Annotated in this window: 116 protein-coding genes, 1 tRNA gene and 3 pseudogenes (1 of these 120 running past the window's edge); 41 read left to right on the plus strand and 79 right to left on the minus strand. The window is 32.0% G+C overall.

Features of this window, described 5'->3' with window-relative positions:
* Positions 1–25: 25 nt before the first annotated feature.
* The 32 genes from rplQ to rpsL form a co-directional block, all read right to left on the minus strand.
* Positions 26–502: a 50S ribosomal protein L17 gene (rplQ, locus tag A8C32_RS18895; protein ID WP_069831938.1), complete on the minus strand. Its 477-nt coding sequence runs from the start codon at positions 500–502 to the stop codon at positions 26–28.
* Between the two features lie 151 nt (positions 503–653).
* Positions 654–1,646 (minus strand): DNA-directed RNA polymerase subunit alpha, encoded by a 993-nt coding sequence (locus A8C32_RS18900; RefSeq protein WP_069831939.1) that lies wholly within the window; start codon positions 1,644–1,646, stop codon positions 654–656.
* Between the two features lie 94 nt (positions 1,647–1,740).
* Positions 1,741–2,346, minus strand: coding sequence for a 30S ribosomal protein S4 (gene rpsD / locus A8C32_RS18905; RefSeq protein ID WP_069831940.1), 606 nt, complete (start codon positions 2,344–2,346; stop codon positions 1,741–1,743).
* A 194-nt stretch (positions 2,347–2,540) separates the two neighbouring features.
* On the minus strand, positions 2,541–2,924 hold the full coding sequence (gene rpsK, locus A8C32_RS18910; protein WP_069831941.1) for a 30S ribosomal protein S11: 384 nt from the start codon (positions 2,922–2,924) through the stop codon (positions 2,541–2,543).
* 106 nt (positions 2,925–3,030) lie between these two features.
* A complete protein-coding gene (gene rpsM / locus A8C32_RS18915; protein ID WP_069831942.1) occupies positions 3,031–3,405 on the minus strand; it encodes a 30S ribosomal protein S13 in 375 nt (124 codons plus the stop codon).
* 2 nt (positions 3,406–3,407) lie between these two features.
* Positions 3,408–3,524, minus strand: a complete 117-nt coding sequence (ykgO, locus tag A8C32_RS20125) for a type B 50S ribosomal protein L36 (protein ID WP_010519235.1) — start codon at positions 3,522–3,524, stop codon at positions 3,408–3,410.
* Positions 3,525–3,534: 10 nt separating this feature from the next.
* A complete protein-coding gene (gene infA / locus A8C32_RS18920) occupies positions 3,535–3,750 on the minus strand; it encodes a translation initiation factor IF-1 (RefSeq protein ID WP_007094967.1) in 216 nt (71 codons plus the stop codon).
* Between the two features lie 11 nt (positions 3,751–3,761).
* Complete coding sequence (secY, locus tag A8C32_RS18925; RefSeq protein ID WP_069831943.1) at positions 3,762–5,108, minus strand: preprotein translocase subunit SecY; 1,347 nt, start codon at positions 5,106–5,108, stop codon at positions 3,762–3,764.
* Between the two features lie 14 nt (positions 5,109–5,122).
* Entirely contained in the window at positions 5,123–5,575 is a 453-nt protein-coding gene (gene rplO / locus A8C32_RS18930; RefSeq protein WP_069831944.1) for a 50S ribosomal protein L15, read from the minus strand.
* 14 nt (positions 5,576–5,589) lie between these two features.
* Positions 5,590–5,769 (minus strand): 50S ribosomal protein L30, encoded by a 180-nt coding sequence (rpmD, locus tag A8C32_RS18935; protein ID WP_069831945.1) that lies wholly within the window; start codon positions 5,767–5,769, stop codon positions 5,590–5,592.
* A gap of 11 nt (positions 5,770–5,780) precedes the next feature.
* Positions 5,781–6,305 carry a 30S ribosomal protein S5 gene (rpsE, locus tag A8C32_RS18940; RefSeq protein WP_069831946.1) on the minus strand — a complete coding sequence of 175 codons (525 nt, stop codon included), beginning with the start codon at positions 6,303–6,305 and terminating at the stop codon, positions 5,781–5,783.
* Between the two features lie 6 nt (positions 6,306–6,311).
* A complete protein-coding gene (rplR, locus tag A8C32_RS18945) occupies positions 6,312–6,668 on the minus strand; it encodes a 50S ribosomal protein L18 (RefSeq protein ID WP_069831947.1) in 357 nt (118 codons plus the stop codon).
* A gap of 10 nt (positions 6,669–6,678) precedes the next feature.
* A complete protein-coding gene (gene rplF, locus A8C32_RS18950) occupies positions 6,679–7,221 on the minus strand; it encodes a 50S ribosomal protein L6 (protein WP_069831948.1) in 543 nt (180 codons plus the stop codon).
* Between the two features lie 17 nt (positions 7,222–7,238).
* The gene (rpsH, locus tag A8C32_RS18955; protein WP_069831949.1) at positions 7,239–7,637 is read right to left on the minus strand and encodes a 30S ribosomal protein S8; all 399 of its coding nucleotides are present in this window, start codon (positions 7,635–7,637) and stop codon (positions 7,239–7,241) included.
* Between the two features lie 68 nt (positions 7,638–7,705).
* A complete protein-coding gene (gene rpsN / locus A8C32_RS18960; RefSeq protein WP_069831950.1) occupies positions 7,706–7,975 on the minus strand; it encodes a 30S ribosomal protein S14 in 270 nt (89 codons plus the stop codon).
* A 3-nt stretch (positions 7,976–7,978) separates the two neighbouring features.
* Positions 7,979–8,530, minus strand: a complete 552-nt coding sequence (gene rplE / locus A8C32_RS18965; protein ID WP_069831951.1) for a 50S ribosomal protein L5 — start codon at positions 8,528–8,530, stop codon at positions 7,979–7,981.
* A gap of 2 nt (positions 8,531–8,532) precedes the next feature.
* Positions 8,533–8,844, minus strand: a complete 312-nt coding sequence (gene rplX / locus A8C32_RS18970; RefSeq protein ID WP_069831952.1) for a 50S ribosomal protein L24 — start codon at positions 8,842–8,844, stop codon at positions 8,533–8,535.
* Between the two features lie 15 nt (positions 8,845–8,859).
* Complete coding sequence (gene rplN / locus A8C32_RS18975) at positions 8,860–9,228, minus strand: 50S ribosomal protein L14 (protein ID WP_069831953.1); 369 nt, start codon at positions 9,226–9,228, stop codon at positions 8,860–8,862.
* Between the two features lie 2 nt (positions 9,229–9,230).
* Complete coding sequence (gene rpsQ, locus A8C32_RS18980; protein WP_019386276.1) at positions 9,231–9,488, minus strand: 30S ribosomal protein S17; 258 nt, start codon at positions 9,486–9,488, stop codon at positions 9,231–9,233.
* 12 nt (positions 9,489–9,500) lie between these two features.
* Positions 9,501–9,692 carry a 50S ribosomal protein L29 gene (gene rpmC, locus A8C32_RS18985; RefSeq protein WP_069831954.1) on the minus strand — a complete coding sequence of 64 codons (192 nt, stop codon included), beginning with the start codon at positions 9,690–9,692 and terminating at the stop codon, positions 9,501–9,503.
* A 13-nt stretch (positions 9,693–9,705) separates the two neighbouring features.
* Positions 9,706–10,125 carry a 50S ribosomal protein L16 gene (rplP, locus tag A8C32_RS18990; protein ID WP_069831955.1) on the minus strand — a complete coding sequence of 140 codons (420 nt, stop codon included), beginning with the start codon at positions 10,123–10,125 and terminating at the stop codon, positions 9,706–9,708.
* 21 nt (positions 10,126–10,146) lie between these two features.
* The gene (gene rpsC, locus A8C32_RS18995) at positions 10,147–10,872 is read right to left on the minus strand and encodes a 30S ribosomal protein S3 (RefSeq protein WP_068602672.1); all 726 of its coding nucleotides are present in this window, start codon (positions 10,870–10,872) and stop codon (positions 10,147–10,149) included.
* Between the two features lie 7 nt (positions 10,873–10,879).
* Positions 10,880–11,287 (minus strand): 50S ribosomal protein L22, encoded by a 408-nt coding sequence (rplV, locus tag A8C32_RS19000; RefSeq protein ID WP_069831956.1) that lies wholly within the window; start codon positions 11,285–11,287, stop codon positions 10,880–10,882.
* A 6-nt stretch (positions 11,288–11,293) separates the two neighbouring features.
* Positions 11,294–11,572, minus strand: a complete 279-nt coding sequence (rpsS, locus tag A8C32_RS19005) for a 30S ribosomal protein S19 (RefSeq protein WP_034043300.1) — start codon at positions 11,570–11,572, stop codon at positions 11,294–11,296.
* A 3-nt stretch (positions 11,573–11,575) separates the two neighbouring features.
* Positions 11,576–12,403 carry a 50S ribosomal protein L2 gene (gene rplB / locus A8C32_RS19010; protein ID WP_069831957.1) on the minus strand — a complete coding sequence of 276 codons (828 nt, stop codon included), beginning with the start codon at positions 12,401–12,403 and terminating at the stop codon, positions 11,576–11,578.
* Between the two features lie 11 nt (positions 12,404–12,414).
* Positions 12,415–12,705 carry a 50S ribosomal protein L23 gene (rplW, locus tag A8C32_RS19015; protein ID WP_069831958.1) on the minus strand — a complete coding sequence of 97 codons (291 nt, stop codon included), beginning with the start codon at positions 12,703–12,705 and terminating at the stop codon, positions 12,415–12,417.
* Positions 12,706–12,710: 5 nt separating this feature from the next.
* On the minus strand, positions 12,711–13,340 hold the full coding sequence (rplD, locus tag A8C32_RS19020; protein ID WP_069831959.1) for a 50S ribosomal protein L4: 630 nt from the start codon (positions 13,338–13,340) through the stop codon (positions 12,711–12,713).
* Positions 13,340–13,957, minus strand: coding sequence for a 50S ribosomal protein L3 (gene rplC, locus A8C32_RS19025; protein WP_069831960.1), 618 nt, complete (start codon positions 13,955–13,957; stop codon positions 13,340–13,342). The genes rplD and rplC overlap by 1 nt, the downstream gene beginning before the upstream one ends.
* A gap of 123 nt (positions 13,958–14,080) precedes the next feature.
* Complete coding sequence (rpsJ, locus tag A8C32_RS19030) at positions 14,081–14,386, minus strand: 30S ribosomal protein S10 (RefSeq protein WP_007650482.1); 306 nt, start codon at positions 14,384–14,386, stop codon at positions 14,081–14,083.
* A gap of 11 nt (positions 14,387–14,397) precedes the next feature.
* Positions 14,398–16,524 carry an elongation factor G gene (fusA, locus tag A8C32_RS19035; RefSeq protein WP_069831961.1) on the minus strand — a complete coding sequence of 709 codons (2,127 nt, stop codon included), beginning with the start codon at positions 16,522–16,524 and terminating at the stop codon, positions 14,398–14,400.
* 6 nt (positions 16,525–16,530) lie between these two features.
* On the minus strand, positions 16,531–17,007 hold the full coding sequence (gene rpsG / locus A8C32_RS19040; RefSeq protein WP_069831962.1) for a 30S ribosomal protein S7: 477 nt from the start codon (positions 17,005–17,007) through the stop codon (positions 16,531–16,533).
* A 22-nt stretch (positions 17,008–17,029) separates the two neighbouring features.
* Complete coding sequence (gene rpsL, locus A8C32_RS19045; protein ID WP_034043278.1) at positions 17,030–17,404, minus strand: 30S ribosomal protein S12; 375 nt, start codon at positions 17,402–17,404, stop codon at positions 17,030–17,032.
* Between the two features lie 378 nt (positions 17,405–17,782).
* Between rpsL and A8C32_RS19050 the strand changes: the two genes are divergently transcribed.
* The 10 genes and pseudogenes from A8C32_RS19050 to rlmB all read left to right on the plus strand — a co-directional run bounded on the left by A8C32_RS19050 (position 17,783) and on the right by rlmB (position 38,118).
* A complete protein-coding gene (locus A8C32_RS19050; RefSeq protein WP_240491781.1) occupies positions 17,783–19,276 on the plus strand; it encodes a POTRA domain-containing protein in 1,494 nt (497 codons plus the stop codon).
* Positions 19,277–19,569: 293 nt separating this feature from the next.
* Positions 19,570–22,863: a SusC/RagA family TonB-linked outer membrane protein gene (locus A8C32_RS19055; protein ID WP_069831963.1), complete on the plus strand. Its 3,294-nt coding sequence runs from the start codon at positions 19,570–19,572 to the stop codon at positions 22,861–22,863.
* A gap of 11 nt (positions 22,864–22,874) precedes the next feature.
* Complete coding sequence (locus tag A8C32_RS19060; protein WP_069831964.1) at positions 22,875–24,320, plus strand: SusD/RagB family nutrient-binding outer membrane lipoprotein; 1,446 nt, start codon at positions 22,875–22,877, stop codon at positions 24,318–24,320.
* Positions 24,321–24,612: 292 nt separating this feature from the next.
* Positions 24,613–27,867 (plus strand): SusC/RagA family TonB-linked outer membrane protein, encoded by a 3,255-nt coding sequence (locus tag A8C32_RS19065; protein ID WP_069831965.1) that lies wholly within the window; start codon positions 24,613–24,615, stop codon positions 27,865–27,867.
* A gap of 16 nt (positions 27,868–27,883) precedes the next feature.
* Positions 27,884–29,587 carry a SusD/RagB family nutrient-binding outer membrane lipoprotein gene (locus A8C32_RS19070; protein WP_069831966.1) on the plus strand — a complete coding sequence of 568 codons (1,704 nt, stop codon included), beginning with the start codon at positions 27,884–27,886 and terminating at the stop codon, positions 29,585–29,587.
* Positions 29,588–29,611: 24 nt separating this feature from the next.
* Entirely contained in the window at positions 29,612–30,400 is a 789-nt protein-coding gene (locus A8C32_RS19075) for a hypothetical protein (RefSeq protein ID WP_123803487.1), read from the plus strand.
* Between the two features lie 734 nt (positions 30,401–31,134).
* Positions 31,135–34,431 (plus strand): SusC/RagA family TonB-linked outer membrane protein, encoded by a 3,297-nt coding sequence (locus A8C32_RS19080; RefSeq protein ID WP_069831968.1) that lies wholly within the window; start codon positions 31,135–31,137, stop codon positions 34,429–34,431.
* Between the two features lie 10 nt (positions 34,432–34,441).
* Entirely contained in the window at positions 34,442–35,971 is a 1,530-nt protein-coding gene (locus A8C32_RS19085; RefSeq protein ID WP_069832107.1) for a RagB/SusD family nutrient uptake outer membrane protein, read from the plus strand.
* A 168-nt stretch (positions 35,972–36,139) separates the two neighbouring features.
* A pseudogene (locus A8C32_RS21225) lies at positions 36,140–37,287 on the plus strand (transposase); the annotation flags it as partial.
* A 96-nt stretch (positions 37,288–37,383) separates the two neighbouring features.
* Positions 37,384–38,118 (plus strand): 23S rRNA (guanosine(2251)-2'-O)-methyltransferase RlmB, encoded by a 735-nt coding sequence (gene rlmB, locus A8C32_RS19100; protein WP_069831971.1) that lies wholly within the window; start codon positions 37,384–37,386, stop codon positions 38,116–38,118.
* Here the strand turns inward: rlmB and A8C32_RS19105 are convergent.
* Positions 38,115–38,858, minus strand: a complete 744-nt coding sequence (locus A8C32_RS19105) for a rhomboid family intramembrane serine protease (protein WP_069831972.1) — start codon at positions 38,856–38,858, stop codon at positions 38,115–38,117. The two genes, rlmB and A8C32_RS19105, sit on opposite strands and share 4 nt — an antisense overlap.
* Positions 38,859–39,167: 309 nt before the next feature.
* Between A8C32_RS19105 and A8C32_RS19110 the strand changes: the two genes are divergently transcribed.
* The gene (locus A8C32_RS19110; protein WP_069831973.1) at positions 39,168–40,445 is read left to right on the plus strand and encodes a replication-associated recombination protein A; all 1,278 of its coding nucleotides are present in this window, start codon (positions 39,168–39,170) and stop codon (positions 40,443–40,445) included.
* A gap of 35 nt (positions 40,446–40,480) precedes the next feature.
* Here the strand turns inward: A8C32_RS19110 and A8C32_RS19115 are convergent, their stop codons facing one another.
* Genes A8C32_RS19115 through radC form a run of 6 tightly spaced genes read right to left on the minus strand, consistent with a single transcriptional unit; the run spans position 40,481 to position 46,042 of the window.
* Entirely contained in the window at positions 40,481–41,326 is an 846-nt protein-coding gene (locus tag A8C32_RS19115) for a hypothetical protein (RefSeq protein ID WP_069832108.1), read from the minus strand.
* Positions 41,316–42,743, minus strand: coding sequence for a DUF5723 family protein (locus A8C32_RS19120; protein ID WP_069831974.1), 1,428 nt, complete (start codon positions 42,741–42,743; stop codon positions 41,316–41,318). The genes A8C32_RS19115 and A8C32_RS19120 overlap by 11 nt, the downstream gene beginning before the upstream one ends.
* Positions 42,744–42,745: 2 nt before the next feature.
* Positions 42,746–43,300: a hypothetical protein gene (locus A8C32_RS19125; protein ID WP_069831975.1), complete on the minus strand. Its 555-nt coding sequence runs from the start codon at positions 43,298–43,300 to the stop codon at positions 42,746–42,748.
* A gap of 30 nt (positions 43,301–43,330) precedes the next feature.
* The gene (locus A8C32_RS19130; protein ID WP_069831976.1) at positions 43,331–44,020 is read right to left on the minus strand and encodes a YjjG family noncanonical pyrimidine nucleotidase; all 690 of its coding nucleotides are present in this window, start codon (positions 44,018–44,020) and stop codon (positions 43,331–43,333) included.
* Positions 44,010–45,311, minus strand: coding sequence for a polysaccharide deacetylase family protein (locus A8C32_RS19135; RefSeq protein WP_069831977.1), 1,302 nt, complete (start codon positions 45,309–45,311; stop codon positions 44,010–44,012). Before A8C32_RS19135 ends, A8C32_RS19130 begins: the two co-directional genes overlap by 11 nt.
* A gap of 32 nt (positions 45,312–45,343) precedes the next feature.
* Positions 45,344–46,042 carry a RadC family protein gene (gene radC / locus A8C32_RS19140; protein ID WP_069831978.1) on the minus strand — a complete coding sequence of 233 codons (699 nt, stop codon included), beginning with the start codon at positions 46,040–46,042 and terminating at the stop codon, positions 45,344–45,346.
* A 316-nt stretch (positions 46,043–46,358) separates the two neighbouring features.
* Between radC and A8C32_RS19145 the strand changes: the two genes are divergently transcribed.
* Positions 46,359–46,637, plus strand: coding sequence for a hypothetical protein (locus A8C32_RS19145; protein ID WP_069831979.1), 279 nt, complete (start codon positions 46,359–46,361; stop codon positions 46,635–46,637).
* 148 nt (positions 46,638–46,785) lie between these two features.
* Entirely contained in the window at positions 46,786–47,742 is a 957-nt protein-coding gene (locus tag A8C32_RS19150; protein WP_069831980.1) for a WD40/YVTN/BNR-like repeat-containing protein, read from the plus strand.
* A gap of 19 nt (positions 47,743–47,761) precedes the next feature.
* On the opposite strand, the gene A8C32_RS20825 is transcribed toward A8C32_RS19150, so the two are convergent.
* Positions 47,762–47,944: a hypothetical protein gene (locus A8C32_RS20825; RefSeq protein WP_069831981.1), complete on the minus strand. Its 183-nt coding sequence runs from the start codon at positions 47,942–47,944 to the stop codon at positions 47,762–47,764.
* Here A8C32_RS20825 and A8C32_RS21565 point away from each other — a divergent pair.
* Positions 47,886–48,164, plus strand: a complete 279-nt coding sequence (locus tag A8C32_RS21565; RefSeq protein WP_165605869.1) for a T9SS type A sorting domain-containing protein — start codon at positions 47,886–47,888, stop codon at positions 48,162–48,164. The two genes, A8C32_RS20825 and A8C32_RS21565, sit on opposite strands and share 59 nt — an antisense overlap.
* Before the next feature lie 32 nt (positions 48,165–48,196).
* On the opposite strand, the gene A8C32_RS19160 is transcribed toward A8C32_RS21565, so the two are convergent.
* Complete coding sequence (locus A8C32_RS19160; RefSeq protein ID WP_069831982.1) at positions 48,197–49,549, minus strand: UDP-N-acetylmuramate--L-alanine ligase; 1,353 nt, start codon at positions 49,547–49,549, stop codon at positions 48,197–48,199.
* A 214-nt stretch (positions 49,550–49,763) separates the two neighbouring features.
* Positions 49,764–50,720, minus strand: a complete 957-nt coding sequence (locus A8C32_RS19165) for a tetratricopeptide repeat protein (protein ID WP_069831983.1) — start codon at positions 50,718–50,720, stop codon at positions 49,764–49,766.
* A gap of 253 nt (positions 50,721–50,973) precedes the next feature.
* On the opposite strand from A8C32_RS19165, the gene A8C32_RS19170 reads away from it, so the two are divergent.
* The 4 genes from A8C32_RS19170 to A8C32_RS19185 all read left to right on the plus strand — a co-directional run bounded on the left by A8C32_RS19170 (position 50,974) and on the right by A8C32_RS19185 (position 59,625).
* Positions 50,974–57,024: an alpha-2-macroglobulin family protein gene (locus tag A8C32_RS19170; protein WP_069831984.1), complete on the plus strand. Its 6,051-nt coding sequence runs from the start codon at positions 50,974–50,976 to the stop codon at positions 57,022–57,024.
* Positions 57,025–57,193: 169 nt separating this feature from the next.
* Positions 57,194–57,565 (plus strand): DoxX family membrane protein, encoded by a 372-nt coding sequence (locus A8C32_RS19175; protein WP_069831985.1) that lies wholly within the window; start codon positions 57,194–57,196, stop codon positions 57,563–57,565.
* A 135-nt stretch (positions 57,566–57,700) separates the two neighbouring features.
* Positions 57,701–58,204, plus strand: coding sequence for a hypothetical protein (locus A8C32_RS19180; RefSeq protein WP_069831986.1), 504 nt, complete (start codon positions 57,701–57,703; stop codon positions 58,202–58,204).
* Positions 58,204–59,625, plus strand: coding sequence for a M64 family metallopeptidase (locus A8C32_RS19185; RefSeq protein ID WP_069831987.1), 1,422 nt, complete (start codon positions 58,204–58,206; stop codon positions 59,623–59,625). The genes A8C32_RS19180 and A8C32_RS19185 overlap by 1 nt, the downstream gene beginning before the upstream one ends.
* A 689-nt stretch (positions 59,626–60,314) precedes the next feature.
* On the opposite strand, the gene ilvA is transcribed toward A8C32_RS19185, so the two are convergent.
* From ilvA to ilvD, 5 genes are all read right to left on the minus strand, one after another.
* On the minus strand, positions 60,315–61,580 hold the full coding sequence (gene ilvA / locus A8C32_RS19190) for a threonine ammonia-lyase IlvA (protein WP_069831988.1): 1,266 nt from the start codon (positions 61,578–61,580) through the stop codon (positions 60,315–60,317).
* Between the two features lie 61 nt (positions 61,581–61,641).
* Positions 61,642–63,117, minus strand: a complete 1,476-nt coding sequence (gene ilvC, locus A8C32_RS19195) for a ketol-acid reductoisomerase (RefSeq protein WP_069831989.1) — start codon at positions 63,115–63,117, stop codon at positions 61,642–61,644.
* A gap of 17 nt (positions 63,118–63,134) precedes the next feature.
* Entirely contained in the window at positions 63,135–63,665 is a 531-nt protein-coding gene (ilvN, locus tag A8C32_RS19200; protein WP_069831990.1) for an acetolactate synthase small subunit, read from the minus strand.
* Positions 63,666–63,678: 13 nt separating this feature from the next.
* Positions 63,679–65,412: a biosynthetic-type acetolactate synthase large subunit gene (ilvB, locus tag A8C32_RS19205; protein WP_069831991.1), complete on the minus strand. Its 1,734-nt coding sequence runs from the start codon at positions 65,410–65,412 to the stop codon at positions 63,679–63,681.
* 45 nt (positions 65,413–65,457) lie between these two features.
* Complete coding sequence (gene ilvD, locus A8C32_RS19210) at positions 65,458–67,137, minus strand: dihydroxy-acid dehydratase (RefSeq protein ID WP_069831992.1); 1,680 nt, start codon at positions 67,135–67,137, stop codon at positions 65,458–65,460.
* A gap of 618 nt (positions 67,138–67,755) precedes the next feature.
* Here ilvD and metK point away from each other — a divergent pair.
* The 4 genes from metK (at position 67,756) to A8C32_RS19230 (ending at position 72,006) form a co-directional block, all read left to right on the plus strand.
* Positions 67,756–69,009 (plus strand): methionine adenosyltransferase, encoded by a 1,254-nt coding sequence (gene metK / locus A8C32_RS19215; protein ID WP_069831993.1) that lies wholly within the window; start codon positions 67,756–67,758, stop codon positions 69,007–69,009.
* 615 nt (positions 69,010–69,624) lie between these two features.
* Positions 69,625–70,221, plus strand: coding sequence for an IS630 family transposase (locus A8C32_RS19220; protein WP_093455682.1), 597 nt, complete (start codon positions 69,625–69,627; stop codon positions 70,219–70,221).
* A gap of 209 nt (positions 70,222–70,430) precedes the next feature.
* A complete protein-coding gene (locus A8C32_RS19225) occupies positions 70,431–71,219 on the plus strand; it encodes a DUF6503 family protein (RefSeq protein WP_069831995.1) in 789 nt (262 codons plus the stop codon).
* Positions 71,220–71,229: 10 nt separating this feature from the next.
* Entirely contained in the window at positions 71,230–72,006 is a 777-nt protein-coding gene (locus A8C32_RS19230; RefSeq protein ID WP_069831996.1) for a DUF6503 family protein, read from the plus strand.
* A 183-nt stretch (positions 72,007–72,189) separates the two neighbouring features.
* On the opposite strand, the gene A8C32_RS19235 is transcribed toward A8C32_RS19230, so the two are convergent.
* The 7 genes from A8C32_RS19235 to A8C32_RS20830 all read right to left on the minus strand — a co-directional run bounded on the left by A8C32_RS19235 (position 72,190) and on the right by A8C32_RS20830 (position 78,500).
* Positions 72,190–73,014, minus strand: a complete 825-nt coding sequence (locus A8C32_RS19235) for a thymidylate synthase (RefSeq protein WP_069831997.1) — start codon at positions 73,012–73,014, stop codon at positions 72,190–72,192.
* Positions 73,015–73,196: 182 nt separating this feature from the next.
* Complete coding sequence (locus tag A8C32_RS19240; protein WP_083253435.1) at positions 73,197–74,720, minus strand: NupC/NupG family nucleoside CNT transporter; 1,524 nt, start codon at positions 74,718–74,720, stop codon at positions 73,197–73,199.
* 15 nt (positions 74,721–74,735) lie between these two features.
* Positions 74,736–75,359, minus strand: a complete 624-nt coding sequence (locus A8C32_RS19245; RefSeq protein WP_069831998.1) for a bifunctional nuclease family protein — start codon at positions 75,357–75,359, stop codon at positions 74,736–74,738.
* Positions 75,360–75,521: 162 nt separating this feature from the next.
* Positions 75,522–76,481, minus strand: coding sequence for an electron transfer flavoprotein subunit alpha/FixB family protein (locus tag A8C32_RS19250; protein WP_069831999.1), 960 nt, complete (start codon positions 76,479–76,481; stop codon positions 75,522–75,524).
* 81 nt (positions 76,482–76,562) lie between these two features.
* On the minus strand, positions 76,563–77,309 hold the full coding sequence (locus A8C32_RS19255) for an electron transfer flavoprotein subunit beta/FixA family protein (protein ID WP_069832000.1): 747 nt from the start codon (positions 77,307–77,309) through the stop codon (positions 76,563–76,565).
* Between the two features lie 211 nt (positions 77,310–77,520).
* The gene (locus A8C32_RS19260; RefSeq protein WP_069832001.1) at positions 77,521–78,069 is read right to left on the minus strand and encodes a T9SS type A sorting domain-containing protein; all 549 of its coding nucleotides are present in this window, start codon (positions 78,067–78,069) and stop codon (positions 77,521–77,523) included.
* A gap of 269 nt (positions 78,070–78,338) precedes the next feature.
* Positions 78,339–78,500, minus strand: a complete 162-nt coding sequence (locus tag A8C32_RS20830; RefSeq protein WP_165605870.1) for a hypothetical protein — start codon at positions 78,498–78,500, stop codon at positions 78,339–78,341.
* Positions 78,501–78,694: 194 nt separating this feature from the next.
* Here A8C32_RS20830 and A8C32_RS19265 point away from each other — a divergent pair, with 194 nt between their 5' ends.
* Positions 78,695–79,672 carry a pyruvate dehydrogenase complex E1 component subunit beta gene (locus A8C32_RS19265; RefSeq protein ID WP_069832002.1) on the plus strand — a complete coding sequence of 326 codons (978 nt, stop codon included), beginning with the start codon at positions 78,695–78,697 and terminating at the stop codon, positions 79,670–79,672.
* A gap of 78 nt (positions 79,673–79,750) precedes the next feature.
* On the plus strand, positions 79,751–82,264 hold the full coding sequence (locus A8C32_RS19270; protein ID WP_069832003.1) for a DUF5686 and carboxypeptidase-like regulatory domain-containing protein: 2,514 nt from the start codon (positions 79,751–79,753) through the stop codon (positions 82,262–82,264).
* A 98-nt stretch (positions 82,265–82,362) separates the two neighbouring features.
* On the opposite strand, the gene A8C32_RS19275 is transcribed toward A8C32_RS19270, so the two are convergent.
* A complete protein-coding gene (locus A8C32_RS19275) occupies positions 82,363–83,238 on the minus strand; it encodes an alpha/beta hydrolase family protein (protein WP_069832004.1) in 876 nt (291 codons plus the stop codon).
* A gap of 704 nt (positions 83,239–83,942) precedes the next feature.
* Between A8C32_RS19275 and A8C32_RS19280 the strand changes: the two genes are divergently transcribed.
* The 3 genes from A8C32_RS19280 to A8C32_RS19290 are packed head-to-tail and all read left to right on the plus strand — an operon-like array spanning position 83,943 to position 85,137.
* Entirely contained in the window at positions 83,943–84,482 is a 540-nt protein-coding gene (locus A8C32_RS19280) for an RNA polymerase sigma factor (protein WP_069832005.1), read from the plus strand.
* A gap of 12 nt (positions 84,483–84,494) precedes the next feature.
* A complete protein-coding gene (locus A8C32_RS19285) occupies positions 84,495–84,896 on the plus strand; it encodes a hypothetical protein (RefSeq protein WP_069832006.1) in 402 nt (133 codons plus the stop codon).
* Positions 84,897–84,924: 28 nt separating this feature from the next.
* On the plus strand, positions 84,925–85,137 hold the full coding sequence (locus A8C32_RS19290) for a hypothetical protein (RefSeq protein ID WP_069832007.1): 213 nt from the start codon (positions 84,925–84,927) through the stop codon (positions 85,135–85,137).
* A 56-nt stretch (positions 85,138–85,193) separates the two neighbouring features.
* On the opposite strand, the gene A8C32_RS19295 is transcribed toward A8C32_RS19290, so the two are convergent.
* Positions 85,194–85,275, minus strand: a tRNA-Tyr gene (locus tag A8C32_RS19295).
* Positions 85,276–85,448: 173 nt separating this feature from the next.
* Here A8C32_RS19295 and A8C32_RS19300 point away from each other — a divergent pair.
* The 3 genes from A8C32_RS19300 to A8C32_RS19310 all read left to right on the plus strand — a co-directional run bounded on the left by A8C32_RS19300 (position 85,449) and on the right by A8C32_RS19310 (position 88,393).
* Entirely contained in the window at positions 85,449–86,228 is a 780-nt protein-coding gene (locus A8C32_RS19300; protein ID WP_069832008.1) for a hypothetical protein, read from the plus strand.
* Between the two features lie 4 nt (positions 86,229–86,232).
* A complete protein-coding gene (locus A8C32_RS19305) occupies positions 86,233–86,847 on the plus strand; it encodes a deoxynucleoside kinase (RefSeq protein WP_069832009.1) in 615 nt (204 codons plus the stop codon).
* A gap of 637 nt (positions 86,848–87,484) precedes the next feature.
* Positions 87,485–88,393, plus strand: coding sequence for an IS1595-like element ISAlg2 family transposase (locus A8C32_RS19310; RefSeq protein ID WP_069828596.1), 909 nt, complete (start codon positions 87,485–87,487; stop codon positions 88,391–88,393).
* A gap of 104 nt (positions 88,394–88,497) precedes the next feature.
* Here the strand turns inward: A8C32_RS19310 and A8C32_RS19315 are convergent, their stop codons facing one another.
* Together A8C32_RS19315 and A8C32_RS19320 are read right to left on the minus strand one after the other, a co-directional pair.
* Complete coding sequence (locus A8C32_RS19315) at positions 88,498–90,828, minus strand: sodium-translocating pyrophosphatase (RefSeq protein WP_069832010.1); 2,331 nt, start codon at positions 90,826–90,828, stop codon at positions 88,498–88,500.
* A gap of 129 nt (positions 90,829–90,957) precedes the next feature.
* Positions 90,958–91,485: an inorganic diphosphatase gene (locus A8C32_RS19320; RefSeq protein WP_069832011.1), complete on the minus strand. Its 528-nt coding sequence runs from the start codon at positions 91,483–91,485 to the stop codon at positions 90,958–90,960.
* 179 nt (positions 91,486–91,664) lie between these two features.
* On the opposite strand from A8C32_RS19320, the gene A8C32_RS19325 reads away from it, so the two are divergent.
* The 5 genes from A8C32_RS19325 (at position 91,665) to A8C32_RS19345 (ending at position 98,220) form a co-directional block, all read left to right on the plus strand.
* Complete coding sequence (locus tag A8C32_RS19325) at positions 91,665–93,896, plus strand: M1 family metallopeptidase (protein WP_069832012.1); 2,232 nt, start codon at positions 91,665–91,667, stop codon at positions 93,894–93,896.
* A gap of 35 nt (positions 93,897–93,931) precedes the next feature.
* Positions 93,932–95,395: a sulfatase gene (locus A8C32_RS19330; protein ID WP_069832013.1), complete on the plus strand. Its 1,464-nt coding sequence runs from the start codon at positions 93,932–93,934 to the stop codon at positions 95,393–95,395.
* A gap of 66 nt (positions 95,396–95,461) precedes the next feature.
* A complete protein-coding gene (locus A8C32_RS19335) occupies positions 95,462–96,370 on the plus strand; it encodes an IS1595-like element ISAlg2 family transposase (RefSeq protein ID WP_069828596.1) in 909 nt (302 codons plus the stop codon).
* A 601-nt stretch (positions 96,371–96,971) separates the two neighbouring features.
* On the plus strand, positions 96,972–97,478 hold the full coding sequence (locus A8C32_RS19340; protein ID WP_069832014.1) for a helix-turn-helix domain-containing protein: 507 nt from the start codon (positions 96,972–96,974) through the stop codon (positions 97,476–97,478).
* A 7-nt stretch (positions 97,479–97,485) separates the two neighbouring features.
* On the plus strand, positions 97,486–98,220 hold the full coding sequence (locus A8C32_RS19345) for an IS630 family transposase (protein WP_069832015.1): 735 nt from the start codon (positions 97,486–97,488) through the stop codon (positions 98,218–98,220).
* Positions 98,221–98,305: 85 nt separating this feature from the next.
* Here A8C32_RS19345 and A8C32_RS19350 read toward each other — a convergent pair whose 3' ends face one another.
* The 4 genes from A8C32_RS19350 to A8C32_RS19360 form a co-directional block, all read right to left on the minus strand.
* The gene (locus A8C32_RS19350; protein ID WP_069832016.1) at positions 98,306–98,767 is read right to left on the minus strand and encodes an RDD family protein; all 462 of its coding nucleotides are present in this window, start codon (positions 98,765–98,767) and stop codon (positions 98,306–98,308) included.
* On the minus strand, positions 98,757–98,921 hold the full coding sequence (locus A8C32_RS20135; protein ID WP_083253437.1) for an RHS repeat-associated core domain-containing protein: 165 nt from the start codon (positions 98,919–98,921) through the stop codon (positions 98,757–98,759). The genes A8C32_RS19350 and A8C32_RS20135 overlap by 11 nt, the downstream gene beginning before the upstream one ends.
* A gap of 149 nt (positions 98,922–99,070) precedes the next feature.
* Positions 99,071–99,370, minus strand: a complete 300-nt coding sequence (locus A8C32_RS19355; RefSeq protein WP_069832017.1) for a type II toxin-antitoxin system RelE/ParE family toxin — start codon at positions 99,368–99,370, stop codon at positions 99,071–99,073.
* Positions 99,371–99,610, minus strand: coding sequence for a hypothetical protein (locus A8C32_RS19360; RefSeq protein WP_069832018.1), 240 nt, complete (start codon positions 99,608–99,610; stop codon positions 99,371–99,373). It lies immediately after the preceding gene.
* Between the two features lie 54 nt (positions 99,611–99,664).
* Between A8C32_RS19360 and A8C32_RS19365 the strand changes: the two are divergent.
* Positions 99,665–100,507, plus strand: a pseudogene (locus tag A8C32_RS19365) (IS91 family transposase); the annotation flags it as partial.
* A 236-nt stretch (positions 100,508–100,743) separates the two neighbouring features.
* Here the strand turns inward: A8C32_RS19365 and A8C32_RS19370 are convergent.
* Entirely contained in the window at positions 100,744–101,829 is a 1,086-nt protein-coding gene (locus tag A8C32_RS19370; RefSeq protein WP_069832019.1) for a hypothetical protein, read from the minus strand.
* A 105-nt stretch (positions 101,830–101,934) separates the two neighbouring features.
* On the opposite strand from A8C32_RS19370, the gene A8C32_RS20835 reads away from it, so the two are divergent.
* From A8C32_RS20835 to A8C32_RS19380, 3 genes are read left to right on the plus strand one after another with little or no spacing between them, the layout of a single operon-like run.
* Positions 101,935–102,093 (plus strand): hypothetical protein, encoded by a 159-nt coding sequence (locus A8C32_RS20835; RefSeq protein WP_165605871.1) that lies wholly within the window; start codon positions 101,935–101,937, stop codon positions 102,091–102,093.
* Between the two features lie 35 nt (positions 102,094–102,128).
* Positions 102,129–102,440 (plus strand): winged helix-turn-helix domain-containing protein, encoded by a 312-nt coding sequence (locus tag A8C32_RS19375; RefSeq protein WP_069832020.1) that lies wholly within the window; start codon positions 102,129–102,131, stop codon positions 102,438–102,440.
* A 7-nt stretch (positions 102,441–102,447) separates the two neighbouring features.
* The gene (locus tag A8C32_RS19380; protein ID WP_123803492.1) at positions 102,448–103,002 is read left to right on the plus strand and encodes an IS630 family transposase; all 555 of its coding nucleotides are present in this window, start codon (positions 102,448–102,450) and stop codon (positions 103,000–103,002) included.
* A gap of 123 nt (positions 103,003–103,125) precedes the next feature.
* Here A8C32_RS19380 and A8C32_RS20840 read toward each other — a convergent pair whose 3' ends face one another.
* The 6 genes from A8C32_RS20840 to A8C32_RS20845 form a co-directional block, all read right to left on the minus strand.
* Complete coding sequence (locus A8C32_RS20840; RefSeq protein WP_165605872.1) at positions 103,126–103,299, minus strand: DUF8506 family protein; 174 nt, start codon at positions 103,297–103,299, stop codon at positions 103,126–103,128.
* Positions 103,289–103,864 (minus strand): ATPase, encoded by a 576-nt coding sequence (locus A8C32_RS19385; RefSeq protein WP_069832021.1) that lies wholly within the window; start codon positions 103,862–103,864, stop codon positions 103,289–103,291. The genes A8C32_RS20840 and A8C32_RS19385 overlap by 11 nt, the downstream gene beginning before the upstream one ends.
* A gap of 20 nt (positions 103,865–103,884) precedes the next feature.
* A complete protein-coding gene (locus tag A8C32_RS19390; protein WP_069832022.1) occupies positions 103,885–104,520 on the minus strand; it encodes a site-specific integrase in 636 nt (211 codons plus the stop codon).
* A 72-nt stretch (positions 104,521–104,592) separates the two neighbouring features.
* A complete protein-coding gene (locus A8C32_RS19395) occupies positions 104,593–104,778 on the minus strand; it encodes a hypothetical protein (protein ID WP_069832023.1) in 186 nt (61 codons plus the stop codon).
* Entirely contained in the window at positions 104,771–105,343 is a 573-nt protein-coding gene (locus A8C32_RS19400; RefSeq protein WP_083253438.1) for a tyrosine-type recombinase/integrase, read from the minus strand. Before A8C32_RS19400 ends, A8C32_RS19395 begins: the two co-directional genes overlap by 8 nt.
* Before the next feature lie 191 nt (positions 105,344–105,534).
* Entirely contained in the window at positions 105,535–105,687 is a 153-nt protein-coding gene (locus tag A8C32_RS20845; protein ID WP_165605873.1) for a hypothetical protein, read from the minus strand.
* Between the two features lie 84 nt (positions 105,688–105,771).
* Between A8C32_RS20845 and A8C32_RS19405 the strand changes: the two are divergent.
* Positions 105,772–106,230: pseudogene (locus A8C32_RS19405) on the plus strand (IS1595 family transposase); the annotation flags it as partial.
* Positions 106,231–106,347: 117 nt separating this feature from the next.
* Here A8C32_RS19405 and A8C32_RS19410 read toward each other — a convergent pair.
* From A8C32_RS19410 to A8C32_RS19435, 6 genes are all read right to left on the minus strand, one after another.
* On the minus strand, positions 106,348–106,632 hold the full coding sequence (locus A8C32_RS19410) for a hypothetical protein (protein ID WP_069832025.1): 285 nt from the start codon (positions 106,630–106,632) through the stop codon (positions 106,348–106,350).
* A 571-nt stretch (positions 106,633–107,203) separates the two neighbouring features.
* Complete coding sequence (locus tag A8C32_RS19415; protein ID WP_069832026.1) at positions 107,204–107,497, minus strand: type II toxin-antitoxin system RelE/ParE family toxin; 294 nt, start codon at positions 107,495–107,497, stop codon at positions 107,204–107,206.
* Positions 107,491–107,712, minus strand: coding sequence for a hypothetical protein (locus A8C32_RS19420; protein WP_083253439.1), 222 nt, complete (start codon positions 107,710–107,712; stop codon positions 107,491–107,493). Before A8C32_RS19420 ends, A8C32_RS19415 begins: the two co-directional genes overlap by 7 nt.
* A gap of 55 nt (positions 107,713–107,767) precedes the next feature.
* Positions 107,768–108,649 (minus strand): tyrosine-type recombinase/integrase, encoded by an 882-nt coding sequence (locus A8C32_RS19425; RefSeq protein WP_069832028.1) that lies wholly within the window; start codon positions 108,647–108,649, stop codon positions 107,768–107,770.
* Positions 108,636–109,577 carry a tyrosine-type recombinase/integrase gene (locus tag A8C32_RS19430; protein ID WP_069832029.1) on the minus strand — a complete coding sequence of 314 codons (942 nt, stop codon included), beginning with the start codon at positions 109,575–109,577 and terminating at the stop codon, positions 108,636–108,638. Before A8C32_RS19430 ends, A8C32_RS19425 begins: the two co-directional genes overlap by 14 nt.
* 72 nt (positions 109,578–109,649) lie before the next feature.
* Positions 109,650–111,239 (minus strand): hypothetical protein, encoded by a 1,590-nt coding sequence (locus A8C32_RS19435; RefSeq protein WP_069832030.1) that lies wholly within the window; start codon positions 111,237–111,239, stop codon positions 109,650–109,652.
* Between the two features lie 150 nt (positions 111,240–111,389).
* Here A8C32_RS19435 and A8C32_RS19440 point away from each other — a divergent pair, with 150 nt between their 5' ends.
* A complete protein-coding gene (locus A8C32_RS19440; protein WP_069832031.1) occupies positions 111,390–111,716 on the plus strand; it encodes a helix-turn-helix domain-containing protein in 327 nt (108 codons plus the stop codon).
* A 546-nt stretch (positions 111,717–112,262) separates the two neighbouring features.
* On the opposite strand, the gene A8C32_RS19445 is transcribed toward A8C32_RS19440, so the two are convergent.
* The 4 genes from A8C32_RS19445 to A8C32_RS19460 all read right to left on the minus strand — a co-directional run.
* On the minus strand, positions 112,263–113,558 hold the full coding sequence (locus tag A8C32_RS19445; protein WP_069832032.1) for an IS1380 family transposase: 1,296 nt from the start codon (positions 113,556–113,558) through the stop codon (positions 112,263–112,265).
* Between the two features lie 138 nt (positions 113,559–113,696).
* Positions 113,697–114,107, minus strand: a complete 411-nt coding sequence (locus A8C32_RS19450; RefSeq protein ID WP_069832033.1) for a hypothetical protein — start codon at positions 114,105–114,107, stop codon at positions 113,697–113,699.
* Positions 114,092–115,168, minus strand: a complete 1,077-nt coding sequence (locus tag A8C32_RS19455) for an RHS repeat domain-containing protein (RefSeq protein WP_069832034.1) — start codon at positions 115,166–115,168, stop codon at positions 114,092–114,094. The genes A8C32_RS19450 and A8C32_RS19455 overlap by 16 nt, the downstream gene beginning before the upstream one ends.
* 122 nt (positions 115,169–115,290) lie before the next feature.
* Positions 115,291–115,343, minus strand: partial view of a hypothetical protein gene (locus tag A8C32_RS19460; protein WP_069832025.1) — the 3' portion only. It continues 232 nt past the right edge of the window; 53 of the gene's 285 nt are visible here — the last part of the coding sequence; the start codon falls outside the window, past its right edge; its stop codon occupies positions 115,291–115,293.

Below are 115,343 nucleotides of genomic sequence, written 5' to 3' on the forward strand. Positions count from 1 at the left end.
TTATATTTTAAATGCTTATTAACATTTATTCTTCTTCTTCGTTTGTTGCTTTAGCCTCTACAACAGGAGCAACAGCTGGTTTAGAACCACCTCTTCTACTTCTTCTTGTAGTTTTCTTCTTAGCCTTATCTGCATTGTAAATTTCATTGTAATCTACAAGCTCTATCATAGCCATATCTGCATTATCTCCTAAACGATTTCCAAGTTTAATAATTCTTGTATATCCTCCTGGTCTATCTGCAACTTTAGCAGCAACATCTCTAAACAATTCGGCAACTGCTTCTTTTTGTCTAAGGCGAGCCATCACAATACGTCTGTTATGCGTTGTATCTTCTTTAGACTTAGTAATCATTGGCTCTACAAATTGTTTTAGAGCTTTTGCTTTAGCTACAGTTGTATTAATACGCTTATGTTCAATTAATGAACATGCCATATTAGCCAGCATTGACTTTCTGTGAGCAGTTTTTCTACCTAAATGGTTTACTTTTTTTCCGTGTCTCATGACTTTTGTTTTATCATCTTGCTACCATACTCTTTTAATAGAGGAGCAAAATATGATTAATTAATTCTAGTTGATCTTTTTGGTTATATCGTCTAAATGAAGATTAGAAATCCTAAGCTATACATTTACATTTACAACCTAAAATCCTTTACTAGTCTTTATCTAATTTATATTTGCTTAAATCCATTCCGAAATTTAATCCTTTAACATTTACAAGCTCTTCAAGCTCTGTTAAAGATTTTTTACCAAAATTTCTAAATTTCATTAAATCATTTTTATTGAATGATACTAAATCACCTAAAGTATCAACTTCAGCAGCTTTTAAACAATTAAGTGCACGTACAGATAAATCCATATCGATTAACTTAGTCTTAAGCAACTGTCTCATATGAAGTGATTCTTCATCATAAGTTTCAGTTTGCGCAATTTCATCCGCTTCTAATGTAATTCGCTCATCAGAGAATAACATAAAGTGGTGAATTAAAGTTTTAGCACCTTCAGTTAAAGCATCTTGTGGAGTAATAGAACCATCTGTAATGATTTCAAAAACTAATTTTTCATAATCAGTTTTTTGCTCAACACGATAATTTTCAATACTATACTTAACGTTTTTTATAGGTGTATAAATTGAATCTGTAAAAATTGTCCCTATTGGTGCAGCAGCTTTTTTATTTTCTTCTGCAGGTACATAACCTCTACCTTTTTCAATAGTGATTTCCATGTTAAAATTAACTTTAGGATCTAAGTTACAGATAACTAATTCTGTATTCAATACTTGGAATCCTGAAATAAACTTTTGAAAATCTCCAGCAACAATACGATCTTGACCAGAAATTGAAATTGAAATTGATTCATTATCAATATCTTCAATTTGTCTTTTAAAACGTACTTGTTTTAAATTCAAGATAATTTCTGTTACATCTTCAACCACACCAGCTATAGCTGAAAATTCATGATCTACTCCTTCTATTCTAACCGATGTAATTGCAAAACCTTCCAAAGAAGAAAGTAATACTCTTCTTAATGCATTACCTACTGTTAATCCGTAACCAGGTTCTAAAGGGCGAAATTCGAATTTCCCTTCAAAATCTGTTGAATCAATCATTATTACTTTGTCGGGCTTTTGAAAATTAAATACTGCCATACTTTCTTCGTTTTAATTGTTATTTAGTTGCGCGATCTAAAAGTTTGAAGAAGACTAATAGATCCTTTGGCCAAATACCAATATGATTAATTTATTATTTAGAATATAATTCTACTATGAATTGCTCGTTTATGTTTTCAGGAATTTGAATTCTTGCAGGTACAGAAACATAAGTTCCTTGCTTCGTGTCATCATTCCAAGTAATCCACTCATAAACATGACTTGAGTTTGAAAGAGATCTATCAATTGCCTCAAGTGATTTTGATTTTTCTCTAACCGCTACAACATCTCCTGCTTTTAAAGAATATGAAGGTATATTTACTAACTCTCCATTAACTGTAATGTGTCTGTGAGATACTAATTGTCTAGCACCACTTCTAGAAGGAGATATTCCCATTCTATATACCACATTATCTAATCTGGACTCACAAAGTTGTAATAAAACTTCACCTGTAATACCTTGTGCAGCTCTAGCCTTTTTAAATAACCCTCTAAATTGACGCTCTAATATACCATAAGTATATTTAGCTTTTTGCTTTTCCATTAATTGGATTGCATATTCAGATTTTTTTCCACGACGTCTAGCGTTACCGTGTTGACCTGGAGGGTAATTTCTTTTTTCAAAAGATTTATCATCTCCAAAAATAGCTTCGCCGAATTTACGTGCTATTTTAGTTTTAGGACCAGTATATCTTGCCATAATAAATTTGTTTTAAAGAGTGATTATGAATTAAGGTCTTAATCTTATCCTTCGATAATCATCGATCTCTTGTTTGATACTTGTTAATTATTTTTTCAGTTTGCAAATTTATACAAAAAATTAATACCATCTAAAATCAGATGATATTAATTTTTTAAAATTGCTTTATTTAAATCTCGTTAATTATAACTCGATTAAACTCTCCTACGTTTTGGAGGACGACATCCATTGTGTGGTAATGGAGTAACATCGATAATTTCTGTTACTTCTATACCTGCATTATGAATAGAACGAATAGCAGATTCTCTACCATTTCCTGGTCCTTTAACATATACTTTTACTTTCTTTAAGCCAGCTTCTTGAGCTACACGAGCAGCATCTTCAGCAGCTAATTGAGCAGCATAAGGTGTGTTTTTTTTGGAACCTCTGAATCCCATTTTACCAGCAGATGACCATGATATAACGTCACCTTTTTTGTTAGTAAGCGAAATAATAATGTTATTGAAAGAAGCTGTTACGTGTGCTTCTCCAACAGAGTCAACAATAACTTTACGTTTTTTTGTGCTTGTTTTTGCCATATTTTCTAGTACTTAGTTTTAGTGATAGTCGCTAGAATCCTAAACCTTATAATTTCAAACAGATTCCTTCCAACGTCTAAAGACTAAAGACTAAAATTTCTAATTATTACTTAGTTGCCTTTTTCTTGTTAGCAACTGTTTTTCTTCTACCTTTTCTAGTTCTAGAGTTATTTTTAGTACGTTGCCCTCTTAATGGAAGACCTGATCTATGACGAATACCTCTGTAACATCCAATATCCATTAATCTCTTAATGTTTAATTGTGTTTCAGAACGTAATTCACCTTCGATTGTAAAAGTTCCAACAGCTTCACGAATACCACTAATTTGGTCATCGGTCCAATCTTGAACTTTAATACTCTCATCAACTTTAGCAGCTACTAAAATTTCTTTTGCTCTACTTCTACCTATTCCATAGATATAAGTTAAAGAGATAACTCCTCTTTTGTTTTTTGGTATGTCTACACCTGCAATTCTTGCCATAATTACCCTTGTCTTTGTTTAAATCTAGGATTCTTTTTGTTTATCACGTAAAGTCTACCTTTTCTACGCACGATTTTACAATCGGCGCTTCTCTTTTTTATTGATGCTCTTACTTTCATCGTATTCGTATTAGTATCTATAAGTTATTCGAGCCTTAGTTAAATCGTAAGGACTCATTTCTAATTTCACTTTATCACCTGGTAACAATTTAATGTAATGCATACGCATTTTTCCAGAGATATGTGCAGTCACAATGTGACCATTTTCCAATTCAACACGAAACATAGCATTAGATAATGCTTCTATAATTGTTCCATCTTGTTCTATTGCTGCTTGTTTTGCCATAGTATAAATTTTTAAGCTACTGCTTTTCTATTTTTACCTGTCTTCATCAAACCGTCATAGTGTCTATTTAACAGATAAGAATTTACCTGTTGCATAGTGTCAATTGCAACTCCAACCATAATTAATAATGAAGTTCCTCCGAAAAATAAAGCCCAACCTTGTTGTACTCCCATAAGTTTAACAATAAATGCTGGAAACACAGCAAGAAGTGCTAAAAATACAGAACCTGGTAAGGTTATTTGAGACATTATTTTATCTAAATACTCAGATGTTTCAGAACCTGGACGAATACCAGGAATGAAACCACCACTACGTTTTAAATCATCAGCCATTTTATTAGTAGGTACCGTAATTGCAGTATAAAAATATGTAAATACAATAATTAGTAAAGCAAAAGTAATGTTATATGCTAGTCCAAAAATATCAGAATAATTAGTTTGCAACCATGTTCCTACAGCAGTTTCTTTTAATAAAGCAGAACCACCAATTAAACTTGGTACAAACATAATAGCCTGAGCAAATATTATAGGCATAACTCCAGAAGCATTAAGCTTTAATGGAATATATTGTCTTGAACCAGCAACAGCACTTTTTTCATAACCACCAGTAGCGGTTCTTCTTGCATATTGTACAGCTATCTTTCTAACACCCATTACTAACATAATAGCTGCAAGAATGATAACAAACCATATTACTAATTCAAAAAGAATTAACATTACATTATTTCCTTCTAATCTAGTTGCTGCATTTTGTAAAAATACTTGAGGTAAACTAGCAATAATACCTACCATAATTAATAAAGAGATACCATTACCAATACCTTTATCCGTTATCTTTTCTCCTAGCCACATTGCAAAAATACAGCCTGTAACTAAAATACTAACTGAAGAAAAATAAAATAAAGGTCCTGTTCCTAATAAAAATGCGCTTTGAGGAATCCCTAAAGCAGGTAAGCTTGCTAGATAACCTGGGGCTTGTAATAAACAGATCGCAATGGTTAACCAACGCGTAATCTGATTTATTTTCTTTTGACCACTAGCTCCTTCTTTTTGCAATTTTTGCAAATAAGGTATGGCAATACCCATTAATTGTACAACAATAGAAGCAGAAATGTAAGGCATAATACCCAGTGCAAATACAGAAGCATTAGCAAATGCTCCTCCTGTGAAGGCATTGAGCAAACCTAGTAAACCGCTATCTGTTTTATCTGCTATACCTCCTAATTGAGAGGCATCAATACCAGGTAAAACAACTTGTGCACCAAAACGATAAACTAATAACAAACTCAAAGTTACTATGATTCTGTTTCTTAGTTCTTCTATTTTCCAAACATTCTTTAATGATTCTATAAATTTCATACTTATAATGAGTCTTATAATGTTATAGCTTCTCCGCCAGCAGCTTCAATAGCAGCTTTTGCTGAAGCAGTAAACTTGTGAGCAGATACTTTTAATTTTGCTTTTAATTCACCTCTACCTAAAATTTTAACTAGATCATTCTTTCCAGCTAAACGGTTTGAGAATAATGTATCAAAATCCACAGTATCCTTAATTTTCTTATCATCAACCAATTGTTGTAAGGTATCTAAATTGATGCCTTGATATTCAACACGGTTAATATTAGTAAAACCAAATTTAGGAACACGTCTTTGAAGTGGCATTTGACCACCTTCAAATCCTAGTTTCTTAGAATAACCAGAACGCGATTTAGCTCCTTTGTGACCACGTGTAGCAGTACCACCTTTACCAGAACCTTGCCCTCTACCTATTCTTTTTCCTTGGTTTTTTACTGAACCTTCTGCAGGTTTTAAATTACTTAAATCCATTTTCAGTTTATTTTTTAAGCTTCTTCTACAGAAACTAAATGTGAAACTTTAGCAACCATACCAAGAATATTTGGTGTAGCTTCATGCTCTTTTACCTGACCAATCTTTTTAAGACCCAGAGCTTCTAAAGTTCTTTTTTGTCTTAGCGTACGATTGATTGCGCTTTTAACTTTTTTTACTTTAATCTTTGCCATCTGTGATGTTATTAAGCGTTAAAAACTTGTTCAAGTGAAATACCTCTATCTCTAGCTATAGTATTCGCATCTCTTAATTGTAATAAAGCATCAAAAGTTGCCTTTACTACGTTATGAGGATTTGAAGAACCTTGAGATTTAGATAATACATCGTGTATTCCAACTGCTTCAAGTACTGTTCTAACAGCACCTCCAGCGATTACACCTGTACCAGGAGCAGCAGGAATAATATTTACTCTTGCTCCACCATATTTACCTTTTTGTTCATGTGGTAAAGTTCCTTTAATAATAGGAATTCTAACTAGGTTTTTCTTAGCATCTTCGACAGCCTTTGCAATTGCACTAGCAACGTCTTTAGATTTACCTAAACCTTGTCCTACAACACCTGCTTCGTCACCAACTACTACAATTGCTGAAAAACCAAATGCTCTACCACCTTTAGTTACTTTTGTAACTCTTTGTACACCAACTAAACGATCTTTAAGATCTAATCCACCTGGTTTTACTAACTCTGCACTTTTATATTTTTGAAACATAATTTCTTAGAATTTAAGTCCTGCTTCTCTAGCTCCTTCAGCTAATGATTTTATTCTACCGTGATATAAATATCCACCTCTATCAAAAGCTATAGTTTCTATACCTGCTTTTAAAGCTTTTTCAGCAAGTGCTTTACCTACTAATTTAGCTACTTCTGATTTAGTTGCTTTCACAGAACTAATGTCTTTATCTCTTGAAGATGCAGCACTGATAGTATTACCAGTGACGTCATCTACAATTTGAGCATAAATTTCTTTATTACTTCTAAAAACAGCTAATCTTGGTCTAGCTTCTGTTCCAGAAACTATCTTACGAATTCTGTTTTTTATTCTTAGTCTTCTTTCGTTCTTTGTCAATGCCATAACTTAATTATTAAGCTGATTTACCTGCTTTTCTTCTTATTATCTCACCTACAAACTTAATCCCTTTACCTTTATAAGGCTCTGGTCTTCTAAAACCACGAATTTTTGCTGCTACCTGACCAACAAGTTGTTTATCATGAGAAGTTAATTTAATGATTGGGTTTTTTCCTTTTTCAGAAACTGTTTCAACTTTAACTTCTGGAGCTAAGTTCATAACAATACTATGAGAAAAACCTAATGCTAAATCTAATTTTTGACCTTGGTTAGATGCTCTATAACCTACACCAACCAATTCTAATTCTTTAGTCCATCCTTTAGATACACCTTCGATCATGTTATTCATAAGTGATCTATAAAGACCATGCTTAGCTTTTTGATCTTTAGAATCAGAAGAACGTGTTACTAAAACATTTCCTTCTTCAACTTTGATTTCTACAGAGTCGTAATTTTGTGTTAACTCTCCTAATTTTCCTTTTACAGTTACAACGTTATCTTTAACTTCAACTGTTACACCTTCTGGAATGGCTACTGGATTATTTCCTATTCTTGACATTTCTTTCTGGCTTTAAATTAGTAAACGTAACATAAAACTTCTCCACCTACATTGTCTCTCTTAGCTTGTTTACCTGTCATCACACCGTGAGATGTAGAGACAATAGCAATACCAAGACCATTAAGGATTCTAGGTAAATCATTAGCACCAGCATACTGACGTAAACCTGGTGTACTAATTCTTTGAAGTTTCTTAATTACTGGTTCTTTTGTTTCTTTGTTGTACTTAAGTGCTATTTTAATAGTCCCTTGTACAGACGAATCATCAAATTTATAACTTAAAATATATCCTTGTTCGAATAATATTTTAGTGATGTCTTTTTTTAAATTAGATGCAGGTATCTCAACCACTCTGTGGTTAGCACGCACTGCATTTCTAATTCTTGTCAAATAATCCGCAATTGGATCTGAGTACATAATGAATTGATTTTGTGATTTTGGTTTTCAGTTTATTCTGAACCTAAAATCTGATTATTTAAATAATATTACCAACTAGCTTTTCTTACTCCAGGGATAAGTCCTTGATTAGCCATTTCCCTAAATGTTACACGAGAAATACCAAAAGTTCTCATATATCCTTTTGGTCTTCCTGTTAATTTACATCTATTATGCATACGAACTGGAGAAGCATTTTTTGGTAACTTTTGCAATGCATCATAATCTCCAGCTTCTTTTAAAGCTTTACGTTTTTCAGCATACTTAGCTACTGTTTTAGCTCTTTTTACCTCACGGGCTTTCATTGATTCTTTAGCCATAACTTAGTTCTTTTTAAAAGGTAACCCTAATTCAGTTAATAATGATTTTGCTTCTTTATCAGTATCCGCAGTTGTTACAAATGTAATATCCATTCCAGAAATTTTGTTGACTTTGTCAATATTTATTTCTGGGAATATAATTTGCTCAGTAACCCCTAAATTGTAGTTACCTCTTCCGTCAAACCCTGTAGCTTTAATTCCGTTAAAATCTCTAACACGTGGAAGTGCTGAAGTTACTAAACGATCTAAAAACTCATACATCATTTCTCCTCGTAAAGTTACTTTTGCTCCAATTGGCATACCTTTACGTAATTTAAATGATGCAACATCCTTTTTAGATAATGTAGATATCGCTTTTTGTCCAGATATAGTAGTTAATTCTTCTACAGCGTAGTCAATTAACTTTTTGTCTGCAACAGCTCCTCCAACACCTTTAGATATTACTATCTTAGTTAGTTTAGGAACTTGCATTACATTATTATATCCAAATTCTTCTGTAAGAGCTGCAATTACTCTGCTTTTATACTCTTCTTTAAGTCTAGGTGAATATGCCATAACTATATTACTTCATTAGATTTTGTTGAAAATCTTACTTTTTTATCGCCTTCTATTCTATAACCAACTCTAGTTGTTTCTCCTTTTGAAGTTAACAATGATAAGTTAGAAATATGAATAGCTGCTTCTTTCTCTACGATTCCTCCTTGAGGGTTTTGTGCACTTGGTTTAGTATGTTTCTTAACCATGTTCACTCCCTCAACTATCGCTTTGTTCTTTTCTATTAATACCTTTTGCACTTTACCTTCAGATCCTTTATGATCTCCAGCAATTACTTTTACAGTATCTCCAGTTTTTATTTTAAGCTTTGTCATCTTAAATATAATGTATTAAAGCACCTCAGGTGCTAATGATACAATCTTCATGAATTGTTTATCACGAAGCTCTCTAGCAACAGGACCAAATACACGTGTTCCTCTCATTTCACCCGTTGGGTTTAATAAAACACAAGCATTATCATCAAATCTTATATAAGATCCATCTGGTCTTCTTACTTCTTTCTTAGTACGCACAACAACTGCTGTAGAAACTGCTTTTTTCTTAATGTTTCCATTAGGAGTTGCATCTTTAACAGAAACAACTATCTTATCTCCAACAGAAGCATATCTTCTTTTAGTACCTCCTAAAACACGGATAACTAAAACTTCTTTTGCCCCAGTGTTGTCTGCTACTTTTATTCTTGATTCTTGTTGTAACATAATTATTTAGCTCTTTCTAGGATTTCTACTAATCTCCAACATTTAGATTTACTTAAAGGTCTTGTTTCCATGATCTTTACTGTATCACCAATATTACAATCGTTTGTTTCGTCGTGTGCAACGTATTTTTTCGTTTTTAACACGAACTTACCATACATAGGATGTTTTACTTTTTTAACTTCTGCAACAACTATTGATTTTTGCATTTTGTTACTTGTAACAACTCCTATACGTTCTTTTCTTAAATTTCTTGTTTCCATCTTTCAGCAGAATTATTGTAATTCTCTTTTAGTTAATTCAGTCGCAATTCTAGCTACACTTCTTCTAATAGAACGTAATTGAATTGGATTTTCTAAAGGAGATATTGCATGAGCCAATTTTAGGTCTGAATAACTCTTTTTTGTTTCACCAAGTTTTTCTTGTAACTCAGCTACAGATAATTCTTTAATTTCTGATTGTTTCATAATATCAAATAAATTATGCTTCGTAATCTCTAGCGATTAAAAACTTAGTTTTAACAGGCAGTTTTTGTGCTGCTAAACGTAATGCTTCTTTAGCAACGTCTAATGGCACTCCACCAATTTCAAATAATACACGACCTGGTCTGCAAACAGCTACCCAATATTCAACGGCACCTTTTCCTTTACCCATACGTACTTCAAGAGGTTTTTTAGTAATAGGCTTGTCTGGAAATATTTTAATCCAAAGTTGCCCTTCTCTTTTCATGTAACGTGTAGCGGCAATACGAGCTGCTTCAATTTGACGTGATGTTATAAAAGTTGCGTCTAATGCTTTTATTCCAAAAGTACCGTTTGAAAGTTGATGTCCTCTTCCAGAGAGACCTTTCATACGTCCTTTTTGTTGCTTACGAAATTTTGTTTTTTTAGGCTGTAACATTTTTCTTTACTTTATAAAAAATTACTTTCTACGACGAGGGTTAGATTTGTTTCCACCACGTCCTCCGGCTCCACCTTTTCCTTGCTTCTTAGATAATCCAACAAGCGGAGAAAGTTCTCTTTTACCATATACTTCACCTTTCATGATCCATACTTTAACACCCAATCTACCATAAGTAGTGTGTGCCTCAACTAAAGCATAATCAATATCGGCTCTAAAGGTTGACAAAGGAATACGTCCCTCTTTGTAGTGTTCAGAACGTGCCATTTCAGCACCATTTAAACGACCACTAATCTGGATTTTTATTCCTTCAGCGTTCATACGCATTGTAGCAGCAATAGCCATCTTAATTGCACGTCTGTATGAAATTCTATTTTCAATTTGACGAGCGATACTTGATCCTACTAAAAATGCATCAAGTTCAGGTCTTTTAATCTCAAAGATATTAATCTGAACTTCCTTTCCAGTAATTTTCTTAAGCTCTTCTTTTAACTTGTCTACCTCTTGACCGCCTTTCCCAATAATAATACCTGGTCTTGCAGTAGTGATAGTAACGGTTACAAGTTTTAAAGTTCTTTCAATAATTACTCTACTTACACTAGCTTTAGATAAACGTGCATGAACGTATTTTCTAATTTTATCGTCTTCGGCAAGCTTATCTCCATAATCATTACCTCCGTACCAGTTAGATTCCCATCCTCTGATAATTCCTAAGCGATTTCCGATTGGATTTGTCTTTTGTCCCATATCTATCTTAGCTTTGTGTATTATTGTTTGCTCCAACTACGATTGTTACGTGGTTTGAACGTTTTCTTATTCTGTGTGCACGACCTTGAGGTGCTGGACGCAATCTTTTTAACATTGATCCACCATCAACTCTAATCTCTTTTATAATTAACTCAGCCTCTTCTAGATTAGCTTCTTCGTTTTTAGATTGCCAGTTTGCAATTGCAGACAATAACAATTTCTCTAAACGACCAGATGCTTCCTTTTGGTTGAATTTTAAGATATTAAGTGCTTTTTCTACTTTTTCACCTCTTACTAAATCGGCTACTAAACGCATTTTTCTTGGTGATGTAGGACAATTATTAAGTTTAGCAAAAGCAACTTGCTTTTTCCCTTCCTTAATAGCGTCTGCCATTTGTTTTTTACGACTTCCCATAGCTTACTACTTTTTACCTTTATTTTTAGCACCTGCATGTCCACGGAATGAACGTGTTGGTGAAAATTCTCCTAATTTATGACCTACCATGTTTTCTGTAACATATACTGGTACGAATTGGCGGCCATTGTGTACTGCTATTGTTTGTCCAACAAAATCAGGTGTAATCATACTAGCTCTAGACCAAGTCTTGATTACTGTTTTTTTGTTATTTTCAACATTTACAGCTACTTTCTTCTCTAATTTATAATGAACGTAAGGTCCTTTTTTTAGTGATCTTGCCATGTCTTATTTCTTTCTACGTTCTACAATATATTTATTACTTGCTTTAGTCTTAGAACGGGTTCTATAACCTTTAGCTGGTATACCGTTTCTAGAACGAGGATGTCCACCTGAAGATTTACCTTCACCACCACCCATTGGGTGATCAACTGGATTCATTACTACCGGTCTAGTACGTGGTCTTCTACCTAACCATCTTGTTCTACCTGCTTTACCAGATACTAACAATTGATGATCTGAGTTAGAAACAACACCTATTGTAGCCATACAGTTAACAAGAATTAGTCTTGTTTCACCAGATGGTAATTTAACCGTAGCAAACTTACCATCTCTTGCCATTAGTTGAGCAAAAGCACCAGCACTACGCGCCATAATAGCTCCTTGCCCTGGACGTAACTCTACACAAGAAATAATTGTTCCTAATGGAATTTCACTTAGAGGCATTGTATTTCCAATTTCTGGAGCTACACCTGTTGAACCAGACACTACATTTTGACCAACTTGTAAACCATTTTGAGCAATAATGTATCTTTTTTCACCATCTTGATAATTCAATAATGCGATAAAAGCTGTTCTGTTTGGATCGTATTGAATCGATTTAACTTCAGCAGGGATTCCTGCTTTGTCTCTTTTAAAATCGATAATACGATACTTTCTTTTATGACCACCACCGATATAGCGCATGGTCATTTTTCCTTGACTGTTTCTACCACCAGACCTTTTGTTCGGAACGAGTAAACTCTTTTCCGGCTTATCAGTAGTTATGGCGTCAAATCCATTTACTACTCTAAATCGCTGTCCTGGTGTGATTGGTTTTAATTTTCTTACTGACATTTTTTGTCTAATTACATGTTACTGTATAAATCAATCATTTCACCTTCCGCCAGTTGTACAATTGCTTTTTTAACAGCATTTGTTTTACCATATTGAATACCAGTTTTTGTGTGTTTGGTACTACGATCTGGACGGACATTTATAGTACGAACTTTTTCAACAGAAACACCATAAACAGCTTCCACTGCCTTTTTGATTTCTACCTTGTTCGCCTTTGTCTTCACTGCGAAAGTATAGCAGTTTCTTAACTCGCTATCTGCAGTCGCTTTTTCTGTGATTATAGGTTTAATTAAGATACTCATTGCTTCTATTTACTTAAGTTTGTTTCAATTCCTGCTATAGCTCCTTCTAAAAGCACTACTTGATTTGCATTTAAAATCTTGTAAGTGCTTAATTCTGAGCTAGTTAAAACCTCAGAGCTTTTTAAATTACGCGATGACAAATATACGTTATTATTTGACCCACCCAACACAAAGAGCGTTTTTTTGTTTTCCAGATCTAAAGCCTTTAAAACTGCTGTGAAATTCTTAGTCTTCACAGTATCAAAGTTAAAGTCCTCTATAACTGTAATTGATTTCTCTCCTGCTTTGATACTTAATGCAGATTTACGAGCTAAGCGTTTTACGTTTTTATTAAGTTTAAAACTGTAATTTCTAGGTCTTGGACCGAACATACGACCACCACCTTTAAAAACACCAGACTTAATACTACCTGCTCTTGCTGTACCAGTTCCTTTTTGCTTCTTAATCTTACGTGTACTTCCAGAAATCTCAGCTCTTTCTTTAGATTTGTGAGTTCCCTGTCTTTGGTTTGCTAAATATTGCTTAACATCCAAGTATACAGCATGATTATTAGGTTCAATAGCAAACACATCTTTAGAAAGGTCTGCCTTTCTACCTGTGTCTTTTCCGTTTATATCTAAAACTGCTACTTTCATTATTTCTGAATAATTACATAAGAGTTTTTATGACCAGGAACACATCCTTTAACCACAAGTAGATTCTTTTCAGCAACTACTTTTAAAACTCTTAAATTTTGAACTTTAACTGTGTCTCCACCCATTCTTCCTGCCATTTTCATTCCTTTGAAAACTCTTGCAGGGTAAGATGCAGCTCCAATAGATCCTGGTGCTCTTAAACGATTATGCTGACCGTGAGTAGCTTGACCTACACCACCGAAACCATGACGTTTTACAACCCCTTGAAACCCTTTTCCTTTAGATGTTCCTGCTACATCAACAAATTCACCTTCAGTGAAATGTTCAACAGTGATTGCATCTCCTAATTTGTACTCCTCATCAAAACTTTTAAATTCAACGACTTTGCGTTTTACAGAAGTACCCGCTTTTTTAGCATGACCTAAGTCTGCTTTAGTAGCGCTCTTTTCTGTCGCGTCATCGAAACCAAGTTGAATAGCTTCATAACCATCAACTTCTTCAGTTCTGACTTGGGTAACGATACATGGTCCAGCTTCGATTACTGTACAAGGAATATTTTTCCCGTTTTCATCAAAGATGCTGGTCATACCGATTTTCTTTCCAATTAACCCAGACATAATTATTTATTTAATTTATTACTATTTGTTATTAAAATTCAAGGCTGAAAAATACGTTTCAGCCTTGAATTGTATTTTTACCGTTTTTCCCTCGCTCGCAGCTTAGGACATGTGAGTTTATTACTAAACTTTGATTTCTACTTCAACACCACTTGGCAATTCAAGTTTCATTAACGCATCAATAGTTTTTGATGATGAAGAGTAAATATCAAGTAAACGCTTATAAGAGCTTAATTGAAATTGTTCTCTTGACTTCTTGTTTACGTGTGGAGAACGTAGTACAGTGAAAATTTTCTTGTGTGTTGGTAATGGAATTGGTCCAGTTACAACAGCTCCAGTACTTTTTACCGTTTTTACAATCTTATCAGCAGACTTATCTACTAAGTTATGATCGTAAGACTTTAATTTTATTCTGATTTTTTGACTCATTTTCTTAACTTTTAAGATTGATCTCCTTTAGCTGCTTTAATAACTTCTTCAGATATATTTGAAGGTGTTTCAGCATAATGTGAAAATTCCATTGTTGACGTTGCACGACCTGATGATAATGTTCTTAATGTTGTAACATATCCAAACATTTCTGATAATGGCACAGTAGCTTTTACAGTTTTTGCTCCTGCCCTATCTCCCATATCACTTACCTGTCCTCTTCTTCTATTTAAATCTCCAACAATATCTCCCATGTTTTCTTCAGGAGTAATCACCTCAAGTTTCATAATAGGCTCCATAATTACCGCTTTAGCTGCTTTAGCACAGTTTTTGAATCCTAACTTAGCTGCTAATTCGAAAGATAATTGATCAGAATCCACATCGTGGTAAGATCCATCTTTTAAAGTAACTTTCATCGCATCGATCTCGTAACCTGCTAAAGGTCCGTTTACCATTGCCATTTTAAATCCTTTTTCAATAGAAGGAATAAATTCCTTAGGAACGTTACCACCTTTAATAATAGATTCAAACTGAAGTCCAACTTGACCTTCTTCTGCTGGTTCAACTGTAAATACAATATCAGCAAATTTACCACGACCACCAGATTGTTTTTTATAAACCTCTCTATGATCAGCACTTTGAGTAATAGCCTCTTTGTACTCTACTTGTGGTTGTCCTTGGTTAACCTCTACTTTGAACTCTCTTTTTAAACGATCTACAATTACATCTAAGTGAAGCTCACCCATTCCTGAAATAATTGTTTGACCTGAAGCTTCATCAGAACGTACTGTAAATGTAGGATCTTCTTCAGCTAGTTTAGCTAAGCCCATTCCTAACTTATCAACATCTGCTTTAGTTTTAGGTTCAACCGCAATACCAATTACTGGATCAGGGAAGTCCATCGATTCTAAAACAATAGGATGCTTTTCAGCTGAAAGTGTATCTCCTGTTTTAATAGATTTAAATCCAACAGCAGCTCCAATATCTCCAGCTTCTATATATTCAATTGCATTTTGCTTGTTAGCATGCATTTGATAAATACGAGAAATACGTTCTTTTTTACCTGAACGGTTATTTAACACATAAGAACCAGCATCTAAACGACCAGAATATGCTCTAAAAAAGGCTAAACGACCTACAAAAGGATCTGTAGCAATTTTAAATGCTAAAGCAGCAAACGGCTCCTTTACATCTGGTTTACGTAAAATCTCTTCTCCTGAATCTGGATCTGTACCTACAATACCTTCTTTATCAGTTGGAGATGGTAAATAACGACATACAGCATCTAATAAGAATTGTACACCTTTATTTTTAAATGCAGATCCACAAATCATTGGGATGATGGCCATATCCATTACAGCAGCTCTAAGTGCAGCATGCACTTCTTCTTCTGTAATAGAATCTTCATCTTCCATGAATTTTTCTAAAAGATTCTCATCATAACCTGCTACTTCTTCTATAAGTAATGCACGATATTTACGAGCTTCTTCTTTTAAATCTTCTGGAATCTCAATAACATCAAAAGTTGCTCCTTGAGTTTCATCATGCCATACAATAGCACGATTTTTAACTAAATCAATAATACCTTTAAAATCATCTTCGTCACCAATGTTTAAAACGATTGGCACCGCGTTAGATTTCAACATATCTTTTACTTGTTGACAAACACCTAAAAAGTCAGATCCTTGACGGTCCATTTTATTAACGAAACCAATTCTTGGCACTTTATAGTTATCAGCTAGTCTCCAGTTGGTTTCAGATTGTGGTTCAACACCATCAACTGCACTAAACAAGAATACTAAACCATCAAGCACACGTAAAGAACGATTTACTTCAACCGTAAAATCTACGTGACCTGGTGTGTCAATTATATTAAAATGATAGCCTTTAGTATCCGGTGTTGGGTTTCCATTCTCAATAGGGAATTTCCACTCACAAGTTGTAGCTGCCGAAGTAATTGTAATACCTCTTTCTTGCTCTTGCTCCATCCAGTCCATTGTAGCAGCACCATCATGTACTTCTCCAATTTTATGCGAAACACCTGTATAATAAAGAATACGTTCTGTAGTAGTAGTTTTTCCTGCATCAATATGTGCAGCAATACCTATATTTCTAGTAAATTTTAAATCTCTTGCCATTTCCTATTAAAATCTAAAGTGAGAGAATGCTTTGTTTGCTTCTGCCATTTTGTGAGTATCAACTCTTTTCTTAACAGCTGCTCCTTCTTCTTTAGCTGCTGCTAAAACCTCTGAAGCTAAACGTAATGCCATAGATTTTTCATTTCTTTTACGTGAAAAGCTAATTAGCCATTTCATTGCCGTTGAAACTTTACGATCTGGACGAATTTGCATTGGTATTTGAAATGTTGCACCACCAACTCTACGACTACGTACTTCTACGTGAGGCATAACGTTAGATAAAGCATCTTTCCAAATTTCTAAAGCTGTTTTCTCTTCGTCAGTTTTCTTTGATTCTACAATGTCAATAGCATCGTAAAATACTTTAAAAGCGATAGACTTTTTACCATCCCACATCATCATATTAACGAAACGAGTTACTAACTGATCGTTAAAACGAGGATCCGGTAAAAGTGGTCTCTTTTTTGCTGCTCTTTTTCTCATGTCTTCTTCTTAAAAGTTTTAATTACTTCTTAGGGCGTTTAGCACCATACTTAGATCTACGTTGCGTTCTACCCGAAACACCTGCTGTGTCTAAAGCACCACGTACAATGTGATATCTAACTCCTGGCAAATCTTTTACCCTTCCACCTCTAACCAATACTATCGAGTGCTCTTGTAGATTATGTCCTTCTCCACCGATGTATGCATTAACCTCGTTGCCGTTTGTTAAACGAACCCTTGCTACCTTACGCATTGCTGAGTTAGGTTTTTTAGGAGTTGTTGTGTAAACACGAGTACACACACCACGTCTTTGCGGACAAGAATCTAAAGCAGCCGATTTACTCTTCTTGGTTATTTTGGCTCTTCCTATTCTTACTAATTGTGAAATTGTTGGCATATATATTATATATAAATTTTAATAATCCTCTTCTAAGAGGGCTGCAAAGGTAGTAATTAAAATGAATAATTCAAACCCTAAACCATTAATTTTCAATAGAATTTAAAAATTATTCTTTTAACTATATCATAAGGATATATTTTCCGTTAGATTTACAAAACAAATAGCCAGTTAAAAGTGCGAAAAACTTCTTTTTTAATACTTATAATATATATATATTTCTCTTCAAGTTTAATTTGTCAAAATTTAAACTTAAGAATTGATGGACAAACCAAACAAGAAACATTGATAATTGATTCTTTGAATTACTCAAAAAAACATAAAGACTACAAATCCATTGAGCTTGAAATAGACTTTGTTCAAAAAAGGCTTTTCAAAATGGGATATATTGAAAATAAATTAGAGGAAACAAAAAAAGCAAACGATTCTACATTTATAACTAGCCTCAATTTAAAAAGAAAGTTTAACACTATATACATATATTATGATAAAACCACATTAAATATCAATACACTAAAGAGTGTGTCGAAAAAAGTTTTTGACAATTATTTTGAATTAAAATTCTCCGAAATTGAAAAGACCTTAAATTACATTAATTCCAAAACCTCAGAAAACGGCTATCCGTTTTCTAAATTATATTTATCAAATATTAGCATTCAAGATGAATCAAATTTAAAAGCTAATTTAATAATAGAAGTTCCAAAGCAAAAAAGAAGCATAAACAATATTATAATTAAAGGCTACGAAAAATTTCCAAAATCTTATTTAAAACATTATTTAAAAATAAAGCCATCTCAGGTTTTTGATTTAAATACTATAAAAAGCAAAACCGAGCAACTCAACAACCTAACCTTTACTAATGAAATAAAATCACCTGAAGTTTTATTCTCTAAAGACTCTACAACTTTATACTTATATCTTGAAAAAACTAAGAGTAATTCTTTTGATGGTTTTTTAGGTTTTGGAACAAATGAAAAAACAAGTAAATTAGAATTTGATGGCTACCTAAGCTTAAACCTCACAAACAACCTTAATTATGGTGAATCATTTAGTCTACTATATAAGAGCGATGAAAATGACCAAAAAACTTTTCAGGCAGACATTACATCACCTTACTTATTCAACTCACCAGTTGGTGCAGATTTTCTATTACGTATTTTTAAAAAAGATTCTTCTTTTACAACTATTAACCAGTCTGCAAAACTACATTATCAAATAAACTCAAGACATAAAATATATGGAGGAATCATTTCTACTGAATCAAATAATTTACTAACAGAAAACATAACTTCAACAATAACTGACTACAAAACACAATACTACACATTCGCATATCAATTTCTAAATCCTCAATCCTACAATCTTCTTTTCCCAATAAAATCCAAGGTATATCTAGAAGCAAATTTTGGAAAAAGAAAAACATCCATCAACTCGGAAAAACAATCACAACTTACTATTGACGTTTTTAAAATTTTTAATTTAAATCAAAAAAACAGCTTCTATTTTAGACTAAATGGTTCAAATTTAATTTCAGATACTTATTTTGAAAATGAACTTTTAAGATTTGGTGGTATTAATTCTATTAGAGGTTTTGAAGAAAACAGCCTCTTCTCTACTCTTAATGGCGTAATCAATTCAGAATACAGGCTTCAACTTAACAACTCAATTTACATACACTCAATAACAGATATTGCTTATTTTGAAAACAAAACAAACAATATCAAAGAAAAACTTTTCGGATATGGATTTGGATTTGGCATTCTAACTAAAGCTGGATTATTTAAATTTAATTACGCTAATGGCAAAACCGAGAACACCAAATTCAAACTCTCCAATTCTAAAATACATCTAAGTTTAATAGCTACATTTTAACACCACAATAACGTAAAACCAAAACACTTTCTCGCTTTTTTACACAAAACTTAAATTTTACATCAAAAACAGTAAGAATTAACAACTTTAATTAATTGTTTTGTAGGTTTTTAATACTAAAAAATTAATTAATTTCTGTATAAAAATAAGACGTCAAAAATGAATTATTAACAAAAAAACAACAAAAATAACATATTATAACCATAAAAAACACGTTTTTTTTACCAAAAACCCACTACTTTATCAGTTTTTAATTATGATTTTTGAATCGACTAATTTAAATAAATTATAATATGAAAACACAATTCAGTGGAATACTAACATTATTATTAGCATTTGTCGTGCAAATAACTTTCGCACAAGAAAAGACAATCTCTGGCATAATAACAGATAGTTCAGGTTTACCACTTCCAGGAGCAACTATATTAATTAAAGGAACCTCCTCAGGCTCATCATCAGACTTTGATGGCAAATATTCAATATCAGCAAAACAGGGAGGCATCCTGATTTTCAGTTTTGTTGGATACACTACTCAAGAAACCCCAATAAACTCTTCCAACACAATTAACATCACAATGAAGGAAGATACCGAATCCTTAGAAGAAGTAGTTATTACCGCATTAGGCGTATCTAGAGAAAAAAAATCTTTAGGATACTCAACTCAAAAAGTAAAAGGAGACGAATTAACCGCTGTAAAAAGCGGAAATTTTGTTAATGCTCTATCCGGCAAAGCTTCTGGTATAAAAATAACCAAAACCACTAACATGGGTGGATCAACTAATGTCTTAATTAGAGGAAACACATCTCTTACAGGCAACAATCAAGCATTATTTGTTATTGATGGCGTACCAATTAGCAACAGAAATACAAACACAAGAGCCCAACAACAAGCTCAAGGCGGAAATTATGATTATGGTAATGCCGCTTCAGACATAAATCCAGACAACATTGAATCTGTTAACGTCTTAAAAGGAGCAGCAGCATCAGCCTTATACGGCTCAAGAGCTGCTAATGGAGTTATTATGATTACCACAAAAAAGGGCAAAAAATCTAAAGGTTACGGAGTTACTATAAATTCTGGCGTTACTTTTGGCTCTATTGATAAAAGTACGTTTACAAAATACCAAAATGAATATGGAGCTGGCTACGGCCCTTATTATGGAGATTGCGAATGCTTATACCTAAATAATCATATTGACATTAATGGAGATGGAATACCAGACACCTCAGTACCTTTTACAGAAGATGGATCTTATGGAGCTAGGTTCAACCCTAACTTACTAGTATATCAATGGGACTCTTTAGATCCTGACAACCCAAATTTTGGAAAACCAACTCCTTGGGTTAGTGCCAAAAATGGTCCAATTTCATTTTTTGAAACACCAATTACAATAACAAACTCAGTATCCTTAGATAAAGCTGGCGAAAATGGTTCCTTTAGAATTAATTACACAAATTTTGATCAAAAAGGACTAATGCCAAACAGTTCCATAAAAAAACACAACCTCGCTATGAGCGGAAGTCATGATTTTAATAAAAAGTTACACGCTACAGGATACGCAAACTATATTAAAACAAATGGGCTTGGCAGAAATTCTACAGGTTACAATGATAATATTGTTTCTGGTTTTAAACAATGGTGGCAAACTAATGTTGACATTCAACAACAAAAAGATATTTATTTTGCCACAAGAAGAAATATAACATGGAACCCAAGTAGCTCTAATGATCTAACTCCTATTTATTGGGACAACCCTTATTGGACTAGATATGAAAATTATCAAACAGACGAAAGGAACAGGTTTATTGGTAATACGTCTTTAACTTACGATTTAAAAGATTGGTTAACTATAACTGGTAGAGTTGCTACCGATACATATAATGAATTACAAGAAGAAAGAAGACAAGTAGGCAGTGTACCAACCGCCTTTGGAATAGGCTCTGGCATTGATGGCAGCATAAACAGAAACACTGTTGATTCTGGCTACATGAGAAGAGACATCACAGCCACAGAATCTAACTACGATTTATTTTTCAACATTAACAAAGATTTAAGCGATTCATTTAACCTAAAATCAATTTTTGGTGTAAATATTAATAGAAATGAATTTAGCAGATTAACTTCCGCAACACAAGGAGGTATTAGCGTACCTGGTCTTTATGCTTTAAAAAACAGCAAAGACCCTTTAGCTCTACCAGTGGAAACCGTTTGGAAAAATGGTACTGATGGTCTATACGGTAGCATATCCCTAGGATATAAAAACACTTACTACATAGATGCAACCATGAGAAAAGACCACGTATCAACATTACCAAAAAACAACAGTACTTTTTATTACCCAGGGATATCTGGTAGCTTTATATTTAGTAAATTAATAACAATTGACTGGTTATCTTTTGGTAAACTTAGCGCTAATTATGCAGAAGTTGGAAATGGAGCAAGCGGAGCAAATCAATTACAAGATTTCTTCGATATAAACACCCCTATTGGATCAGCAAGTACATCTGTTAGCAATACCAAAAATAACCCAGACTTAAAACCAGAAAGAACAAACAGTTATGAATTTGGCTTAGAATTAGACTTCTTAAAAAACCGTTTTGGGGCGGATATCACTTATTACCAATCCAAATCAATAGATCAAATTGTCGGAGTTAGAGTTTCCGAAGCTACGGGTTATTTATATAAAATAGTGAATGCTGGCGAAATAGAAAACAAAGGTTTAGAATTATCTCTATCTGGAACACCAATAAAGGCAGATAATTTTAACTGGAATGTTAACGTGAACTGGACAAGAAACAGAAACAAGGTATTATCCTTACCAGAAGGATTACAAACCCTACAGTTAGGAAGCTTTCAAGGAGGCATTACAATAAACGCTCAAGTTGGTCAACCATATGGTGTTATTTACGGTTCCGATTACACCTACCTAAACCCAGAAAACCCTATAGCTAGCGAACGTCTAATTAACCCTACAAGTGGAGAGTACATAAAAACGAGCACTTCCAACAATATTATTGGAGATTCTAATCCAGATTGGCAAATGGGTATTAGCAACAACTTCAACTACAAAAATCTTTCTTTTAGTTTTTTAATTGATATTCAAAAAGGAGGAAGCATATGGTCTCTTGATCAATACTATGGACTAGCTACTGGACTACCAGAAGAAACTGCATTTACGAATGACTTAGGAAATCCTGTAAGAAACACACTAGCAGATGGCGGAGGGTTCATAAACCAAGGTGTTAATCCTGACGGTTCTGTTAACACAACACGTATTAGAGCAGATCGTTTTGGAGCTTTTGGCTACAGAAGAGGCTTACCTGACAAAGCTTTTTCTTATGATGCGGGATACGTAAAACTAAGAGAAGTTGCTTTAACCTATAACCTACCTGAATCTATTCTAAAAAATTCTTTCATTACTGGAGCAACGTTTAGCATAATAGGGTCTAATTTATGGATAATAGATAAAAGCCTCCCTCATGCAGATCCCGAATCTGGCTTAGGAGCAGGTAATATTCAAGGTTACTCTGTCGGCTCCCTTCCATCTACACGAGATTTTGGGTTCAATGTTAAATTACAATTTTAAAAATTTAAACTATGAAAAAAATATTATTAATAGCTATAGCAATTACAATAACCGCTTGCTCAAGCAACCTAGAAAACCTAAACAAGAACACCAAAGACCCCGATGCCGTATCTGGAGAATCTTTATTTACTGGAGCCCAAAAAGCCTTAGTTGATCAAATTGTTCACATCAACGTAAATGAAAACAACACCAAACTTTGGTCTCAATTCTTACAAGAAACCACATATACAGACGAGAGTAACTACGATCAAGTAACAAGAACAATACCTGAAAATCTTTGGAGTGCTATATACAAAGATGTTCTTAAAGACTTAGATGAGGCAAGCAAAGTTATTACCAAAACAACATATACCAGTCCTGAAGATCAAAATACCAATAACAAATTGATGATTATTGAAATCATGAAGGTTTACGCTTACAGTCATTTAGTTGAAACTTTTGGGAATATTCCTTATTCTGAAGCACTTAATATTGACATATTAAGTCCAGCTTATGATGATGGTTTGACAATCTATAAAGATTTAATTGATAGATTATCAACAGCTGTTAATAGCTTAGATATTAACAATGGTAGCTTTACACTTGAAGACAATATTTATACAGGAGATGTAGACGCTTGGAGAAAATTCGGCAATTCGTTAAAATTAAGAATGGGCATGTTACTTGCAGATGTTGACAACACATTTGCTCAAATCACAGTTGAATCAGCAATAGCAGATGGCATTATAATGAGCAGTAATGATAATACCCATATACACTATCTTACATCAGCTCCCAATACCCACCCTGTACACAACGAAGTCATACTAAGTGGACGTAAAGATTTTATTGCTGGCGCTACACTAATTGACATAATGAACACTCTAAAAGACCCAAGAAGACCTCTATGGTTTAAAACAGTTAACGAAAACTATGTAGGAGGAGAAATAGGCTCCCCTTCCTCCTATTCAAGCCACTCTTCTTTATCTTCTCAAGTTACAGCAGCAGATGCTCCTGGAGTAATAATGTCCTACTCTGAAATTCAATTTTTATTAGCAGAAGGTGCTGCCAGAGGATATACCACAGGAGACACAGCAGAAAATCATTACAAAAACGGTATTATATCTTCAATTCTTGAATGGGGAGGCAACAATACAGATGCTACAGATTATTTAGCTCAGTCAACCGTAGACTACAATACTCTCATAACTACTAGTACTGCAACAACACCTTGGAAAGAAGTTATTGGTACTCAAAAATGGATATCCTTATTCAACAGAGGTCCAGAAGCCTGGACATCAATTAGAATAATGGATTACCCAGTATTAGCCACTCCAACTGAAGCTGTATCTGGATTCCCCAACAGATACACCTACCCAATTGTTGAGCAAACCATTAACGCCGCTAACTACAACGCAGCCTCCAAAGCTATTGGTGGTGACTTAGCTGAAACTAAATTATTTTGGGATAAATTTTAGGTTTAAGCTTAATAAAAAATGGCAAATAAGGAAACTGTATTAATTAATAGAGTTTCCTTATTTGCCATTAATAACACCTCATAACTCAAAGAAAAAATCAACCTACTATTATATCAATTTAATTAAAAAATTAGCACCCAAAAACCACAAAATATAATACTAATAATTATTTAGTGAATTTATTAGTGTTTCCGCACCACAAACACTCAAACACTAAATTTTAACTGTTTTTTATTGTTTTTTTAACTTTTTATTATGATTTTTGAATTGACTAATTCAAATAAATTATAACATGAAAACAAAGTTTAGTGGAATGCTAACGCTTTTCATAGCGTTTGTCGTGCAAATAAGTTTTGCACAAGAAAAGACAATTTCAGGTACAGTAATAGACAATTCTGGCCTACCGCTTCCTGGAGCAACCATCATAATCAAAGACACCTCTTCAGGCACATCTTCCGATTTTGACGGTAAATATTCAATCTCAGCTAAACAAGGGGCTACTCTTGTTTTTAGTTTTGTTGGATACACAACACAAGAAGTTCCCATAGGCGCTTCCAATACTCTTAACGTTACATTAACAGAAGACGCAGAATCCTTAGAAGAAATTGTTGTAACCGCTCAGGGTATTAAAAGAGAGAAAAAATCTCTCGGCTATGCTGTCTCTACTGTAAAGCAAGAAAGTATTCAAGAACGTGCTGAGGGAGATATCGCAAGAGTTCTTAGTGGCAAGCTCGCCGGAGTTAATATTACTTCTAGTAATGGGATCTCAGGTTCTGGAACCAATATTATAATACGTGGTTTCAATTCTATTACAGGTAGTAATCAACCTTTATTTGTTGTAGATGGTGTTCCTTTTGGCTCTGACACCAACAATCAATCAAGTTTCTTAGATGGCCAAGGAGAATCCAGTCGCTTCTTAGATTTGGATCCAAACTCTATTGAAAACATTAGTGTCCTAAAAGGACTGAGTGCCACCGTATTATACGGAAACAAAGGTAGTAATGGGGTAATTCTAATCACTACTAAAAATGCTTCTTCAGGTGATTTAACTAAAAAAACAGAAGTATCCATAAGCCAATCTGCATTTGTGTCTAACGCTATTTTACCTAAATACCAAAACAATTATGGTGGTGGGTTCCATCAAGGTTTTGGGTTTTTCTTTAGTAACTGGGGATCTCGTTTTGATAGAACAGACGATGATGGTATTGGTAACGCACTACAGTATACTGGTAATGATGCTGCTAACGGTAATGCTATACTACTCCATCCATTCAATTTTATTGGAGATCAAAGCTTAGTAACAGGTTACGAAAATCTATTAACACAACCTTATGAGTATAAAGCATACGCTAATAATGTAAAAGATTTTTTTAGAACAGGCTATGTAACCAGTACATCTATTAATGTTCGAGGTGGTAGTGAAAACGCTAACTTTAATGCCAATTATGGACGCCTAGAGGATGAAGGAATAACTAGAGGAAACAAACTTGTTCGAAATACATTTTCTATTGGAGGTAATGCTAAGCTAAGTAATAAGTTTTCTGTAAACGGCGTTTTTAATTTCTCAAGAACAGACTTTAAAGCTCCTCCAGTATCCGCTAGTACAGGTAGTGGTGCTGCTTTTGATGGAACAAGTGTTTTTGGGGATATCTTATACACACCTAGAAGTGTAGATTTAACAAATATCCCTTTTCAGACTGTCGACGGAAGAAGTCTTTATTATCGCTCAGGAAATGATTTACAAAACCCATACTGGACAGTAGAAAACGCTAAAGTTGTTCAAGTTACAGATCGATTTTTTAGCAATATGGGAATAACATTTGCTTTAAACGATTGGTCTAACATTTCTTATCGCCTAGGGTTAGATACTTATACAGAATTAAATTCATACGGTCAAAATAAAGGCGGTATAGATGGCGACCCTACTGGACTACTAAGAACTATTAGTGTAAGAAGTACAATATGGGACAACACATTAAGTTGGATTGCTAATAGAGAGCTTTCAGAAAATTTAAAGTTAAGTATTAATACAGGTATAAACTCAAGAAGAGATACTTTTGTTCAAGATGGAATTGAAAGTACAGGACAATTAGTATTTGGTGTTTTAGAGCATTTTAATTTTACTACAGCATCTTCTGAAAATTCTTTTGTTGACACAAATCCTGCTCTTGCATTTAAAGATGAGCAAAACCAATTAGGTGTATTTGCAGATATAACATTAGATTTTAAAAATTATTTATTCTTTAATGCTGTAGCAAGAAACGATTGGTATTCCACTTTAGAGACCAAGAACAATTCCATATTATACCCTGGCGCCAGTGTTTCTTTTATACCAACAGCAGCTTTTGACAATTTAAAAGGAGATGCTTTAAACTATTTAAAAGCTAGAGCAGCCTATGGATCTTCTGCAAGTACAGCACTACCATTTAATACACGTAATAAGTTACGTATATCTAGTAGAGATCTTTTTGACATAAATGGTAACGTAATTTCCTCAAATTCTGTTGATAATAATTTAGGTAACCCAGACCTAAAACCAGAACGTCTAGAGGAATTTGAAATTGGAATTGACTCTAGATTCTTTAATCGTTTAAACTTTAATTTAAGTATTTACCAAAAAACAACAACAGATGTATTAAACGATATTCCTCTTGATGATGCAACTGGAAATGATAATATTTTATTTAATATAGGAGAAATTCAAACCGAAGGTATTGAAATTGATTATGATCTAGATATCATAAAAAGTAGTAGCCAAGGCTTAGCTTTAAACATTGCTGGTAATTTCTCTGCTTACGAGAGTACCGTTACCAAATTAATTGATGGTGTTGATAACATCCCTTTAACAGATTTCGTTATTGGTGAAGCTGCAAATTTTGCAGTAGAAGGTAGACCTTATGGCGTACTACTAGGAACAACAGTATTAAGGGATGCTAATGGTAATAGAATAGTTGGAAACAATGGTCGCTATCTACTAAACAATCAAAGAGTTGAAATAGGTGATCCTAACCCAGATTGGACTTCTAGCTTAATACCAACTATTAAGTATAAAGGCTTTAAACTTTCTGCTCAATTACAATATCGTCACGGCGGAGATATATACTCTAACACAGCTGCAGCTTTATTAGGACGTGGCGTTGTAGATGCAAACACCCCACTTTGTAGAGAATGTAATTATGTTTTACCAGGTGTATTACAAAATGGCAACCCTAACAATATAGCTATAACAGCCACTAATTTACAATATCACACCTATTTTGCAGATGGCATTAATGAACATTCTATATTCGACGGATCAACAATTAGACTTCAAGAAGCATCTTTAAGCTACTCGTTATCTAAAAAACAGTTAGAGAGAACCCCTTTTGGTAATCTAACATTTACCCTATCAGGAAATAACCTTTGGTTTAAAGCGCTTCATTTTCCAGATGACGTAAATTATGACACTAATTCTGCGAGTACTGGTGTAGGTAACGGACAAGGTATTGATTTTATTAGCGGACCTAGTTCTAGACGTTATGGTTTCAGTGTAAAAGCTACATTTTAATTAAAAAAAACAAATTATGAAGAAAATATTTATAAAATCTTTTGTATTAACGTCCCTTTTAGCTGGGTTGCTCATAATCCACAGTTGTGAGACACTAGATCTAAATGTAGTTGAAGACCCAAATGCAGTTAGTCCTGGAGCGGCCGATCCAGATTTATTCTTAAACTCTATCCAAATAACACTTTCTGAAATTATTAGCGGTAAAGAAGGAGGTGCCGAAGATGGATTAAGCGAATTTGGAATGGAACCCGTAAGAATGTTACATGGTTTTGGACCTTCTTATCGTGAATTAAATGACCCAGGTGATTTTGCTGATGTCTGGGCAGATTCATACTCCAATGCACTAATAGATATTAAAACAATGAATGTCTTAGCAGAAGAAAAAGGACTTTATACCCATATAGCTATTGGACAAATTATAGAATCGTACATCATGATGACTTTAGTCGATTTTTTCGGAGATGTTCCTTACAGCCAAGCACTAAAAGGCTCTGAACTCCTTCTAAATCCTGATGTCGACTCTGGCGCTTCAATTTATGAAGCTGTAGATTTATTATTACTAGACGCTGTCTCCAATTTAGCTAAAGATGAGACTGCTGCACCTGCTGTAGACTTATATTATAATGGAAGCGAAACGAGCTGGAGAAAATTAGCTAACACTTTACGTCTTAAATTACATTTACAACAAAAACTAGTAAACAAAACAGCATCTACCGCCGCTATTAATGCATTAATAAGTGATGATGATCTTATTACATCTGCGTCTCGCGATTTTCAGTTTCAATATAGCACAAATGCTGCTGCTCCAGATAGCAGGCATCCATATTTTGAAAAAAACTATACAGGGAGTCCTGATTCTGACTTTTATATGAGTAATTATTACATGAGCTTATTAGCAAATAATTATTCTATTGCAGACCCAAGAACGCGTTATTACTTTTACAGACAACAGAGTGACTTTTCTGCCGCTAATGTTGTTACAAAAGATTGCGTTACACAAGACAGACCAACTTGGTATAACGCTAACGATAGTCACTGTACCGTATCTGACGTAAATGGGTTTAATGGATTGTGGGGTAGAGATCATTTAGATCCAGATGGTATTCCACCAGATGATCAATTAAGAACTTTCCCAGGCATCTATCCAGCCGGTGGAGATTTTGACAGCGATTCTTTCAATAATTATTCAGGTGCTGCAGCAGCAAGTGCTGGATTAGCTGGAGCTGGAATCACTCCTATTATGCTAAGCTCTTTTACTAATTTCATGTTAGCTGAAGCAGCCTTAACGCTTAACACTACAGGTAATCCTGTTGTATATCTTGAAGCTGGTATTCGCGAATCTATTTCTAAAGTTATGAATTTTGGAGCTAACGTTGCTGGTTCCTCAAGCACAATACCAACAAGCACTGATATTGAAACTTATATTACTGAGGTTTTAGCCGAATACAACGGTGGCTCCGATGAGGATAAATTAAAAGTAATAGTTGAACAGTATTTCATTGCGCTTTGGGGTAATGGTATAGAAGCTTATAACACGTATAGAAGAACAGGACAACCATCAGACATTCAACCTTCTGTCGAACTAGAAGACCCTGGTACATTCCTTAGATCAAACTGGTATCCATCAAGTGCAGCTGATAATAATCAAAATATCACACAAAAAGATGGCGTTGAAGAACCTGTATTTTGGGATACGCATCCAGCTGGTTTTGTAGATTAATTTAAAAAAATTAAAATGAAAAAAATGAAAACTATACTTAAATATTTTTGCCTATTATTTATTGTTGGCAGTATTTTTTCTTGCCAAGATGATGACAAAGAACAATTTCAATTGTTTAAAGGCAATGACGCACCATTTGTTAATATAATTCTCAACAAAACACTAATAGGTAAAACAGCCGCTCTTGATGAAGAGGTTATGGTTGGAGTAATCGATGCCCCTGGTAAAAATGTAGACTCTTACACTTTAAGTGTAAGAGTAACAGGAAGTACAACTACAAATTCTGTAGATTTAACTACCATAACTACATTTCCTACCACGGTAACTTATTCAACTATTGAATTAGCGTCTGCATTAGGAATTTCTTTAAACGACTTAGAACCCGCAGACGAGTTTGAATTTTCTGGTGTTTCTACAGGGAGAGGATTTACACTAACTAGTAATAATCTGGCACCAGATTTGTTTGGTCAACCAGAGCAAAACCAAGCATATGATTTCTCTTTAACTTTGTTTTGTAGCCCAGCTCAAGGAAATGTTACAGGGGATTGGACACTGGATTTAACAGATACCTTTGGTGATGGTTGGGATGGCGCTTTTATTACCGCTACAATTGACGGAGTGGACACCAACTATACTATTAGCGGTGGAGCTAGTGAGCAGCATATTGTTAACGTTGCCTCAGGCTCATCTGTTATATGGACATACACACAAGGTTCATTTGAAGAAGAACACATCTGGTCTATGACTGGTCCAGATGGAACAGTCTACGGACCTTTCGATGGTAACAATGATATCCCTTTTTGTTTCTTTTAAGAAAAAAATAGTTTAAATAAAAAAACCGAGAATTATAATTCTCGGTTTTTTTATTTAACATTTGTCCCTTTAAAAGATATTCAAAATATAACTACATAAGATTATATATTTTAATCATTCACCTGAATAATATTATATTGAAATCATCTTGACTTTTTCTATATCCTAAAAACACCCAAAATTCTCCCATGTTTCAGTTATTTTCTCATGCATAGCACATGTTATGCTTTTTTAAAAATAACTTTATCTGAACAAATTTTAACTCATTTTCGTTTAAAAATAAAAAGTCAAGATAAGTTCAATCACAAAAATAATTCTTGTGAAAAACACTTCAAAAACTAATAATCAAAATACACAAATTCTTCAATTGTAAAATAGGCAGTATTTACAGACATCAAATTTTTATATAATAATAGCCCAAACACAAAGTCTAATATTAAATAAGAAAATACTTATTATAATTAAATATTTGTAGCTTTTTATTTGCTGAATATCAAATAGTTGCTACTCTTTAAGAAACTCAGGAATTAATTATTATTTATTAGTAAAAATGTAGTAAAAGACAAAACAAATTTGTAAGACACTATATTTTAAATAATTACAAATTAACTCATGTCATTACATTTTTACCCATTATTAAGTATTCGTTTCTATAAGAAAATTTAACCATTATTTATTGTTTTATTAACTTTTAATTGTGACTTTTGGCGACGACTAATTCAAATAATTATAAAATGAAAACAAAGTTTAGTGGAATTCTAACGCTATTACTAGCGTTTGTCGTGCAAATAAGTTTTGCACAAGGAAAGACAATTTCAGGTACGGTCTCAGACGATTCTGGTTTACCGCTACCAGGAGCAACTGTCTTAATTAAAGGCTCAACCACAGGTACATCTTCAGATTTTGATGGTAAGTATTCAATTACAGCTAATGAAGGAGCAACTCTGGTTTTTAGCTTTGTTGGGTACACTACTCAAGAAATCCCAGTAGGTCAATCAAATAATATAAATGTAATTCTTTTAGAAGATGCTCAATCCCTAGAAGAAGTTGTTGTTGTAGGTTACGGAACTTCAACAAAAAAATCATTTACTGGAACTGCAACAACTATTAACTCTGAAAATATTGATGCAAAATCTACACCCAACATTTCTCAAGCTCTTACAGGAGAAGTCGCTGGTATTACTGTCATAAATTCTTCAGGGCAACCAGGAAATGTATCTACTGTTCGTATTCGTGGATACGGTTCTATTAATGGAAACAGAAACCCGCTTTATGTTATTGATGGAGTACCATTAACTGTACCTCGTTTAAGAAATAGTGCAGTTGGAGATGATAATCAAGAAGCCGATTTTAATAACACAATTAGCCCTTTAAATTCTATTAACCCTCAAGATATAGAAAGCACTACAGTCTTAAAAGATGCAGCTGCAACAGCTATATATGGGTCAAGAGGAGCAAATGGAGTTATTTTAATAACAACAAAAAAAGGTAAAATTGGAGAATCTTCTATTGAAGTCGATGTTAAAAGTGGATTAAACACTCAATTAATACCTAGATATGATGTAATTACTTCTCCAGAAGAATCTATAGGATATATATGGGAAGGTATTTATAATAGAGGTATAGGTGAAGGCGAAGCTGACCCTGTGGCTTATGCTAATTCATTATTATTTACTACAGATTATATAGATCCTGCATATAATTTATGGAATGTGTCTAACGCAAGTGATCTAATTGACCCTACAACTCGTACAGTAAGACCAGGTGTTACAAGAAAATACACTCCTGAAAGTTTTAGAGACTTAAGTTTTCAAACTTCTTTTAGAACTGAAGCTAATTTACGCATAAGTGGAGGAAACGAAAAGACTAAATACTTTGCTTCGGCTGGAGTATTAGAAGATAAAGGCTATGCTATAAAAACAGGATACAAAAGATACAATACCAGATTAAACGTATCATCAAAAGCTAAGAAATGGTTAAAAGTAGGATCAAATATAACATATGCATTCTCAGAGAGTTTAAATAATGGTCAAGCAGTAGGTTCTGAAAATCTATTCGAATTTGCAGACAAAAACCCTCCTATTTTTCCTGTTTTTTTAAGAGATGATGATGGAAATCTAGTTCCAGATGATATATTTGGTGGTAATCAATATGATTTTGGTTCTGCTTCTCCTCATGGAAGAGAAAGAAAAAGCGCTAATTTACTTAATCCTATAGGTAGTGCTAATTATGATTTCTTAGGTAGTAAACGCCATGATTTTATTGGTAATTTTTCTGCTGAGATTTTATTTAGTAGTAATTTAACTTTTGAAACAAAATTCGGTCTTCAATATTCAAAAGATAGACAAAAAAGTTATAACAACCCTTTTTATGGTTCAGAAGTAAATTCTGGAGGGTCACTTTTTCAACGTGACAATCAAGATGTCAGCAAAAACTTTTTACAATTATTAAGATACAAAAAAAGCTTTGATTTACATAGCTTGAGCTTTTTAATAGCTCATGAAAGCAATGAATATAGTAGAGAAAGAAATACAGTTCAAAAACGTGAAGCTGCAATTCCAGGGTTACTTGAATTAACAAATTTTGTTGTTCCACAAGGTTCTCCTTCTGGCTTTTTAGAAGAAGCAGCAATTGAATCGTATTTTTCTCAATTAAACTATAATTTTAAAGACACTTACTTCTTATCTGGTTCTATTAGACGAGATGGTTCTTCTCGTTTCTTAAATGAAAAATGGGGAACATTTGGTTCTATAGGTGCTTCATGGATAGTAAGCAATGAAGACTTCTTAATAAACAATAACACAATATCATATTTAAAATTAAAAACATCTTATGGTATTATTGGTGATCAAGATGGTATAGACTTTTACCAATCATCAGACACGTTTAACATAAATAATCTTAATGATCAAGTTTCTTTATCTCAACGCTTAAATGGAAACCCTGATTTAACTTGGGAAACATCTAAAATGTTTCAAATAGGTGTAGAAACATCTTTAACTAAATTTATTGATCTTGATATAGATTATTACATTAAAAATACTGAAAATCTATTTTTTAATAGAAGAGTAGGTTCTTCACAAGGTATATCTTCTATTACTGTAAATGATGGTGTTTTACAAAACCGTGGTCTAGAATTTAATTTAACTGCTCATTTAATAAAAACAGAAAATGCTTATTTAGATTTTACAATTAATGGAGAGCGTATAAAAAATGAAATTACGAAAATGCCTATAGAGCCTTCAACTAATAAGCCTAGAATTATTGATACTTCGGCTCTTTATTATGGTTATTCAGAAGGAAGTTCAATATTTGATTTTTTCCTTCGCGAATGGGCTGGTGTAGACTCTAACACAGGAGTAAGTACGTGGAATCAGTATTTTGATGACGCTAATAGTAATGGTACTTTAGATACAGGAGAAGAACTAAATGTTAATTTGACTCAATATTTAAATGATAATCCTAATGCTAATATTGAAAAACAAACAACTACAAATTTTTCAGATGCCACTCTTAAGTATGTTGGGAAATCTAGTATTCCTAAATTACGTGGTGCATTTAGATTATCTGGCCAATATAAAAATTTCAGCTTAAGTACTCAATTTACTTATAGTCTAGGAGGATGGGCTTTTGATGCTCAATATGCTGAATTAATGAATGATCGCTTTGGAGCTGGCGCAAATAACTTCCATAAAGACATTTCTCAAAGATGGCAACAACCTGGAGATATTACAGATGTTCCTAGAATATCTGATAATTTTGATACTAATGTTGGTTCAGCATCTACAAGATGGTTAATTAAATCTGATTACTTGGCATTAAACAATATCCGCTTTGGTTATTCTTTACCAAGTAAATTTCTTAAGAATACAGGAATAAATAGTGTAAACTTATCTTTAACAGGGGATAATTTATTTGTTACTTCAGCTAGAAAAGGTTTTAATCCTATAACATCTGAAACAGGTAATACAGGAAGACGTTTATATGCTCCTTTAAGTAATTTAAGCTTAGGTGCACGTGTTAAATTTTAAAAAAAGCAATATGAAAAATAAATTTTCAATTTCAATATTAATAGCAACTGTTACAGTTATTTTTTGCAGTTGTGAAAAGGACTTTTTAGAAAAAGAGCCTACTGAATTTTTTACTCAAGCACAAATAACTGAAGCAGGCGAAACTGATCCAGGTGTTATTGCTGCAACAGTGAGAGGTATTTATTCCCAAATGGTAGAAGCTGAATCCGGTGGAACAACAGGTGATGATGATTTTGGTCAAAAAGGTTATGATATTTTTAGTGATATGCTTTGCGGAGATATGGCTTTATCTCAAAGCTCTTTTGGATGGTATAAAGCTAGTATAACAGAGTTTCAGGGCACACAAGATTTCACTTTCGCTGATAACAGACAAGTATGGAGATATTACTATCGTATTATACGATCTGCTAATGCTACAATTGGTGCTTTAGGTGGCAATGACGCTATTCCTGAATTACAACAAAATAAATACTTACTAGGACAAGCAAAAGCAATTCGTGCACATTCTTATTTTTATTTAACTCAATTTTATACGAATGATTATAATCCTAGTGCAGAAATTTTACCATTTTACGATGATATTGATGATTTAAATGGTCCAAAAGTAACTACTAAATTTATTTACGATTTCATGGAAAACGATTTAAAGTCTTCTATTTCTTTACTTGAAGGTTTTAGTGGTGCTAAAAATGAAATAAATAAAGCTGTGGCTCAAGGCATCTTAGCCTACGTTCTTGGATCGAAACGCGATAGTTGGACAGAAGTTGCTACTTTAACTAATAACATAATTAACAATGGAGGGTATCCTCTAATGAGTTCAGAAGAAGTAACAGGAGGATTCAATAGTGTTAATACTCCTGGATGGATGTGGGGTATCGATTTGACTCTTGAAATTGGTTTAGATCTTGTTTCTTGGTGGGGACAAGTGGACTCTTTTACTTTTAGTTATGCTTGGGCTGGCGATCGTAAATCTATTGATCAAGATTTATATGATGCTATACCAGAAAATGATATTAGAAAAGAACAATTTAGAGATGATGAATATCCTGGTAGGTTTCTACAACCTTTAAATAAATTTTATGATCCTAATAGAGTTATTGGAGGACAAAGAAATGTTGAAACAGACTATGTATTTATGCGTATTGCTGAAATGTATCTTTTAAATGCAGAAGCTTCAGCAAAATCTGGAAATGAAGCAAATGCTATAGCTATTCTAAAAGAATTATTAAGCAACAGATTACTTCCTATTGACGATGACAATGACCCTAATACACCTCCTATTCCTGCAGACATTAATTATGTTGATGGTTTGAGTGGTCAAGCTTTACTTGATGAAATTTACTTACAAACTCGAATTGAATTATGGGGTGAAGGCAAAAGTTATTTAGCTATGAAAAGAAATAAAGCTACTGTTACAAGAGGCTCTAATCACCTTTCATTTGTTGGAGAACCAATACCTTATAATGACGAAAGATTATCTTTTGAAATTCCTGAGTTGGAAATTCAAAATAATCCTTTCATTGATAGTCAAAATGAATAAAATTTCATTCTGTTATTAATTACACTAGTTTTTATGAAAAACTATTTCAGGACGAAACAAATTTTAGATAAAAAAACCACCTTAATTTAAGAGGCTACTGAAAAAGTATAGATATACTAAAAAAGGGGAAGAATTTTAAAAATTCTTCCCCTTTTTGTATTTTTAGTTATGCTATCACAACAACATACTCTTTCTCTAAGTGAATATAGTTCACTTTATGATTTAATAGTTCCTCAAGATAATTTATTGAGGAAAATCAACGATTTAATAGACTTAAATTTTATTTACGAAGAACTTCTATCTAAATACTCTCCAGACCAAGGTAGAGTTGCTGAATGTCCAGTCAAATTATTTAAATACTTATTACTAAAAGTGATTTACACCTTATCAGATGTTGATGTGGTGGAGCCTTCTAGATATGATATGTCTTTCAAGTATTTTTTAGAAATGTTACCCGAACAAGGAGTTATCAACCCCAGTACTTTAACAAAGTTTCGTAGACAACGTCTTAAGGATACGAATCTATTAGATTTATTAATTAACAAAACTGTTAGTATTGCTGTTGAGAAAGGTATTATCCGTTCTAACTCTATCATTGTAGATGCTACACATACTCTGTCTAAATCTAATCTTGTTTCTGCTATTGATGTTTTACGAGAAAGATCCAAACCTGTTTAATAGGTATCAAGAAGATTGGAAAGAGAAAATGCCCACTAAAAATGATAGTTATGATTTAGAATAAGAAATAACTTATAGCAAGGAATTAGAAACTTTATTAGAGGCCTCTCTCTCCTGTGATTAGAGAAGTTCCTTCTATAAAAGAAAAATTGAATTTATTAAAAGAATCTATTGATGATATAGAAGCCCAGAGTCAGGGCGTTATCTCTAAAGATATGGATGCTAGAATAGGACACAAATCAGCAGACACTTCCTTCTTTGGATTTAAAACTCATTTGGCAATGACCCAAGAAAGAATTATTACTGAAGCAGTTGTTACCTCGGGTGAAAAAGGAGATGGTCCTATTTTACCATTACTTATAGAACAAAGTCAAAATAATGGTTTAGCTGTAGATACAGTCATTGGAGATGCTGCTTATTCGGGAAATAAAAATTTAGAATTAGCCAAAGAAAAAACATTCAGATAGTCGCAAAATTAAATTCTATTATTAGTCAAGGAATTAGAAAGAAACAGGATGCCGTTTGATTATAATAAAGATGCAAACATGTTTGTTTGCCCTGCAGGACATATGGCGGTAAGAAAAGCAATGAATAAAAAAACAAAATTATTCATATCTAAAAAAGAGACTTTACATTTTTTACATGTAAAGTCTCTTTTTTAGCCTAATTGACAGAATAAGGTTGTTTTTTCAGTGGCCTCTTAATTTAAGGTGGTTTTTTTATACCTTTACCCCATGCAAGAGCAAACACAAATTTTTGGTATTAGAGCAATTATAGAAGCTATCAATTCTAATGAAACTATAGATAAAGTCTTTCTTCAAAAAGGATTGAAAGGAGAATTATATAGCGAATTAGAATCTTTAGTTAATAAAAAATCAATTAACAAGTCTTATGTACCTGTTGAAAAACTTAATAGATTAACAAATAAGAACCACCAAGGTGCCGTTGCACAAATATCTCCTATAGAATTTCACGATATAGAAAGCTTAGTGTCAAGTGTTATAGAATCTGGTAAAACACCTCTTTTTTTATTACTTGATCAATTGAGTGATGTTAGAAACTTTGGAGCAATTATACGTACTGCCGAATGTACTGGTGTAAACGGTATTATTATACAGAAAAAAGGTGGTGCTCCGGTAAATGGTGATACTATTAAAACTAGTGCTGGTGCGGTATTTAAAGTTCCTATTTGTAAAGTAGACCATATTAAGGATGCTGTGTTTTTCATGCAAGCTTCAGAGATAAAAGTAATTGCCGCGACTGAGAAAACAGATAAAACCATATATGATGTCTCCTTTACTGAACCTTGTGCTATAATTATGGGATCTGAAGGCAGGGGTATAAACCCTTCAACACTTAAAGTTGTAGATGCTAAAGCTAAACTTCCTCTACTTGGAGAAATTGAATCTTTAAATGTTTCTGTTGCTTGCGGCGCTTTTTTATATGAAGCTATTAGACAACGTCTTTAATCATCTTTATTTTCTTTATAAGTATAATTAATATGTATTATATCATGAGCTTCTAGATCCTCTGGTTCTATAGGCTCTATACTTTCTATAAAATTCCCTTCTTCATCAAAGTGTTTTAAAAACGGATCATTGTCTTCATCATAATTTTCTTGTTCCCATACATACTTTTTAGGTTTCGCTATTTCTTTTCTAAAAAATAGTGCAAATATTAATCCCGTAATTAATCCTCCCATATGCCCTTCCCAAGAAATACCTTCTTCGATAGGTAAGGTATACCAAATCATACTTCCATAAAGAAAAATAACGAGAAGAGATAACGCTATAAGCCTATAATGCTTTGCAAATACTCCTTTAAAAAAAGTAAAACTTACTAATACATATATTAACCCACTAACTCCTATATGGTATGACGACCTACCAATACACCAGGTAAAAAGACCTGAAAATAAAATCCCCAAAAAAACAACTTTCCATGCAATAGGGCGATAGAAGTAAAACAACGCCATGGATAATACAAATAAAGGAATTGTATTGTGATAAATATGTTGAATATCTCCATGAATAAAAGGGCTTAATAAAACACCTCTTAAACCTTTTACAGTCTGCGGATATATACCATATCTACTAAAATTGAACCCAAAACGAACCTCAAACCAAAATACCAACCAAATGATAAGCACAAAAAAAACGGGGTATGCAACAACACCTGTTGAAAATTTAAATTGCTCTTGTGTTCTCATCTAATAAATTATTAATTTAATGTATCTAATTAATCTCATAATAAATTCAGTGACTTATATTGAGATACTTAATTATATCTATAACCTTAATTAAAGATAACAAATAGCTAACCAACTTAGTACTTAATGCTATAATGGCAGACATCCCTAACCTATAATAAAATAGTTAATATATTTGGTTATACACAACGTAAACTAAGCCACATATATTTTTATAAGATCAACATAAATAAACCTTACACAAATAAAGTACTGTCCTGTTTTACAAAAGGACACGTTAAAAACAAAAAAATATACTAATTTTACTTTATGAATGAACCATTAGCTGAACGATTAAGACCTAAGATTTTAGATGACTATGTGAGTCAATCACATTTAGTTGGGAAACAAGGGCTACTAACGCAGCACATTAAACAAGGTTTAATACCGTCAATGATTTTTTGGGGACCTCCCGGTACTGGAAAAACAACACTTGCTAACATTATTGCTACTGCATCTGGCAGACCTTTTTATACATTAAGTGCTATAAATTCTGGTGTTAAAGATATTAGAGAGGTTATTGAAAAAGCAAAACAAAGCGGGGGTTTATTCACTACTAAAAACCCTATTTTGTTTATTGATGAAATTCATAGATTTAGTAAATCTCAACAAGACTCCTTATTACAGGCTGTAGAAAAAGGTTGGATTACATTAATTGGGGCAACTACTGAAAATCCAAGCTTTGAAGTTATATCTGCACTTTTATCTCGTTGCCAAGTATACATTTTAAATGCTTTTGATAAAAATGATTTAGAAACACTTTTAAGACGTGCTATTGAAAATGATGAATATATATCTAAAAAAAATATAACGCTTAAAGAAACAAAAGCACTTTTAAAAGTCTCTGGAGGTGATGCTAGAAAGCTTCTTAATGTATTTGAACTTATAGTAAATTCTTATGACTCGGATAACATAGTAATTACTGACGATGTCGTTTTACAAAAAATTCAAAACAACACCGTACGTTATGATAAAACTGGCGAACAACATTACGATATTATTTCAGCATTTATAAAATCCATACGGGGCAGTGATCCTAATGCAGCCGTTTATTGGCTTGCTCGGATGATTGAAGGTGGTGAAGATGTAAAATTTATAGCTAGACGTTTACTTATTTCGGCTAGTGAAGATATTGGTAATGCAAATCCAACAGCTTTAGTTATTGCTAACAATACGTTTCAAGCTGTTTCAACTATTGGTTTTCCTGAATCAAGAATCATACTTAGCCAATGCGCTACTTATTTAGCTTGTTCTCCAAAAAGCAATGCTGCATATATGGCTATTGGTAAAGCGCAACAACTTGTAAAGGAAACAGGGGATTTAAGTGTTCCGTTAGAAATTAGGAATGCTCCAACCAAACTCATGAAAGAGCTTGGGTATGGTGATAATTATAAGTATGCTCATAATTATGAATCTAATTTTGCTGATCAAGAATTTCTACCCGAAGAAATTAAAAACACAAAGCTTTATGAACCTGGAAGTAACGCTAGAGAACATGCACATCGCGAATTTTTAAAACAGCGCTGGAAGGAAAAGTATAATTATTAATTTATTTATTGTAGTAACTTAAGATTATTTTTTAATTAGAATTTAATATTCAATACAAACTGCCTTACAACATTATCTGTATAATATTCTATAACCCAATCGTCTCCTTTTTTATATATAATAGCACTTTTATTTTCAACTAAATAGACCTCTTTTAATTGAGTACTTTTAATTTTATAAATCACTTTTGGAGAACTATCTACCAATTGAAATCCATTTTCAATTTCCTGCGCATATAACACTTTTTTCTCCGCTTTCATAGACTCTTCAACGACTGTTTCAGGTTCTTGCTTTACAACCACAGAAGCTTCTTCTTCCTTTGAAACTACGGCTTCTTTCTCTTTTTTTAAACTCTGTATTTCTTCTCTTAATTGTTGTATTTCTTCAGCAACTTCACTTTTAACAGGATTAACTTTAGGTGTTCCTAAAGACGTTATACTTTCGGTTGGTTTATATTTATAGTTAAGCGCTTCAATTGATTTAAAGGCTGCTCTTATAGCTAAGTTATAAGCTGTCTTATATTCTTTTTCTCGACTTTCTCCTGCTCCTGATGTATAAACTACTTTATCATTACAATCTTTAAGTACTACATTCAGTTTTGTTTTAAAAAGACCAGATCCTTTAATAACATTAGATCTTAATGCTAAACATCTGTTTCTAACTAGATCTTCAGGATAATTTTGACCTTCAACTAAAGCTTCAAACCCATATTTATTAAATAAAAACTTTGTTAATGAATTTAATTGATATTGGTCTTTTTGTTTTAAAAAATCAAATTTATTTGGAACAATAATATATTTATAATTATTTAAATTTGATTGAGAAAATACAGTTGTTACAATGAAACATGTTATAACAATAGAAAAAAATTTAGTCTTCATTTTTATTAAATATATAATTAAATCCAAATTGTAAAGATACACTTTGTACATTATATACATTTCTATATTCTATAAAATTATCTGCCATAAGATAAAAGTTAGCACCTCCTAAATGAGCAGAAAGCCCTAAACCAATATTATTAAAAGAATATGAATCTATAGTGTATGTTGCTTTTACTCGTAACCCATTAAAAAGTCTTCTATAATAATAAGCAGTTAAAGCTAATTGCGGGCTTTTTGGCCTTTTAATAGCATATAATTGAGCTCCTACAGCATTTAAATAAGGACTGTCTTCCATTATACAATTACAATCCTCACTTAGCTTCTCACCAAATGCATAATTTAAAGACGCATTAAACTTTACAGGACGCCATGTCGTATATTTTGTGGCTGTGGTATCTACAGTAAATAAATCTTCAAATTCTTCTTCTATATCAGTCCAATATTCATCTGCTGTCTGCCCTTGCTCTGTTGGTACAATAAGTGGATCTACCCCTTCAAAAACAAAACGATCCTTTACTTTATAACTTTCTACATCTTTAGAATGCCTAATAAACCCTATATCTAATAAACTAGAATCGAAAGTCAATTGATCTGTTATTTGATATGTAAACCCTAAATCCATTCCTAAACCTAGATTACCTCCAAACATGAGTCGTTTTCTAATCGTTTTTATATTCTCATTTTCATCATAATCCTCTTCACTATTATCATCTACTAAACTTGCGATACCAGATGTTCTTGCTTCTAAATCTAAATCGAAAACATGATTATATATATTATTTTGTCCAGGCACAGTAATAAAGCTCCCTTTATTTTTTACTGAATTAATATTAGCTATACTGGAATAAATTTTACCTCTTACGCCATAAGTAAATTTAGAGTTTACTTTTTTATTATAGCCAACGTGAAATACAGAAAGAACATCTGCACTTAAGCTTAAATGGTCTAATTTAAAAGGTTTATTTATATTACTTTGGTTACCCTCTAAAGCCAAAATAGCATAATCTTTAGGAAAATATGCAATAAAATCTAATTCCTGATAAAGCCCAAAACTTAAGTATTCGCTTTTTTCATGAGTATTTCCAAACTCAAATCCTCCTGAAAAAATTTCTAGCTGCTGCGTAGCAGTAAAAAAATCTTCTGGTTTCATATTATTTACAACGTTTTCTAACTTAGTGTTAAAATCGATACCATCGTCTGCAAATAAATCGTAAGCAGAAACTCCAGAAGAACCTATATTTAGATGTAAGTGTGACAATAATGGTATTCCAAAATACCCCTTGTTTTCTGATATTTTACCTCCAGGATTTAACAATAAGGATTGTGGTATTTCTGAAAAACCATATAACAACTGCTTATTTTGCGAAAAACTTAGGCCTGTAAAAAATATAAGTAAAAAGGGGGCTATCTTCATTATTATGATTCTATGTTTAAATAAAAAACACCTTTAGATTGTAAATTAATTTCTCCTACGGTATTTAATGTTATTGGGGTTCCTGAAAGCATCGTTAATGTAATTACTAATGATTTAGTATTTTTTAAATCCGTCAACGAATCCCCTTCAAAAACTTCTGTATGTGTTGTAACTACATCTTGATTAGAAGGAGAAGCGGGTGCTGTAAACGTAAGTGTATGGTGTACTTCATTTATTTCATTTAAAAAATCTATTTGCATTGAAAAACCTCTATTAAAAGAGTTTGTCGATTCAAAAACAAATTCGGACTTCACTAGATTGTCCTGAATAAAATCATCATCAAAAACACTAATACTAATAGCGTCTTGAATTACACTTACCTCACTTCCTCCAGCAAAAAAATTACTAGCAGTTCCTTTAAAGAACACTATACTAGACTCTACAACTGGCTCTATTTTTAAATCATCTGCCTGATTAAAATCTACAGCCTTCGTGCAACTAAACATAATTGCTAGTAGAAGACTTAATATTATATACTTTCCTTTTTGTTTTAACATTTTTATACTATAAACGATTTTAAGAGTTACTTATAAATAATCCTTTAAGTCCAATAAATTAGTTACTCTTTTGATATTTGTATTTAAAGTTACAGTATTAATGTCAAAAAAAATAGCTTCCATTCCAAAATTTAACGCTCCCGTAATATCAGCTTCATAACTATCCCCAATCATAATACTAGATTCTATTTTTGCCCCGGCTTTATTTAACGCATATTCAAAAATTATTGGATTTGGTTTTTTAGCACCTGCTAATTCGGAATTAGTAACTGTTTTAAAATATTTATCTATTTTAGATTTTTCCAATTTCCCCTGCTGTACCTCATCAAATCCATTAGTAATAATATGTAGTTTGTAATTAGAACTTAAATAATCTAAAATTTCAGAAGTATTCTCTATTAAATGGTTATAGGAAGTTAAATAAATTATATAATCCTCAGATAATTTATATATCAAATCATCATCTACATGAAAACCAACAGCTTTAAATGTATCGTTCAATCTACAAAAACGCAATGCCTTTTTTTCAATTTTATCTTCTCTGTAAAGCTTCCAATACTTTAAGTTTATGTAAATATAATGAGTCAGGAAATCGTTTACATTAATATTTACGTTATTTATTTTGAAAATTTTCTCAAATGTTAAAGCTGAGTTTTTATCAAAATCCCATAAAGTATGATCTAAATCAAAAAAAACATCTGTAATTCCTTTAAGCTTCATCTACTGATTCTAAAATAATATTAAACAACTCTTTAAATCCTTTCCAGTTTCCTAAATCGTTAAACGTATAATTATGAAACACAGGAATAAACTCACCATTTACCTGTTTTACTTGGTTAATGATTTCATTTAAAACTTTCTTTTTATCTAATAATGATCGATTTTTTAATAGCGCATAATCCATAGTATGGTATGAATTAATCATTAAAGGCGTTTGTACTTCATAACCCAAATCATAAAACAAAAAAGGTGTACAAGAACCTGCTCTAAATCCTACATGATCTACATATCCCATAGTATAATCTTCTTGAATTTCTAATTCCACAAGATTTCTATACGCTTCTGGTAAATTAAGTTTTGAAAAAGATTGTCTCGAAGCCTTTAATGTGGTATTCAAAATATCTTCCATTCGTGATTTTTCTTTTTTTAAAATAGATATTTTATCTATACCAAAAAAAGATATTTTCACTCCTACCCTAGAATAATCTGCAACGCGCTTAATAAGTGATGCAAATTTCTTTTTATTGGGATTAATCCCTTTATCATAAGTTGAATAATCTCCTACTAAAAAAAAGAATAAAAATTTAAACTTAGTCTGTTTTTGTTTATTTATTATATATTTAAAAGTATCAAAAGGATCATGTTGAAAACCTAAAATCACTACAAACCTAATATATAAATTTTTAAATTTAAATCTAGTTAAATCTCTAATAGAACCTCCTAAGGTTCTTATAATACTTTTCAACTTATAATTATATGCACTGGGCACATCAATAATAGGTTTTATACTATACTTTTTTGTTGGAAATTTAAATTTCGAAAACTGTTTTTGCAACGCTTCTTTAAATTTATAAGCCCAAATATCTACAACAGGTTGTTCCAAAAACCCTTCTTTATATGCTAAACTTTCTATTGCAATAAAACGTCCATATTCATCCTTAACATGAGGTAAATACTCTTCATATCGTGATAACAAATAAAAGGCTGCCGAAAAAATATCGAAAGGAATTGCACTTTTATCACCATTGAAAAAAAAGCACTTTGTTTCATCCCAATTCTGAATATTAATCTCTATCTCACTAAGGCCTTGTTCAAATAATATATCATGACTTTTAACAAAAAACTCATTTCCTAGCTGTTGCTTAGTATATGACATTTTCATATTGTCATGAGCAATAAACTCTTCTATTTTTGTAGTAAACCCAACCTTAATACCTAAAACTCTTGTGCAAATATGCTTAAAAACATATTTTAATCTAGGTGATATTTTGTGAGTATAAACTAATAACATTCTTAGTGGACAATTTTTAATATTAAATTAATTTACAAAATTCCTTGATCTGCAAAACTAAAATATGCTTTTTCTGTTATAATTAGGTGATCTAAGACTTTTATATCTAAACTTTGTGCTGCAATTTTTAATTTTTGAGTAATTTGTTTATCTGCTTCACTAGGGTTTAAAGCTTCAGAAGGGTGATTATGTGCCAATATTAATCCAACAGCCCCTACTTCTAATGCATTTTTTAAAACCAAACGCACATCTACTAAAGTTCCCGTAATACTACCTTTGCTTAATTGATTTTTTTGAATGACTTTATTAGAGTTATTTAAATAGATAATCCAAAACTCTTCATGTTGAAGCTCGCCTATAACGGGCTGCATAAGCTCAAAAACCGAGTTACTTGATTCTATTTTCACTTTCTCTAAAGCCTCCTCTTCTCTTCTCCTTCTCCCTAACTCTAAAGCTCCTGCAATCGCTACTGCTTTAGCCTCTCCAATACCATTAAACTCCTTAAGTTGTTTAATAGACAATTTACCTAATGCACTTAAATTATTATTTACTGTTGCTAAAATACGTTTACTTAACCCTACAGCACTTTCATTTCTATTACCTGAACCAATTAATATGGCTATTAATTCGGCATCACTTAATGTTTCTTTTCCTTTATTTAGTAGTTTTTCTCGAGGTCGATCATTTTCTGCCCAATCTTTTATTGAAAATGACAATGGCTTGTCTTGCATTTGATAAATATAAATATTGTTAATATGAGAAGCAATTTAATCACTATAGAACGTCTATTCTTTTATAAAATTACTGATACTATATAAAAGTTCAGATTTTGGTGCTACTTGGACTAATATTACTGGCAACTTAGGAGTACGTATTACATCTTCTTCAAATGGAGGGTTTGACAATCCTGCTGGAATAGATAACTTTAGTGTTGGAGATAAATATTATAGAGCCATATCGTACTGGTTAGGTATTCCAAAAGCAAGTGCTAAATCTACATATAATCAATTACCTCCATCTAATATTCTTGCAGTATATAATCGTTTAGTGGTTAACCCTAATAATGAAAATGAAATTTATATTTCTTTTAATGCTAAGCACGATTTTACATTTGAGCCTAGGGACGTCTGGAAAACTGAAGATGGCGGAAATAACTGGTTTCCTTGTGCTAGATCTAGCAGTTATTGGTACAGCTCTAGAGATGATGCTTATTGGACTTCAAGAAACAGTCCAAACAATGTAAATGTAAAATTTTCACATTTAGAAAGAGAACTTCAAGAACGCAATGAAATTTCTGGTAATCGTTTTTTAGAAACTAATTGCTAATGGAAATGTATTTATTAGTATTGATCAACAAACTTTACGATCAAATAATGGAGGTGCTAGTTGGGGTCCTGTAGATAATTTTGAAACGTCAATTGGAAGCAAAAAATGGATTGGACGGGGAGACAGTAATCTACCTGGTCGATTTTTATTGTTAGAAACAGGAGTTCCTAATCGTAAACTATTATGTAGTGGAGAACATGGTCTTTGGCAAACTACCGATACAACTGGATTCCCTAATGTAGATGATTTAACTGTGGCTGTTCAACAAATTGAAGGTCAAGTACATCATGGAGGTGCCAAATCTATAGCTTCTGTTGCAATACATCCTAATGACCCTAATACGATTTTCACATTGCAATTTCGTCAAAATCATAGAGGCTATTTACGTAAAACTACAGATGGTGGAGTGACTTGGAATAATTTTGCTTTTGCTTTTGATGGTGACTACTCAGGAACCAATGAATCTTTAGATCATATTTTTCAATACAACCTTCTTATTAATCCAAAGAAACCTGAAAGAATGTATTTCTGCACCATGGCTAACCCTATTGCCGAAGTTAATTCTGCTTTCAGGATAACAACACTTCCTGAGGATCTTGGTGTAAAAAGAAGTTTTGATGGTGGACTCACTTGGCAAACTTCAAATAGTGGTATGCCTGCAGACATGAGTGTTCGTAGAATTACATTTAATCCTAAAAAACCATGGCAAATGTATCCTGCCTTAAATGAATCTAAAAATGGTGCTCCTGGTGGTTTATATTTTTCTGATAATAGTGGACAATTCTGGAATAAAGTTATTATCCCTTCTGAAATAAAAGCGGTAAACAATGTGTTTGTAGATAAAGCTACTGAAGATATTTTTATATCATGTGGGCGATTTACCAGTGGAAATGTTAATGAAGGTGGCGTTTGGAAAAACTCTGATGCTGGAGTAACATGGATTAAAATTTTTGATATGCCTTACGTTTGGCAATCTGAGACCTCTCCACTAAACCCTAATTTAATTACTGTTAATGTTGCTTTACAAAATGCCAAAAACAATAATTCTGTAACCCTATTTAACCCTAGTGCTTATGTCTCATTTGATGTGGCAGTACTTGGTTAAAAATTAGTAATAATTTAGGTCAACCCGATGTTATTACCGACTTAAAACCAGATCCAGAAAATTTAAATGTTTTCTGGCTTGCATTAAAAGGAAGTGCTTGGGCTAAGGGTTTGTATACTGGCAACAATCCTTTATCAAATAAATTGAGTATTTCTCCTGTAAAAAAAACGATTAAATTATGTCCAAATCCATCTAATAGCAAAGAGGTTTATCTAGAAAGTATTTTATTTAAATGTAGTCATTCAATGGATTTAGGTATCTATAACATAGAAGGTAAATTAATATTAAATCACAAGGGTTTAAAAATTCAAACTAATAGCTCTAGAATTAAAGTTCCAACTAAAAATCTAGATAAAGGTATTTATTTAATGAAAATAACTTTAAACAATAAAGAGTATATAAAACGTCTAGTTAATAAGTAAACCTATAATTAATTTAATAGAAGGTTGAAAATTTAAAACAATCCTTTTACCTCATCAAAATCCAAACCTCCATAATTACCAGAACTCATCAAGAGCAGAGCTTTGTTATCAAAATTTTGATTAAATAAAAACGTTTTAAAATCGTCTGGGTTAGTATAAATAATTAAATCATCACGCTCAAATGCTGTAGCAATTTGATCATGAGTGACTTTTTCAAGTTTTTTAATTTCTACAGCATCTGGTGAATAAAACACTACAGCTACATCTGCGGCATCTAATGCGCCTTTGTATTCTTTTAAAAACTCTGCATTTAAACTACTATAGGTATGCAATTCTAAACAAGCTACCAATGTTCGGTTCTCGTACTGTTCTTTTACGGCTTTGGTAGTCGCTTCTACCTTACTTGGTGAGTGCGCAAAGTCTTTATAAGCTACACTTGCGTTACTTTCTGCTATTTTTTCTAAACGCTTGCTTGCACCTTTAAATGTTGCAATGGCTTCATAAAAATCGTCTTCGTCAATACCCATATGCTGACAAATCCATTTAGCACCTGCCAGATTATTTAAATTATGTTTTCCGAATACTTCTATTGGTAAAGGACCTTCTGGAGTGTCTATAAGTGTTTCTCCATTTTCAATTGTATATTCTGGAGTTTGATATGCTATTTTTCTAATAGGGTTTTGCGATGCTTCTACAACACGTTTTACTTCTCGGTCTTCTTCGTTATAGTTAATACTTCCTCCATCTACTATAGAATCTACAAAAATTCTAAACTGCTCTACATAATTTTCATAGGTTGGAAATACGTTTATATGATCCCAAGCAATACCGCTTAATAAAGCGATATTAGGTTTGTATAAATGAAATTTTGGTCGCCTGTCTATTGGTGAGCTTAAATATTCATCGCCTTCTAGAACAATAAAATCATTATTACTTGTGAGCTTAACCATGACATCAAACCCTTCTAATTGTGCACCTACCATATAATCGACATCTCTATCGTGATAATGCATAACGTGAAGAATCATCGAAGTTATGGTTGTTTTACCATGACTTCCTCCTATTACAACTCTTGTTTTATGCTTGGACTGCTCGTATAAGAACTCTGGATAACTATATATTTTTAAGCCTAATTCTTGGGCTTTTAATAACTCTAGGTTATCTGCTTTGGCATGCATACCCAATACTATAGCATCTAAACTACTCGTTACTTTTTCTGGATACCAACCAAATGCTTCTGGTAATAAGCCTTTTACTTCTAACCTTGATTTTGAAGGTTCAAATATAGCATCATCACTTCCAGTTACTTGATATCCTTTATTTTGTAGTGCTAAAGCTAAGTTGTGCATTGCCGCTCCACCTATAGCTATAAAATGTACGTTCATGAGTTGTTTTTGAATATTTCAAATATAGTTTTTTCACTTCGAATTCTCGAATAATTAATCTTGAAATTGCTTTTGATTCTTTTTTTTAGAAAAAAGTCTTGACTTAAAATTATAATTATACTTGCGCGTTAGGGATTGAAATGAAAATCCTTTTTGTGAGGTACAAACAAAAAGATTGTAATGTAAAGCCCGACCCTTGGGGAACGTCCAAATATTAGAGATTCAAAATTTTCTCTTTATGCGTCTTAAATGGTTTTATTTCTGGAAGTTCCTTAATAGCTAAATTAATATACTTCAATGCTTTTTCTTTATTTTTTTGATGCATATGTATTTGTGCCAAACGGTAATGTGCCCAAGCGATAGGAACACCATCTTTAGCTGAATAATTTTTTAAATAGGTTAACAAGCATTGCTCGCCTTTTTGTAATTCGATATTATATTCTGCAGCTACTTTTCCTATTTGATAATGAAGTGCGTTTCGCTGAAGTTTTTGCTGCGCTTCTTCAATATTTTTAATAGCTTTTTCGGGTTTGTTTTCTTTTTTATAAAAACTAGTGAGTTTATTAAAACAGTTTAACGAACCGCCTTCTTTTATTGCTAATTTATAATATTTCTCGGCCAACTCGGGTTCATCGTCATATTCGTAAACATAGCCTTTTGCTAAATAACCATCTACCTTGGAGAGGTTTTCTAATTCGGCTGCGTAGTGTAATGATTTTTCTTTACTGCCTCCAATAATAGCTGGTAACTGCATATATAATTCTACTAATGCCCAGCGGGATTCTATATGATTTGAATCTAATTCTGCTGCTTTTAAAAATGCGCTTTTCACGTCTCCAATAATACCAAGTGCTTTTATTTTATTTATAGATAGTGCTTTCATGCCTAAAGCTCCTCCATGTTTATAATGATAATTAGCACTATTTTGATTTTTGTCTACTAACTTTTTATATTGTTTAATAGCATCGTCCCATTTTTTTTGGTGCCCATATGTATCTCCTAATAATTCTAATGCTTTTATATTATCTGGGTGAGTTTTTAAATATTTAGTGATTAAACTTTCGGCTTTTTTAAACTCCTTTTTTTTAAAATACACATCCACCTCATCCAGATTTGTAGATTGACAAATGGCCACGATAGGGAATAGAAGTATGAGCAAAAGTTTATTCATAATGATTTAGTAATTATCGCAAAAATAAGATTTCAATTGAAACTCTTAAATATTAAAAATTAAGATTTGCTTTTTAATAACATAAACATCTTATTTTTACTATAATTATAAAAATTTAATTACTTTTTACTCATAAAAAACCTACTTTCACTCAACCAAAGATACTGTTTACGCATTCAAGTCGTTTTGGTATAACTTTTGAAAGTATCTTAGAGTGACTATTTAAATAAATACTGAACTAAATTCAGCATAAATGAAACAGATATTATCCATATTAATAATTATACTTATTGCTAACTTTTCTAATTCGCAAACCAAAAATTATAATGATTTGTGGACTAAAGTTAAACAATTTGAAGCTGATGGTTTACCTAAATCTGCTTTAAAAGTTGTTGAAGACATTGAAAAACAAGCTGTAAAAGACAAAAACAATCCACAGCTTATAAAGATCATGCTTTTTAAAAGCAAATTTGCTTTGACTCTAGAGGAAAACGCACAGCTAAAAATTATTAATACTTTTAAAAAGCAAATAGAAGTTAGCGAGTTCCCAATTAAAAACGTTTTGGAAAACATACTTGCCAATTTATATTGGCAATATTTTAAAGAAAATAGATGGCAATTTTATAATAGAACCAAAACAGAAGAGAAGGTAGACTTAGTAGACTTTAGAACTTGGGATTTGCAAACTCTTTTCAATGAAATACATATACATTATCAAAATTCGTTACAAAACGGATTAATGCTTCAGCAGGAAAAACTAGATACCTATAATACTTTATTAACTGAAGAAAAAGAATCTAAAATTTATAGACCCACATTATTTGATTTCTTAAGCCATAATGCATTAGAATTCTATAAAACAAATGAAACAACTATTACAAAACCTGCATATAAATTTGAAGTTGACAATACAGGTTTATTAGCTAATTCGGAAGCATTTTCAACTTTAAATATAGCGTCTAAAGACTCAACTTCGCTACAACTAAATGCATTAAAAATTTATAAAGATTTAATTAGGTTTCATTTAAAAGATGAAGCGCCTTTTGCTTTAGTTGATGTAAACATTGAGCGTTTAAAATTTGTAACCCAATATGCTACTTTTAATGATAAACAATCACTTCTATTAAATACTTTAAAAACAGAAAGTGAGCTATTAAAAACTCATAAAGCTTCTGCTTTATACAATTATGAGATTGCCGCTATTTACTTTGAACAAAGCAAAGACTATCAACCAAAAACTAAGGCTGAAAATAGATGGAAAGCAAAAGAAGCTATTGAAACCTGTGATGCTATTATTACTAAATTCCCAAAAAGCAAAGGTGCTAAAAAAAGTATTGCTCTAAAACAAGAAATTAAGCAACAGTCATTACATATTTTAACTGAAGATTTTTTACCAATACAACAAGATTCTCGCTTATTAATTATTTACAAGAACATAGAAGCCCTTCAATTAAAAGTTTATGAACTCTCTAAAAATAAATTAGAAAAATTTAATAAAATTTATATAAAAGAAGAGCAATTAGCATTTATAAAAAAATTAAAAGCGTCTAATACATGGAGTAACAATTTGCGCAATGAAAAAGATTACCAAACACACCGAACAGAGGTTTTAATCCCAAAACTTGATAATGGTAACTATTTAATTGTGGCTTCTTTAAAAGATAATGAAAATACTTTTGCTTATGGCTCTATACAGGTTACCAATATGGCTTTGGTTGAAACTGAAACGCCACAGCACAAAATATTCCAACTTATTGATAGAAATAATGGTGCCCCAATTACAAACGCGAATGTAGAATTATCCTATTACCACAAAAATTATAATAATAGAACCTCAAAAAACTTTACGACCAATAATTTAGGTGAAGTTAAAATTGAAAAAACTCAAAAACCTTATAGAGATATTAATGTTAAGGTAACTAAAGATGGTGAGTTAGCATATTTTGGAAATTATTATGCTAACCAACAGTATAATGATAGAGAAGAAACAACACAATATACTTCATTTTTATTTACAGATAGAAGTATTTACCGTCCTGGACAAAACATATACTTTAAATCTATACTTGTAAAGAAAGATAATATAAACACAGAACCTTTTACTAATGAAACTGTATTCGCTACGTTACACAATACAAATGATGAAAAAGTTTCAGAATTAGATTTAAAATCTAATGAATATGGTTCTGTTTCTGGTGAATTTATTTTACCAAATGGTGGTTTAAATGGTCAATATTATATTGAAATTCAAGCTTCAAAAAAAGCTTTAAGGCAAAGACATTATTTTTCTGTTGAAGAATATAAACGTCCAAAATTTGAAACCAAGTTCACACCTGTTACAGAAACGTTTAAAATTAACGACTCTATAACTATAAAAGGGCTTGCTTTAGCTTATGCTGGAAGTAAAATTACAGATGCCAAAGTAGTGTATCGGGTACACCGCAGGATACAATATCCAAGATGGTATTTTTGGTATCGTCCATGGACTAATAGCGAACCTCAAGAAATCACACATGGTAAGAGTATAACTAACGATAACGGCGAATTTAAAATTACATTTAAAGCTATTCCTGATAATAGTGTAGATCAATCTAGTTTACCTATTTTTAATTATGAAGTTACTGCAGATGTTACAGATTTAAATGGAGAAATCAGAAGTACTACTACAATAATAAATGTTGGTTACCATGCGTTAACAGCTAATATTATTGTCGACACTCTTTTAGATAAAACAAAAAAAGACCACACACTTAGCATTGACACAAAAAATTTAAATGGTGAATATGTACCTGCTAAAGGAACCATAAAAATCTACAAACTAAAGGCTCCAAATACAGTTATAAGACAACGCCCGTGGGAGGCTCCAGATTACCAAGAGTTATCTAAAGAAACCTTTAAAAAACTATTTCCTCATGAGGCTTATAACAACGAGCACTTTCCTGATAATTGGGAAAAAGGTAAGTTAGTTTTTGATGAATTTTTCGATACAGAAAAATCTAAAGCTATTAAATTAGGTAAAATTAAAAAATGGCAATCTGGACAATATCTAATCACTTTAGAAAGTAAAGATAAATTTGGACAATTAGTTAAAGACGAAATTAAAACAACACTGTTTAGTAATAGTGACAAAACATTAGCAGACAAGCAATTGTTTAGTTTATCAACAAATAAATCTTCCTATAATATTGGAGACAATGCTTTAGTAACATTTGCATCTGCTTCCAAAAATATATCTATCACTGTTTATATTGAAAAGGATAAAAAAGTAATTCACACAGAAATAGTTAAACTTAACAATAGCAAACAAACGATAAGTATTCCTGTAACAGCAAATGACCTAGGAGGCTTTACTGTAAACTATAGCTTTGCAGCTTTTAATAGCTACAAATTTGGTTCCCAAATAATATCTGTCCCCTACCAAAAAACAGATTTAGATATTGAAACAAAAACCTTTAGAGATAAACTACAACCAGGAACAGATGAAACTTGGAGTTTTAAAATTAAAGGAGCTCAAGGAAATAAAGTAGCAGCAGAATTATTGGCTAGTATGTATGATGCCTCTTTAGATCAATTTAAAAACCATACATGGAATTTTCACCCAATACAAAAATCAACTTACTACTCACATAGTTATAGTCGTTCCAACAAAAGTTTTGGTACCAGAAACTTTAGAGTTTACTATAATTATGTACACCCCAATTACCCACAAACTCGTTATGATCAATTAAACTGGTTTGGGTTTTATTTTGGAAGTAATAATTCCAGAAAAAGTAGAAGAATGGCAAATGCTCCAGCTGCTCTTAGAGGAAGAATGTCAGGATTGAATCTTGCTGAAGATAATATGGAACTGGAAGAAATTGTTATGACTGAATCTGATTCTAGTGTTAAAAAGAATGTTTCAGGTGCATCAATAGCAGTTAATGAACCCTCATCTAATTCGAAAAAAGAAGATGTAAACTTTGATAATATCAAGATCCGTAAAAACCTTAATGAAACCGCTTTCTTTTTCCCTCATTTAAAAACAGATACAGAAGGTAACGTTAGTTTTAGTTTTACAACACCAGAAGCTTTAACCCAATGGAAATTACAATTGCTAGCCCACACCAAAACTTTAGAAAGCGCTACAAAAACATTAACCACAGTAACGCAAAAAGAATTAATGGTAATACCTAACGCTCCAAGGTTTTTAAGAACAGATGATCAAATTAGTATAAGTACAAAAATTGCTAACATTTCTGAAAAACAACTTTCAGGTCAAGCTATTTTACAACTATTTGATGCTATTTCTGGAATCGCTATAGATAGTAAACTAAATAATTCTGAAAACAATAAACCATTTACTGTTGATGCCAAAGGCAATACTCAAGTATCTTGGAATTTATCTATTCCAGATAATATACAAGCTGTTCAATATAAGGTTATAGCCAAAGCTGGAAATTTTAGTGATGGTGAACAAAATGTCTTACCTATATTATCTAACAGAATGTTAGTTACCGAGACTTTACCTATGTGGGTTAGAAGTAATCAAACCAAAACGTTTACTTTAGATAAACTGAAAAATAACGCATCTACCACACTTAAAAATCATAAATTAACTCTGGAAGTAACATCTAACCCTGCATGGTATGCTGTTCAAGCACTACCCTATTTAATGGAATATCCTTACGAGTGTAATGAACAAACATTCTCGCGTTATTACGCCAATGCGTTAGCGAGTCATATTGCGAATTCTAACCCAAGAATTCAAGATGTATTTAACCAGTGGAAAAACACAGATGCCCTACTTTCTAATCTAGAAAAGAATGAGGAACTAAAATCAATTCTCATACAAGAAACACCTTGGCTTCGTGATGCTCAAAGTGAAACAGAACAGAAAAAACGTATCGCCCTATTATTCGATTTGAATAAAATGAATAATGAATTACAGTCTGCCATAAATAAACTTAAAACAAACCAAATGAATTCTGGTGCTTGGGCATGGTTTAATGGAGGAAGAAATAACAGATACATTACCCAACATATTATCACAGGCTTTGGTCATTTAAAACAGCTTTCTGTTTCTTCCAATACAAATGAGACTTCGCTAATGATCAAAAAAGCCCTAAAATATTTAGATACTCAATTTATAAAAGAATATAAAGACATTAAAAAGTATAAAAAGAATGTTGATTTAACTAAAGATCATTTAAGCTATACACAATTGCATTATTTATACATGCGTAGCTTCTTCCCTAACATAGAAAAATCGAAAGAAGTCGAACAAATCATTGCGTATTACCAAACTCAAATACAAAAGTATTGGCTAAAAAGGTCATTATACTCAAAAGGCTTAATGGCATTAGTTGCACATAGAGGCAATCACCCAAAAACCGCAACTAAAATCTTGAAATCTTTAAGAGAAACAAGTATCACTTCAGAGGAACTGGGGATGTATTGGAAAGCAAACACCAACTCATGGTACTGGTATCAAGCCCCTATTGAAACACAAGCGCTTTTAATTGAAGCTTTTGCTGAAATTGAAAATAACATACAAACTATTGATAACTTAAAAATTTGGTTACTTAAAAATAAACAAACCAATCGTTGGAAAACAACCAAAGCAACTACCGAAGCTGTTTATGCCTTATTACTTCAAGGTAGTGATTGGTTAAACGTAACCGATATGGTTGATGTGATTATAGGCGGACAAAAAATAAACCCTTCAAAATTAGAAGCTGTTAAAATTGAAGCAGGCACGGGTTATTATAAAACCTCTTGGAACACTTCAGAAATTAAACCTGAAATGGCAGAAGTAAAACTTACTAAAAAAGGTAATGGTATTGCTTGGGGTGGATTATATTGGCAATATTTTGAAGATTTAGATAAAATTACCTCTGCGGAAACACCATTAAAACTTAAAAAGAAGTTATTTCTTAAAAAGAATATAGATACAGGTGAAGAGATTTCAGAAATCACAAAAAACACTAATTTACAAGTGGGGGATTTGGTTCGAGTTAGAATAGAATTACGTAGTGATAGAAATATGGAATTTCTACATATGAAAGATATGAGAGCATCTGGTTTAGAGCCTACAAATATATTATCTAAATACAAATGGCAAGATGGCTTGGGCTATTATGAAAGTACTAAAGATGCAAGTACCAATTTCTTTTTTGACTATTTACCAAAAGGCGTTTACGTTTTTGAATACGATTTAAGAGTCAATAATACTGGTAATATGAGTAATGGTATTACAACCATACAAAGTATGTATGCGCCAGAATTTAGTAGCCATAGTGAAGGCAGTAGAATTAGTATTAAGTAACCCTTATAACTATTCTAAACAAAATGAGGCGTCTTTAAATTAAAGATTCTTCATTTTGTTCAGAATAACTGTTGTAACACACAATTAAACACCTCATTTCCAGACACCAAGTACAGTATTTGTTTTTATTTTACTATATTACAGACTACTAACTAATAAATATATTATTATGAATTCAAAAGTTTTTATGGCTATAAGAATTATACTTGGGCTATTTGTATTGGTTTTTGGGCTTAATAAATTTTTACATTTTATTCCAATGGAAGACCCAACCGGAGTGATTAGCGACTATTTTGCCGCTTTAATTAATTCAAAAACATTAACATTAGTTGCAATTGTTGAAATAGTAGCAGGATTAGCACTAATATTCAACAAATTTGGAGCTTTATTAGCTCTAATTTTAATGAGTGTTTCTGTTAATGCTGTATTATTCCATGCTACATTAGATCCAGAAAACATTGCACCAGCAATAAGTTTACTTGTTTTAAACATTATTGCGCTTTATAGCTATAAAGACAAATATAAAAACCTACTTAACTAAGCAAACTTTCAGATAAAAAGAGGTTTAAAAGCCTCTTTTTTTATGCCTAATTTAAAAACAATCGTATAGTACCGAAAATATTTTTAATTCTTAAATTTACCAAAAACACAATTTATCCTACAAAATTTTAATGTTTTGAAACTACAAACTAAACAAAGAAAATTAAACACCATTATAATATTATTTTTTTTATATTTTTTTAGTTCTTGTGGCATTAATAAAAATATTACAGCAGATCAACCTTCAATTGAAAAAAAACCAAAAATTCTCTTTTTAAATTATGGCATTAAAAAAACTTCTAATAATCTTAGAAGTGTTAAGTTTATAAGTAAAATAATTACTGAAGGGAAACTGAAAAACAACAAATCGATAAAACAAGTAACCTCTGGAGATTTGGAATGCCTACAACTTGATAAAAAATCGAAAATATTAGATCGTATCATTATAAAAAACCCACTAACTAAAAATATTGAATATATTAATGATGTAAAATTATTTCAAACCAAACAAATAGACTTAGACAGTACTATATTTTCAATAAGGCTCCAATTAGAGCCTGACACAAAATACATAAGTATTCGTAATTTCGATCATTCCAAAAAACAAATAAAAGCACTAATAAAAACCCCGCTTTATTAATGAAAAAACCACTTTTATTCCACATTCTATTCTTAATTAACACCCTATATATTTCTTCTCAAGTTTTTGAAAAGGAACCTATTAAAATTTCTGGTGATGATGATAAGAGAATTAACCTCATTATTTTAAGTGATGGCTACCAAACTCACGAATTGCCTCTATTTGTAACTGACGCAACTAATTTCACTAACGACATGTTTAGTCAGTCGCCATTCATAGAATATGCTAATTACTTTAATGTATATGCCATAAAAGTACCATCTAACGAAAGTGGTGCAGACCATCCTGCCTCGGCTACCGATGTTACTGAACCTCTGTCTCCAATAAAAAATGTAGACACCTATTTTAATGCTACTTTTGATGCTTATGGATTCCACAGACTTCTTTTTCACGAAATAGACGGAAACAGCGCAAACAATACGCAACTAAAAATAAACACGGTTTTAGCAAATAACTTCCCAAACTACGACCAAACCCTAATATTGGTGAATTCAAATGTTTATGGTGGTAGTGGAGGTGAATTCCCTATGTCTTCTACAGGAACTAGCGCCAATGAAATAGCAATACACGAATTAGGACATTCTTTATTTAATTTAAAAGATGAATATTACCCTGGAGATACTCAAGCTGCAGAAGCCATTAATATGACTCAAGAAACGAATCCTAGTTTAGTAAAATGGAAAAACTGGATAGGTACTAATGGCATAGGTATTTATCCTTATGGTGTATCTGGAACTTCTGCTTCATGGAATAGACCTCATCAAGCCTGTAAAATGCAGTTTTTGGGTTCCCCTTTTTGTTCTGTTTGCAAAGAAGGAATTATTGAAAAAATACATAATTTAGTTTCTCCTATTAATGATTATTCTCCCAATAATGATACTACAATTAATACACCTACATTTCCTTTAAATTTTCAATTAGATTTAATTAAACCCATACCCAATACTTTAGAAAATACATGGACATTAAATTCAACAAATTATGCTAATAATGTAGATGATGTCTCTATTTTAGAAGCTAATTTAGTAAAAGGGTTAAACACATTAACTGTAGTTATAAATGATAATACGCCTTTGTTAAGAGTTGATAATCATCAGACATTTCACCTAAACACAATTACATGGGCTATAAATTATACAACTTTAGGTATTGAAGATATTAAAAGTAGTGTTAATGATTTAAGAATTACCATGTCTCCAAACCCTACTAATCATATTATTAACTTAAAATTTGAAAACACTAAAGACTTCAGCTTAAAAATGGATATTATAAGTATTGAAGGCAAAAAAATAAAAACAATATCTATTTCAAATCACGAAAACCAACAGATTGATATTAGCAGTTTTAATAAAGGAATTTACATTACAAATTTCTATTCAAATCAAGTACTTCTTGCTAGTAAAAAATTGGTTATAAATTAGATAATTGAATAGTCTGTGTTGGAGACGGAAACTATGCAACTCCTAGAAAAGCTACAGTAACTGACTCTGATATTAACAATTAGCACTGTTAACCAAACAAAAAGGTCGACTCTTAAAGCTAATATAACCAACAGAAGGATTATGGCACATAATATAATTTTTCATAAAATAGTTGATTATGCTGATTTAACAGACACACATACAGCTAAGTATAAATTTAAAATACCTTATGCTATTTAGTACTTCTAATATTTATTTTAATGGACAGACCGTTGAAGGAGGTCTTTTTTGTATGGGATGGATCTACTACTCAATTAGGTTATGGCTTAGCTTTTCAGTAGGTTATTAACCCATTCAACCCAGACTATAAAAATTACGTTATTGGGATGAAACTGATTGGTAACCTTTAGGAGAGAATTTAGAGCCAGATAATGAATATCATACTATAGAGTTTCATTTATCTGTTCTAAATACAGAGGCGTATTTAAAAAATGTATTCTCTCAAACTACAAAAACAGGATTTGATACTACCGTAGATGTTAGGCTTGAAACTGAGGCTGTAAGTATATTTCCATCCCAAACTGGAACGGTACCTTCACAAAAAAATTGGAGCTGGAATGGTCAAACAATGCCATTGTATAACATTTATACTATTTTTCATACAACATAAGTACTGTCAATATTAAACCTTAAACCAAAAACTGAAACAAATCAGGTTTATTATTCAAATAATCACCATAAAAATTAAATTCTTTCATTTTAGCTATTAACGGCTTTAAATCTGAAGCTGATTTTAATTGTACGCCAACTACTGCAGATCCATTTTCTCGATTTGTTTTTTTAGCATACTGGAAATAAGTGATATCATCGTTTTCTCCTAAAATATCAACCACAAATTCTTTTAAAGCACCTGCTCGTTGTGGAAACTTAACTATAAAATAATGCTTTAAATTAGCATATAACAAAGCGCGTTCTTTAATTTCGGAAGTTCTTGTAATATCATTGTTACTTCCACTAACCACACAAACTACATTTTTACCTTTAATCTCTTCAGCATAAAAATCTAAAGCAGAAATACTCAAAGCTCCTGCAGGTTCAACAACAATGGCATCTTTATTATAAAGCTCTAATATCGTTGCACATACTTTACCTTCGGGTACCGTAATCATCTCATCTAAATTTTCTTTACAAATAGCAAAAGTTAAATCTCCAACACGCTTTACCGCTGCTCCATCAATAAATTTTTCAATATGCTCTAATTCTGTATTTCTATTATTTTTTATAGAAACAGACATAGAAGGTGCACCTTCTGGTTCTACTCCTATAATTTTTGTATTAGGAGATAATGTTTTAAAAACTGTTGATAAACCTGATGCTAAACCTCCACCACCAACGGCTATAAACACATAGTCTATAGGTTTAGTTGATTGCTCTAAAATTTCCAAAGCTATAGTAGCTTGCCCTTCAATAACTTTTTCATCATTAAAAGGGTGAATAAAGTTTTTTTTTAGCTGCTCACACTCTAACATTGCTGCATGATAAGCATCATCAAAAGTGTCTCCAATAAGTTTGATATCGATAAAATTCTCACCAAACATTTTAACCTGCTCTACTTTTTGATTAGGCGTAGGTGCTGGCATATAAATAGTCCCTTTTATCTTTAATAATTTACATGATAACGCCACACCTTGAGCATGGTTTCCTGCGCTAGCACAAACTACTCCATGATTAGATTCTTCCTTAGTAAGTGAACTAATTTTATTAAAGGCGCCTCTAATCTTATAAGACCGTACTTGTTGTAAATCTTCACGCTTTAAAAAGATACTTGCATCATATTGTTTTGAATACCTTAAGCTAGGGCCTAAAGGCGTAACTGCCGATACGTTTTTTATCGTATCGGCAGCTACTTTAATATTATTAATACTAGGAAAATAGGTTTTGTCCTCCTTGTTCATAATATATCTTTATAAAACCTACGAGGTATTTGAAAGACCTTGTAGATTAAAATTTATTATTTTAAACTATTGGCTTCATAGCCGTCATAGATGATCTTAAAAACTCACCTACTTTTTCTACAGGGTGATCTCTTAAAACTTTATTGATTTCAATAAGTTTGGCGTTATCTACACCTTCACCATTATCTTTAGCATATGCTTTACCTATAACATCAGTCTTGATATTCTTCATAAAATCTGTTAATAAAGGCTTACAAGCATGATCAAATAAGTAACAACCGTACTCAGCAGTATCAGAAATTACACTGTTCATTTCATATAACTTCTTTCTAGCAATAGTATTTGCAATAAGTGGCGTTTCATGTAATGATTCGTAATATGCAGATGCATCAATAATACCAGAATCTGTCATAGCTTCAAACGCTAATTCTACTCCTGCTCTTACCATAGCAACCATTAACACACCATTGTCATAGTATTCTTGCTCAGAGATTTCAACATCTCCAGCAGGCGTTTTTTCGAAAGCAGTTTCAGCTGTAGCTGCTCTCCATCCTAATAAGTTTTTATCATCGTTAGCCCAATCTTCCATCATACCAGCAGAAAAACGACCTTCAATAATATCATCCATATGCTTTTGGAATAATGGACGCATAATATCTTTTAACTCTTCAGATAATTCAAAAGCTTTAATTTTAGCTGGGTTAGATAAACGATCCATCATGTTTGTTACACCACCATATTTAAGACCTTCTGTTACAGTTTCCCAACCGTATTGAATTAATTTTGAAGCGTAACCTGCATCAATACCTTCTTCAACCATTTTATCAAAACAGAGGATAGATCCTGTTTGCAACAAACCACAAAGAATAGTTTGTTCTCCCATTAAATCAGACTTTACCTCAGCAATAAAAGAAGATTCTAACACTCCTGCTTTGTCACCTCCAGTAGCTACAGCATAAGCCTTAGCTTGTGCCCATCCTTTTCCTTCTGGATCATTTTCTTCGTGTACCGCAATTAAAGTTGGCACACCAAAACCACGCTTATATTCCTCACGAACCTCAGAACCAGGAGACTTAGGAGCCACCATGATTACAGTAAGATCTTTACGAACTTGCATACCTTCCTCAACAATATTAAATCCATGAGAATAAGATAATGTAGCGCCTTGCTTCATTAAAGGCATAACAGTATTAACAGCATTAGTATGTTGCTTATCTGGTGTTAAATTTAACACGACATCTGCAGTAGGGATTAACTCTTGGTAATTACCAACTGTAAATCCATTTTCTGATGCATTTATAAAAGACTGACGTTTTTCTGCTATTGCTGCATCACGTAACGCATAAGAAATATCTAAACCAGAATCTCTCATATTTAACCCTTGGTTTAAACCTTGAGCACCGCATCCTACGATAACAATTTTCTTTCCTTTTAAAGCATTTACTCCGTCCGCAAACTCAGAAGCGTCCATAAATCTACACTTCGATAATTGATCTAATTTATCTCTTAACGATAATGTGTTAAAATAATTTCCCATTTTACTTTTTCTTATTATTAATTATTGAATGCTGATAGCATTTCGGTTATTTTCATTTCTTCTTTGGTTACAGATATACGTCCTGAACGTACAAACTGCATAATCCCAAAAATATTTAAATCGCGTCGTAAAGATTCTATTTCATTTCTTCTACCAGATTTTTCTAACACAAAAAACTCTTTATTCACGGTAACAATTCTTGCATTACTTTCTTTTATTATATTCTGAATTTGTGGTTCTTCAAATAATAAATCAGATTTTATTTTAAACATACAAGATTCCTGATAGATAGTCTCTTCGTCTGTATGATAATAGGCACGAATAACTTCTATTTGCTTTTCAAATTGCTTAACAATTTTTTCAGCTTGTGCCTCAGTAATATTTACAACAATAACAAATCTGTTAACGTTTTCAATTTCAGATTGCGATGTTGTTAAACTTTCAATATTTATTGTTCTACGTTGAAAAATTGCAGAAATACGATTAAGCAAACCGATATTATTCTCGGTATATATTGAAATCGTGTATGGCTTTATTTCTTCGTTCATTTCTTTTCTAAATTTAGCTTAAACGTACATCTGAAACTGATGCTCCCGAAGGAATCATTGGAAATACATTATCTTCTTTTTCTACACAAACCTCTAAGAAATAAGAGTCCTTAGACTGAATCATTTCTTTAACGGCATCGGCTAAATCCTCACGTTTTACTACTTTTCTAGCTTTAATATAATAGCCTTCTGCTATAGCAACGAAATTTGGATTTGTCATTTCTGTTGAGGCATAACGCTTATCAAAAAACAATTGTTGCCATTGACGTACCATCCCTAAAAATTCATTATTCAAGACTACTATTTTTACAGGTACTTTTTGCTGAAAAATGGTTCCTAACTCCTGAATATTCATTTGGTAACCACCATCACCTATAATGGCTACAACTTCACGATCTGGCGCTGCCATTTTAGCACCTATAGCTGCTGGTAAAGCAAATCCCATAGTCCCTAGACCTCCTGATGTAATATTACTTTTGGTAATATTAAATTCGGAATAACGACAAGCAATCATTTGATGTTGACCAACGTCTGATACTATCGCTGCATTTCCTTTACTTTCTATATTAATTTGTTTTAATACCTCTCCCATGGTTAAACCTTCCTTACTTGGAGAAATATCATTTTTAATTACCTTTTCATATTCTATAGCATATAAATCTTTAAACTCTTGATGCCATGCATCATGAGAGTTTTTATTTAATTGCTCCAATAATAAGGCTAAACTTTCTTTAGCGTTACCTAATACAGCTATATCTGCTTTTACATTTTTATTAATCTCAGCTGGATCAATATCAAAATGAATTACTTTGGCTTGTTTTGCATAACTATTTAAATTTCCTGTAACACGATCATCAAAACGCATACCTATAGCAATAAGCACATCACATTCATTAGTTAGTTTATTAGGCGCATAATTACCATGCATACCAACCATACCAACATTTAATGGATGGGAAGTAGGTAAAGCAGAAGCTCCAAGAATAGTCCATGCTGCAGGCAAGCCTGCTTTTTCAACTACTGCTTTAAATTCATTTTCAGCTTCTCCTAAAATAACACCTTGCCCCCAAACAATTAGCGGTTTTTTAGCATTATTAATTAGGTTTGCTGCTGCTTTAACCGATTCTGGATCGGTTTCTGGTACAGCTTTATAACTTCTTACAACTTTGCATTTTTCGTATTTAAAATCAAATTCCTCAAACTGCGCATCTTTAGTTATATCAATTAGTACAGGACCTGGACGTCCACTTCTTGCTATATAAAAAGCTTTAGCTAAAACTTCTGGTATCTGTGACGCTTTAGTAATTTGATGATTCCATTTAGTTACAGGTGTAGAAATACCAACAATATCAGTTTCTTGAAAAGCATCACTTCCTAATAAAGGCGATGGTACTTGCCCTGTTATACAGACTAATGGTGTAGAATCTATTTGAGCATCTGCTATCCCTGTTACTAAATTTGTAGCACCTGGACCTGATGTGGCCATGGCAACACCAACTTTACCAGAAATTCTTGCAAACCCTTGAGCTGCATGTGCTGCACCTTGCTCATGACGTGTTAATACATGATGAATTCTATCTCTATATTTATATAACTCATCGTAAACTGGCATAATAGCACCTCCTGGGTATCCATAAAGAATATCTACGCCTTCTGCTATTAAGCATTTTATTATAGCTTCGGCACCTGTAATACGTTCTGTTTGTCCTGCCACTTCTTTTGTTTTATTTGCGGTTTGTGTATCCATACTCACAATATTTATTTTCGCTTTCGCGGAAATGAAAAATTCTATTTAAAACTCATCAGTAACACATCCTTTAGATGCTGATGATACTGATCTTGCGTATTTATAAAGTACTCCTCTTTCAAACTTTAATTTTGGAGCAATCCAGTTTTGTCTTCTTTTTTGTAATTCTTCTTCTGAAACTTCTAAAGAAATTGAATTTGTTTCTGCATCAATAGTAATCATATCTCCATCTTTAACAAAAGCAATAGTACCACCTTCTTGAGCTTCAGGAGTTATATGTCCTACCACAAAACCATGTGTTCCACCAGAAAAACGTCCATCTGTAATTAATGCAACATCTTTTCCTAAACCTGCTCCCATTATAGCTGCAGTTGGTTTTAACATTTCTGGCATACCAGGCCCTCCTTTTGGTCCTTCGTAACGAATAACAACCACATCACCTTTTTCTACTAACCCATCACGAATACCATCATTTGCAGCATATTCACCGTCAAAAACTTTAGCTTTTCCTATAAAGCTTAAGCCTTCTTTACCTGTTATTTTTGCAACACTACCATCTGTAGCAAGGTTACCATAAAGCATACGTAAGTGCCCAGTAACTTTAATAGGTTCTTCTAATGGTTTAATAACGTCTTGACCTTCTGCTAAATCTTTAACATCTAATAAATTTTCAGCTAATGTTTTTCCTGTTACGGTTAAACAATCGCCATGTAATAACCCTTTATTTAAAAGATATTTTAATACCGCTGGAATACCTCCTACATTATGCAAATCTTCCATAAGGTATTGACCACTTGGTTTTAAATCTGCTAAAAACGGTGTATTGTCACTTATATCTTGAAAGTCTTTAAGCGTAAAATCTATTTGTGCTGCTCTTGCTATTGCTAAAAAGTGTAATACGGCATTTGTAGATCCTCCTAAAATAGTTACTAAACGTATCGCATTTTCTAAAGATTTGCGCGTAACGATATCTGAAGGTTTAATATCTTTCTCTATTAATAAACGCATTGCCTCTCCTGCTCTTACCGATTCTTCTTTTTTAGCATCACTACTAGCTGGGTTAGACCCGTTAAATGGTAATGCCATACCTAAGGCTTCTATTGCAGATGCCATAGTATTAGCTGTATACATACCACCACATGCTCCTGCTCCTGGAATAGATTTTTTTATGATACTTTTATATTCTTCTTCCTCCATAGTTCCAGCTACTTTGCTTCCCCATGCTTCAAAAGAAGATACAATATCTAATTTTTTCTTATTATGACAACCAGAATCTGTAGTTCCTCCAAATACTAAAATAGATGGTCTATTTAATCGAATCATTGCTATTAAAGCACCTGGCATATTTTTATCACAGCCAACTACAGTAATCAATCCGTCATAACTCATTGCTTGTACTACAGTTTCCATAGAATCTGCAATAATATCTCTCGATGGTAAAGAATAACGCATACCCGGTGTTCCCATAGAAATACCATCACTCACACCAATGGTATTAAAGATTAAACCAACCAAGTCTTCATTCTTAGTACCCTGCTTAACCAACTTAGCTAAATCGTTAAGGTGCATGTTACATGGGTTACCTTCGTAACCCGTACTTGCAATACCAATTAAAGGTTTAAAGAAGTCTTCATCTGAAAAGCCAATAGCATACAACATCGATTGTGCTGCTGGCTGAGTTGAATCCTGAGTTACTGTTTTACTGTATTTATTAAGTTCCTTCATTTTTATTACAGATAATTTTACGTTTTATCTTATTCTAATTTAAGATTCTAGGTGATTTGTGATTTTTAATAAAAATTTCACAAATTAGCTTCGAAATTAATTTATTAGGTTTTTATATAGATCTCTCTTTACTTCTTAAGGTTAAACTCACGGCCACAAAAAACAACATAAACACCTAAAAAACAATCATTTAGATATATATTTTTATGATGTTCAAAAATGAAAAATAATCCATAAAAAAGCCCTCCATTTTAGGAAGGCTTTTAAAATTTATTTTCGTTTTTATATACCCTTTCCCTTATCCTTGCGAAATAATCACAATGAGGATGACAGAAATGATATTTAAAATTTTATTTTTCATTTAATTACGCAATATTACTAATTTTTTTCGACATTCATTTTTTTTTTGAAAAAAAGAAAAACTAGCCTTGTTCTTCTTTTATTTTTTTATTTTTGCCAACACAAATAATAGAGGAAAGATTTGACTGATTGCAACCTCTTTATATTGAACTTATCTTAACCAAAAATACCAAAACAAGTTCAGTATAAACAAAAATGCTAAAGGCAGTGTAAACTTCCTGAGACGTTATCGTCAAATCTTATAATAAATTTTAAAATATGGCTTATTTATTCACTTCAGAAAGTGTTTCTGAAGGACACCCAGATAAGGTCGCAGATCAAATTAGTGATGCACTTATTGACAATTTTTTAGCTTTTGATAAAGATTCTAAAGTTGCTTGTGAAACCTTAGTAACAACAGGTCAAGTAGTTCTTGCTGGTGAAGTAAAATCGACTACATACTTAGACGTTCAAAAAATTGCTAGGGATACCATTAATAAAATTGGTTATACCAAAGGCGAATATATGTTTGATGGTAATTCATGTGGAGTACTTTCTGCTATTCACGAACAATCAGACGATATAAACAGAGGTGTTGATCGTGCGAGTAAAGAACAACAAGGTGCTGGTGACCAAGGAATGATGTTTGGTTACGCTACTAATGAAACTGAAAACTTTATGCCTTTGGCTTTAGATTTGTCTCATCTTATTCTTATAGAATTAGCTTCTTTACGTAAAGAAAATAAGGACATCACTTATTTAAGACCAGACTCTAAAAGTCAGGTAACTATTGAATATAGTGACGACAATATCCCACAACGTATTGATGCTATTGTAGTTTCTACACAGCATGATGATTTTGGTGACGATGAGACTATGCTTAACAAAATTAGAAAAGACATTGTTGATATTCTAATACCTAGAGTAATTGCTAAACTTCCAGAATCTATCCAAAAATTATTTAATGATGATATTAAATATCACATTAATCCAACTGGAAAGTTTGTTATTGGAGGCCCTCATGGAGACACGGGACTAACTGGTCGTAAAATTATTGTGGATACTTATGGTGGAAAAGGTGCACATGGCGGTGGTGCTTTTTCTGGAAAAGACCCTAGTAAAGTAGATAGAAGTGCAGCGTATGCGACTAGACATATTGCTAAAAATTTAGTGGCTGCCGGTGTTGCTAATGAAATTTTAGTACAAGTTAGTTACGCTATTGGGGTTGTAGAACCTATGGGAGTTTTTGTTGAGACCTATGGTACTTGCCCTTTTAATATGACAGATGGAGAAATTGCAGAAAAAGTATCTCAAATATTTGATATGCGTCCATTTGCTATTGAAGAACGTTTAAAATTACGTGCTCCTATGTACAGCGAAACTGCAGCTTACGGACATATGGGACGTAAAAACGAAACAGTTTCAAAAACATTTAAACAACCAAATGGCGAATCTAAAACTCTTGATGTAGAATTATTTACTTGGGAAAAACTAGATTATGTTAATAAAGTAAAAGAAGCGTTTAAGTTGTAAAACTTAGTCATTAAATACACAAGCCTCATAATTAAATTTATGAGGCTTTTTGTTTTATATGGGATTACAATCGAAGTAAAAAATAAGACACGAAACTATTATACCATTTCGGATATAAAATGATTTTACTATCTTTGTGTTATATGTGAAAAGTATTAAATACACCAATATCAGAAACATTAGAAGAACTAAATAGTTACAAGACAGAGGTTCATAATTATAAATCATCAAAGCAATTAGACTGCTTACTCCTATTTAAGAAAAACAAATACCTTCGCTTAGAAGTATTAGCCTTAGAATTAGAAATAAGCGTCACTACTTTACGCAGATGGCTAAATAAATATCGTTCAAAAGGTATTGTTGATTTTTTAAAGAAAGAGACTCGTAACCGTCCTTATTCAATTATTACAGAGGAAATTCATGAAGGCTTAAAAAAAAGACTTCATGATCCAGAGAACTCATTTAATGGGTTTTGGGATGCTCAAAAATGGATAGAAGAAACTTATGGAGTTAAAGTAAATTATAAATCATTGTGGAGCCATATTACTCACAAATTAAATGGTAGCTTAAAAATTCCAAGGAAGAGTAATGTAAAAAAGAACAAAGAAGCAGAAGCTGAGTTTTTTAAAACTCCCTAATACACTCACCGACCTTAGAAATAGTCTAAATAAAGATAAGTTTGATACTATCAATCTATATTTTCAAGATGAGGCTCGGTTTGGCTTAAAAACAATTGTTGGTTATTGTTTGTCAGCAATAGGAGTGCGTCCAAAAGTGAATTATCAACACAAATTTGCTAACACGTATTTATGGGGAAGCTATTCTCCAATTAATGGAGATTGTTTTGTCTGGGAAATAAATGGAGTAGATTCTCATATATTTGAGATGTATTTAAAAGAATTTTCTAAACAAAACCCCAGAGAATTCAAAATAGTTGTTATTGATAACGCTGGCTTTCATGCTTCTCAAAATTTAGAAATTCCAGAAAATATTTATCTTTTAAGAATCCCGCCATATAGTCCAGAATTAAATCCTTGTGAACAAATATGGCAGTATATAAAACAACGTTTTAAAAATAAACAATTTGAAAATATTGAACTATTAAAAAAATGGTTATATCAAATGGTTTATGATATGGATGCTAATTTGAGTAAATCGATTGTAAGCAATCATCATTATAACGATATATTCAATAAAATCATATTAAAATAGAAATGGTATTATTCATAAAATAAAGAATAGAATATTTAGTTGATCAATTATTTTTAATAATACGTTAATCGAAATTTTGACAAAAAGTAAAAACCAACCTCTCCCATTAGCTTCTGTTTTTAAGCGCTTAAATACGTTTGCTTGGAATTCATAATATTTCGCCCTATTTTAACCAAAACAAAAATACAACCACTTCAATTTACTCAAAAATGAAATCAACATTACAAAACTCAATTGTGAGCGTATTGTTATTGTTAGGATTGTCTTTAACAACAATAAGCGCCCAACAAGCAGATAAAAAATCTCAAGAATTGTTAGATGCATTAATAAAATTAAATGGAGGCTATGAGCATTTAGCAAGTAAAAAAGATGTTGAATTCACCTATGTATATGAAGTTCTTGGAAAAGGAAAAGATGTTTCTCTTGAGCGCTATATTTTTAATGGAGAACACTCTTGGGCTAAATACGAACAACACGAAAGACATGTTTTACCAAAACATAAGGGAATTGCTATTCAATCTTCAGTTAATGGTGTCTCTAAAATTACTTTAGACGGAAAAGAAATTAAAGACCCTAATGAAGTGAAATGGACTATTTTTCTACGTAAAGTAAATTTCTATTGGTTTAGCATGATGCATAAACTAATGGACCCTGGAACAGTTTATAAATATTTAGGTACCGAAAAAGTAAATGGTATTACCTACGACAAAGTTAGTTTGAAGTATGAGTCGAGTGTTACCAAAAAAAAATATAATGATGAGTTCATTTTGTATTTCAACCCTAAAACACATTTAATTGACGAATTTTATTTTACAATAGCTGAATTTGGATTTACAAAACCAGAAATGCGTATGACTGTGACTTACAATAAACTTGATGGCTTGTATATTCCTACTGAAAGAAAATCGTATCACGAAAATGGAAAAGTAAAAGGCATTTACACTTTTAAAGACATCAAATTCAATAACGGTTTTAAAGCAGAGAATTTTAAAATATAATAATTCAAATATGAAATTCAAAAACTTAACAATAATCATAGCAATATGCTTTTTAGCACTTACTGTAAATGCTCAAAAAACAGACGATAAATCAAAAGAACTATTAGACAACTTATTTAAAGTTAATGGAGGTTACAAACATTTAGCGAGCAAAAAAGATGTTGAATTCACTTATGAATATCGCCTATATGGAGAAGTAAAAGACATTTCCTTAGAACGTCATATTTTTAATGGAGAACACTCTTGGGGAAGGTATGATTTCCACGATCACCATGTATTGCCTAACAGAAAAGGGGTCGCCATTCAATCTTTAGTTCATGGAAAACCTTCAATCACTTTAGATGGAAAAAAAATAACAGATAAAAAAGCAATCGAAGGCACAGTTTTTCTTCGTAAAGTAAACTTATATTGGTTTGCCATGATGTACAAACTACAAGATCTTGGAACAATTTATAAGTACTTAGGGACTCAAACAATAGAAAAAACTACTTACCACAAAGTAAGTTTAAGTTATGATGAAAGTGTAACCAAAAAGAAATTCAATGATGAATATATTTTATACTTCAATCCTGAAACACATTTAATTGATGAATTTTATTTTTCATTACCTGAAATGGGCTTCAATAAGCCAACCATTAGAATGTCTTTAGAATATAAACTTATTGATGGCTTATATGTTGCTACGATTAGAAAGATATATGACAAAAAAGGAAAAGTTAGAGGACACTATACAACAAAGAATATTAAATTTAATAATGGCTTCAAAGCAGAGGATTTTAAATTATAGTAATAATGAATATTATAGATTTAAAATTAGACACTCTAATGTACATTTAAAAACAGTCTATTAAAGTTGTATAAGAAAACAATAAAGATTTAACACATAATAAAATTCCCTAGCTCTAATTACTAATATAATTAGAGCTAGATATATAATAATCATTCAAGAAGTTAAAACAAAAACTCCTGATTATATAGCTACTTTTCCTTTAATATGCGGATGTGGATTATAATCTATTAAAGTAAAATCTTCAAAAGTAAAATCAAAAATATCTTTTACATCTGGGTTAATTTCAATTTTTGGTAATGGTCTCAATTCTCTTGAAAGCTGTAATTCTAATTGTTCATAGTGGTTACTATAAATATGCGCATCTCCAAACGTATGAATAAATTCCCCAGCTTCATAACCACAAACTTGAGCCATCATCATAGTAAATAATGCATAAGATGCTATATTAAAAGGAACACCTAAAAAAATATCTGCACTACGTTGATACAATTGACAAGATAATTTACCATTTGCTACATAAAATTGAAAAAAAGCATGACAAGGCGGTAACGCTGCTTTACCATTTGCTACATTTTCATCAAAAGATTTAGAAGTATCTGGTAACACCGATGGATTCCAAGCAGAAACTAACATTCTACGGCTATTAGGATTGTTTTTTAACGAATAAATAACTTCTTTTATTTGATCTATTTCATCACTATTCCAATTACGCCATTGGTGACCGTAAACAGGTCCTAAATCTCCATTTTTATCAGCCCATTCATTCCAAATACGCACACCATTTTCAGTTAAATACTTAATATTTGTATCTCCCTTTAAAAACCAAAGTAACTCATAAACAATAGATTTTAAGTGTAATTTTTTAGTGGTTACCATAGGAAACCCTTCTCTCAAATCGAATCGCATTTGATAACCAAAAACACTTTTTGTTCCTGTTCCTGTACGATCTCCTTTTTCGTTACCTTGCTCTAAAACGTGTTTTACTAAGTCGTGATATTGCTGCATATTATTTACTACATTCGACTCCCTAAACACAAACTTAGACAGGAATCTTATTAAATTATAATGAAACTTTAATTAGGGTTAAAAATAAAAAAAACAGCATATATAAATCTTAGATACTTCAATATATATTATAAAGTTATCAACTATTGGTAGAAGCATCTGTTGTCTATATAAGAATTAAATTACCCTATAATCATTCCGGCAATAGTTGCCGAAATTAAAGAAGCTATAGTACCTCCAATTAAAGCTTTCATTCCAAATTTAGATAATGTTTTTCGTTGCCCAGGTGCTAAAGAACCAATACCTCCAATTTGAATCCCTATAGATGCAAAATTAGCAAAACCACATAGCATATAAGTTGCCATGATTATAGATTTCTCATAATTTAAATGAATCGCATTCGTAACATTTTTTAAATCTGCTAATTGTATATATCCTATAAATTCACTTGCTGCCAATTTTATACCTAAAAGTTGCCCCATTAAAGCCATATCTTCTCTAGCAACCCCAATAAGCCACATAAGAGGAGCAAAAGCATAGCCTAAAATAAGTTCAAGCGATAAGCTTTTATACGATGTATTACTTGCAATCCAGTTATTTATAGATGATACATCTCCAACCCAACCCAAAATACCATTAAACATAGCTATAAATGCGACGAATACCAAAAGCATTGCTCCTACATTAACAGCAAGCTTTAAGCCTTCTGTAGTACCATTAGCAATAGCATCTAAAAAGTTTGAACCTATTTTATCTTGAGATACCGAAACATCTGTATTAACATTTTCGGTTTGTGGATAAAGTATTTTTGAAATCACTATAGCTCCTGGAGCTGCCATAACGGAAGCTGCTAAAAGATGTTTTGCATAAAACAATCTTAAAACAGGATCGTCACCACCCAAAAAGCCAATATAAGCTGCTAGCACAGCTCCAGCAACGGTTGCCATACCACCAATCATAACTAAAAGCATTTCGGACTTATTCATTTTTTCTAAATAAGCCTTAATTAAAAGAGGTGCTTCAGTTTGTCCTAAAAAGATATTTCCTGCAACACTTAAACTTTCCGCTCCAGATATTTTTAAAGCTTTAGAAAGCAACCAAGCCATAACTCTTACTACTCTTTGAATAATTCCTAAATAAAACAATACAGATGTTAAAGCTGAAAAGAATATAATGGTTGGTAATACTTGAAAAGCAAAAATGAATCCAAAAGTATCCATATCAACAACTAAACCTTCAAATAAAAATTTACTTCCTGCTCTTGTAAAATCTAAAACACTAACAAATAGACCTCCCACAAATTCAAAAATACTTTTAATGAATTCTACCTTTAAAACACCTATCGCAATCAATAACTGGAAAGCTAATCCTATGCCAACAATTTTCCAATTAATAGCTTTCTTATTACTACTAAAAAGAAATGCAATAAATACTAAAGAAATCATTCCTAAAATACCTCGCCACAAACTATTTATTGAAAACCCTTGACTTGAAATTATAGCACCTTCAGCTACATCTACTGTTCTTATTTCAGAGACATCTTCTTTTTTTATATTTAATTTGCTAGTTTCAATTGAGTCAGTTTCTACAAGAACTATAGAAGTTTCCTGTACAGCATCTAATTTTACAGTTTTGTCTAAATTTTGCGCTATAAGAGTATTAAGACCTAAAAAGATTGCAATAAAAAGCAAAAATAACTTTCTCATAATTTTAAATAGGTACTATCCTCTTTTAGAGATTTCATCACGAATATGTGCTGCCTTTTCATAATCTTCATCATTAACGGCTTCTTCCAGTAATTGATGTAATTCTTCTAAGGTTTTTTCTTTGAAACTTTCTGAGGGAGAATCTGTTTCTAATTCACTAGAAACTAGATCGTCCATTAAAATACTATCTTGATTTTCTTCGTTTTCATCTTCCTTTTTAGGGTTTACTTTTAAGTAAATACCTGCTTTATCAAGAATGTTTTTATAGGTGAAAATGGGTGCTTGAAAACGAAGCGCTAAAGCTATAGCATCACTAGTTCTAGCATCGATAATCTCTTCAATCTTATCTCGCTCGCATATTAAGCTTGAATAAAAAACGCCATCAACTAATTTATGAATGATAACTTGCTTTACAACAATATCGAATCTATCTGCAAAATTTTTAAACAAATCGTGCGTTAACGGTCTTGGTGGACTAATCTCTTTCTCCAAAGCTATAGCAATAGATTGTGCCTCAAAAGCACCAATAACAATTGGAAGTTTGCGATCGCCATCTACTTCATTTAAAATTAAAGCGTAAGCGCCATTTTGTGTTTGGCTATAGGATATGCCTTTTATGTTTAATCTTACTAGACTCATAATTTATGAAAACGCAAAGAACTGCTTAAATTAGAACTTTACCAAACTGTTTCTTACAGATTTAAGTATTAAATGCTAATTTAAGTAGTTCTTAAGGACTTTACAATGTATAAAAAAAATAATACCAAATAAACTTCTAAATGATTTATTATGAATCTGATATTATTGCTGTGCTTTAAAAGCTTTTAATTTTTCTATTAATTCTGGAACAACTTGAAAAGCATCTCCAACCACACCATAATCTGCTGCTTTAAAGAAAGGAGCCTCTGTATCTGTATTTATAACTACTTTTACTTTTGATGCATTAATTCCTGCCAAATGCTGAATAGCTCCAGAAATACCAATAGCTATATAAAGGTTTGAAGCTACAGGCTTTCCTGTTTGTCCTACGTGCTCACTGTGCGGTCTCCATCCTAAATCTGAAACAGGCTTAGAGCATGCAGTAGCAGCACCTAAGACATCTGCTAATTCTTCAATCATACCCCAATTTTCAGGACCTTTTAAACCACGACCAGCAGAAACAACAATTTCAGCATCTGCTATGGTAACTTTGTCTGTAGCTTTATCTACAGATTCTACAGTAATCCCTAAATCTGGAATTGAAGGCGTAAAGTCTTCCGCGGAAGCGCTACCTGCACTTTCAACCAATCCAAAAGAATTATTAGAAACACCTACAATTTTTACCTCAGTATTTATTTGAGTCCTTTCAAATGCTTTATTTGTAAAAGCTGAACGTTTTACAATAAAAGGATTTGTATTTGAAGGCACTTCGACAACATTAGAAACGTAGCCCGCATTTAAACCAACAGCTAAAAGTGGCGCAAGATATTTACTATCTGCACTAGAACTAACAACTATTACCTTTGCTCCTTCACTTTCTGCGGCTTGTTTTATAACTTCTGCATAAGCATTAGCGTTAAATGCATCTAGTTGAGTATTCTTTACATTTAAAACTTTATCTGTACCATAAGCACCTAAAGCATTAGTATCGTTTGCGTTTATTGCTAGAGCAGTAACTGTAGTTCCTAATTCATTTGCAATAGCTTTTGCATAAGATGCAACTTCTAAAGCTGTTTTTTTAAACGCTCCTTGTTCTGATTCTGTATATACTAAAACGGACATAAATCTTTAATTTTTAAAATTCAAGAACCAAATTCCAAATATCAAGTATTTGGTTTTAGGTTTTGAGTATTGGAATTTGTTTTAAATCACTTTTGCTTCGTTATGAAGTAAGCTTACTAATTCATCTAAATTATCTGAAGAAACTAAAGTTACTGCACCTTTTGGAGCAGGTTTCTCAAATGACACCGATGTTGTCTCTACATCTGTATCTATAGGCTCTACCACAGTTAGAGGTTTTTTACGCGCCATCATAATACCTCTCATATTTGGTATACGTAAATCGCTTTCTTCAACCAATCCTTTTTGTCCTCCAATAACTAAAGGAAGTGTTGTAGTAACACTTTCTTTACCTCCATCAATTTCTCTTGTAGCCTTAACAGAAACCCCATCTATTTCAAGACTAATACAATTAGTTACAAAATTAGCTTGAAGTAAGCCTGCTAAAACACCAGGCACCATACCTCCATTATAATCTATAGATTCTCGCCCTGCAATAACTAAATCGTAAGCACCATCTTTAACAACATTTGCCAATTGTTTTGCAACAGAGAAACCATCTACTGCTGGTGTGTTTACACGAATTGCAGCATCAGCACCTATAGCTAAAGCTTTACGTAGTGTTGGTTCTGTTTCTGCTCCACCAACATTAACAACAGTAACATTTGCTCCTTGTTTTTCTTTGAACCACATGGCACGAGTTAAACCGAACTCATCATTGGGGTTAATTACAAACTGTACACCATTGGTATCAAATTTAGTATCACCTTCAGTGAAATTAATTTTAGAAGTGGTGTCAGGAACATGACTAATGCACACTAATATTTTCATATTATAACAATTTAATTGTTTAGTTTTTTACTTAAATTAATTGGTTTATTTTGTTATATCAATAATTTAAATTAACAATATAAATACCACAAACACTAACTTATTTTAGAGGTTACGAAGTTAATTATTTTATTTCGATTATTTGTTATGCGTGCATAATAAATAATCGAAAAAACGCTATTGTTTTTGATAAAATTTAAAGTATCTGTTGCTATTGCTTTAAAAATTTAAAGACTTTACTATGACCTGATGAAGGATTGTATACTTTTATAAAATAGATTCCACTTGTAAGCGTGGTAATATCTATGTCGTTATTCTTTAACACTCTTTTTGCGTACAATGTTTTTCCGTTTACTGATTTGATTTCAACATAAAATTCTTTGTTTTTAGTGTTTTTAACTTGCAGATAAGGGTTGTTTTTTGTTTCGTAAAACTTTAAATTATTTTGAAAAAAACTTTCCGTTGATAGTCTTTCTTCTTCAAAAGTTATTTCTAAAAAACCAAATACAGGTGTACTCCCAGAAAGTTTCAATACACTCTTTTCTGTATCAATGAAAGATTGTATATATCCGAGAGTAGTGATATTGCTACATGATATTTCTAGAATAGCATATAGAGCTTCTTCTATTTCACAATAAGTTTCTGTACTTAAATTTGGTATAGCAGTATTTACCTTCCATATGGTAAAATTATTGTTTGTAATTCCTTTAATAACTATTGAAAATGAATTTCCGCAAGGTGTTTCATCAACATTTTGCATTATCAATGAATCATCATCTGAGTTGTAATTAAATTCAACTTTTAAATCAAAATCATTAGGTACATTTTCTTTTTCTCTGTAAACTCCATCTGACCAGTTAATGAAAGATTGAATAATACTGAATTTTTTACCGTCTACAAATTCAATAAATTCATTGTTAATATGAGCTACAGTATAGCTATTATATGCAGTATAACCATATATGATAGAAATAGTTTCAGGATCAACTTTTTCTGATAATTCGATTATTAAATCTTTATTATTAAAAGTTATAGCATACCATTTACCTCAGAAAGATTAAATATCTCATACTTAGCAAAAATATCTGTCACTAATTGCTCTTTATGAGTTAAAGTAATAGTACCATCATTGTTATTCGTGATAGTTGGTAAATCCTTAAAAAACAAAGTCTCTTTAATTTCGGGACACAAAATTGGGTTTTGAGCAAATCAGAAAGAAGAAATAAAAAGAATTAAAACTATTTTTAAGTAAGAGATCTTCATTATTTGTATGTAGTTTCTACAAATGTAATAATTTTTATTTGCAAATAATTTTACTGTTAGTTTTTATGTAAAACTATAATCAATAATTCTTATTTTTGCAATTCGATTTAAAATTATATTTAATGAAGACAATTCAATTTAGAGAAGCTATATGTGAAGCCATGAGTGAGGAAATGCGCAAAGATGAAAGCGTTTACTTAATGGGAGAAGAAGTAGCAGAATATAATGGTGCTTACAAAGCATCAAAAGGGATGTTAGATGAATTTGGAGCAAAACGTGTTATTGATACACCTATTGCTGAGCTTGGTTTTGCTGGTATAGCTATTGGCTCTACAATGACAGGTAATAGACCTATTGTTGAGTACATGACCTTTAACTTTTCTCTTGTTGGAATTGATCAAATTATAAATAATGCTGCTAAGATTAGACAAATGTCTGGTGGTCAATTTAAATGTCCAATTGTATTTCGTGGTCCAACAGCCTCAGCTGGTCAATTAGGAGCAACTCACTCGCAAGCATTTGAAAATTGGTTTGCTAATACACCTGGTTTAAAAGTGGTAGTCCCATCAAATCCTTATGACGCTAAAGGCTTATTAAAAGCTGCTATACGAGATGATGATCCAGTTATTTTTATGGAAAGTGAGCAAATGTATGGTGACAAGGGAGAAGTTCCAGAAGGAGAATATATTATTCCTTTAGGTGTTGCAGAGATTAAACGAGAAGGAACAGATGTTACTGTTGTATCTTTTGGTAAAATAATTAAAGAAGCTTACAAAGCTGCGGATGAATTAGAAAAAGAAGGTATTTCTTGTGAAATTATAGATTTACGTACAGTACGTCCCTTAGATAGAAAAGCAATTTTAGAGTCTGTTAAAAAAACTAATCGCCTAGTAATCTTAGAAGAAGCATGGCCTTTTGGAAATGTGGCTACTGAAATTACTTATTTAGTACAAAATGAAGCATTCGATTATTTAGATGCTCCAATTCAAAAAATTAATACTGCAGATACACCTGCACCCTATTCTCCTGTTTTATTAGCTGAATGGTTACCAAATAGTAACGATGTTGTGAAAGCAGTAAAAAAGGTTTTATATAAATAAAATAAGATTTTTTACGTTATATAAACTTCATTAGCACGATTGTTGATGAAGTTTTTTTTGTTTCAAAAATATGTCTGTATGAATACAAGATTACTTGTTGTATGTTTTTTCCTCATAAGCCTTTCTACGTATGCGCAAACCAAAGTTAGCGGCTATGTATTTGATGAATTTAAAAAACCTATATCTTTTGCTAATGTTATTTTTAAAGGATCTACACTTGGTACTATTACCAATGAAGATGGTAAGTTTTATTTAGAATCTGATGAAACTTGGAAAACTTTAACGCTATCCTTTATTGGCTATAAAACACTTGAAGTAGATTTAAATAAAAAAGTAAATTACGATTTAAAATTTACACTAAAAGAAGAAACTGCTCAATTAAATCAAGTCTTAATTGTTACAGGAAAGCAATCTAAGAAGAACAATCCAGCCATTGATTTACTTAGAAAAATTTGGGCTAACAAACGCAGTAATGGTTTAAAACAATTTAACCAATACGAATACGATAAGTACGAAAAAGTAGAATTTGATATAAATACCATAGATAGTGCCCTTATTAAAAGTAAACTTTTTAGAGGTATGGAATTTGTATTTAATGAAGTAGATACCTCTAGAGTTACAGGTAAGACTTACTTGCCAATGTTTATTAATGAAGCAGTTTCAAAAGTTTATGGAGATAACATCAATAATAAGAACAAAGAAGTTTTAAAAGGCAATAAAAACTCTGGTTTTAGTGATAACCAAGTGGTTATTGATTTTGTTGATGATTTATATTCAGATTTTAATGTTTATGATAATTACTTAAAATTCTTTGACAAAAGTTTTGTAAGTCCACTTTCTAAAACAGGAATTAACACTTATAATTATGTATTATCAGATAGTGCTTTTGTCGATAATAAATGGTGTTATAATGTTGTTTATTATCCTAGACGTAAAAATGAATTAACCTTTAAGGGTGATTTTTGGGTAGCAGACACCACTTACGCCATTAAAGAAATTAATCTTCAAGCGTCAAAAAGTGCTAACATAAACTGGGTAAAAGAAATTTATATAGAACAAGAGTTTGATGTATTAAATGACTCTTTGTTTCTTGTAAAACGTGATTATATGCTGTCCGATTTTGCATTTAATAAAAAAGAAAAATCACGTGGCGTTTATGGTAAGAGAACGACATTATACAATAATTATAAATTTGACATAGAAAAAGACAAAAAGTTTTACGAAACTGAAGTTTATAACTATGATAAAGATGTTTATGATAGAGACGACACTTTTTGGTCTGAAAACCGACTAGAAGAGCTAAATAAAGATGAGAAAGGGGTTTATAAAATGTTAGACACATTAAAAACCGTAAAAAAGTTTAAGCGTCTTTATAATTTAGGGAGCATTTTAGCTTCGGGATATGTTGAATTTAGTTCATTAAATTTAGATTACGGACCCATTTTTTCAACCTTTGGTTTTAATGAAGTTGAAGGTTTACGTTTACGAGCTGGAGGACGTACTTATTTTGGCAGAAACGATCTTTGGAGATTGCAAGGTTTTTTAGCTTATGGGTTTAGAGATGATAAGTTTAAATATGGTATTTCTGGTAAATGGTTATTAGATAAAAAGAGTAGACTTATTATTTCTGGTGGTAATAGACGTGATGTCGAGCAGATAGGCGCTAGCTTAACAACATCTACAGATGTTTTAGGTAGAAGTTTAGCATCATCATCTGTTGTAGGAACTGCGACAAATGATAAATTAACTTCAATAAACTTAACCAGTTTAGCTATTGAGGCTGAACCTTGGAGAAATGTCATTTTTAGATTAAGCGGAAATTATAGAACCTTAGAATCTGCTTCATCTACGTTTAGTTTAGACTATATAGATACTGATTCACCTACGGGTATTGAATCTGAAATTAAGCAGTATGAATCATCATTATCTGTATCTTATTTTCCTAAACGAAAAATGACAGGTTTTGGTGTTGAACGCAAAATAGCAAACGATAATTTTGCCCGTCTTTTTGCTCAAGTGAGTCGTGGAGATAAAACGGTATTAAATAGTGATTTTGATTATACAAAAGTACAATTCTCTTATATACAGCCATGGCAACTAGGAGGTTTTGGTAGATTAATAACTACTTTTGAAGCTGGTAAAACTTTTGGAGAAGTCCCTTTAGGCTTGTTAAGTGTTATCCCTGGTAATCAATCTTATTTTTCTATTTATAATACATTTTCTCAGTTAGATTTTTACGAATTTGTATCTGACACCTATACATCATTCCATTTTGAACATAATTTTAATGGTCGCATATTTTCAAGAATACCTTTACTAAGAAAACTTAATTTACGAGAAATTATAAGTGTAAGAGGTGTTTGGGGTGAATTATCAAATGAAAACATAGCACTTAGCTCTACAGGTAGTCCTAATAGTATTCCTTTAATAGCCCCAACAAATAAACCTTATTACGAATATGGTTTTGGTGTCGGTAACATTTTTAAAGTCTTTCGTATAGATTTTAATTTTAGAGGTAATTACCTAAATAAAATACAAAACCCAGATGCTAGAAAATTTGGTATTACAGGGACTTTTGGTTTTTATTTTTAACAAGAATCTATCGCTTATTTATAGATAATTACAACTTTACATTAAATATAAAAAAGTTGAAATTATTTGTCTGGAAACCTACAAGTTGTTTTGAACGTTTACATATCATTAAACGTTTCTTTTAAAAATTGATCTATCAATATTGTATATTGATTCAAAAAAGGGGCTTTATTCCATTCTGCATGTTTAGCATTTGGCACTATTTTAAATTTATTAATTATCCCCTTTTTATTAAGTTTTTTTATAAATTCAGTATATCTCTCACCAGGCTTATCTTTACCTCCATCAATAATTAAAATGGGCTTCATATGTTTTGTTATATGATTAATTGGGGATCCTTCCCTATAATTTTTTGCTTTTTCTGGATACCCACCACCAAAAAACATATAAGCATTTTTTATATATTTATATTTAGCTTTTTTCACTCTAGCTACTTGATTTACACCTGATCCCATAATAACCGTAGCTTGTAATTCCCCCGATACTTCTGGATAATTCCCTCTTCCGTTAAACTTTTTAGAGTGTCCTGTAAGGGATGCCATAGAAATTAAATGCCCTCCAGCCGACCCTCCAATACCTGAAATTTTATTTGAGTCTACATTAAATTTTTCTGCATTTGTTCTTAACCAGCGAACTGCAGCTTTAACATCTTGAACTGCTCCAGGAAATTTAGCTTCTCCAGCCAAACGGTAATCAATATTTGCTACCACATATCCTTTTTCAACTAAACTAATAGCCATAGGCTTGTAACCTTTTCGTGTACCTCTTACCCAACCTCCTCCATGCACTAATATGATAGCTGGATAAATGCCCTTTTTCTTAGGCATATATAAATCCAAGAGAACAGACTTCCCATTAAAAATAGCGTATTCAATCTCTAAAATTTCAGTGTAATTTTCTTTTTGAGAAAATATTGTATTAGGAATAAAAATTATACTTAAAAAGAGAATGAGACAGTTTTTAATTTTAATCATAATGTCAAAATATTTCTTTGTACCAAGTACTATGACACAAATTAAATAATAAAAAATAGCTGCTTTTTTTTTACTTAATTTTTTTTATAAAAATACATAAAGTTAATTTTTTAACAAAAAAATATTCCAAAATATTAAAGCATAAAATTCTTTTATTTTCTTATCCCTAACTATTCCAATTAACAAAAATATCCTACTGATAAAGAGCCTAAAACAATACATGTACCTCATCCTTTTATATACAAATAAAACCTTTCAAAAAGTCCTTTTATTTTCAATAACTTTATTCTCTATAATTCCAACTGTTTTGTTTCCCTTATAAACACATAAGTTTTCCTTAATTTTTATTCATATCTGTAATTTTATAATTTATATTATAGAAATCATCTTGATTTTTTTAACCGAAAACAAATTGGAATTTGTTTATACTAAGCTCTTTTTAAAAGACATAGCATCGCTACGTGTAAAAAAGTAATGAAATATGAGCGAATTTCAGACATTTTATAGGAAATAGAAGAAGTAAAGGTGAGTTCATACTCAAAAAAAAGTTTTAAAATTAGCTTCTATGTTAATTTTAAAAAAGATAAAAACCTTGTAATTGACTTTATAAAATTTTTATACTTTAAATTTATTCAATAAAAAATGCAATAACTTTAAAAAGCTTCGTCTTTCTAATTGAAGACCCTTTAAAAAAGTCTTTTTAAATGAACTCGAAATCTGAAAATAATAAAGAAAAACTCAACGATTTTTTTAAAGAAGAATATCATTCTCTTAAAGCTTATGTTAACTCAAAGCTCAAAGCAAGTATAAATCGCGATGCCGAGGATATTATCCAAGATGTGGCATTAAAATTATTTTCTGGAGCAGATAGATATTCCCCAATAAATAACGTTGCTGGTTTTGTATATCATTCAATTAAAAATAAAATCATTGATATTATGAGAATGAATAGATCTGTAATTAACTATAAAGATCAAAACGAAACGAAGTTAATAGAATTCACAGAACTAATATATGACAAATCAGATAGCAACTATTCGGAACAATTAAAAGATGAATTGAAGAAAAGCATATTAAGTTTAAAACCAAATTATAGAGATGTTATAATTGCAATAGATTTTGAAGGATATACTTATAAAGACATCTCTTTAGAAACAGGTATTCCCTTAGGAACATTAATGTCTAGACGGCATAGAGCTATTTCATTACTCTATAAAAAACTAGAAACAAAAAATATTAATTAAAATAAATAAAAAATGACAAATTTCTTTAAACATAAAATGAGAGGAAAATCTCCCATAGAAATTGCTGGATTAATTGTTTTCGGAACAATTTTTATAGCTGGATTAGCCATATTACTTGGTTTTATTATCATGTGGCTTTGGAATTGGTTGATGCCCGAAATATTTGGTTTAACAACACTTACATACTGGCAGTCTGTTGGAATTTTCATATTATTTAAAATCCTTCTTGGTGGCTGTGGTAGTGGTAGTAAAAAAGGCTCCAAACACTCAAAATCATCATGTAAAGAAGACTCTAAAAGTGATTTCAATAAATGGAAACATTACGATGAGTTTTGGAAAGAAGAAGGTGATTTGGCTTATAAAAATTATGTTGAACGCATAGGTAAAGAGCTAAACGAAGACTCTACTGAGTAATCAACCTAATCAATTAATAAAACTATATATGAACTTATTAATATTTAGAACAGATATAAAAACAAAGAAAAAAGTTAAAATAATAAAACCTCTTTTTAACAATCATTCTAGTATAATCAAATGGTCTATAGATATTGAAGATATAGATAACGTTTTAAAAATTGAGGCTACCAAAAATTTAAATGAAAACGATATAATTAACTTAATAAGAACAAAAGGGTTTTACTGTAAACCTCTATAAAGATAATATGAGTATAATAAAAAAGTCTGCATAAATGCAGACTTTTTAAGTTAAAGTGGGGAGAGCAGGATTCGAACCTGCGAAGACGTAGTCAGCAGATTTACAGTCTGCCCTCGTTGGCCGCTTGAGTATCTCCCCTAAAACCGTATGCAAATATATTACAGTTATTGAATATTATCAAATAAAAATGTTCGATTCTTTATAATAAAAATTGTTATTCTACAAAAAGCACTTATTATCAACATGATATCGATTAAACAAAAAATTATTTTTCTTTAAATTGGTTTGATTTTTGTATTTTTCAAACCTATATGAAGCATATTATTCATCTTTTTCTACTTTTCACATTACCAATATTCGCCCAAAAGACTATTGAAACCTCTTTTATTAAAAAAATAGGTTTCAACGCAGATACAATTATTACCATTGATAACTTTGAAACGACATATTATATAAGTAATAATGTATTTAACAAAAAAGGTATCGCAAAAACCATAACTTATAATAATTTACAATTAGGAGATCTAAATTCAGCAAATGCATTTAATTCACTAAAAATCAATCTATTTTATAAAGATTTCAATACTGTTATTATACTAGATAATAGATTAGCTGAAATATTTAAGATAGATTTTAATACACTTACAGAATATAAAAGTGTTTCTCACGTTTCTACAGGGCATGATAATACGCTATGGATATTTAATCAAGATTTTCAAAAGTTAGAACTTTTTGACTATAAATCTCAAACAACACGTGCTCAAACTGTACCTATACAAAGTAATATTTTAGATTTAAAAAGTAATTACAATTATTGCTGGTTATTAACAGAAGATTATCTTTATATCTATAATTACTTTGGTAGCTTAGTAAAAAAACTTAAAAACATAGGCTATACATCATTAATGGAAAGCAATGGGAATATCATCTTAAAAAAAGAAAATACACTATTTTATTTGAAAAAAAATAGTGATACTTCTATACCTATTAAAACACCAAATTTATTAATAGATCAGTTTTTTGTAACCAACGAAACCTTGTATATTTACAGTAACAAAACCTTACAACAATTCCATTTAAAAATTAACTAAGACTATGCATATTGCTATTGCCGGAAACATTGGCGCTGGAAAAACTACGCTTACCAAATTACTAGCAAAACATTATAATTGGGAAGCTCAACTGGAAGATGTAGTAGATAATCCATATTTAGATGATTTCTATAATCAAATGGAACGTTGGAGTTTTAATTTACAAGTTTACTTTTTAAATAGTCGATTTCGCCAAGTATTACAAATTCGTAAAAGCGGTAAAGACATTATACAAGATCGAACTATTTACGAAGATGCTCATATTTTTGCACCCAACTTGCATGCTATGGGCTTGATGACAAATCGTGATTATGAAAACTACAAATCGCTCTTTGATTTAATGGAGTCTCTTGTTCAAGGTCCAGATATATTAATTTATTTAAGAAGTTCTATTCCTAATTTAGTTTCTCAAATTCACAAACGCGGTCGAGATTATGAAAATTCAATAAGCATTGATTATTTAAGTAGATTGAATGAACGATATGAAGCTTGGATACATGGTTATAATAAAGGAAAACTATTAATTATAGACATTGATAATTTAAATTTCGTTGATAATCCAGAAGACTTAGGAACCGTTATCAATACTATTGATGCTGAAATTAATGGACTATTTTAAAACTAATATCTCTTAATAAAACTATTAAAACAAATCAACTTACCGTTTTTTAATCTAACTGAGCTTACAACTATCACCTTCTTTTCAATTCTAAAACCACTATAGAAACTCTAGCTATTAGAGCATTTGGTTTACCAGTCATTATAATACTTCAAATTATCCTAGTTATAGGTTCTCCATACAGGTTAAACTCCAATTTTTTACCATTACTTTATAATCTCAGACATTTAGGTATTAGCATGCTTATTACCACAGTTATTCATAAAGTTTATCAATATTTCAATTTCATGCTTTAGGAGGTACTAATCCTGAATATATTTCAAGTGATGTAAACACCAAAGATGTAGAAGCAGTAACTATTAGTCGTCATGATAATTTTATGCTATGGAGTTTTAGCTCATCTCCTGATTATTATGACAGAAGAAGTAAAAAAGGTGTTTACTAATGCTATTGTTTATATGAAACAGTTTAAAGTTTATATAAATGATTTCCTCCTTAAACAAAAACGAAAGAGTTAAAACTATAAAACAAAAAACCACGCTAATTACGTGGTTTTTGTTTTATTTAAATTATTTTTTGAATATCCGTAATTACTAATAATTGATTAAAAATGCTTATTTTGTTAAAAAAACAAGTCATGAATATTTTTAGTTTTACCGCCCATTTTGATAGTGAAGAAGCTTGTCGTACTCATTTTAAGCAAGAAAGAGATAAGATAGGAGTTAAATGCCAGCGTTGTGGTCATACTCATCACTATTGGATAAAGGCTGTTTGGAGCTATGAGTGCAAATCTTGTAGAGCCCGTACATCTTTGAGAAGTGGTACTATTATGCAAAATTCTAATCTATCTTTTATGATATGGTATAAGACAATGTTTTTGATGACTACTACCAAGAAAGGATTTTCTTCTAAAGAAATCCAGAAACAGCTTGGTTTAAAAAGGTATGAACCTGTCTGGGCGATGGTTCATAAACTTCGTAAAGCAATGGGTAACAGAGATGCCCGCTATACTTTAGAAGGTATGATTGAAATGGATGAAGGTTATTTTACGGTCGAATCTTCTGAAATAGAGCAACAAAAAGGAAAAAGAGGTCGTGGTGCAGTAGGAAAGCAAAACGTAATGATAATGGCAGAATCCACTCCCTTAGAAGACCCGAAAACCAACAAGAAGGATCGCCAATGTCGCTACTTTAAAGCCAAAGTGCTGACAGATCATAAGGCTGATGGTGTAAATGATACTGTTAAAGAGTCTTTAGACGAACAAAGCATTGTTTTTACTGATAAAAGTACTTCATATGTTGATATTGCTGATTTTGTAGAACTACATATTAGTGAAAAATCAGATAAACAAACTACTAAAGAGACCTTGAAATGGGTACATATTACCATAAGCAATGCCAAACGAAACTTACTTGGAAATTATCACAAAATTAAAGGCAAATACCTACAACTCTACCTAAACGAATTTGTTTACAAACTCAATCGAAGATATTTTGAGGAAAAACTATTCGATAGACTAGTAATAGCTGGAATTACTGGATTATGAGTAAAAACGGATATTCAATAATTATTTAAAACTTCACCAAAACTATACATTATCGTTTTTTACAACACCTATGCTTTTAATTAACTATTTTGAAATACTACCCCCTAAAGTGTACTTATCTTAGTTCTTACCTCTGCCTCAGTACCTTTAAAGGTTTCATAACTTGTTGTTACTTCTCCTGCTTCAGTAGTAATTGTAGTAACTATAGCTTTCGCTGTACCATCATCACTTGTATTCATTTCTACTTTAACTTCTTTTGAAACATTATTTACAATTTCAGTATCATTTTTTTCAGAAACATAAGCAGTCACAACTTCAGTAGTTAATGCTATACTAGGCGCTATTACCAAAGCAACAACGCTCATTAATTTTAATAAAATATTTAAAGAAGGCCCGGAAGTATCTTTAAATGGATCACCAACTGTATCTCCTACAACTGCAGCTTTATGAGCATCTGTTCCTTTTTTACCTTGTTCTTCAATAGTTTTTTTAGCATTATCCCAAGCACCTCCTGCGTTAGATTGAAAAATAGCCATAAGTACACCACACGTGGTAACACCTGCAAGTAAACCTCCAAGCATTTCAGCGCCTCCAATGAACCCAACAGCTACAGGAACAGCAATTGCCAACAAACCTGGAAATACCATCTCTCTAATAGATGCTTTTGTTGAAATATCAACACACTTATCATATTCCGCATATCCATCGGCAGCATCAAATATTTTTCTATCAGCTTCAGAAGCTTTACTCATATCAGAATCATATTTACGCATAACTTCAAGAGCTGCTTTTAACTGCGGGATATCTCTAAACTGGCGACGTACCTCTTCAATCATAGCCATGGCTGCACGACCAACAGCATTCATTGATAAAGCTGAAAACACAAATGGCAACATCCCTCCTACTAATAATCCTGCCATAATTTGAGGCTGTGACACATCAATGGCTCTAACATTAGCTGTTTTCATAAAGGCAGCAAACAGCGCTAATGCTGTTAAAGCCGCAGAAGCAATAGCAAATCCTTTTCCTATAGCAGCCGTCGTATTTCCTACAGCATCTAATTTATCTGTACGCTCGCGAACTTCACTAGGTAGCTCTGCCATTTCAGCAATACCACCAGCGTTATCAGAAATTGGTCCGTAAGCATCAACAGCCAATTGAATACCTGTATTAGCTAACATCCCAACCGCAGCAATCGCAATACCATATAAACCTGCAAAGTAATGTGATACTAAAATAGCAGCAGCTATTAAAAGAATAGGAATCGCTGTAGACATCATACCAATACCTAAACCAGCAATAATGTTTGTTGCTGCTCCGGTTTCAGACTGTCTTACTATAGAGTTTACAGGTCCTTTTCCTGTTGCTGTATAATATTCAGTTACTTTACCAACTGCTAAACCAGCTACTAAACCGGCAATAGTTGCCCAAAACACACCCATTGCACCAAAAGGTAGTTCAGCATGAAATTCAGGAATTAAGGCATTAATAATAAAATAAGATGCTATAACCATTAACCCTGCCGAACCAAATTCCCCAATATTTAATGCGGTTTGCGGATTACCTCCATCTTTTACTCTTACAAAAAAAGTTCCTATTATAGACATAATAATTCCAACAGCTGCTAAAACCAAAGGTAAGTACACTGCTCCCAATCCATTAAAATCTGGTGTTAAAATAAATGCTCCTAATACCATGGTACCAATAATTGAGCCTACATAAGATTCAAATAAATCTGCTCCCATTCCAGCAACATCTCCAACATTATCTCCAACATTATCTGCTATAGTTGCAGGGTTTAATGGGTGATCTTCTGGAATACCAGCTTCAACTTTCCCTACTAAATCGGCTCCTACATCGGCAGCCTTGGTATAAATACCTCCTCCAACACGGGCAAATAATGCAATAGACGATGCACCTAATGAAAATCCTGAAAGCACATTAAGCACTTCATTAATCCCCCAACCTTGGGCACTATAAATTATAAACAAACCACTAAGTCCTAAAACACCAAGACCAACAACTCCTAACCCCATAACAGCTCCACCTGCAAAAGCAACTTCTAAAGCTTTCCCTAGAGAGGTTCTAGCCGCACTTGTTGTTCTAACATTAGCTTTTGTTGCCACTTTCATCCCTATAAATCCTGCCAGAGCAGAACATATAGCACCTACGATAAAGGAAATAGCTACCATGCCATTAGAGCCTTCCTCAGTATTCCCTTTAAAGAATAATAAGATTGCTACTGCAATCACAAATATTGATAAAATTTTGTATTCTGCCTTAAGAAAAGACATGGCACCATCTGCAATGCTTTTGGCAATCCTTTTCATCTTTTCATCGCCTTGATCTTGTTTTGTGACCCAAGCACTTTTAATAAACACAAAAGCTAATGCTAACACACCAAAAAGTGGTAAAAATTTCACTATTATTTCCATATTAATACGTTGGTTTTTAGTTATTAATTTTTTAACTGAGTTAAAAGTAGGAAAATAAAAGTGATAAAAAAAACCACCTTAAATTTAAGATGGCTTATTGTTTTTGTCTATATTTTATGACATATTAAACTAAATAGTGAAAGTTCTCTTTTTCTTATGTTCACTTGCATCATAACGTTCTACACATTCGTTATATATTTTCACAGCTTCTTCTGCATCTCCCCATCCACCTGTGTCAACTTTCTTTTCTTCTAAATCTTTATATACTTGAAAAAAATGCTCTATTTCTTTAAGTCTATGTGGATTAATATCTGTAATATCTGTTTTCTTACTCCAAATAGGGTCTGAAACTGGTACACATATTATTTTCTCATCTGGTCCTTTTTCATCAGTCATATGAAAAACGCCTATTGGTCTAACTTCCATAACTACCATTGGATAAGTTGGTTGGTGACCTAAAACTAAAACATCTAAAGGATCCTTATCTAAGGCTAATGTTTCTGGAATAAAACCATAATCACCAGGATACATCATTGATGAAAATAACATGCGATCAAAACGAATTTTATGTAGTGTAAAATCGTATTCATACTTATTTCTACTCCCTTTTGGAATTTCTATTAAAACATCAAAAGTTAATGGGGTTTCTTTGCTCATAATTATAATTTTCGGTGTTCAAAGGTACTGAACACTTCTTCTTTAAGCAACAAAAACTACTTGTTTTCTAACTTTTAACAAAAGGTTAAACATTCCTTAATCTCTCAGATAATTTATTAAAAAAGCGTATGAATATTTACTATATTGTGCAAGACTAATTCAATTAATCACAAAAAATCATGCGCTTTTTTCTTTATCTTTTTTTAACACTTTTCTCATCATCAATCCTTAACGCACAAAACCAACCCTGGCAAGGTAAATTCGAGCCCATAGATCGTATTATTGCTCCTCCTAACATATATAGGACAGCAAGTGGAGCCCCTGGAAAAGCCTATTGGCAACAACGTGCTAATTATAAAATAAAAGCGACTCTAGACGAAAAAAATAATACCTTAACTGGAGAAGAAACCATTACCTATTTTAATAATTCCCCTGACAATTTAAGTTACTTATGGATTCAGCTTGAGCAAAATGTAAATAAAAAAGAAAATGAAGATTTTGGAGCTGTAAATAATCGCATAAAAGATTCAATAACTACTAGGCAAATGCAGTTTCTCACTAGGCCTATAGATTTCCCTGCAGGCTACACCATAAAATATGTGAAAGATAATGATGGTAAGGCTATAAAAACCATGGTTAACAATACCATGATGAAAGTGAAATTGAATACTGTTCTTAAATCTGGTGAATCTACAAACATATCCATAGCATGGTCTTACCCAATAACAGATAGAAGTTTATTTTTATTATCTAGAGAAGGTTATGAATACTTTCCCGAAGATGATAATACTGTTTATCTTATAGCGCATTGGTTCCCTAGAATGGCGGTTTATAATGATACGGAAGGTTGGCAAAATCAGCAATTTCATAAATTAGGTGAATTTGCATTAGAGTTTGGAGACTATGAAGTTGAAATCACAGTTCCTGAAAACCATATTGTGGCTTCTACTGGTTTACTTCAAAATAGTGAATCTGTGCTAACTAAAACGCAGCGTAAAAGAATGGATAAGGCTAAAAAATCTTTTGATAAACCTATTATGATTATTACTAAGAAGGAAGCTGAGTTCAATGAAAAAGAAAAATCTTCTAAACAAAAAACTTGGAAGTTTAGCGCTAAAAATGTTAGAGATTTTGCATTTGCATCTTCACGAAAATTTATGTGGGATGCACAAGCCGTTAAACTACCTACTAATACCGTAATGGCTATGTCATTCTACCCTAAGGAAGGCTTACCTGTATGGCAAGGAGAATCTACTAAAGCCATAGTGCATGCTCTTGAAGTCTATTCGGAAGCTACTTTCGATTACCCTTATCCTGTTGCGATTTCAGTTAATACTTCAAATATAGGTATGGAGTTTCCTATGATTAGTTTTAATGGAGGTCGACCAAAAAATGGAAAAATAAGTGATGCAGCCAAAGCGAGTATGATAGGCACTATTATTCATGAAGTTGGGCACAATTGGTTTCCTATGATTGTAAGTTCTGATGAACGTAAATGGATGTGGATGGATGAAGGTTTAAATACCTTTTTACACCATAGAACACTGGCTGAAAGATACCCTAATTTTAATAGTGTAACACCTAAAAGTATCGTACCATTTATGAGTGGCGATAAAAATATTTTACGCCCAATAATGACGACTTCAGATAATGAATTACTGTCTCAATTTGGTGCCAATTTTTATTTAAAACCTACTGTTGGTTTACAAATGCTACGAAACTCTATTATTGGAAAAGAACTCTTTGACGATGCCTTTAAAGAATATGCCAACAGATGGAAATATAAACATCCCAATCCTGCCGATTTATTTAGAACTATAGAAGATGCTACTGCAACCAATTTAGATTGGTTTTACAGAGGTTGGTTTTTCACTACCGATCATGTAGATATGGAACTTAACAATGTAAAATGGTTTCAAGTTCATGAAGAAAACATTAATATTGAAGACCAACAGAAAGCTCGTAAATTAAAAATAGAATCTAATAATAATAACAATGAGTTAGCTAAAGATTTTTCTAGTGGACCAGAAGTAATAACTATGACCTCTACACCTGATGCATCTTATGGTCAGTTTTTATCAAGATTAAATGAACCTGAAATACGCAAACAATTATCTGGTAAAAACATTTATGAAGTTACCATAAAAAATGTAGGTGGATTAGTTATGCCAATAACTATTGAATGGATTTTTACCGATGGAACAACCGAAATAGATAGACTACCTGCTGAAATATGGCGTAGAAATGAATACGAAACACAACAAACATTTATAAAAAACAAAGAAGTTAGTAAAATTAACTTAGATCCCAATTTTGAATTCGCCGATACCAATGTAAAAAATAACAGTTTCCCTAAAACCAAAGCCAAATCAGGTTTTGATGTTTTTAAAACTAAAAAAGCCAAAAATTGATTTTACATCAGCCTCATTATTATTTTAAATTAAATATGATAAAGAACACCTTTTTAATACTCGCTTTAATATTATTTTCCGCATGCGCGAATAATAATAATAATAATAAAGAAAACATTGTATTTATTCTAGTAGACGATTTAGGCTGGACAGATTTAGGATATTCAGGAAGTACATTTCACGAAACGCCAAACATTGATGCTTTTAGTAAAGAAAGCATTCAATTTACTAATGCTTATGCCTCTGCATCTGTATGCTCACCTTCAAGAGCTGCTTTAATGACAGGAAAACATCCTGCCAGATTAAATATTACAGATTGGATACCTGGCTATATCCCCGACAATGAAAAATTAAAAGGACCAAATATATTAAATGAACTCCCACTTTCTGAAACTACACTTCCAGAAGTTTTTAAAGCCCATGGTTATAAAACTTTTTTCGCTGGCAAATGGCATTTAGGTAATACTGGTTTTTTTCCAGAAGATCAAGGTTTCGATATTAATATTGGAGGGCACCATAAAGGAAGCCCTCCGGGGGGCTATTACTCGCCATATAAAAACCCTAAACTATTAAACGGTCCAAAAGGCGAATATTTAACAGATAGATTAACCAATGAGTCTATTAATTTTCTAGACACTATTGATAATACCCCCTTCTTCTTATATTTAAGTTATTATACAGTACACACTCCTATTCAACCAAACACGCAATACATTAACAAGTTCAATAAAAAGTTAGCAGATACAAAAGAAGATATGTCTTCTACTTTTAAAGATGAACGAAGAGGCAAAACAGCTTTAAAACAAAATAATCCAGCTTATGCTTCTATGTTATATGCTTTAGATAAAAATATTGGTAAACTCATTACGAAACTCAAGAAAAAGGGTTTATACAATAATACTACTTTAGTTTTCACATCGGATAATGGTGGGCTTTCTACAGTCCTAAAAAATAAAAAGCAAAAAGCACCTACAGCAGTAGTTCCTTTAAGAGGTGGTAAAGGTTGGCTATACGAAGGCGGAATTAGAATTCCGTTATTAATTAAACCTTCTAATTATTCTGGCGAAAGCAAAATTATTGATACACCTGTAATTAGCCATGACTTCTATCCTACGCTACTTTCATTAGCGGACATAAAAACGGGTGCTGCATCTAATCTTATAGACGGTATCGATTTAAGCCCTATTTTAATTACCAACAACAATTCAATTGACAGAAAGGAACTATTTTGGCATTACCCTCACTATCACGCTAGTGGTTGGGCTCCTGGTGCTGCCATAAGACAAAATAATTGGAAACTAATCGAATTTTACGACTCTAGCACATTAGAGCTTTACAATTTATCTGAAGATATTTCTGAAACTCATGATTTATCTTTAAAATACCCTAAAAAAGTAAAGGCGCTTCAAAACAGATTACATGAACTTCAAAAATCAATGAATGCCAATACTGTTAGTAATAATATAGATTATAAAATGGGGGAATTAAAAAGTCAATAACTTTATTGAATATCCGTAATTACTAATAATTGATTAAAAATGCTTATTTTGTTAAAAAAACAAGTCATGAATATTTTTAGTTTTACCGCCCATTTTGATAGTGAAGAAGCTTGTCGTACTCATTTTAAGCAAGAAAGAGATAAGATAGGAGTTAAATGCCAGCGTTGTGGTCATACTCATCACTATTGGATAAAGGCTGTTTGGAGCTATGAGTGCAAATCTTGTAGAGCCCGTACATCTTTGAGAAGTGGTACTATTATGCAAAATTCTAATCTATCTTTTATGATATGGTATAAGACAATGTTTTTGATGACTACTACCAAGAAAGGATTTTCTTCTAAAGAAATCCAGAAACAGCTTGGTTTAAAAAGGTATGAACCTGTCTGGGCGATGGTTCATAAACTTCGTAAAGCAATGGGTAACAGAGATGCCCGCTATACTTTAGAAGGTATGATTGAAATGGATGAAGGTTATTTTACGGTCGAATCTTCTGAAATAGAGCAACAAAAAGGAAAAAGAGGTCGTGGTGCAGTAGGAAAGCAAAACGTAATGATAATGGCAGAATCCACTCCCTTAGAAGACCCGAAAACCAACAAGAAGGATCGCCAATGTCGCTACTTTAAAGCCAAAGTGCTGACAGATCATAAGGCTGATGGTGTAAATGATACTGTTAAAGAGTCTTTAGACGAACAAAGCATTGTTTTTACTGATAAAAGTACTTCATATGTTGATATTGCTGATTTTGTAGAACTACATATTAGTGAAAAATCAGATAAACAAACTACTAAAGAGACCTTGAAATGGGTACATATTACCATAAGCAATGCCAAACGAAACTTACTTGGAAATTATCACAAAATTAAAGGCAAATACCTACAACTCTACCTAAACGAATTTGTTTACAAACTCAATCGAAGATATTTTGAGGAAAAACTATTCGATAGACTAGTAATAGCTGGAATTACTGGATTATGAGTAAAAACGGATATTCAAAATAACTTTTAAGTAATATCAAAAATTAAAACTATTTTATTTAAAACTCAATAATTAAATGCTATAAAATTTCAGTACGAAATATCTTTATCACAAAATAATACCAATTATAATTTAAAACAAGCCTTAAAAGTTTTTATATAAAATTCAGATTTTACAATGTTGATTATATTATTGTTGATTTGTGTTTTTACAGTTTGATTTAACCAATGTTTAAGCTCTTTGATATTTTCAAATGTTCTGTTTTTAAATCGTTCTTTTAAATATTGCTATACTTTTTCGCAAGGATTTAATTCCGGGGTATATGGAGGTATTCTAATAAGCTTAATATTATCTGGGGTATTTATATGAAAACCTGCATTGTCAATGATCAGAACCTTTAATTCTTCGGGTCAAAAAAGAGATAGCGCTTTAAAATAAGCTTCAAAAATCAGGGTATCAACGCCTTCTACTTCCCAGGTAAAATGACTCCCATCAATTGGAGAATAGCTTCCGTACAAATATGAAACTGTATTAGCAGTAGCGACACGTGTTATACTATTTTTTATTTTAATTTTCTCAAAAAAAATTATATCTTTATATTATGGCAAAAATAATTGATATTCAGATTTCTGAGAGTGAATTAAAGTTGAAACAACTTTACAATAAGGAAACAAGTAGGTTAAAACGTAGTAGGTTAAAAGCATTGCTATTGATAAAGCAAGGAAAATGTAAATACACCAAAGAAGTTGCTAAAAAAGTAAAATATGACCGTCGTAGCATATACAATTGGTTAAAAATGTATGAAGAAGGCGGTCTGGATAATTTATGTACCGTTTCAAGTGGCGGTAACAATACAAAATTACTTAAAGAATCAACAATTAAAGAGATAGACAGATTATTAAATAATCCTAATAGTACTATTACCAGTTATGTAGAGTTATTGTCTATTCTGACTGAAACCACCCAAAAGGACATAACCTATTCAGCACTATATCAACATTGTAAGTCAAAGCACTATTCTAAATTAAAAGTAGCAAGAAAATCACATCATAAAAAAGATGAGCAGGCTGTAGAGGCTTTTAAAAAAACTCCCCAACCTATTAACTAATATTAGAATGCGTCTTAATAAAGATAAGTATGATAGTATTGATATAATGTTTCAAGATGAGGCTAGATTTCGGTTGATGACTCATCAGAAAAGAACCCTCACCGCTAGAGGAGTTCAAGCAAAAGTACACTACCAACATAGCTATAAATATGTATGGCTTTGGGGTAGTTTTTCACCAATAACGGGACATGCCTTTTACTGGGAAACACCAATTGTAAACAATGCTATATTTGAGAGCTATTTAAAAGAACTTAGCCAACAAAACCCAAGAGAGTATAAAATTTTAGTAATAGACAATGCTGGTTTTCATGCTTGTAAAAATATAGAAATACCAGAAAACATTTATCTTTTAAATATACCTCCTTATTCTCCAGAGCTAAATCCAGCAGAAAAAGTATGGCAATGGATGAAGGATAGAATAGCTATGAAGTTTTTTGAATCCATAGAGGATTTACAAAATAGGATAACAGAGACTATACAATTGATGGACGCAAAAATAATTAAATCAATTACAGGATACGAGTTATACACTAAACCTTTTATTGAGAAAATTCAAATACGAAATTGTATTACCCTAGTTGTTGGGGATTATCTTATTGGTAAAACTAATTTATTGCTTGATAAAGATGCTGTAGATAGGTTGGTAAGGATTTCTGAACTTAATGAAGATAACAAAACCTTTATCCTTAATATGATTGATATGGCTTTACGTGACTTTAAAACTAAAAAAGCTTACGCATAAAAAAAGCTACCTGTTACAGTAGCTTTAATTCTTATTTTTTTTTGATTACTCTATACGGCACTCGACACAGTCGTAGCGCTAGCGTTTACTCAGTCGAGCGCGAGGGGAGTAGTTTTGTATCAGAAAAAATTTCATGCCAAAACATTTTCTCTTTAGTAAACAAAAACGAAATCGGATTAAAAGGGAATAAACGAATAATTGTCCTAATAAAAATCGCTATAAACATATTCAATGAACTTGACTTATTAACAATTACTTTAAACTTAAAAAGTTTTTTACCAATAGTAACAAGAAAAAAATACTCACATAAAATAAAGTAACTAAAATAACTTATAAAATAATTTAATAAGCTAGATGAATTAGAACTATTTCCAGTAATAAAAATAGCATCCTGTTGAATTGGCGCTCCTAACCAATCACTACCATCGTGATTCCATTTAATACCATCAGTTACTGTTCCTGGCAATACACCTTTAACACAGTCTTCTCCTTTTTTATTCGTACACCCACTACTAGGGTCTACATTAGATGCTGGATTATTCCCCATAAGGGTCAGGACTTATCCAACGCCCAATACGAGAATCATACAATCTTAGCTGAAAAGAATTAATTCCACTACCTATTTCAGGTTCTTTCTCTGCATACTCACCTTGATATCCGTAACGGTAATCACCTTCAACATTCCTATTAGGCATTGGCATACCAAAGGGATAACACCCTATATACTATTTTTAGGAGTTACTTTATTTAAAAGAACGTATGATTAATCTTAACGTTAATCAAAATCTAAGATATAAAAAACCACCTAGATGCTAGATGGTTTTACATTAATTTTTATGTGGTAATTACTTTATTTACGAAGTTTTAAAGGATTCTGATAAGTATCAAAAACTTGAAGTATTTTTATTTCATCATCATTAACTGGTTTGTAGATAATTTTAAAATGTCTTACTACCATTCTACGGTATGGCTCACCCAAAAATTCATCTACTTGATACTGTTTTACGTAATGAATATTTATACCAGCATCATATATGTCACTGATAACATTTCGGGCTAGGTTTTCAGATTTGGTTTTCTTTTTTACTCTTTTAAAAATATGCCTTATATCCTGTTCAGCATTTTCAGACCATTCAATTTTCAAACCCATTTACCAAGACTGCATTCGCTTTTTTAATTCTTCTGATGAAATAAAGTTGCCTTTTTCTGCATCTTTAACCTTTTGAATATACTTCTTTTTTGTTAAAGGTTCGCCTTGAACTGTGTAAGCAACAATTTCATCTTTACTACTATGCTCTTCTATATAGCGCAAAACACCTTGTAGCATCGAAGAATCCTCAATAGCATTGAGTTTATTTAAAATAGTATTTCTTAATTCTATTGCTCCCATAATTACAAATATACAAATTATTAAATTTTTATGCTTTTTTATCTTATTAATCATAATAGCATAGCACTTGCAGATGCAAAAACGCTCTATAATATTTTATTTGATTCTGTTTGGCAGACGCTTTGCTGTTTTGCTAAGAATCCCAAGCACTTAGGAGCAAAAATGGGTATGATTGCCGTCTTACATACTTGGGGACAAAATTTAAGTCTACATCCTCACCTGCATTGCATCGTGCCCAAAGGAGGTGTTACTAAATCAGGGTATTGGAAAAAGGCAAAAGGCAAAGACCATTTTCTTTTTAGTGTGAAGGCTTTAAGTAAAAAGTTCAGAGGCCTTTTTGTCTCTAAACTAAGAAAGCAACTCCCTGGAATTCCGCAGGCATTGTATGATAAATTATTTTCTAAGAAATGGGTGGTTTATGCCAAAGCTCCTTTTGGTAAACCTGAACATGTTATTGAATATTTAGGACGCTACACACATAAAATAGCGATTAGTAATCATAGAATATTAAACATAGATACCACTAATAGAACCGTAACATTTAGTTTAAAAAATTACCGTAATCAAGGTGAGAAAACAACACAAACCTTATCTAAACAGAACTTTATTAAACGTTTTCAAAATCATATTCTACCTAAAGGATTTACAAGAATTCGGCATTACGGATTTTTAAGTAGCAGCTGGAAAAAGGAAAAATTACCAAGACTACAACTCCAATTATTAGATAAAGATCTAGAAACGACAGCTGTATTAACTCATCAAGAGACCTCGTTACATCGACGTTGTAGACATTGTAAAAAAGGGATTTTAATCACCTTACTAACTTTTGATAGTCGTGGACCGCCATTTGATTACAAAAAAATAGCAACACGTAAAATACAGAAATATAAAAATTAAGGCTATGACCATGTGCTCATACAGGATAACTATGGACTAAATTTAAATAATTAGAATAAAATACTGACTTAAAGAAGATTGTGAATGAAAATAGTTTGTAAAATACACGTTTTAATGTCTTAACTAAGTTGCTCTTAGTACTCCTTATGTGATTTCTGCTTTAATAAATACTTTCAAGAAAACGTTTTCCCCCTTATTTAAGTAACGGATCAGTCAACAAGACATATAGCATTGGCCTATCGGCACGCCATATGCTTAGTTAATAGGTTGCCTTTTTTAGTTACTCCTAACTGTTTTTGGTGTAATAAGGTTACCAAATTGGTTAACTGCAAAAACTGTTTAATTTGTTTATAATCTTCATCGAAATACCTCGCTATATTTAATTGCTCCAAATGTGGATTTACTACGTTTACGGGTTTTAATTCCCGGAAAACGAATTGTAGTAATTTTATTGAGTTTTCAACCTCGGTTTCATTTATCAACCCGCCACATTTTTTAATGGCTTGGGTGGTGATGGCTTGTTTTATGGCTTTTGGATTGGTAAGTGGTAGCGTAACCACATTATCAGATTTAAGCAACTCGTTATAACCAGTATTGGTGCTACTGATAAAACTTAGATTCCCGTTTACCAATCTGTTTTTGGCTCTATAAGTGCCTTCTATGGTGTTTTCACTTACCAGTCTATCGACCTGACCTTGTGTAATAAGTTCCGTTAGCGCAGTATTATTTTTACCAAGTTTATCGATGGTTGGCAACAGTAGTACTTTGTTATTCCAATAATTTCTATCAGGTACATAATACAGCACATTATCACTTATAGAAGTTTTAAAACGATTCACCTCAATTGGTAATACTTTTGAAAATGATTGTATTAGTTCGTTTGTTAGCTCTGTATTACCCTGTAGTATACCATGTGTGGTATTTGGTAATTTACTGCTAAGAGCAATTAAAAATAGCTGTAATCCAATCTTAGGACTGGCTACGCCAGATTTAACCAATAGTTGTTGTAAATCTTCTGTTAGCGTATCGCTTCTAAGTATCTTATCTACCTTTTTGGAAACCTTGGGTTGTGGTGATGCAATGGCATGTGTTTCTGGAATATAGGTGGATTTATCTTTACGGTACTGTTCCAGTCGTTCTATGACATCGTAAACGAAATTAGTAATTTTAGTTTCGTCTTCCTTTAACCTTATTTGCGCATTTTTTATAAAGTGCTGTACATTTCTTTCGTCATACAAATCCACATTATTGCGATGTACATCGGATGCATTTTGATTTGGTCTTTTACTTATTTTAAGTAATACGTTAAACCTTGTAACCACTTGGTTGTTTCTGAATCCTATAACTTCTATCTGAAGATTTTCATCTGTATAGCTAATACTATTTTTTTATTTTAATTTTCTCAAAAAAATTTATATCTTTATATTATGGCAAAAATAATTGATATTCAGATTTCTGAGAGTGAATTAAAGTTGAAACAACTTTACAATAAGGAAACAAGTAGGTTAAAACGTAGTAGGTTAAAAGCATTGCTATTGATAAAGCAAGGAAAATGTAAATACACCAAAGAAGTTGCTAAAAAATAAAATATGACCGTCGTAGCATATACAATTGGTTAAAAATGTATGAAGAAGGCGGTCTGGATAATTTATGTACCGTTTCAAGTGGCGGTAACAATACAAAATTACTTAAAGAATCAACAATTAAAGAGATAGACAGATTATTAAATAATCCTAATAGTACTATTACCAGTTATGTAGAATTATTGTCTATTCTGACTGAAACCACCCAAAAGGACATAACCTATTCAGCACTATATCAACATTGTAAGTCAAAGCACTATTCTAAATTAAAAGTAGCAAGAAAATCACATCATAAAAAAGATGAGCAGGCTGTAGAGGCTTTTAAAAAAACTCCCCAACCTATTAACTAATATTAGAATGCGTCTTAATAAAGATAAGTATGATAGTATTGATATAATGTTTCAAGATGAGGCTAGATTTCGGTTGATGACTCATCAGAAAAGAACCCTCACCGCTAGAGGAGTTCAAGCAAAAGTATACTACCAACATAGCTATAAATATGTATGGCTTTGGGGTAGTTTTTCACCAATAACAGGACATGCCTTTTACTGGGAAACACCAATTGTAAACAATGCTATATTTGAGAGCTATTTAAAAGAACTTAGCCAACAAAACCCAAGAGAGTATAAAATTTTAGTAATAGACAATGCTGGTTTTTATGCTTGTAAAAATATAGAAATACCAGAAAACATTTATCTTTTAAATATACCTCCTTATTCTCCAGAGCTAAATCCAGCAGAAAAAGTATGGCAATGGATGAAGGATAGAATAGCTATGAAGTTTTTTGAATCCATAGAGGATTTACAAAATAGGATAACAGAGACTATACAATTGATGGACGCAAAAATAATTAAATCAATTACAGGATACGAGTTATACACTAAACCTTTTATTGAGAAAATTCAAATATGAAATTGTATAACTTTTATTTTAAAGAACGTATGATTAATCTTAAATTAATCGAAATCTAAGATATAAAAAACCACCTAGAAACTAGATGGTTTTACATTAAATATTTAAAGGTGATTTCTCTATTTATGAATTTTCCTTTGGTAAATCTTCAGGATGTATTTTTACTACTTTTCCGTCTTCTGAAATCACCAAAGGTGTATTTTTATGCTTTTTGAATTTAAGCATTTTTTCATAAGCTCCTTCAAGCCCCTTGGCTATTTTATCTTCTAATTCCTGTAACTGTTCCTTAACTCCCATAATACTTTTTTATTAATTCATTCCAAAGCTCTTGGTCTTTGATAATTCTTTCATCATTAGCTCCTTCGGCTATAAAATTAAAGCTTTTTTCTGAATTATCAACTAAAATCCATTTATCCACAATAGCTATATACCTTTGAAACAAGTTTTTCAAACCATTTTCATACCGTCTTCTTATAACGTTTTCTGGTATATTGTGTCCGCCTTCCATTACTCTGATTTTTACTCTTTCTATAGCTAATTCTTGTGAATCCAATCTTAAAAACAACAGAATAATTTCATATCCATTCGCTTTGGCTTTCTTTATAAAACTAACGTAACTTTTAGTTGATAACGTTGTTTCTAATGCAAAAGTCTTGCCATCATCCAATAATTCATTAATACGATTCAACATAATCCTACCAGCATGAAAAGCTACCATATCAGGATTGAATGGTGAAAGCCCTCTGGCTATTTCATCTGCGTTAACAAACTCGTTACAATCAAATATTTCAGGTAATATCGTATATGAAGCTGTTGTTTTTCCAGCTCCATTGGGTCCAGCTATTATATATAGTCTTTTCATTGCCACAAATATAGTATTAATTATATCGCCATTTTCTCCATCGGATGATGAAATTCCAGCTTTTTCTGTAAATCATCAATACTTTTAAAATCATACCGCTGTACACTGGTTACATATCGATAACCACCTAAATACTGCGCTTCCCTTAATCCCAATTCCTTCACCCAAATCGTTACCCTAGACTGTTTTAGTTGCTGAAAATCCCTGATATAATGGAACTCCTGTTTCAGTCTGGTTATCATTCTGCCTAATGCACCATCTAAATTAGTTGCTACGCCCGAACTAAAAAACAAATTATTGGTTTCGCGTCTGAACTGTTTTAGCAGCATTGGTCTAATATCATATATATAATTTGACAAATGCAATATCTGTTTTGGGTGAAGGCTAATCCATCTTTCATTTGAAATAGTGGTTGCTGGCACATATAAGCGTCCTTCTTCCAAATCCAAATAGTTTAGCTGTAACGACTGTAATTCTTTGCGTTGTAATCCCAAAAACACCGTCGTACCCAACGTACACCTATCGCGTTTCTGTACCAATGTATTAGCTTTGGTTTCGCGGTAGGTGGTCTTTAAAAATTCTTCGTCCAATAACTGTGTTGGTGTGGTTTTATCGTTTTTAACCAGATGCGCCATAAGCATCGGATTTGTTTTCATACCAATACTATGGTTAAAATGTGTTATGATACCTTTATAACCTTTTACGGTGGAATGTGCATCACCTCGTTGCTATCTATAGGCTATAAAATCGTAGCTTTCCTGTAAGGTTATTTTTTTAGGTTTGATGCTACTATCCTTTAACCAATCTAAATAGCTGTTTAGGCTATTCTTATAGCCCGTACAGGTTCTGTACTGTAATCCTAAATCGTTTAACGCATAGCGTTCAAATTTTCTTATTAACTTATCTCTATCCATAATACTCGTGTTTTAAATGGGTATATATCATGGTGCTATCCAAGTTTCGATGTCCTAGGAATTGTGCTATATCCTGTAACGGTAAAAATCTATGTAAGTGGGTGGCAATTGAATGCCTCCGCAGATGGCGTGTGATTTTCTTATCAATACTAACCTTTTTATTTAACTTATCCATGATTTTAGCTAATGTACTATTTCTGATGGCTCTACCTTGTTCTGAAATAAATACACTTGTTAGCGTACTATTGGAATCTAGCATACGGTTTCTAACATTAAACAGATAATCTTCGATGTGTTGTTGCGCGTTTTTCGTCATAGGAATATCTCTAGCATATCTTGTTTTGGGTTCCTCTATGTGGATTCTACCTTTATTCGGGTCAATATCATTCATTTCCAATGTTAATAGTTCTTTTCTACGCAATCCGCAACCATATAGCAAGCTAATAATGGCTTTATCTCGAATCCCATGGATCCGATTGTCGCATGCGTTAAATACTTCTTTTACTTCATCTTCTAACAGAATAACTTTTGGTGTGGTTTTACTTTTAATAAGTCGGATGCGAATACCACTTTCTCCTTTACCAACTTCTACACCTGTTAATCCTACATGCGAATTCTATAAAACATAATACAGATTCACGATGTTTCATCAAATAACCATCTGACGTACCGCCAGCTTTGGTTTCCAGTGGTCTGTTTCGCAAATACTCAAAATACTTATTTACCAACTTCTGGTTTATCTGGCTTAGTTTGGTTTTACCATTTTGTTCCGTGTAATACAAAAACTCTTTTACCAAATTGGTTTTTAATGTATTGCTGGTCTGTGGATGCACCTTGTGTTTGCAACCTGATTCTAAATTTCTCTAATCCGTTTTGAAACTCTACATTTTCTAATTTTAACTTTTTCATCTTTTCTTTTTTCTAATTCTTTAATAATTTTTATAGAGGTCAGTATTTAAATGCGTATCTTATTGCTAATAAATATATTGAATTATGGACATATTTCAAGGTCAAAATCTTCTAGATTTCTCTGATCGCTTCAAAACGGACGATAATTGTAAAGAATATTTAGCTCAAATCAAGGCTAAAATTCCTTTTAAATGTACTAGGTGTAATCGTACAGCTTGTCAAACTCTCATTGATTATTCTCGTCAATGTAATATTTGTAGACATACAGAATCTGCTACTGCTGAGACACTTTTTCGCAAAGTAAAGTTTGGTGTTCGAAAAGCATTTTTCATTTGTTTTGGGATGGCCACAAGCACAAAAAGTTTATCAGCGAGTTATGTGGGAGTCCGTTATGGTATCACAGAGAAAACGGCTAGATTATTTATGTTAAAAATTAGAGAAGCAATGTCTTCTAGTGGAAATAATCCAATGGATGGAGAAGTTCATGTAGATGAATTTGTACTTGGTGGTAGAGAAGAAGGAAAAACGGGTAGAAGTTATGATGGGGGGAACTAATCTATGGCATTTTTTAAAGGCGTACTTTCGTTTTTCTTAGAAGTGCTTCAAAAATTTATTTAAAAGAACGTATGCTTTTTCAAGCCTTGTAAATATAGTATTTTCTTATAAATCCCACGGCACGCCAACCCAAATATTTTGTACCAAAACAGCCCTTGTTTTGGCATGCCTTCCCTTGCCACGATATGTTACATAATTGGCATTATAAGTCCGCTCCGCACAGTTTTTAACCCTTATTATTTTTTGCTGTTTAAAAACTGTCGTTATAATGTAAATTATGTAAAATACTTCCTTTCGCCTGACTTCCGACGCTCGGTTTTGAACTTCAATTGATGTTTTTGGATTTGATTTTAAAAGTTTATGAATACTAACGCCTTTCAGTTGTTCCATTCCAATAAATGAACAATCCCAACCGCATAAAACCACTTCGTAGATTGTTCATTTATCGGAACGTTTTCAGAAGCATCAAACGTTTTAAAAAGATGAAGATTTACAAGCCTATAATTTCGGGTTAAGAAACGACCTTAATCAATCTTCATCTTTTTAAAATGAGATAAACGATAGTGCGTCAGCTTTTGTGTTCTGAAGTTTCTGATTTGTTCGGATGTTTCTTTTGTGTTCTGAAGTGAGCGTGGGCAAAGCTGGACATTTTACATAATAGCAGTTATAGCTATCGCCCGTAACAATAAAAAATCGCCGAAGGCAACCAAAAAGGAAAGTACTATAACTTCTATTATGTAACTTGGCTTGGGGTAATTTTTGGCTTTTTAGCGGTGGATACAGCTCTTTGCTTTTTTGTCGATAACCGACTTTTAAATAATAAATTCTATTGCAAAAAAGCAATGTGCTGTAATAGTTCGGATAGACAAAAATTACATTTAGCGGTGGCGCGCGGAACAAAACAAAAGACAGAGGGTTTTTGCTTTTCGCAAAAAACTGGGTTTTGTTTTGTGGGGATTATTTAATGTTCTAAAGGTTCTCTTTTTGTGTGTCGAACTCGTAATATTCTAATTTCAGATTTTGTTATTTGATAAGCGATTCGATAACTATAAACTTCAAAAGCTCTAATTGTGCCATCGTTATTTTTACGATATTTATCAAGTGGATAAATCTCTGGATTATGTTTTAGATTTTCTGCTTTATCGAAGATTTCTTCACGTACTTTTTTAGCAGATTGTAATGATTCTTTTTTGATGTAGTTGTAAGCTTTATTTAGTTGTTTTAAAGCTATTTTTCGCCAAACAACTTCTACCATTGACTTGCTATTTTCCGAGCTTCGTCTTGCGTGTAAAAATTTCCATTTTCAACATCCTCAATAGCTTCGTCAATTTCTTTATTATATTGCTCTAAACTAATTCTTTTAGGCTCTTTGGCTTCTTTATTTATAATAGTTTCTAACTTTTCAAAAAGCGTTTCATTTACATTAAATAGCTTTTGTATAAACTCGTATTTTCTTGCTTCTAAATCCATGATATTTTTCTTTTTACTAATGTAAAGATACAATTTCTGTTCCATATTTCTTAATTTATCCTATTGGGTGGTATTTATTAATGTCTTCTTGTAAATCGTCTAAATCATTGATTAAATAGGCTTCTGTTGAACTTACATAGCGATGTCCAGCCATATATTGTACTTCTCGGAGATTGTAATGTTTTAACCATTGTGTAATAACACTTGTTCGTATTTGATGCACGCTTTCAATGTTTCTGTTCAGCTTTTTTAACTTTGGTAAGAACTTACTAATGATGTTATTGAACTTTGTACTTACTCCAAAACTGGTAAATAATAAATCGGTGTCCTTTCCTGTTTCTTTTAAAATGGCTTTCCTCGTTTGTAACGTATATTCCATAAAATCTAAGATTTGATGTGATTCCAGTTTTAAGGTTCTTTCGTTACTGTTTCGTGTGCCTTTTATAAATATATTTCCTTCTCTAAGCTTTAAATCCTGTATTGTTAATTGTGCTAAATCGGTACTGCTTAAACCTTGATAGACCAATAAACTTAAGATAATTTCATTGCGTTTTTTGGCCAGTTTTTCTGATTCAATACTTTTAAAATCATTATATAGTTTCTCTAAATCTTGTTTGTTTAAAACATTGTAAAGTTTTCGCCTTTTAATGCCTTTAATATTCACGTTTGATGTTGGATTATCATTCCTAAACTCTCTTTCTATAAGCCACTTAAAATAGTGTTTTAAGCTGTTCATGGTTTGTTGTATGGAACGCTGTTGCAAACCTCGATTTTTTAGACTTTGAACATAGCTAATGATTTCATTATAACTGCTTTGTTCAACTTCTATTTGGTTATTTTCTGCCCAAACAATGTATTGCAATAAACCTTTATTATAACTTTTCGTAGTTTCAGTACTGTAGCCTTTTGAGAGTAGATAGTTTTTAAATGTTCCCATTTTGTTCTGCTAATAAATGTGTGTAAATCTGTGTCGATTCTAAAGAACTGTGTCCTAAAAACCTGCTTATCTTTTCTAATGACATGCCATTTTGAAGTAGATGTGTTGCGATGCTATGACGTAATACATGCAGTCTTAAATTCTTTTGTTGTAATGCTATATCGTTGGTTCGTTGTTGCAACAGCTTTAAACGGATTGCCATACTTTGGGTTTGCATACGCACACCTTTTTGACTTATAAAAAGGGCATCTTCTTTTTTGTCGTGAACGATTATTGGTCTCCAATCGTAAACATATTGTTCTAAGTATTTTAAGTTAGTTTTATTGAGTGGAACAAAACGTTCTTTATAGCCTTTTCCTTGTTTTACGTGCAATATTGATTTATCCCAATAAATATCTGACAGGTTTAAATGATAGCCTTCGTTTCTTCGTAAACCACAACCATAGAAAATGGTTAATATCGCTCTGTCTCTAGCGCAGAATGGTTCCCATTTGGTGTTTTCGTGATAACCGTAGGTTGATTTGTAAAGTAGCTGTATGTCTTCTATAGTTAGGATTTCTATTTGTGTAGTACTGTTGTTTTCCCAATCTATGGTTAGTATGGGTAAAATCATTCTTCCACTTTGGCGCAGGTATTCCGTAAACTTATAAAGCGCCTGTAAATGTTTGTTTAAATAGGCGTTGCTTAAGCCACCGCCTTGACGTTCATTTCCTCTTATTTTTAGGTTATTGTAATAGGATTTAATGATTTGATTGTCGAGTTGTTTGATATCATTGATGTTGTGTTGCTCCAGGTAATAAAACAGTTCTCTAATGTGATTGGGAAGATTGTAAACCGTGGTTTCTGCATAGCCCAAAGTGTCGAGCCATTCTCTAAAACTCTTTTCAATGTATTGGAAGCTTTCGTTTTTAAGTGTTAGTTTCTTCATGATTTGCGTGTCGAGGCTCTCGACTTTTTATAGTCCACTTATACTTTTTTGTGGAACTGCGGAACGGTTGGTTTAACTTGCTGTTTTTGTTTTGGTTAACCGTTCCATTTTAGTTTTGGAACGCTTTGGAACGGTGGAACGCTCAATATCCTTTAAACAATCTTCTAAAACGGTTTGTATTTGGGCTTCCAATTCTTTGTATTCCTTTTCATTAGTTAGTTCAAAACGATTAGTTTGCTTTCCTTTTTGTACAATTGTCTTAATCAAACAACTATCGTTTAATTGTTTATGGTAACGCCATTGTGTGGTTTTGGGAAGTCGTAATTGTCTGCGGATTTCCAAAGCGGTAAACTGTTTTTTCTTTTGGGCTTTTAAATAAGTTTTAAGGCTTTCCAAATAGTTTCGGCAACTTCCTGTAAGTTCATCACTTTTACGTAGTAACACTTCCTTTAAAAGCATATTTGCATTAGATATATCTTCCAAAGTGGTTTCAATATATTCTTCGCCTGTTTCTTTATCAAACTGTCTTTCTCGTTGAAATTGATAGTAAAATGTAATGGCTTCTATAAACTGTAAATAATGGTTATTGGTTCTTCGTGGTTTAAATACGGATTGTGGAAGATTGAGTTTATTGGCAAAAGGATTTCTAACGGTTATCGGTTTTAAAATACGTTGTGTATTTTGTAAAAATTCTTGGAGTTCTTTTTGCTCGTAAAAATTGATTTCGCCACTTGATATTTGGCGTTGATACTGCATTATTTTTTCGTCTTGTTCTTGGCTTTCATCCAAGTAGAGCAGGAAGCTACGGTTTGCGTTATCTTCATAAATATGCTCCTTTGTGGTACAACCTGCAACGCATACAGGACCTTCCACCACTAAATATTTGGTTTTGGTTTCGCCTTTATTGTTCTTGCTTGCTATCGTTTTTACTATTCTTTTTTTAGTTTGTAGTTCTCGAAGTGGGTAAAGTGCATTTTCTGCTCCATCCAAATCCTCGATTAAAATAACTTTGTGTTTCAGTTCTTGTTTACCGAAGTAATAAAAAGCGTTTTCACTCAATGTGGTTATGCTTACTCGTTCTTCTTCTGGAATGAGCTCGCCTACTTTTTCTTGTAAATGGGTTTTTCCTGTTCCGCTACTTCCTAAACTTACTATATGTAATAGTTGTTCTCGTTTTCTGCTTGTGAAGATGATATACATTAACAAACGGTTTATTTCTTCTCCTATTACACCGCTTTTTCCAATGAGTTCGTTGGTTTTGGTTAGTAAATCGTTTGATTTAAGGAAGCTTTCAGCTTCTTCGATTTCTCCTAAATTCAGTTTCCTGAACTTTGGCTTTAAGGTTTCTTCTTGCTCTTTTATTTTTTGCAATCTGTAATTCTCCAATATTTCCGTGAGTTCGCTTAAACTTGCCGATATAATACTTGTGCCTATTTCCAAACGTTCTGCACATTTTCTTATGAACTTTTCCAGTTGGGTGTCGTTATATAAATCTAGGTTGTGTCTTACTGGTGGACGTACACTATTGTTTAGTTCTATTTTTAAAGTGGTTCGCATTCTGTCTAAGCCTTCTAATCGAACACCTCCCAAAACGGTTAGTTTTAATAGGTCGTTTTCGTAAATGAGTTGTTCTGGATTGTCGGATTGAAGTTTATTTGCCATTTTGTTGATAAATTTATTTTCTGACCTATTTATCACAAAACTAAAACATTTATCAGATTTAAACAAGATTTATATACCTTTGTTATGATATTTATATCATCTATATTTGTTAAAACCTTATTATATATAGCATTTTAACGACTTTTAAGTATGACTTTAGGAGAACATATCACACAATTGCGTAAACAGAAAAAACTGTCCCAAAACGATTTGGGTAAAAAAGTTGGAACTTCTGGAGATATTATTGGACGTTACGAACGTGATGAAGTAAAACCATCGATTGAAGTAGCTTCTAAGATTGCAGATGTTTTAAATGTGTCTTTAGACTTTTTGGTTGGTAAGGTTGCTGTTGAAGTGGATAGCGAACTCTTAAAACGTATTATTGATATACAGCAAATGAATACTGAAGATAAAGATCATATTCTTTACACCCTTGATGCGCTTATTAAATCTGTAAAATTTAAGGCTATTGCTTAAAAAAAGCCTTTACATTGCTGTAAAAGCTTTCTGTTTTATTTTTTCTTACTCGTACCGCCACTAGTTTTTAAACTAGCGGTAGCGGGGGGATTATTTGGTTGGTAAAACCGAACTATTAATTGATGAAGCTATTTCCAAAAGGGTTCTAACCATACAAAAGTTTCCTGAAGAAGACCGCAAACATATCTTATTCGCTATTGATGCCATGATTAGAGACACAAAAGCTCGTTTAGCTTATTCATAAAAAAAAGCCCTTACATCTCTGTAAAAGCTTTTTAAAATTTTAGTTTTTGCCACTCTTTTTTACTCACTCTTGCCGCCACTAGCTACAACCTTAAATCCGTAAGTCTATCTACATTAGGTTTAAATTGGTTTTGTTTTCAAGGAAAAAGGAACAATTTTATTTAGATGCGGTATTATTATATTTTTATACCAAACCTACAATTAGGTTTTTTAACATAAGCTATAATGAAGACAATAAGTACCTACCCAAGTTTTATTGGTTTTTGTTTTTTAGTAAATAAATCCAGAGGTTTTTTGTATTACTTATGTTTTAAAATGAATATTGCCATATATTCTTAGCTTATATTGTCTGGATGTTTTAATCCATTTTGCAGGGACTGTAATGAACCTAAAAATAAATTTCTTTATTCTAAAATTTGCTTTTAAAAACTTATATTTTTCAGAAAAAAGCGTAATAATATGATGATATAAATTTCTACAAATGGCTGTAAATATCATAAAAACAGTATTTTGCTCTAGCTTAGAAAAAGGCAGGTTTTTCCATCCAAAATCATTTTTTAAAACGTCAAATTCTTTTTCAATTGTTCCTCTTTGATTATAAAAATATACCACATCATCACAACTCTTTTGATTGTCATTAGTAAGAATAGCAGAATAGAGATAAGCCTCATTTGTAAATAAGTTTATTTGCTTATCGTTTCTTTCAATTTTAGAGACTATTAAGCGATGTGTTTTTAGTGGTTTTTTAGATTTTGACTCTCTATGAGTCTTAATAAAAGGTTTATACTGGATTTCTCCGCGATAGATTGTTTCAGTAGCTGTTTCTATTTTTTCCCAATGTTGTATATCATTAATTGCCCTAGCCACAGCAGCATTCATACGTGCTTTTATATAAAAATAATCTGATTTCTGTTCTACTAAACACAATACCTTATACAAATAAGAAGCACTATCTGCTCTAAATGCTTTAATTTTTATATCCTGTTCATCCAAGAGATAAAACATTCTACACAGAGTTTCCTCTTGTAAAGTCCTAGGGTTACTGTTGCCGTTTCTATTTTCTAGATAAACAACGTTGTTACCAATAATCCCTACTCCTAGGCAGTATCCATATTCCTTTTTGTATGTGTTGGCACTATCTGCTTTGTTATTAAATATCAAAGTGTTATCATAATCAAGAGTTAACTCTTTTGTTGATAAGGCATTTAAAATAGTTAATATCTTTAAATTAAGCCTATTGAGGTCTTGATTCATACTGAATTCATGTATACGCTTTCCTCGTGGGCTTTTCAATAAAACTTTGTTTTTTGATAGTTCTTTGAATCGATCTAGAATCCTATCTGGGCTAGGAACTTTTAGAAACCGGTTACTTTTTAAATGATGATGAAAATTACCTGCTAAGTCTTCTATACAATCACCACCGCAGAAGTATATCGACCAAAAAGAAAACAATAAATCTTTCCATGAATATTTACATTGATTAGGTAATAATGGTAAATATTCTTTTAATAAATCACCTATCTTTTTGTTTTCAAACTCTTCTAAAACAAAATTTAGACCTCCGAAAGGACTTATGTGAGTAGAATTTAGTATTTTCATCTTTAGTGTTTTGTGAAACACCAAGTTAGGTGAAAATACTAAAAACCGCAAACCTTTTATTTATGAGACTTTGCGGTTGTTTTTTATAAGAAACTTACGGATTTAAGGTTTTAAACTAGCGGTAGCGGGGTCTCGAAATCAGGTTTTTAAGTTTATAATTAAGTCTTTTAAATTAATTTCTATTGGAGTCATTCCCCAATCGTTATTATTTTCTAGACTAGCATTTAAGTTTAGTTTGATATTATGTTCATTTTTTTCTGAAAAAACCATATTTAATTGTTTAACAAAATATCTATGTTTGCCTAAACTCAAAAAATTCTGATAAGGGTATTCGATATTAAAATTATAAGAAGTATTACACATTTCTTCAATAGAATGTATCTCATCAAGAATTTTTCTAAATTCAAACCTAAAATCATAACCATTAGAATTACCTATTATAACTAAATTCCATTCAAATTTTCCAGAAAGTGACTCATACCTTTTATTCAATGTAGTATTTTCTATTAAGGAATTTTTGTCATTTACTATTATCACTTTGTTTTCCATATCGTTTTTATAACATCATCACTTAAAACACCTGCTTCTTCTAGCAATTTAATGGTAGCTTCAAACTGTTTTGGGTTAGGTAAATAATGCCCACTTCCGTTTGTGATTTTTATGATTTTTCCATTTTTAATAACCATTCCCCCTGCATGTTGAACATGACTTGCAGCTCCAGACATATGTGAATGTCCTTTACCAATAAAAAGTTTTCCTGCATGGTCAACAACGAAATCTACCCATTCTCCTTTAGTGTCTACTAGTCTAGCCACTCCATCATCCCCTTTCGAAAGGATATGCTTTGCAAAAAAACCAGCAGCTTTTTTAATAAAGTTGTCCCCAGCTTGAGGTAAAGTCGACTTAAGAGTAATTACTCCAATATCATCAGATATACTAGCAGCTGCACTTGAAATTGAAATAGACTTACTTGTAATCGATGGTACAGGAACACCACCTACAAGCCAAGCTCCTGCGAATGTATTTACAAATGCTCCTGCAAAATGTAATATCTCACCATTGAATTCATTTATATGAAGGTTGGTTAAATTAATTACATCTTCTGCGGTTCCATGCTTAAGAGCTATTTTAAACATTTCTTCATAATATTCTCCCTCTTTTGTGCCTTTTTGTTCAAAATAATATTGCCTTTTTGAAAAATCTAAAAGTTGAGAAATTATTGCTGAATTATCCGAGATAGCCTGAACCCATGGATTTTGATACAATTCTTTAGAAGGTGCATTATTTAGAACTTTTGCAGAACCATAATGTTTGTGTAATTGCCAATAAACGATAGCTGCATATTCTTGATGAGCTTCAATCTCGGTAGCCTCAAGCCCTTCTAGTTCGACACGGTCAATCACCCTGTTTTCAGAAAAAGCATAAGGGCTATTCCAAGGATATTTCCTTTCCAACGGGTCAATCGCAAAGAATCGTCCAATCCTTGGGTCATGCATTCTGTATTTGTAATTCAAGTTATTCCCTTCTCCTTTAACTTCATCATCCTTCTCTTGTCCTTGGAAGCCGTATCTATATGAGTCCGAGCTACCATGCCTATTGGGTAGCAGCATACCAAAGGGGAACTAATCTATTGCATTTTTTAAAGGCATGCTTTCGTTTTTCTTAGAGCCTGCTTCAAAAATTTATTTAAAAGAACGTATGCTTTTTCAAGCCTTGTAAATATAGTATTTTCTTATAAATCCCACGGCACGCCAACCCAAATATTTTGTACCAAAACAGCCCTTG

The organism is Flavivirga aquatica, assembly GCF_001747085.1.
In the GTDB taxonomy this organism is placed as follows: Bacteria; Bacteroidota; Bacteroidia; order Flavobacteriales; family Flavobacteriaceae; genus Algibacter_C; species Algibacter_C aquatica.

Coding starts and splice junctions, on each gene's coding strand:
- A8C32_RS19445 (WP_069832032.1), bottom strand. CDS start 113,558: ATGAAAATACTAAATTCTACTCACATAAGTCCTTTCGGAGGTCTAAAT.
- A8C32_RS19265 (WP_069832002.1), top strand. CDS start 78,695: ATGAAGACAATTCAATTTAGAGAAGCTATATGTGAAGCCATGAGTGAG.
- A8C32_RS19305 (WP_069832009.1), top strand. CDS start 86,233: ATGCATATTGCTATTGCCGGAAACATTGGCGCTGGAAAAACTACGCTT.
- A8C32_RS19300 (WP_069832008.1), top strand. CDS start 85,449: ATGAAGCATATTATTCATCTTTTTCTACTTTTCACATTACCAATATTC.
- A8C32_RS19160 (WP_069831982.1), bottom strand. CDS start 49,549: ATGAACGTACATTTTATAGCTATAGGTGGAGCGGCAATGCACAACTTA.
- A8C32_RS19410 (WP_069832025.1), bottom strand. CDS start 106,632: ATGGAACAACTGAAAGGCGTTAGTATTCATAAACTTTTAAAATCAAAT.
- rplV (WP_069831956.1), bottom strand. CDS start 11,287: ATGGGAAGTCGTAAAAAACAAATGGCAGACGCTATTAAGGAAGGGAAA.
- A8C32_RS19350 (WP_069832016.1), bottom strand. CDS start 98,767: ATGGGGAATAATCCAGCATCTAATGTAGACCCTAGTAGTGGGTGTACG.
- rplD (WP_069831959.1), bottom strand. CDS start 13,340: ATGAAAGTAGCAGTTTTAGATATAAACGGAAAAGACACAGGTAGAAAG.
- A8C32_RS18900 (WP_069831939.1), bottom strand. CDS start 1,646: ATGGCAGTATTTAATTTTCAAAAGCCCGACAAAGTAATAATGATTGAT.
- rlmB (WP_069831971.1), top strand. CDS start 37,384: ATGCAAGAGCAAACACAAATTTTTGGTATTAGAGCAATTATAGAAGCT.
- rpsE (WP_069831946.1), bottom strand. CDS start 6,305: ATGTTTCAAAAATATAAAAGTGCAGAGTTAGTAAAACCAGGTGGATTA.
- A8C32_RS19395 (WP_069832023.1), bottom strand. CDS start 104,778: ATGGATAGAGATAAGTTAATAAGAAAATTTGAACGCTATGCGTTAAAC.
- ykgO (WP_010519235.1), bottom strand. CDS start 3,524: ATGAAAGTAAGAGCATCAATAAAAAAGAGAAGCGCCGATTGTAAAATC.
- A8C32_RS19055 (WP_069831963.1), top strand. CDS start 19,570: ATGAAAACACAATTCAGTGGAATACTAACATTATTATTAGCATTTGTC.
- A8C32_RS19225 (WP_069831995.1), top strand. CDS start 70,431: ATGAAATCAACATTACAAAACTCAATTGTGAGCGTATTGTTATTGTTA.
- rpsS (WP_034043300.1), bottom strand. CDS start 11,572: ATGGCAAGATCACTAAAAAAAGGACCTTACGTTCATTATAAATTAGAG.
- A8C32_RS19130 (WP_069831976.1), bottom strand. CDS start 44,020: ATGAAGCTTAAAGGAATTACAGATGTTTTTTTTGATTTAGATCATACT.
- ilvC (WP_069831989.1), bottom strand. CDS start 63,117: ATGGGAAATTATTTTAACACATTATCGTTAAGAGATAAATTAGATCAA.
- infA (WP_007094967.1), bottom strand. CDS start 3,750: ATGGCAAAACAAGCAGCAATAGAACAAGATGGAACAATTATAGAAGCA.
- A8C32_RS19125 (WP_069831975.1), bottom strand. CDS start 43,300: ATGTTAAAACAAAAAGGAAAGTATATAATATTAAGTCTTCTACTAGCA.
- A8C32_RS19250 (WP_069831999.1), bottom strand. CDS start 76,481: ATGTCCGTTTTAGTATATACAGAATCAGAACAAGGAGCGTTTAAAAAA.
- A8C32_RS19170 (WP_069831984.1), top strand. CDS start 50,974: ATGAAACAGATATTATCCATATTAATAATTATACTTATTGCTAACTTT.
- A8C32_RS19240 (WP_083253435.1), bottom strand. CDS start 74,720: ATGAGAAAGTTATTTTTGCTTTTTATTGCAATCTTTTTAGGTCTTAAT.
- A8C32_RS19360 (WP_069832018.1), bottom strand. CDS start 99,610: ATGGGAGCAATAGAATTAAGAAATACTATTTTAAATAAACTCAATGCT.
- radC (WP_069831978.1), bottom strand. CDS start 46,042: ATGCAAGACAAGCCATTGTCATTTTCAATAAAAGATTGGGCAGAAAAT.
- rplN (WP_069831953.1), bottom strand. CDS start 9,228: ATGTTACAACAAGAATCAAGAATAAAAGTAGCAGACAACACTGGGGCA.
- rpsN (WP_069831950.1), bottom strand. CDS start 7,975: ATGGCTAAAGAATCAATGAAAGCCCGTGAGGTAAAAAGAGCTAAAACA.
- A8C32_RS19385 (WP_069832021.1), bottom strand. CDS start 103,864: ATGAAAAGACTATATATAATAGCTGGACCCAATGGAGCTGGAAAAACA.
- A8C32_RS19415 (WP_069832026.1), bottom strand. CDS start 107,497: ATGGTAGAAGTTGTTTGGCGAAAAATAGCTTTAAAACAACTAAATAAA.
- A8C32_RS19245 (WP_069831998.1), bottom strand. CDS start 75,359: ATGAGTCTAGTAAGATTAAACATAAAAGGCATATCCTATAGCCAAACA.
- A8C32_RS19260 (WP_069832001.1), bottom strand. CDS start 78,069: ATGCAAAATGTTGATGAAACACCTTGCGGAAATTCATTTTCAATAGTT.
- rplR (WP_069831947.1), bottom strand. CDS start 6,668: ATGGCATTGACAAAGAACGAAAGAAGACTAAGAATAAAAAACAGAATT.
- A8C32_RS19345 (WP_069832015.1), top strand. CDS start 97,486: ATGCGTCTTAATAAAGATAAGTATGATAGTATTGATATAATGTTTCAA.
- A8C32_RS19280 (WP_069832005.1), top strand. CDS start 83,943: ATGAACTCGAAATCTGAAAATAATAAAGAAAAACTCAACGATTTTTTT.
- A8C32_RS19270 (WP_069832003.1), top strand. CDS start 79,751: ATGAATACAAGATTACTTGTTGTATGTTTTTTCCTCATAAGCCTTTCT.
- A8C32_RS19390 (WP_069832022.1), bottom strand. CDS start 104,520: ATGAAAACAAATCCGATGCTTATGGCGCATCTGGTTAAAAACGATAAA.
- rplC (WP_069831960.1), bottom strand. CDS start 13,957: ATGTCTGGGTTAATTGGAAAGAAAATCGGTATGACCAGCATCTTTGAT.
- rplP (WP_069831955.1), bottom strand. CDS start 10,125: ATGTTACAGCCTAAAAAAACAAAATTTCGTAAGCAACAAAAAGGACGT.
- A8C32_RS19165 (WP_069831983.1), bottom strand. CDS start 50,720: ATGAATAAACTTTTGCTCATACTTCTATTCCCTATCGTGGCCATTTGT.
- rplO (WP_069831944.1), bottom strand. CDS start 5,575: ATGGATTTAAGTAATTTAAAACCTGCAGAAGGTTCAGTAAAAAACCAA.
- A8C32_RS19320 (WP_069832011.1), bottom strand. CDS start 91,485: ATGAGCAAAGAAACCCCATTAACTTTTGATGTTTTAATAGAAATTCCA.
- A8C32_RS19080 (WP_069831968.1), top strand. CDS start 31,135: ATGAAAACAAAGTTTAGTGGAATTCTAACGCTATTACTAGCGTTTGTC.
- rplF (WP_069831948.1), bottom strand. CDS start 7,221: ATGTCAAGAATAGGAAATAATCCAGTAGCCATTCCAGAAGGTGTAACA.
- A8C32_RS19105 (WP_069831972.1), bottom strand. CDS start 38,858: ATGAGAACACAAGAGCAATTTAAATTTTCAACAGGTGTTGTTGCATAC.
- A8C32_RS19380 (WP_123803492.1), top strand. CDS start 102,448: ATGCGTCTTAATAAAGATAAGTATGATAGTATTGATATAATGTTTCAA.
- A8C32_RS19065 (WP_069831965.1), top strand. CDS start 24,613: ATGAAAACAAAGTTTAGTGGAATGCTAACGCTTTTCATAGCGTTTGTC.
- A8C32_RS19255 (WP_069832000.1), bottom strand. CDS start 77,309: ATGAAAATATTAGTGTGCATTAGTCATGTTCCTGACACCACTTCTAAA.
- ilvN (WP_069831990.1), bottom strand. CDS start 63,665: ATGAACGAAGAAATAAAGCCATACACGATTTCAATATATACCGAGAAT.
- rplQ (WP_069831938.1), bottom strand. CDS start 502: ATGAGACACGGAAAAAAAGTAAACCATTTAGGTAGAAAAACTGCTCAC.
- A8C32_RS19455 (WP_069832034.1), bottom strand. CDS start 115,168: ATGCTGCTACCCAATAGGCATGGTAGCTCGGACTCATATAGATACGGC.
- rpsH (WP_069831949.1), bottom strand. CDS start 7,637: ATGTACTCAGATCCAATTGCGGATTATTTGACAAGAATTAGAAATGCA.
- A8C32_RS19050 (WP_240491781.1), top strand. CDS start 17,783: ATGGGATATATTGAAAATAAATTAGAGGAAACAAAAAAAGCAAACGAT.
- A8C32_RS19335 (WP_069828596.1), top strand. CDS start 95,462: ATGAATATTTTTAGTTTTACCGCCCATTTTGATAGTGAAGAAGCTTGT.
- A8C32_RS19185 (WP_069831987.1), top strand. CDS start 58,204: ATGAAAAAACCACTTTTATTCCACATTCTATTCTTAATTAACACCCTA.
- A8C32_RS19285 (WP_069832006.1), top strand. CDS start 84,495: ATGACAAATTTCTTTAAACATAAAATGAGAGGAAAATCTCCCATAGAA.
- rplX (WP_069831952.1), bottom strand. CDS start 8,844: ATGACAAAGCTTAAAATAAAAACTGGAGATACTGTAAAAGTAATTGCT.
- A8C32_RS19325 (WP_069832012.1), top strand. CDS start 91,665: ATGCGCTTTTTTCTTTATCTTTTTTTAACACTTTTCTCATCATCAATC.
- A8C32_RS19085 (WP_069832107.1), top strand. CDS start 34,442: ATGAAAAATAAATTTTCAATTTCAATATTAATAGCAACTGTTACAGTT.
- A8C32_RS20835 (WP_165605871.1), top strand. CDS start 101,935: ATGGCAAAAATAATTGATATTCAGATTTCTGAGAGTGAATTAAAGTTG.
- A8C32_RS19315 (WP_069832010.1), bottom strand. CDS start 90,828: ATGGAAATAATAGTGAAATTTTTACCACTTTTTGGTGTGTTAGCATTA.
- secY (WP_069831943.1), bottom strand. CDS start 5,108: ATGAAATTTATAGAATCATTAAAGAATGTTTGGAAAATAGAAGAACTA.
- A8C32_RS19275 (WP_069832004.1), bottom strand. CDS start 83,238: ATGATTAAAATTAAAAACTGTCTCATTCTCTTTTTAAGTATAATTTTT.
- A8C32_RS19355 (WP_069832017.1), bottom strand. CDS start 99,370: ATGGGTTTGAAAATTGAATGGTCTGAAAATGCTGAACAGGATATAAGG.
- A8C32_RS20845 (WP_165605873.1), bottom strand. CDS start 105,687: ATGAAAAAGTTAAAATTAGAAAATGTAGAGTTTCAAAACGGATTAGAG.
- A8C32_RS19425 (WP_069832028.1), bottom strand. CDS start 108,649: ATGGGAACATTTAAAAACTATCTACTCTCAAAAGGCTACAGTACTGAA.
- A8C32_RS19070 (WP_069831966.1), top strand. CDS start 27,884: ATGAAGAAAATATTTATAAAATCTTTTGTATTAACGTCCCTTTTAGCT.
- A8C32_RS19120 (WP_069831974.1), bottom strand. CDS start 42,743: ATGAAGATAGCCCCCTTTTTACTTATATTTTTTACAGGCCTAAGTTTT.
- rpsD (WP_069831940.1), bottom strand. CDS start 2,346: ATGGCAAGATATACTGGTCCTAAAACTAAAATAGCACGTAAATTCGGC.
- ilvA (WP_069831988.1), bottom strand. CDS start 61,580: ATGAACAAGGAGGACAAAACCTATTTTCCTAGTATTAATAATATTAAA.
- A8C32_RS20840 (WP_165605872.1), bottom strand. CDS start 103,299: ATGGGAGTTAAGGAACAGTTACAGGAATTAGAAGATAAAATAGCCAAG.
- A8C32_RS19435 (WP_069832030.1), bottom strand. CDS start 111,239: ATGGCAAATAAACTTCAATCCGACAATCCAGAACAACTCATTTACGAA.
- ilvB (WP_069831991.1), bottom strand. CDS start 65,412: ATGGATACACAAACCGCAAATAAAACAAAAGAAGTGGCAGGACAAACA.
- A8C32_RS19060 (WP_069831964.1), top strand. CDS start 22,875: ATGAAAAAAATATTATTAATAGCTATAGCAATTACAATAACCGCTTGC.
- A8C32_RS19175 (WP_069831985.1), top strand. CDS start 57,194: ATGAATTCAAAAGTTTTTATGGCTATAAGAATTATACTTGGGCTATTT.
- rplE (WP_069831951.1), bottom strand. CDS start 8,530: ATGGCATATTCACCTAGACTTAAAGAAGAGTATAAAAGCAGAGTAATT.
- rpsC (WP_068602672.1), bottom strand. CDS start 10,872: ATGGGACAAAAGACAAATCCAATCGGAAATCGCTTAGGAATTATCAGA.
- A8C32_RS19330 (WP_069832013.1), top strand. CDS start 93,932: ATGATAAAGAACACCTTTTTAATACTCGCTTTAATATTATTTTCCGCA.
- fusA (WP_069831961.1), bottom strand. CDS start 16,524: ATGGCAAGAGATTTAAAATTTACTAGAAATATAGGTATTGCTGCACAT.
- rpmC (WP_069831954.1), bottom strand. CDS start 9,692: ATGAAACAATCAGAAATTAAAGAATTATCTGTAGCTGAGTTACAAGAA.
- A8C32_RS19110 (WP_069831973.1), top strand. CDS start 39,168: ATGAATGAACCATTAGCTGAACGATTAAGACCTAAGATTTTAGATGAC.
- A8C32_RS19135 (WP_069831977.1), bottom strand. CDS start 45,311: ATGTTATTAGTTTATACTCACAAAATATCACCTAGATTAAAATATGTT.
- A8C32_RS19075 (WP_123803487.1), top strand. CDS start 29,612: ATGAAAACTATACTTAAATATTTTTGCCTATTATTTATTGTTGGCAGT.
- A8C32_RS19450 (WP_069832033.1), bottom strand. CDS start 114,107: ATGGAAAACAAAGTGATAATAGTAAATGACAAAAATTCCTTAATAGAA.
- rpsL (WP_034043278.1), bottom strand. CDS start 17,404: ATGCCAACAATTTCACAATTAGTAAGAATAGGAAGAGCCAAAATAACC.
- A8C32_RS19440 (WP_069832031.1), top strand. CDS start 111,390: ATGACTTTAGGAGAACATATCACACAATTGCGTAAACAGAAAAAACTG.
- rpsJ (WP_007650482.1), bottom strand. CDS start 14,386: ATGAGTCAAAAAATCAGAATAAAATTAAAGTCTTACGATCATAACTTA.
- A8C32_RS19340 (WP_069832014.1), top strand. CDS start 96,972: ATGGCAAAAATAATTGATATTCAGATTTCTGAGAGTGAATTAAAGTTG.
- A8C32_RS19375 (WP_069832020.1), top strand. CDS start 102,129: ATGTATGAAGAAGGCGGTCTGGATAATTTATGTACCGTTTCAAGTGGC.
- A8C32_RS19235 (WP_069831997.1), bottom strand. CDS start 73,014: ATGCAGCAATATCACGACTTAGTAAAACACGTTTTAGAGCAAGGTAAC.
- ilvD (WP_069831992.1), bottom strand. CDS start 67,137: ATGAAGGAACTTAATAAATACAGTAAAACAGTAACTCAGGATTCAACT.
- rpsQ (WP_019386276.1), bottom strand. CDS start 9,488: ATGGAAACAAGAAATTTAAGAAAAGAACGTATAGGAGTTGTTACAAGT.
- A8C32_RS20135 (WP_083253437.1), bottom strand. CDS start 98,921: ATGCCAATGCCTAATAGGAATGTTGAAGGTGATTACCGTTACGGATAT.
- A8C32_RS19430 (WP_069832029.1), bottom strand. CDS start 109,577: ATGAAGAAACTAACACTTAAAAACGAAAGCTTCCAATACATTGAAAAG.
- A8C32_RS19230 (WP_069831996.1), top strand. CDS start 71,230: ATGAAATTCAAAAACTTAACAATAATCATAGCAATATGCTTTTTAGCA.
- A8C32_RS19290 (WP_069832007.1), top strand. CDS start 84,925: ATGAACTTATTAATATTTAGAACAGATATAAAAACAAAGAAAAAAGTT.
- A8C32_RS19310 (WP_069828596.1), top strand. CDS start 87,485: ATGAATATTTTTAGTTTTACCGCCCATTTTGATAGTGAAGAAGCTTGT.
- rpsG (WP_069831962.1), bottom strand. CDS start 17,007: ATGAGAAAAAGAGCAGCAAAAAAGAGACCACTTTTACCGGATCCTCGT.
- A8C32_RS19115 (WP_069832108.1), bottom strand. CDS start 41,326: ATGAAGACTAAATTTTTTTCTATTGTTATAACATGTTTCATTGTAACA.
- rpmD (WP_069831945.1), bottom strand. CDS start 5,769: ATGGCAAAGATTAAAGTAAAAAAAGTTAAAAGCGCAATCAATCGTACG.
- rplB (WP_069831957.1), bottom strand. CDS start 12,403: ATGTCAGTAAGAAAATTAAAACCAATCACACCAGGACAGCGATTTAGA.
- rpsK (WP_069831941.1), bottom strand. CDS start 2,924: ATGGCAAAAACAAGCACAAAAAAACGTAAAGTTATTGTTGACTCTGTT.
- metK (WP_069831993.1), top strand. CDS start 67,756: ATGGCTTATTTATTCACTTCAGAAAGTGTTTCTGAAGGACACCCAGAT.
- rplW (WP_069831958.1), bottom strand. CDS start 12,705: ATGAGTATCTTAATTAAACCTATAATCACAGAAAAAGCGACTGCAGAT.
- A8C32_RS19420 (WP_083253439.1), bottom strand. CDS start 107,712: ATGGATTTAGAAGCAAGAAAATACGAGTTTATACAAAAGCTATTTAAT.
- rpsM (WP_069831942.1), bottom strand. CDS start 3,405: ATGGCAAGAATTGCAGGTGTAGACATACCAAAAAACAAAAGAGGAGTT.